Genomic DNA, 92,791 nt, shown 5'->3' with positions numbered 1-92,791 from the left:
CATCTCCGGCGCGGTCGCGGCCGGGGCGCCGGATCCGCCCGCGGTGGCCGCGCCCTTGCGGGGCCGGCGCGCGGCCGCGGTCGACCTGGGCCCGTACCCCACGAGGACGGGCGTGCGCCCGCCGTTGCCCTCGGCGTCGCCGGCCGGGCTGACCGGCGCGGGCAGATCGCCCGCGTCCGGATCGGTGTCGATCGCGATGATCGGGGTGCCGACCTCCACGGTCGTACCCTCCGGGTGGTAGATCGCGGCGACCTTGCCGGCCCACTTCGCCGGGATCTCCACGGCCGCCTTCGCGGTCTCCACCTCGACGATCGGCTGGTTGAGGGTGATCGTGTCGCCGACCTTGACCAGCCAGCTGAGGATCTCGCCCTCCAGCAGGCCCTCGCCGAGGTCGGGCAGGGGGAACTCCCGCACGCGCGTCACGGGCCTCACCAGCCGAAGGAGCGGTCGACGGCGTCGAGTACCCGGTCGAGGTCCGGCAGGTACTCCTCTTCGATGCGCGCGGGCGGGTACGGGGTGTCGTACCCGGTGACGCGCAGGACGGGCGCCTCCAGGGAGTAGAAGCACTCCTCGGTGACCCGGGCGGCGACCTCCGAGCCCAGTCCCAGGTTGCCGGGCGCCTCGTGCACGACGACGAGCCGGCCGGTGCGGCGCACCGAGTCGTACACCGGGGTCAGGTCGAGCGGGGAGAGCGAGCGCAGGTCGATGACCTCAAGCTCGCGGCCCTCCTCGGCGGCGGCCGCGGCGGCGTCGAGGGCGGTACGGACCATCGGGCCGTACGCGACCAGGGTCGCGTCCGTGCCGGGGCGCACGACCTTCGCCGCGTGCAGGGGGTACGCCCGTGACAGCGGGACGTCGACGTCGACGTCGGCCTTCTCCCAGTAGCGGCGCTTGGGCTCCAGGAAGATGATCGGGTCGTCACTCGCGACCGCCTGCTGGATCATGAAGTACGCGTCCGTGGGGTTGCCGCACACGACGACCTTGAGGCCGGCCGTGTGGCTGAAGTAGGCCTCCGGCGACTCGGAGTGGTGCTCCACCGCGCCGATGCCGCCACCGAACGGGATCCGGATGACGATCGGCAGCCGGGCGTGGCCCGCCGAGCGGAAGTGCATCTTCGCGACCTGCGACACGATCTGGTCGTACGCGGGAAAGACGAAGCCGTCGAACTGGATCTCGCAGACCGGACGGTAACCGCGCAGGGCCAGGCCGACGGCCGTGCCGACGATCCCGGACTCGGCGAGCGGGGTGTCGATGACCCGCTCCTCGCCGAAGTCCTTCTGCAGGCCGTCCGTGATGCGGAAGACGCCGCCGAGCTTGCCGACGTCCTCGCCCATGATCAGGACCCGCTCGTTGTCCTCCATGGAGCGGCGCAGGCCGGCGTTGAGGGCCTTGCCGATGGTGAGGATCTCACCCATGGTCAGTGCCCTCCCTCGAACGACGCGGAGTAGGCCACGAACCCCTCGCGCTGGGCGTCGACCTCGGCCGAACCGTGCGGGTACACGTTCTCGAACATCTGCGACGGCTGCGGGTCGGGCAGCGCCAGCAGGCGTTCGCGCAGGTCCACGGCGCGCCGGGCGGCCTCGGCGTCGACCTCGGCGAAGAAGTCGGCACCTGTGCCCTGCCTGGTCAGATAGGCGCGGACGCGGTCGATCGGATCCTTCGCCTGCCAGGCCTCGACCTCGCTGGAGATCCGGTACCGGGTCGGGTCGTCCGAGGTCGTGTGCGCGCCCATCCGGTAGGTGTACGCCTCGATGAGCGTCGGGCCGTTGCCGTGGCGGGCGTTGTCCAGGGCGGCGCGGGTCACCGCGTAGCAGGCCAGTACGTCGTTGCCGTCCACCCGTACGCCCGGGAAGCCGTAACCGGAGGCGCGCCGGTAGAGGGGGACCCGGGTCTGCCGGTCGGTCGGCTCGGAGATGGCGAACTGGTTGTTCTGGCAGAAGAACACGACCGGAGCGTTGAAGACGCTCGCCCACACGAAGGACTCGTTCACGTCACCCTGGGCGGAGGCGCCATCGCCGAAGTACGCGATGACCGCCTCGCCGTCATCGCCGCCGATCTTGCCGTCCTTGGCGACACCCATGGCGTACCCGGTGGCGTGCAGCGTCTGGGCGCCGATCACGATCGTGTACAGGTTGAACCGTTCGGCGATGGGGTCCCAGCCGCCGTAGTTGACGCCACGGAACAGGGCCAGCGGCTTGAGCGGGTCGATCCCGCGCACGTACAGCACGCCGTGCTCGCGGTACGTCGGGAAGACCATGTCCTGGGCTCGCAGCGCGTGGCCGGAGCCGACCTGCGCCGCCTCCTGGCCGAGGAGGCTGGCCCAGATGCCCAGCTCACCCTGCCGTTGCAGGGCGGTGGCCTCGGTGTCGAGCTTGCGCACGATGACGAGGTCGCGGTAGAGGTCGCGGATCTCCTCGTCGGTGAAGTCGACCGAGTACGTCACGCCGTCCGCGCCCGTGGACTGGGCCACGCGCTCGCCGGCGGGGGTGAGCAGTTGGACATACTCCGGTTCCGGGGGCGTGCCGCCAGCCGTCGGGCTGGGGGCGGCGGCTTTCGCGCCTCTCGCCATCCTGTCTCCCTGTCTTCGGTGCGCTGCTGCGGGGTGTCCGCGCGGCGCAACTGTGTGCCGAGTCCACGCGGTCCCCGGTAGGGGTGTGGCGCGTGGGGTCTCAGGGGCCCCGGCCACGGGACGTTGCTCCCGCAGGGTATGCGTCCAGCGGCGTCCCGTCACCGCTGGATCCAGCATCCCAGACGCGTGAGCCCGCACACAGTCCCTGGGACTGGTCCGCGATCGCTACATTGTCGGCCGGTCGGGTGCTTTTAAGGGAGGACACTCGCGATGGCCTATATCACCAGCCGCTTTTTTCTGCGTCACCTGCGCGGCGCGCCGACGAGCTGGGTCCGTCACCAAGCCAAGGGAAAGATCAAGCGGGAGGGCGTCGGGCTGTCGTTCTGGTACCGGCCGCTCGTCGCCGTGCTGTCCGAGGTACCGGTCGACGACCGCGAGCTGCCGCTGCTGTTTCATGCCCGGACGAGCGATTTCGCCGACGTGACCGTGCAGGCCACGGTGACGTACCGGATCGCCGACCCGGCGGCGGCCGCGCACCGGCTGGACTTCTCCATCGACCCGCGCCGGGGCGGCCCGCGCGGGCAGCCGCTCGACCAGATCGCCACCCTGCTGGCGGAGCTGGCCCAGCAGCCGGCGCTCGACCTGCTCGCCCGCGTCCCGCTCACGGAGGCGCTGACGGCCAGCATCAGCCCGGTCCGCGACGCGGTCAGCGCCGCGCTGGCCGCCGACCCGCGCCTCGCCGAGACCGGCGTGGCCGTGGTCAGCGCCCGGGTCGTCGCGATCCGGCCCGAGCCGGAGATGGAACGGGCGCTGCAGACCCCCACCCGGGAGGCCGTGCAGCAGGAGGCCGACCGGGCCACGTACGAGCGCCGCGCCCGCGCGGTCGAGCGCGAGCGGGCCATCGCCGAGAACGAGCTGCAGAACAAGATCGAGCTGGCCCGGCGCGAGCAGCAGCTCGTCGAGCAGCACGGCGCGAACGCCCGCCGCAAGGCCGAGCTCGACGCGGCCGCCGACCTGGTCGGCACGCAGGGCGCCGCCGAGCGGGCCCGGGTCGCCGCCGCGTCGGCCGCCGAGCAGGTGCGCGTCGCGGCCGCCGCCGACGCCGAGGCCCAGCGGGTCAAGCTGGAGGCGCAGGCCGCCGGGCGGCGGGCCGTGGGCCTCGCCGAGGCGGAGGCGGAGGCCGCCAAGCTCGCCGCGTACGCGGACCTGCCGGCCGGCGTACTCCAGGCCCTCGCCCTCAAGGAGCTGGCCGGCCAGCTGCCCTCGATCGGTCAGCTCACGGTCACGCCCGACGTGGTGACGGGGCTGGTCACCAAGCTGACCGGCGACGCCCCGCGATGAGCACGCTGGCGCCCCGCGTCGTCGTGGTGTCCCGGCCGTCCGAGCTGACCGAACTGCTCGGACGGCACGGGACCCGCGCGGCGGCGGCGTACTTCCTGCGCGAGCGGGGGCGCTCGCTCGACGAGGTCGACGCGCGGCACGAGGCCCTGCAGGCGGCGCTGACCGCCGTCGGCGGGGCGATTCCGGCCGACTGGCGTCGCGGGCACGTGTCGCGCGCCGACCTGCCGAGGTTCCTGTTCGCGCCCGAGGACGTGATCATCGCCGTGGGGCAGGACGGGCTGGTCGCCAACGTGGCGAAGTACCTGTCCGGGCAGCCCGTCATCGGGGTCGACCCGGAGCCGGGGCGCAACGCGGGCGTGCTCGTGCGCCACCAGCCGGGCTCGATCGCGCCGCTGCTGCGCGCGGCCGTCGCCGGCCGGGCCGGCGTGCAGCAGCGCACCATGGTGGCCGCCACCCTGGACGACGGGCAGCGCCTGCTCGGGCTCAACGAGATCTACTTCGGCCACCCCACACACCAGTCGTCGCGGTACACCGTGCGGGTGCCGGCCTCAGGTCAGGAGCGCCACTCGTCGTCCGGCGTGATCGTGAGTACGGGCACGGGCGCGACCGGCTGGACGCACTCGATCTCGCGGCAGCGCGCCGACGCGCCGGACCTGCCGGGGCCGGACGAGGCGGCGCTGTGCTGGTTCGTCCGCGAGGCATGGCCGTCGCCGGCGACCGGTGTCCGGCTCACCTCCGGCCGGATCGGGGCCGACCAGAAGCTCGAACTGCTCAGCGAGGCCGAGGCGCAGGTCGTGTTCGCCGACGGCGTGGAGTCCGACCACCTCGTGCTGGCGTTCGGGCAGCGCCTGGAGGTCAGCGTGGCGCCGCGCCAACTGCACCTGGTGCTCGGCGCCTAGCCAGGATCAGCAGCGCGACCGGGGCGAGGACGCCCGCTGCCAGGCTGGCCAGGCTCGCGACCAGGTCGAACCCGGTCAGGGTGCCGTGGTGGACCGCGTGGAACGCCAGATGCAGGGCGTTGAACGTCAGCACGCCCGCGAGCACGACCGTGGTGACCCTGGCGTCGTTGAGGATCGCGGCGGCGGCGAGCAGCACACCGAGCGTCACGAAGATGGCGCCCAGGTCGCTGACCAGATGCTGGTTGTACGGCGGGTAACCGGCCGTCCAGTGGCGACCGAAGCCCGGGAAAGTGTCGAAGAAGTGGCGGGGCGCGATCAGCGCCCACCCGCCCCACCAGAGGTTCACGGCGCTCAGCGCGCCCAGCCCGACCCTGACCATGCGAGGCATTGTGCTCTTGGCGCGGCGCCGGGACAGGGACGGGTGGGTCAGCGGGCGGCGGAGAGGGCCGCTCGGGCCTCGTCGTAGGAGAGCAGGATGTGGCGGACCGGGTCCACCACCTCGGGCCGCAGGACGTCGTCGACGGCGCCGCGCAGGGTGGTCGCCGTGTCCGTGCGCAGGCGGGCCGACCGCGACCGGCGCACGCGCCACCGCAGGATCGCCGGGACGAGGGCCACCACCAGCCCCGCGACCAGCAGGCACACCGGAACCGGCACGCCGGACCAGCGGGGCGGCGACCAGGGGACGTCCTCTGTCGTGAGGCGGATGCCGGCGCCCACGAGCCAGCCGAGCCCGATCACCGCCGCCAGCAGGCCCACCAACACGATGATCGCGGAGAGGGTCCACCAGCGGGAGCGCCGGGCCGGGCCGGGCGCCGCGGCCGCCAACGCCGTACGCAGGCGGGCCGCCAGGTCGCGCGGCTCGTCGGGTACGGCCGCGTGGACCGCGTCGCGCCACGCCACCGGTACGGCGGCCGCGGCGGTCTCGACGTACCGGCGCACGGCCAGGCCGACGGCCGCGGGCGCGGGCGCCAGGTCGGGCACGGTGACCGTACGGCGGCCGTACTCGGCGGCAGCCGTGTCGGCGACGGCGTCGACGCCGCTGGCGGCGGCCACCGTGTCGATGAGCTCGCGGGTCGGTACGGCCCCGGCCGCCTCGACGGGCAACTCCCGGTCGACGAGCGGCCCCAGGCCGGTGACGACCTCGTCGAGTTCGGCGCCCAGCCGGGTCAGCGCGGCCATCCGGCTGCGGACGGCGTCAGCGAGCAGGTCGCGCAGGTGGGACAGGCCGGCGCCGGTCACCGCGGAGGTCGCCACCACGCGCGCGTCGGCGAGGCCGTCGGCCGCGAGCAGGCGACCCACGTCGGCGACGCAGCGGGCGGCGTCCTCCGGGGTGAGCCGGTCGATCTGGTTGAGCACCACGGCCGTCGCCCCGGCGAGGTTGCCGAACCTGGCCAGGTAGGCCTCGTGGACGAGGCGGTCGGCGTACTTCTGGGGGTCCAGCACCCAGACGACGAGGTCGACATGGGAGATGAGGCGGTCGGACACGACCTGGTGCCCGACGGCGACGGAGTCCACATCGGGCAGGTCGAGCAGGACGAGACCGTGCAGCGCGGCGTGCTCGTCGGAGTAGCGGACCCGTTCGCGGGCGAACCGCCGATCGGCGGGCACGCCCAGCCAGTCGAGCAGGCCGGCGGCGCCGGTGAGGCCCCACACGCACGCGTACACGTCGCCCGTGGTCGGGCGCAGCGGGCCGACGGGCGACAGCTCGATCCCGGTCAGCGCGTTGAACAAAGCGGACTTGCCGGTGCCGGTGGCGCCCGCGAGGGCCACCACGGTGTGTTCGCCGGACAGGCGCAGCCGGGCGCCGGCCCGGTTGACGAGCGCGCGGGCGGGCGCCAGTTCCTCCTCGGCCACGTGCGGCTCGGCGAGCCGCAGGAACCGGTCGACCGCGCCGAACCGCTCGATGAGGACGGCCGCGGACGGGCCGGGCAGGTCGGGAAACTCGCGCAGGTCGAGCGGGCTCGAAGAGGTCACCACGGCCGCCCGCTGGTGGTACGCACGACCGTGGCCAGGTGCGCGGCGGCGGCGCGCAGCCGGTCCCCGCCGGCCGCCTCCACCGGGTGCGCGGCGATCAGCCCGAGGTAGCCGTGCGCCTCCTCGGCGAGAAACTCTCCCACGTTCTCGCGCAACCCGGCGCGGGCCCGGCCGGCGAGCTGGCGCACCGCGTCCGTGCCGGTGACCGCCAGCATGTCCGTGAGCGCCCCACGGCCGTTCAAGGCCGGGCGGCCAGGCTCGGGGCCGAGGCTGGCGAGCGCGACGAACGCCGGGGCCGGCGGGCGGTTCTTGTCGGCGCGCACGAGCGCGCGCACCTGTGCGTGCCAGCCGCGCACCACGCGGGCGGCCCGGTCGCGGCGGGTCCGCCGGGTCTCGTGCCGGTCAGGACCGGCGTCGGCGAGCAGCGCGCGGCCGGCCGGGTTGCCCCGCCACACGGCGGTGACCCGCTCGTCGGCGCGCTCGGCCGCCTCGCACAGCAGGGCGGTCAGCGATCCGCCCAGGCTGTCGCGCAGCCGCGCCTCGGCGGGCCCGCTGAGGACGGGCATGTTGTCGCGGCGCCTGGTGTGCCGGTGCCGGCGGACGTTGCCCGGCCCGGCCGCCTGGCGCTCGGCGGGCCAGCGGTCGTTCGTGGCACGTCCGGCGGTGGGGCGGGCGGCGAGTTCCAGCCCGGACAGGACGTCCCCGCCGAGGGCGCTGCCGTCGCTCAGCGCCGCGTCGATGCGCGACCCGGCTTCGGCGTACGTGCGCCGCACGGCGGCGACCAGGTCATCGCGCGCGGCGATCTGCTCGTCGGCCGCCCTGGCCAGCCCGTTCGTACGCACGGCGATGGCGCGGGCCGCGCCGGCGATGGTCCGCCAGGTGACCTCGGCGCGGCGGCCGGGGTCGCGGGCGAGCCGGTCGAGCCAGTCCCGCACGGCCGCGACCTCGTCCTCGGGCAGCAGGCCCTGCCCGTCGATGACCGACTCGATGATGATGAACAGCGGCGACCCGCCGAGGCCCTGTTGGGTGAGCATCTGGGCGAGGTGCAACGAGATCGCGTCGCGGTCGGCGGCCGGCACCCGGTCGAGGACGATCGCCACCGGGGTACCCCGGTCCTGCGCGTCGCGCAGCAGCCGCCACGGCACCGCGTCGGCGTACCGGCTGGCGGTGGTGACGAACACCCACATGTCGGCGGCGGCGAACAGTTCGGTGGCGAGGCGGCCGTTCTCGGCCACGACGGAGTCGATGTCGGGCGCGTCGAGCAGGGCGAGCCCGGGGGTCAGCGCGGGCGCCACGACGATGTCGAGCCGGCGGGCGCCGGGTTGGTCGGGCGCGAGCGGGTGCCCGACGCCCCGGCCGCGCCTGAGGCTCGGCAGCAGGTCGGGGGCGCTGAACCAGGCGGTGTCGCGGGGGTTGCAGACCAGGGTGGGCGCGAGCGTGGTCGGCCGCAGCACCCCGGACCGGCTGACGGGCGCGCGTACCAGGCTGTTGACGAGGGTCGACTTGCCGGCACCGGTGGAGCCGCCGACGACCGCCAGGGTGGGCCCGTCGAGCCCGGCCAGGCGGGGCAGGAGGTAGTCGTCGATCTGGGCGGCGATCTCGGCGGCGGCGCGGCGCGCCACGTCGGCGCTGGGCAGCGCCAACGGCAGGCGAAGCCGGTCGATCTCCGCGCGCACGTCGCGCAGCGCGCCGCTCAGGCCCGCGACCGCGGGAGTACCCGTGCCGCCCATGCGTTAAGAGTGGCTGATTGTCGGACACACCGCCCGAAAAAGCGAGAACCCGCACGGCGTGCCGTCAGGCGCGCAGCTCCGCGATGCAGCACTTCACGCTGCCGCCGCCCTTCTTCAGCTCGCCCAGGTCGACCGGGATCGGCGCGTAGCCGGCCGCCCCCAGCTTCGCGGCCATGCCGGCGGCCTCGGCGGGCAGCACGACGTGCTTGTTGTCGCTGACGAGGTTGAGCCCGAAGGCGAGCGCGTCGGCCTCGTCGGCGAGGACGGCGTCCGGGAACAGCTCGGCGAGCACCCGGCGGGAGGCGGGCGAGAACGCGTCCGGGTAGTAGGCGACGTTGTCGTCCGAGATCGCCGCCAGGGCGGTGTCGAGGTGGTAGAAGCGCGGGTCGGTCAGCCGCAGGGAGACGACCGGGCGGCCGAACACCTCCTGCGCCTCGGCGTGCGCGGGCGGCTCGGTGCGGTACCCGTACCCGGCGAGGACCACGCCGCCGTGCGCGGCCGGGACGTACGCGAAATCGCCCTCGCCTTCGTTGACGTGCGCGGCGGGCACGTACCGCCAGCCGGACGCGGTGTACCAGCGCTCGTGGGCGCCGGCCTCGGCGGTGCGCTGCGGGTACCGGAACCGGGCGCCGAACACGGTGCCGTCGACGGAGAACGCGCCGTTGGCGGCGAAGACCATGTCGGGCAGCTCGGGCAGCGGCGCGAGCGTGTACACGGTGTGCCCGAGCTCGACGAGCAGGTCGCGCAGGCCGGTCCACTGGGCGAGCGCCCGGTCGGTGTCGACCGGGGCGGCCGGGTCCATCCACGGATTGATCGAGTACGCCACGGCGAACCGCTCGGGCGGGCACATGAGGTACTCGCGGGGGCGGGAAACGCGCAGGTCACGCACGGAATCGGCCGAGATCACGAAGACCAAGGCTAAGGTCTACCCGACTATCGAAACAGGCGCTTTCATTGCGATCGAGAGGTGATCCGTTGCGCATGGACGAGACCGACCGGCGAATCATTGCGGCGTTGACGGCCGACGCCCGCGCTTCGTTCGCCGAGATCGGTCAACAGGTGTCACTGTCGGCCCCGGCCGTGAAGCGGCGCGTCGACCGGCTGCGGGCCAGCGGCGTGATCAAGGGCTTCACGGCGACGGTCGACCCGGCCGCGATCGGGCGTACGACGGAGGCGTTCGTCGAGCTGTTCTGCACCGGCCGCACCACCCCGGCGCAGCTGGCCAACGCGACCCGGCGGCACCCGGAGGTGGTGGGCGCGTTCACCGTCTCCGGCGAGGCCGACGCGCTCGTGCATCTGCGCGCCGCCGACATCGCCAGCCTGGAGCAGGCCCTGGAGCGGCTGCGCGCCGAGCCGTTCGTCACGTCCACGCGCAGCATGATCGTTTTGTCCCGACTGACGGACTGAGGAACCATGCGTCCCCGTCCCGCGTCGAACCTGCCATGACGCCCACCCCCCTGCGCGTCGGGCTGGTCCTCGCGACCCTCGGCGCGACGCTCGCCGGCTGCACCGGCCCCGGCCCGCTCGACGCGCCGAACCCGGCCGTCCCCACGCCCCCGGTCGCGCCGGCCGGGCCGTACCAGCTGGTCGCCTTCGACACCTGCGCGAACCTGCTCGACGAGCTGCGCACGGCGGCCAAGGCGTCCGCGCAGGCGGGCGGGTTCAACCGCCGCCTACCGATGGACGGCGCCGCGGACAACATGGCCCGCGACAGCGCCGCGAAGGCGCCGACCGGCGACGGCTCGGCCGGGTACTCGGGCACCAACAACCACGAGGCCGGCGTCGAGGAGCCCGACACCGTCAAGACGGACGGGCGGCGCATCGTCACGGTCCGGCGGGGCGTGCTGCGCGTCATCGACCCGGCCACGCGTCGCGTCACCGGCGAGCTGGACCTGGCCCGCGTACCGGTCACGGCCCCCGGGTACGAGCCGATGCGGTGGTCGCCCACGAACCTGCTGCTCGCCGGCGACCGGGCGCTCGTACTCACCACGGACGCCGGCCTCGACGCGGCCCCGGCCGCGCCGAGCAAGCGGATGGCGCAGTGGGGTGCCGTCCGGGCCATCCTCGTGGACCTGTCCGGCAGTCCGCGCCTGGTCAGTTCCTACCGGATCGACGGGGCGCTCGTGGACGCGCGCCAGGTGGGCAACACGGCCCGGCTCGTCGTGCGCGGCAACCCGCGCCTCGACGTGCCCTATTGGGACGGTCAGACCGAGTCCGAGTGGCTCGCCGACTACCGCGCGCTCATCGACAAGGCGCCGATCGGGCAGTGGCTGCCCAGGTACGAGATCGAGACCGGCGGGCGGGTCGAGACCGGCAATGTCGAGTGCGACGAGGTGCGCCGTCCGGACGCGTACTCCGCGCTGGAGACGCTGACCCTCGCGAGCTTCGACCTGGCCGCGGACAGCCTGGGCCGCGGCGATCCCCTCACCCTCGTCGCGGACGGCGAGACGGTGTACGGCACGGCGACCAGCCTGTACGTCGCCACCGGCGAACGGTGGCGGCTGCGGCGGGCCGTCGGCGGTGGCGTGCGATCCGACGTGCGCGCACCGGGCGAACCGGCGACGACGATCTACCGGTTCGACACGTCCGGCGCGGTGCCCGTCTTCGTGGGCGGCGGCCGCGTGTCGGGTTACCTGCTCAACCAGTACGCGCTGTCGGAGTGGGACGGCACCCTGCGGGTGGCCACCACGACCAGCGAACCGTGGACAACCGGCGACCGCGCGCCGCGCAGCGAATCCGCCGTGTCCGCCCTCCGCCTGGTCGACGGGCAGCTCAAGCAGGTCGGCCACGTCGGCGGGCTCGGCAAGGGCGAACGCATCTTCGGGGTGCGCTTCGCCGGGCCGATCGGTTACGTGGTGACGTTCCGGCAGGTCGACCCGCTGTACACAGTGGACCTCGCGGACCCGACGAGGCCCACCGTACGCGGCGAGCTCAAGGTCGACGGCTACTCGGCCTACCTGCACCCCCTCGACGGCACCCGGCTGCTCGGCGTTGGCCAGGACGTGCGCGACGGCCGCACGCGCGGCACGCAGGTCGCCGTCTTCGACGTCGCCGACCTCGACAAGCCGCGCCGCGTGTCCCGGCTGACGATCACGGGCTCCTCCTCGGACGCCGAGTACGACCCGCACGCCTTCCTCTACTGGCCCGCCACCGGCACGGTCGTGCTGCCCACGTACGACCACGATCGCTTCGACGGCCGGCAGGGCGCGACCGCCGTCGTGCTCCGGGTGGTCGGCAGCGACGTGCGCACGGTGGGTTCACTCACCCATCCCGTACGCGGAGGGAGCGAGCCGTACCAGTCGAAGATCACGCGGTCGCTGGTCATCGACGGGGTCCTGTGGACCGTGTCGGACGCCGGCCTGCAGGCGAACGACCTCGGTACGCTCGCCCGCCAGGCCTGGCTGCCGTACGACTAGAGGTACATCCCGGTGTGGTGGTCGTCGTCCGGCCCGCCGTTCGACGGCGGGTCGTCGGCGGCCCCCTCGCCGGTGGGGTCGGCGAAGAAGCGCTTGCCGCCGAACTCGCCGTGCAGCCGGTCGTCGAGCTCGTCGGCCAGCCCGGTCATCACCTGCACGGCGAGCATGAGGTGGGTCGCCTGGAAGTCACGGCCGAACACCGGCACGGACGCCCACACGGTGTCGCCGATGCAGTAGAGCCGGCCGATCGGCATGCGGTGGGTCAGCTCGGCAAGCCGTACGTGCAGCTGCTCGCTGGCGGTGACATCCGTCAGGACGGGCGAGAAGACGTCCACGAGCGGCGGGTTGTCGCGGACCCGGACGAACACCATCGCGGAGCCGGAGCGGATGCCGATGTCGCCGTCGCGGTCGATCGGCAGGCTCTCCGGCGGGGTGTTCATCATGGCGCCGATGACGGTGCTGACCTGCTCCGGCAGGCTCAGGGCCGACAGGTCGATGTGGTCGTCGTAGGCGGGGCCGCCGCCCGGGGGCTGCGACCGGGCCGCCGCCAGCGGCGGAAACGTCTCGCGCAGCTCGTCGGGGTTGACGGTGTAGACCAGGAACGCCGGGTGCGGCGTCCCGTACACGTCACGCAGGGTACGGGTGATGACGCCGGCCAGGCGCGTACCGTCGCCGACCGGTTGCTGCAGGCCGAACCGGTCGTCGCCGTTCACCACGCCCGGCGGGGACCAACCCAGCGCCACCAGCTCGCCGACAGCGGCGCGGCCCAGGCGGTGCTCCGGCGGCAGGGACGGGTTGCCGACGGCGAACGCCTGCACGGCCCCGTTGCCGGTCGCCCGCACGGTGACCCCGAACAGGGCCTCGCCGACCCCGGACGCGGACGGGTCGAGCGTCAGCTCGACGTCCGCGCCCTCCGGCAGCGTCACCAGCGCGGACGCCAAGGCCCGGCGGAAGTCCAGCCACGCCTCGGTGACCTTCGCGCCGAGGTCCATATCGGCAGGGTCATCGACGAACGTCGCCTCCGCTGGCTTGCTCGGTGCCTCGTCGCTCACGGTCCCTCCCCATTTCGAGGCCCCCACCCTAGCGGCCCGCGAGCTCGCGCGGTCCCCGAGAGTCCGCGGGCCGTCACCCAACGGGACGAGCGACCGGCGTACCCTCTGGCCGTGACCGAGCTGACCCATGTCGACGACTCCGGCGCCGCCCGCATGGTGGACGTCACCGCGAAGGACGTGACTGTCCGGCGGGCCGTCGCCGCGGGCACCGTACGCACCACGCCCGAGGTGATCGGCCTGCTGCGCCGCGAGGCGCTGCCGAAGGGCGACGCGCTCGGGGTGGCCCGCATCGCGGGCATCATGGGCGCCAAGCGGACCCCGGACCTGATCCCGCTGTGTCACCCGATCGCCCTGCACGGCGTGACTGTGGAGCTGACGCTGCGCGACGACGCGGTCGACATCGAGGCGAGCGTGCGCACCGCCGACCGTACGGGCGTGGAGATGGAGGCCCTCACTGCCGTGGCGACCGCCGGCCTCGCCGTCATCGACATGGTGAAGGCGGTGGACCCGGCCGCGTCCATCGAGGCGGTCCGGGTGTTGCTGAAAGAAGGGGGAAAGACCGGCCGGTGGGAACGGAACGAGCGGTGATGCGGGCACAGGTGATAGTCGCGTCCAACCGCGCCTGGGCCGGCGTCTACGCCGACTCGAGCGGCCCGGTGCTGGTCGGCGGCCTTCGACAGCTGGGCTTCGACGTTGGTGACCCGGTGATCGTGCAGGACGGCGAGCCGGTGGGGGTCGCCCTGCGCGAGGCGGTCTCGGCGGGCTTCGACGTCGTACTCACGAGCGGCGGCACGGGCATCACGCCCACGGACCGCACGCCGGACGTCACCCGCGCGGTGCTCGACTACGAGGTGCCCGGCATCGCGGAGGCCATCCGGGCGCACTCCCGCGACCGGGTGCCTGCCTCGGCCCTGTCGCGCGGCCTCGCCGGCGTCGCGGGCAGCACCCTCATCATCAATCTGCCGGGTTCGATGGGCGGCGCTCGTGACGGCCTGGCCGTTCTGACCCCCATCCTGCAGCACGCCGTGGACCAGTTGCGTGGCGGTGACCACCGGGTTTAAGCCGGTTCGGCAGCGTTCAGCACATGTCCGGCCCACGCGCGATCCTGGTCAGGGACCGGCGGCGACTGTCGGGCCCAGGCGGTAGGGTCGCGGGTGGGCAACCTAGTGGCGGAGGGTGACGGGCGTGGGTGACGGGTCACCGATCGCGTGGGACGAGGCCGTGGCCGCGGTGCACGCGGCCGGCCGGGCGGCGGCGGCCCCGCCGGTGCGCCTGCCGATCGCCGACTGCGACGGGCTGACGCTCGCCGAGCCGCTGGTCAGCCTCACGGACCTGCCCGCCTTCCCGACCTCCAGCGTGGATGGCTACGCGCTGCGCGGCGCCGGTCCGTGGCGCCTGAACGGGCGCGTGCTGGCCGGCCACACGGCCGAACCGATCGCGGACGGGACCGCCATCGAGATCGCGACGGGCGCGATGGTGCCCGCGGGCACGGAACACATTCTGCGCGTCGAGGAGTCCACCCTCGACGACGACCTGGTCAGCGGGACGCCCCGGTCGCTGCCGGAGTGGCGCGAGCCCGGCGACGAGGCGCACAAGGGCGACGAGCTGCTGCCGGCCGGCATCCCGGTCACCCCGGCCGTGATCGGCCTGGCCGCCGCGTGCGGTTACGACACCCTGGCCGTCCGGCGGGCGCCGCGCGCGGCGCTGCTGGTGTTCGGCGACGAGCTGCGTACGGCGGGCCCGCCCGGGGACGGGCAGGTCCGCGACGCGCTCGGGCCGCAGGTGCCGGGCTGGCTGCGCCGGCTGGGCGCCGAGCCGCTGCCCGGCTTCGCCCCGCGCGGGCCGATCGAGGACACCCTTGAGGCGCACGTCGGCGCCCTCAAGGACGCGCTGGAGCACGCCGACCTGGTGTGCACGACCGGCGGCACCATGCACGGTCCGGTCGACCACCTGCACCCGGCGCTCGCCGCCCTGGGCGCCCGCTACGTCGTCAACACGGTCGCCGTCCGGCCCGGCTTCCCCATGCTGGTCGCGCAGCTGCCCGACGGGAAGTTCGTCGCCGGCCTGCCGGGCAACCCCCAGTCGGCCATCGTGGCGCTGATGTCGCTGGTCGAGCCGCTGATCGCGGGCCTGCACGGGCGGGCCGTCCCGCCGCGCGGCACGGTCACGCTCGGCGAGCCAGTCCCCGGCCGGGGCGGCTACACCCACCTCGCCCTCGTCCGCGTCGAGGCGGACGGTCTCGCCTATCCGCTGCGGCATTCGGCGAGCGCGATGCTGCGCGGGCTGGCCCGCTCCGACGGCTTCGCCGTCATCGTTCCCGGCGGTCAGGGCGACGCCGGCGCGGTCGTCCCGCTCGTACCCCTGCCTATGTTTTTCGGAGCGCGGCCATGACGGTTGAGACCAGGGTGACCACGGACGTTCTCGACGTGGCCGCGCACGAGGCTGCGGTGGCGCACCCGGCGGCCGGCGCGGTGGTGTCGTTCGCCGGGGTGGTGCGCGACCACGACCACGGGCGCGAGGTGCTGCGCCTGGAGTACGAGGGGCACCCGAGCGCGGCCGCCGTCCTTGACGAGGTCGCCGCCGAGATCGCGAAGGACCCGGACGTCTACGCGGTGGCCGTGTCGCACCGGATCGGCCCGCTGGCCATCGGCGACGTGGCGCTGGCCGCGGCCGTGTCGACCGCGCACCGGGCGGCGGCGTTCGCGGCGTGCGCCCGGCTCGTCGACGAGGTGAAGGCGCGGCTGCCGATCTGGAAGCACCAGCACTTCGCCGACGGCACGGACGAGTGGGTCAACTGCCCGTAGCGCGGTCGGCCGTGAACGCGGGCATCGCGCCGGGACGCCACGGCAGCACCACGATCAGCGCGAGCACGACCAGGCCGAGCGAGTTCTCGGCCAGCCAGCCGAGCATCCCGTCCGCGTAGTGCGACTCCAGCGGCAGCAGGTGCCCGAAGTCCCACACCGGCGACACGACGTAGAGCACGTAGACGACGAGCGCGAGGGCCGCGTACGGCAGGCCCGCGAAGCGCGCGCTCAGCCGCAACGGCAGGCGCGCGCCGGCCAGCCGGGGCAGCAGCAGGGCGGTCGCCGAGGTCCGCCGGCGCACCGCGGCGTCAGCCAGGACAACGATGCCGAGTACGGGGAACACAAGGTGGTGCGTCCATGAGATCGGGCAGACCGCGTTGGCGGTCAGCCCGACGAGGACGAACGCGGTGAACTCGTCGCCGTCGCGGTGTGCGGTCACCGCCCGGGAGATGCCGAGGGCCAGCACGACCAGCGCGAACGTGAACCACACGAGGGGCGGCGAGTCGCTGGCGTCGAACAGCCGGGCGAGCACGCCGGCGAGCGACTGGTTGGGCGACGCGTCCGCGGCGCCGACCCGGTCGGTCTGCCAGAGGACCGAGCTGAAGTATGTCCACGACTCGTGGCCGGCGACCATCCAGGCCGCGAACGTGGCGCCGACGGCCGTGCCGACGGCGACGAACACGGCGCGCCACTGGCGGCTGCACATCAGGTACAGGATGAACAGGCCCGGGGTGATTTTGACGCTGGCGGCGAGGCCGATGCCCACGCCCGCCCACGCGCCGCTGGCGAGGAACCCGACCGCCTGCCCGCCGACCCGGTCGCGCAGGGCCATCGCGCGGGCGCGCCAGCGCAGGCCGACGAGGTCGGCGAAGACGAGCGCGGCGAGCAGCAGGTTGACCTGGCCGAAGCCGAGGGTCTCGCGGATCGGGTCGGTGGCGACCAGGGGCGGCACGATCAGTGCGGTGGCGTACCAGGTGCGCCAGCCGTACCGGCGGGCCATGGGGCGCACGGCCAGCGCCACGAGGAAGACGAAGGCGGCGACGCTCGCGATGCCGCTGAGCCAGCCGGCCACCGGGACACTGAACCCCGCCATCGGCCGCATGACCACCGCGGCGAACGGCGGGTACGTGAAGCCCAGCCCGATCTCGGGGTGCACGTAGCGGTACAGGTCGCCGCCGCCCGCCCACCACGCCACGGCGCCGTGATAGATGCGCAGGTCAAAGAAGTTGATGGGTCGGCCGAACCACTGCGTCAAGCCGAAGCTGGCCGCTACCAGCGTGAAGATGAGGCTGAACCGGCCGGCGAGCGCGGCCCTGGGCCGGGTGCGGGTCCACGTGCGCACCGCGTCGGCGGCGTGCACCCAGTGGCGTCGGCTGGGCAGGACTTCGACCGGAGCCGGCGCCACGGTGGCGGCCGTCCGCTGACGCGGAGGCAGCGAACGCGGAGTCACGGTCGTCATCGCGTCAGCCTCCCCCGGAGCCGTGTCGGCCACATTTCTCTGTTGTTTCCGCCAACCTAGCCGGTATGTCGGTGACAGGACCGTTACGGATTGTTTAGAACGACTCCGCAGGCCACGCGCTGATCAGGACTTTTGCCGTGACATTGCCGTGACGCACCGTTGCAGACCTGAGACCCAACTGTTGCGCGTTGGTGAGCGAGCAAGATGAATCGTACCTTTGAAGTAGTTCGCCCGGTTTTGCCGACACTCTCCGAGGTACACATACCCGCCGCGGCCCCACCGGAACCGCACGTCAGGGCTTTCTACGGCTGTCTAGCTCTGCTGCTAGAGAGTCATAGATCAGGCTACTCCACGGGCGGCTGCGATCGCAGGTACCGCGCGAAATGCGGCACCGTGAACGCCACCGTCCCCCGCTCGCCCGAGTAGATGAGCCCCTTCTTGATCAGCGAGTCCCGGGCCGGCGACAGCGACGCGGGCTTGCGGCCCAGCGCCCGCGCCACCTCCGCGGTCGGCACGGGCGCGTCGGCGTCCGCCGCCGCGTCCAGGCCCGCCATCGCCCGCATGTACTCCCGCTCGGCCGGCGTCGCCCGCTCGTACCGCGAACCGAAGAAGCCCACGGCCAGCTCCGCCTCGGCCTCCGGCGCCGCCACCCGCACGTCCGCCGCCGTGATCGGCGAACGTGGCGCGTGATCCCAGGTCGCCTTCCCGTACGCCTGCACGAAGTACGGGTAACCGCCGCTGGCCTCGTACAGCGCGTCGAGCGCCTTTGCCTCGAACTCCACGCCCTCCCGGGCGGCCGGCGCCACGAGCGCCCGGTCGGCGGCGAGGCGGTCGAGCCGATCGATGCGCTGGTAACGGAACAGCCGCTCCGAATAGGACTTGCTCGCCGACAGCAGCGCCGGCAGGTGCGGCAGGCCCGCGCCCACCACGATGAGCGGCGCGCCCGTCTGCGACAGCTCGTGGCACGCCGCGCACATCGCCGACACGTCCGCCGCGCCGAGGTCCTGCATCTCGTCGATGAACAGCGCGATGCCCGTGGCGACCGAGGCGGCCAGGGCCGCCGCGTCCGTGAACAGCTCCACGAGGTCGATCTCGATGTCGCCGGAGTCGGCCCGGCCCACGGCGGCCGGCACGTCGATGCCGGGCTGCCAGCGGGCGGCGGCGGAACGGGCGACCCCGCGCTTTCCGGCGGCGTCCGCGGACCGGACCGAGAACGCCTTGATGACGCCGAGGACCTCGTCCACCCGGGACGGATCGGAGACGTGCGGCGCGAGTTCCCGGACGGCCATGTGCAGGGCGCCCGCGATCGGCCGGCGCAGCGACTGGTCCGGCCGCGCCTCGATCTTCCCGGTGCCCCACTGGCGGGTGATCGCCTCGCTGCGCAAGGTGTTGAGCAGGACCGTCTTCCCGACGCCGCGCAGGCCGGTCAGCACCAGGGACCGCTCCGGGCGACCCCGCGAGATGCGCTCCAGCACGATCTCGAACGCGTCGACCTCACGGTCGCGGCCCGCGAGTTCCGGTGGGCGCTGGCCGGCGCCGGGCGCGTACGGGTTACGGACGGGCTCCATGGGCGGACCGTATCGAGGCAAATCTCGGCCCGTCTAGTAGACACGCTAGACGGGCCGAGATTCCTGTCAGCTCACCTTGTTCATGCAGAAGACGACGTCGTTGTCCGTGCCGTCGAAGTTGTTCTTGTAGAAGAACGTGAAGCCGGTGCCCTTGCAGGTGGCGCGCGCCTCGTCGTCACTGAGCACCTCGTCGGTGTCCTGCTTGACCTCGGCCCCCAGGCGCACCTTGATGACCTTGTAGACGCCGGGGACGCAGTCGACGACCGCCATGCGCGGCTTCTCGTTCGTGCCCGAGTTGGCGACGCAGTCGCCCTCCTCCACCGCGTACGGGTCGAACGTGCCGTCGGTCGGCGCCGCGCTGGTCGGCGGGGCGGCCGAGGTCGCGGGCGCGCCCGTCGTCGGCGTGGTGGTCGGGCCGCCCGTGCCGGTGGTCCTCGTGTTATCGCGGGTCGCGATGTAGTAGGCCGCCGCGCCGCCACCGCCGAGCACGAGCACGACCGCGAGGGCCACAAGGATCGGGATCGCCTTGTTCGGCTTCGGGGGCGGCGGTTGCGGCGCCCACCCGACAGGCGGCACCGTGCCGGCCGTGCCCGACTGCTGCACCCACGTGCCCCCGGTGTTGTACGGCGGGTACGTGCCCGAATAGGGGTCGTACTGGTGCGGGATCGGATCGGTGGGCATGGACGACTGGCCCGGCGGGTATTCGAAGCCGCCCTCCCACGGGTCCTGCGGCTGCGCGTACTCCTGAGGGCCGCTGCTGTCGGGCGTTCCGCCCGCCGCCGGCTCGTTGCTGGCCATCTCGTCCCCTCCCGCCTGCGCGCACACGGTAGCGCGTGGCTGTGACGACAACACCCCCGTATTAGCGCCGTCATCAGGTTCGCATACGCCGTCTAGCGCATCACGCCCCCGCTGTCACCATCTTGACGGTCAGATCAGCCGCAGTTGGCGATGGGACGGCTTGCGCGGCGCTTCGGCGACGCCGAGCCGCTCCACCAGGGACGGATCCACCACATCGAGGAACGGCGTACGCGCCGGCGTGGTTTCGGCCCCGAACCGCTGCCGGCGCGCCGCGTGCGAGAGGAACAGCCGGTCCCGGGCCCGCGTCATGCCCACGAAGAACAACCGCCGCTCCTCGGCGACCGCCTCCGGGTCCGGGGCGGTCCCCGGGAAACGCAGCGGCAGCAGCCCGTCCTCGCAGCCCACGAGGAACACGACCGGCCACTCCAGACCCTTCGCCGCGTGCAGCGTGAGCAGCGTCACCGCCTGCGCGCGGGGGTCGAGGGCGTCGGTCTCCGCGCCGGTCGCGAGCGCCTGGAGGAACGCCTCCACGTCGTCGCCGCAGCGCTCGGCGAGCGGCATGAGCAGGTCAACCGCGCCATAGACGTCGGCCGCCGGCAGGTCCGCGCGGGGTTGCTCATCAAACAACCGGGGCGTACGGGTGGCCAGCGCGCGCCCGGCCGCGCGGACGCGGTCGGTCAGCGGCCCTGTCGTATTGCCGGCAAAGCGCAGTTCCCGCGCGATCTCGGCGACCGCGCGCCGGTCGGCGAGCCGGTCGTGCGAGCGCTTCTGCACCGGGATGCCGGCTCGCGACAGGGCCTCCAGCACGGGCCCGGCCTGCGCGTCCGTGCGGTAGAGCACCGCGATGTCGGCGAAGGTCACCGTGCCGGTCGCGGCCCGCGAGTCGACCCGCCCCCCGTCGAACGAGCGGTGCGACACGCCGCCCACCAGCCCGTCCACGGTCCTCGCCAGCCACTCCGCCTCGGCGGCCGGGGTGGCGGCCGCGTGCAGGCCGAGCTGCGGCGCGTCCGGGTCCAGCCGCGCGGGGTCGAGGCGCCGTCCGCGTACGAGCGAGGTGGGGGCGATGGCCTGCACGGCCGCGGCGAGGATCGGCGCCGACGACCGGTAGTTGCGGGCCAGCCGCACCAGCCGGGCGTCGGAGAAGTCCTGCGAGAACCGCAGGAAGTAGCCGACGTCGGCGCCCCGGAACGAGTAGATGGCCTGGTCGGGGTCGCCGATCGCGCAGATGTTGCCATCTGGCGGGACCAACAGGCGAAGCAGCTCGTACTGGGTGGCGTCGACGTCCTGGTACTCGTCGACGAACACCCACCGCCAGCGCGCCTGGTAGCGGTCCACCAGGTCGGGGTCGTCGCGCAGCAGCGCCACCGGCACGCTGACCAGCTCGTCCAGGTCGACCAGGTTCTGCGCACGCAGGATCTTGCGGTACGCGTTGTCGTCGTCGCCGGCCTCCGTGCGGGCGGCCTCGCGTACGGCGTCGTCCGCGATGCCGAAGCCGTCCTCCAGCCCCGCCGCGCCCGCCTGCTCGCGCAGGATCTGCAGGCCCAGGGCGTGGAAGGTGTTGACCGTGATGTCCTCGGCGACCTCGCCCAGCAGGCTTTCCAGCCGCTCGCGCATCTCCTCGGCGGCCCGCCGGGTGAACGTGATGGCCAGGCAGTGCTTCGGGTCGACGTTCAGCTCCGCGCACAGGTACGCGATGCGGTGGGTCAGCGTGCGCGTCTTGCCCGTACCCGGGCCGGCCACGACGAGCAGGGGCCCGCCCGGGGCGGAGGCGGCGACCCGTTGCAGCGCGTCCAGCCGGTCGAGCAGGCCCGTGCCGACCTCCTCCATGCCCGCCAGCACCGGCTCGAACACCTTGTGCGGCGACTCCTGCGGTGGGGCGGTCGGCGGCGGGGCGGCGCTGGCCGGCGGGACGGCGTCGCGCGGCCGGGCGGTGTCCTCCCCGGGGGCCGGCACGGGCTCGGCCGGCGTTGTCCTGCCCGCTTTGGCCGGCGCCGACCGGGCGGGTGCGGCGCGGCGCTGCTGGCGCGGCGCGACCGCGTCGGTCGGCAGGTCGAACAGGGCGTCCGCGCCGCCCGCCGAGGCGTTCAGCTCGCCCGGGGCGAACAGGCGGATCACGCCGTACTCGCCGTCGTAGCCCGGCGTGCGGCGGACCTCGCCGCGGCGCAGCCGGCCGATCGCCTCACCGAGCAGCTCGCCGCCGTGGCGGGTCACGTCGGCCAGCGGCGCCGCCATGAGGATGTGCAGCTCCGGGCCCAGGGCCGCGACCAGGGACGAGATGCGCCCGGCGACGGACTTGCTCTTCGGGCCGACCCCGTTGATCTCGCCCAGGATCTCGGCGAGCTGCACGAGGTGGGTGACGCCCGGCCGGCCTTCCGGCGCGAAGTCCGCAGGCCGGTCGGCCAGGTCCTCGACGCGGCTGAGCACGCCGACGGTGAGCGGCTTGCCGCACTCCGGGCAACGGCCGCCCGCGTCCCTGGTGCGTTGCGGGGGCCAGTTGACGCCGCACGCGCGGTGCCCGTCCGCGTGGTATTTCCCCTCCTCGGGGAAGAACTCGATCGTCCCGTGCAACCCGTCGCCGGACTCCATCGCCCGGCGTACCCCCGCGTAGTTGATCTCAGAGGTGAGCAGGGTGGCCTCGCGGGCCAGGGCCTGCGGGCTGTGCGCGTCCGAATTGGAGAGAAGCTGGTAGGCATCCAGGCTGGACACCCGCCAGTTCATCTCGGGGTCGGAACTCAGGCCGGTCTCCACCGCCTTGATGTGGTGGGCCAGGTCGGCGTAGCAGTCGGCGATCGCGTCGAAGCCCGACTTGGAGCCCAGCGCCGAGAACCAGGGGGTCCAGATGTGCGCGGGCACGAGGAAGCCGTCGGGGCTCGCCTCGAGGACGACCTCGAGCAGGTCGCGCGAGTCCAGGCCGATGATCGGCCGGCCGTCGGAGCCCAGGTTGCCGCCCAGGCCGCCCTCCCCGCGGCCGAGGCGGGCGTTGAACCGCGCCACGGCGTCGAGGTCGGGCAGGTAGATCAGGTGATGCACCTTGCGGGTGCGCCCGTCGCGGCTGTAGATCGTGGAGATCTCCACCGACAGCATGAACCGGACCGGGTGGCCCTCCGTGACGCTGCCGGGCAGGCGCCGGAGCACGGCCGCCTCGGCGTCGCCGCTGAGCCGGTAGAGGCCGGGTGCGGTCTCGTCCGGGACGAGGTTCTCGCGCAGGTGGTCGTACCAGGCCGGGTGGGTGAAGTCGCCGGTCCCGAGCACGGTGATGCCCTTGCGTCGGGCCCACCAGGCGAGATTCTCCAGCTCAAGGTCGCGGCTGCAGGCACGCGAATACTTCGAGTGGATATGCAGGTCCGCGACAAAGGGGTCTTGAGTCAACGGGGGCACCCCGGCATCTTGCCTCATCCGAAAGTGTCGGGCCGATTTGCGCGCCGACACGCCGAAGCGATCAACACAAATCGCTTGATCGTGCGAATCGGGCATTACTGGATGGAGCGCAGCTCCACCAGCGAGATGTCCGGCGGGGCGCCGACCCGCACGGGCGGGCCCCAGAAGCCGGCGCCGTTGGTGACGTAGACCGGCATGCCGTCCACAGTGCCCAGCCCGCTCACCACCGGCTGCCCGGTGGCCTTCACGATGTAGGTGAACGGCCAGATCTGGCCGCCGTGGGTGTGCCCGGACAGCTGGAGGTCCGCGCCGCGCTTCGCGGCCTCGTACGCCTGGACGGGCTGGTGCGCGAGCAGGACGACCGGCCGGGTCGGGTCGCGGTCGGCCATGGCCGCGTCGAAGTCGGGCGCGTCGCCGTACGCCTCCCCGACGACGTCGTTGACGCCCGCCAGGTAGACCCCGTTCGGCAACTGGACGCGCTCGTTGCGCAGCGGGGCGACCCCCAGCGACGACACCTCGGTGATCCATTCCTCGTACCCGGAGAAGTACTCGTGGTTGCCGGTCACGAAGTACGAGCCGTGCCTGGCGCGCAGCTCGCGCAGCGGGCCGGCGGCCGGGCCCAGCTCGGCCACGCTGCCGTCGACCAGGTCGCCCACGATCGCCACGATGTCGGCGTCCAGACCGTTGATCATGTCGACGATCCGGCGCGTGTGACCGATACCGCGCAGCGGGCCGAGGTGGATGTCGGAGACCAGGGCGACACGCAGGCCATCGGCAGCGCGGGGCAGCCGGGCCAGCGGGATCTGGACCCGCTTGAGCTGCGGCGGGCCCAGCGCGGTACCCACCCCGGAGGCGGTCACACCGCCCGCGACCAGGCCGGCGGTGATCGCCACGCCGCGCGCGAGGAACAGCCGCCGCGACTCCAGCACGGCCCGGTCCTCGGCCGTGACGAGGTCGGATTCGGTCGTGGGGCCGGGCTCCGTCGTGGAGCCTGGCTCGGCCGTCGTGAAACCGGGTTCGGCCGTCGCGACGCCGGACCCGGCCGTGGCCGGCAGGCCGCCGCTCGCGGCCACCGCCGCCGGCATCGGCGCCGTTCTGGCTTGCCGGGCCAGCCACCGCCGGGCGACAAGGGTCGGGACCTCCGCGACGATCAGGAAGACGACCAGGTAGAACATCACGGCCATCCACAGGTACCCCGGCCAGGCGAGCACCCTGTCGACGCTGTGCGGCAGGAACCGCGTGCCGAAGAACGTCCCGAGCAGCAGCACGGCCGCGCCGATCACCGCGACCGAACCCAGGCGGCGCCCGCGCGTGCCGGGCCGGGTGGTGGCGCGCACGAGCTTGCGCCACAGGTAATAGTGCAACGCGACGACGACGGATAGCGCGAAGAGCAGGAAGAACACCACGGATCAGCCGCCCGCGAACGGCGGGAGGACGTCGATGGTGGCCCCGGGCGGCAACGGTGCTTCGTGGTCGTGCCAGGCGATGCCGTCGACGAGGAAGCTGCACGCCGGCAGGACCCCGGCCAGGCGGCCGTGGTGCTCGGCCGCGAGGTGGTCCAGCAGCGCCGCGAGGGTGGCCGCCTCGGCCCCCTCCTCATTGACCCCGGCCGCCGCTCGTGCGCCCGCGTAAAACCGCACCGTCACCATGCCGCCATCATCACCACCCGCTGCCACGGTCGCCAAACGACCGCCGAGGTCGCGGCAGGACTAAGGACGCTTACGTACCGAATTCGCGTCCAAATTCCGTACGTATGGCCAATCCGCGCGCAGGGGTCAGCCGCCGATCGCGGACATCGGGCGACTGGGCTGGAGAAAGGTCGGGTCGTCTATGCCGTGGCCCGCGCGTTTGCCCCACATGGCGGCGCGCCAGCGGTCCGCAATGGCGTTGTCGTCGGCGTCCGAGCGCAGCAGGTCGCGCAGGTCGGTCTCGTCCTGCGCGAACAGGCAGTTGCGGATCTGGCCATCGGCGGTGAGCCGGGTGCGGTCGCACGCGCCGCAGAACGGCCGGGTCACGCTGGCGATCACGCCGACCTTGGCGGGCCGGCCGTCGTGCCCGGTCCAGCCGTCGACGAGCCAGGTCTCGGCGGGCGCCGCGCCCCGGTGGTCGGGGTCGGGCGAGAGCGACACCTCGGCCCGCAGTGCGGCGAGGATCTCCTCGGCCGTGATCATCTCGTCGCGACGCCAGTTGTGCTGGGCGTCGAGCGGCATCTGCTCGATGAAGCGCAGTTCGAAGCCGTGTTCCAGGGCGAAGCGCAGCAGCGACGGCGCCTCGTCCTCGTTGACCCCGCGCATGAGCACAGCGTTGATCTTTACGGGCCGCAGGCCGGCCGCGTCGGCGGCGGCCAGCCCCGCCAGGACGTCCGTGATGCGGTCGCGGCGGGTCAGGGTGGCGAACCGGTCCGCCCGCAGGGTGTCCAGGGATACGTTCACGCGGTCGAGGCCCGCGTCCACCAGCGGCTGGGCGAGCTTCGTCAGGCCGATGCCGTTCGTGGTGACCGACAGCCGGGGGCGCGGGCGCAGCGCGGCGGCAGCCGCGACGATGGTGAGCAGCCCGGGCCGGATCAGCGGTTCCCCGCCGGTGAACCTGATCTCGGTCACGCCCAGGTCGCGCACCGCGATGCCCAGCAGCCGTCCGATCTCGGCGTCGGTGAGCACGTCCTGGCTCGGCAGCCAGGCCAGGCCCTCGGCCGGCATGCAGTAGGAGCAACGCAGGTTGCATCGGTCGGTGAGGGACACCCGAAGGTCGGTCGCACGCCGGCCGAACCGGTCGATCAGGCTCGACATTCTTCGACACTAGCGCCCAAAGTTCCGGCGTAGTTAGCCGCGGAGCGTGGTCTTCGCCGCGTTGACGACCGCGTCGCGGTAGCCGGCGCCGAACAGCGCCGTGTGCACGAGCCACAAATGCAACTGATGCAGCGGTACCCGCGACCGCCAGCCGTCCGCCAGCGGCCACGTTTCCTGGTACGCCCCGAGGATGCGGTCGAGGTGCGGGGCGCCACCGAAGAGGGCCAGCTGGGCAAGGTCGGTCTCCCGGTGACCGCCGTGCGCTGCCGGGTCGATCAGCCAGACCCGGTCGGCCGTCCAGAGCAGGTTGCCGGGCCACAGGTCGCCGTGCAGGCGGGCCGGTGGCTCGCCCGGTGGGGCGTACCCGGGAAGGTTCTCTATCAACTGTTCGACGAGGGCCACGTCCCCGCCCGACAGCGCGCCCCGGTCCCGCGACAGGCGCAGGTACGGCTCGAGGCGGCGGGTCGCGAACCACTCCGGCCAGTCGCCGCCCCCGGAGTTGTCCTGCGGCAGCGTGCCGATGAAGCCCGGCCACGGGGCCCCGAGCGACTCGGCGCCGGCCCGGTGCAGGGCGGCCAGCTCGCGGCCGAAGCGCTCCGCGGCGGCCGGGGTGGGCGCGTCCTCCTCGACCCAGGCGAGTCCGAGCAGGTCGGGCAGCTCGACGAGCACCTCGGGGATCGGGACGGCCGCCGCCTCGGCCAGCCAGCGCAGCCCCGCCGCCTCGGCCGCGAAGAAGCCCTCCGGCGCCGTGCCCGGCACCGACTTGACGAAGATCGACTCGCCGTCCTCCAGCGTCAGCCGGCGAGCCTCGCAGATCGAACCGCCCGCGACCGGTGTCTCCCGGATGCGCTGATGGGTCAGGAACGTCGGCAGATGCTGGGGGTGCTGACGCAGGTAGGCGAGGTCCACGGGCACGAGCGTATCCGCGCAGGTGCTGTCCCTCGGCGCTACGTAGGAGTAAGCATGGGGTCATGACCGAGACGATGCGGGCACAGGCGTTGCCGGCCGGGCTCACTATCAGGCCCTACCGGCCGTCCGACCATGGCGCGGTCCGGCGCCTGTGGGCGGAATTCACGGAGCACCAGCGGCGGCTCTACCAGGATCCCCGGTTGGGCGGGCGCGACCCGGGGGCGGGCTTCGAGGAGTACCTGACACGGCTCGACCTCTCCGGCATCTGGGTCGCCGACGAGCGGGAGGAAGGCGTCGTCGGGTTCGTCGGACTGATCATGGACGGGCGGGCGGGCAAGGTGGACCCGGTGGTGGTCAGCGCCCCATGGCGCGGGCGCGGGGTGGGCCGCGGTCTCCTCACCAAGGTGGCCGACGAGGCCGGCCGGCGCGGGCTCGCGCGGCTGACCGTGTCGCCCGGCGCGCGGGACGACTCGGCGCTGCGCTCGCTGCACGCCGCCGGCTTCGACATGGTCGCCACGGTGACGCTGAGCCGTGACCTGCGGGGAGGCTCCGGGGCGGACGAGTCGGCCGGCGAACCCATCCTGCTGCACGGGTTGCGCTTCTCCACGTGATCGCCGCCGCCTGTGGATAACTGCTGCCGGTTATCCACAGGCGGCGACTCGTGGTTGGCGATCGAGCGGCGCGGCTCGCGACCCTCGACGGCATGACTTCCGATCCGTTCGGCGGCGTGCTGCGGCTGTCCTCGCCCGCCGACATCATCGCCATGATCCCGTACATGCTGGGTTTCCACCCCGCTGACAGCCTGGTCATCGTCGCGATGCGGGAGCGCCGCCCGGTGCTCAACGTGCGCGTCGACCTGCCCGGCCGCAGGCCCGGCCGACCCAGCGCGGCTGAGCTGCGCCGCCTGCTGGACCAGGCGGTCCGCATGGTCACCGACCAGGCCGCCGAGGCCACGATCCTCGTCGGCTACGGATCCAGGAGCCGGGTCACGCCCGTGGTCGCGCGGGCCGCGACGCGGCTGGCCGGTCGGGGCGTTCCGGTGCTCGACGCGCTGCGGGTGACCAAGGGGCGTTACTGGTCCTACGTGTGCACCAACACTGCCTGCTGCCCGGCCGAGGGCACGCCGGTCGACGTGGCCTCCTCGCCCGTCGCCGCGGCGGCCACGGTCGCCGGCATGGTCGCGCTCCCCGACCGGGCGGCGGTTGTGAGCCAGGTGGAGCCGGTGGATCCCGCCGCGCAGGTGGAGATGTGGGCGGCCGTGGGCCGCGCGGACGAGCGCCTCATGGGGTTGGCGGACACCGCCGACCTCACCGACAACCCGGTCGGGGCGCTGATCGAGGCGGGCGACGAGGCGCTCGACGCGGCGCTGCGACGTTGCCGCTCCGGTGCCGGGCTCACGGACGACGACCTGGCCTGGCTGTCGGTGCTCGCTTCGCTGCTACCGGTCGGCGAGCGCTTCTGGCGCCGGATCGAGGAGTCCCCGGACGACCGGCCCGCGCACCGCAGCCTGTGGCTGGACGCCCTGCGCCGGGCACCGATGGACCTCGTCCCGGCAGTGGGCAGCCTGGCCGCCCTGACGGCGTGGCGCGACGGCGATGGGGCCCTCGCCACGGCGGCGCTCGACCGGGTGCTCGATGTCGACCCCGACTACCCGCCCGCCCGGGTGCTCGACGAGGCGTTCGCGGCCGGGCGGCGGCCCGCGGCCCTCGACCCGCGCGGCTGAGGCGGGTCGGTTGCGTGCCGACCCCCGCCCGGCTCACGATCACTGCGTGACGGGGTACAGCGCGATCGTCGTGGCCGGGGGCGCCGGCCGGCGGATGGCCGCGTCCGGACCGAAGCCGGCCGTCCCGGTCAGCGGGGTGCCGATGCTCGTCCGGGTGCTCACGGCCGTCGCGGCCGCCCGTCCCCGGGTTGTCGTCGGGCCGGACACGCTCATCGGCCTGCTGCCCGCCGACGTCATCGTCACCTTGGAGGCACCGCCTGGCGGCGGCCCGGCCGCCGGGGCGGCGGCCGGGCTGGCGGCCATCGGACCAGCCGGCCCCGACGTGGTCGTGCTCCTCGCCGCCGACCTGCCGTTCCTCGCCGAGGACGACGTGACCGAGCTGGTGACCGCCGCACGGGCGGCCGGCGTCGACGGTGCCGTCGCGGTCGACGCCGACGGCCGCGACCAGTGGCTGTGCGGCGCCTGGTCGGCCGGGGCGCTGCGCGCGCGGCTCGACCAGGTGGGTGAGCCCGCCGGGCTGTCGCTGCGCGCCCTGCTCGGCGGGCTGCGCGTGCGCCGCGTGGCCCTCGCGGGCCGCGGCGCCGGTCGGCCCGCACCCACGTTCGACTGCGACACTGTGGACGACCTGCGACGTGCGGAGGAGTGGAGCGATGACCAGTCTGGATGAGTGGACCGCGAGCGCCTGCCGGGCGCTGGCCCTCGACCCCACCGACGTCGACCTGACGATGATCCTCGACCTGGCGCGCGACGCGGCGCACCACGTGCAACGTCCCGCCGCGCCCCTCACGACGTACCTCCTGGGCATAGCAGTGGGCCGGGGTGCTGACCCGAAGGCGGCCGCCGCCCTTCTCCACAGCACCCTCGCCGCCTGGCCCGGCCCGGCGGACGGATGACCGCATAACGCGATGACCGAAGGGGTACCCGGCGCGTCAGGGGGCCTCGCGGGTCGCGCGGGCGTGCGAGACTCTGCGCCATGTGGTTGCGGGTTGGTCGGGCAGCCTCGGCCGCCGACCAGGCCCGAGGCGGGCTCGCGCTCGATGTGGTCCTCTACGCCGTGTCCGCGTTGTTCGCCGCCTACACGGCGATGGCGTCCACTTTGGCCCCACACCGTGTCTGGGGGGCCATCGCGATCGCCGGGTACGGGCTCGCCGCCGTCGCGGCCCTCGTCCAGCTGAACCGGCACCAGAGCGCCGGCGTCCGCGCGCGGGCCTGGCTCGTCGGCGTCACCTGGGCCACCACCGCCCTCCTGCCGCTGGTCATCGAGGCCATCCAGCGCGCCGCCGGCACGGCCGGGCGCGCGCAGGAGGAGGTCATCGTCATCGAGGACGGCGGCCAGCGCCTCATCGAGACGGGCACCCCGTACCTCGGGCGGGCCGCGATCGCCGCCCTCGACGCGCCCGACCGCCTCCTCGGCTACCTGCCGTACCAGCCGGCGATGGCGTCGTTCGGGCTGGTCAGGGCCGCCGACCCGGGCGCCCACTGGTGGTCCGACGCGCGCGTCTGGTTCGCCGTCGCGACCGCGCTCGCCCTCGGTACCGCCCTGTACGTGCTGCGCCGCGCCGGCGCCGACCCCGCCCGGCTCATCCGCGCCGCGCAGGTCGCTACCGTGCTGCCCCTGTGCGCGCTTACCCTCGCCACGGGCGGCGACGACCTGCCCGTACTCGGGTTGTGCCTGCTCGCGTTCGCGTTCGCCGCCGCCAGGCGGTGGGGGTGGGCCGGCGTCGCCCTCGGCGCCGCGGCCGCGCTGAAACTGTTCGCGTGGCCGGTCGCCATCGTGCTCGGCGTGCTCGCCCTCACCCGGGGTCGGCGTGCTGTCCTGCGCCTCGCGGCCGGCACGCTCGGCCTGCCCGCGCTGACCCTGGTGCCCGCCCTCATCGTCGACGCGAGCGCGTTCGTGGAGAACGTCCTGCGGTTCCCGCTCGGACACGGGCTCGTCGTGAGCCCCGCGCAGTCGCCCCTGCCCGGGTACCTCATCGCCACGGCGCTGCCGGACGGCCGGTACGTCGCGCTCGGGCTGCTGGCCGCCGCCGGCCTCGCCATCGGGGTGTGGGTGATCCGCCGGCCGCCCCGCACGGCGGCCGCCGCCGCGGTGGTCACCGGCGTCGGCCTGCTCGCGGCGCTCCTGCTGCTGCCGGCCACCCGGTTCGGCTACCTGCTCTACCCGGTCGCGTTTCTCGTCTGGGCCGGCTGCCTGCGCCTGCCGACGGACGAGCCCCGCGTGCCCAGGCAGCGGCGCCGGCCCGTCACGCGGCCTCAACCAGCGCCGTCGGAGCCGGCTGGCTGAGCGGCGCGTCTCCGTCCGTACGCGGCGCGGGCACCACCGGGGTGGTCCAGCGCAGGTCCCGCACGCCCGGCGAAAGCAGCGCGAGCAGCGACGCCACGGCGATGAGCACGGCGCTGCCGAGCATGCTCGCCTGCGCGCCCACCAGGGCCACCGCCGGTCCGGCGATCAGCATGCCGAGGGGCCCGAGCATGAGGGAGCCCAGCGCGTCGTACGAGCTGACCCGCGACAGCGCCGACTGCGGGATCTCGCGCTGCAAGGTCGTGTCCCAGACGACCGTCAGGGTGTCGAGGGCGATGCCCGCGACGAACGCCACCAGGGCCGCCACGAGCAGCGGCGCCCCCGCCCCGAGCGCCAGCGGCACGAGGGCCAGCGGGAACGCCATGTAGACCACGAGCCGTACCGGCCGGCGGGGCCGCACCCGGATCGCGATGAGTACGCCGACGAGCATGCCGACGGACTCGGCGCCGAGCACCCATGACCAGCCCTTCGCGCCGCCGAGGCGCTCGTTCGCGACGACCGGCCCGATCACGGTCCACACGGCCTGCAACGCCATGACGACGAACGCGAACTGCGTCACCGGCACCCACAGCCACTGCCGGGACCGGAACTCGTCCCAGCCCTCGCGCAGGTCGCGCAGCATCGAACCCTGCGCGGCGGCGGGCGTAACCACCCGGGGGAGCCGCAGGCCCGCCGTGAAGGCGGCCGACGCGAGCAGCAGCCCCGCGTTGATGACCATGGTCCAGCCGGCCCCCACCAGCGCGACGCAGCCACCGGCGACCGCGAGCCCGCCGATGCGCGCGCCGTTCATGCCCAGGCGCAGCAGCCCGTTGGCGGTCTGCAGCCGCTCGGCCGGCACCACCTCGGGCACGACCCCGGTGCTGGCCGGGAAGAACATCGCCGTGGCCATGCCGGCCACGGCCGACAGCGTGATGAGCAGCCACAGCGGCGCCCACCCGGTGATCAACAGGACGGCCAGGCCGCCCCACGCGGCGGCGGCGCCCAGGTCGGCGGCCATCATGACGCGAAAGCGCGGCAACCGGTCGGCGATCACACCACCGAGCAGCATGAACACGACCATGCTCAGGGACTCGGCCGCCACCACCAGCGACAGCGTCAGCGCGGTCGCGCCGGGCAGCGCGAGGACCCCGAACGCGAGCGCCACCGGCCCGAACGCGCCGCCGAGCATGGAGGAGGTACGCGCGGCGAACAGCAGGCTGAAGCGGCGATCACGAAGAATTACGAGTTCCTGGCGCACAGCGACGAGAGTATCGGTCACGACTGACGCCCCGCCCCGCCAACTTCGCGGAGTGTTCCCGCCGCACGCCTGATAGCGGGAGCATGAGTGATGTGTCTGACACCGGCGGACGGGCGATGATCTTCACCGACCGCGCCCAGGCGGGCGATGTCCTGGCCGCGTCCCTGTCCGGGTACGCGAACCGCGACGACGTGATCGTCCTGGGCCTGGTGCGCGGCGGGGTGCCGGTCGCGGCCCGCATCGCGGCCGCGCTGAAAGCTCCACTGGACGTCCTCGTGGTCCGCAAACTGGGCGTGCCATGGTCGCCGGAGGTGGCCTTCGGGGCGCTCGGTCCCGGCGGTGTCCGGGTCCGCAACGACGACGTGGAGCGCCGGCTGTCGCCCCGCGACGTCGACGCGGTGGTCGAGCGCGAGGCGGCGGAGCTGGTCCGCCGCGAGCGGCGCTACCGGGGCGACCGCCCGCCGCTCCACCTCACCGGCCGGGTCGCGATCGTCGTGGACGACGGGCTGGCCACGGGCGCGACCGCGCGGGCCGCCGTGGCGGTGGCGCGAGGTCTGGGGGCGGTCGAGGTGGTCGTGGCGGTCCCGGTCGCCGCGCCGGATTCACTTCAGCTCGTACGGGCGACAGCGGACCGGGTCGTGTGCCCGTCGGCGCCGGTCAGCTTCATGGCGGTGAGCCAGTTCTACCGCGAGTTCCCCCAGACGAGCGACGCCGAGGTGGTCACCCTGCTGTCGTCGTCGACCTAGCCGATCGCCATGTCGACGAAGCGGGAGAAGTGCAGCTGGGCGGCGACCGTCACCGTGTCGGTCGGGCCGTTCCGGTGCTTGGCGACGATGAAGTCGGCCTCGCCGGCGCGCGGCGACTCCTTGTCGTAGTAGTCGTCGCGGTGCAACAGGATGACCACGTCGGCATCCTGTTCTATCGAGCCCGATTCACGCAGGTCGGACAGCTGGGGGCGCTTGTCGGTGCGCTGCTCGGGGCCGCGGTTGAGCTGGCTGACCGCGATGACCGGGCAGTCGACCTCCTTGGCCAGCAGCTTGAGGCCCCGGGACAGCTCGGCGACCTCCTGCTGGCGGCTCTCGGTGCGCTTCGGCGACGACATGAGCTGCAGGTAGTCGACCACGATGAGGCGCAGGTCGTTGCGCTGGCGCAGCCGGCGGGCCTTGGCCCGGATCTCCATGAGGTTCATGTTCGGCGTGTCGTCGACGAACAGCGGCGCCTCGCTGATCTCGCCCATGCGCCGGGCCAGCTTGGTCCAGTCGTCGTCGGAGAGCTTGCCGGAGCGCAGCACGTGCAGCGGCACCTTGGCCTCGGCGGAGAGCAGCCGCATGACGATCTCGACCTTGCTCATCTCCAGGCTGAAGATGGCGCTGGTGATGTTGTGCCGGATGGAGGCGCTGCGCGCGAAGTCCATCGAGACCGTGGACTTGCCGAGACCGGGGCGGCCGGCCACGATGATCAACTGGCCGCCGTGCAACCCGTTGAGCAGCCGGTCCAGGTCGGAAAAGCCGGTCGGGATGCCGGTCATCACGCCGTCGCGCGCGCCCACCGACTCGATCTCGTCGAGGGTGGGCTGCAACAGGTCGTTGAGGACGGCGAAGTCGTCGCTGACCCGCTTCTCGGTGACCTCGTAGACGGCCTGCTGGGCCAGGTCGACGATCTCGTCGACGTCGCGGCCACCCGGGCCGCCGCCGTAGCCGAGCTGCACCACCCGGGTGCCGGCCTCGACGAGCCGGCGCAGCACGGCCCGTTCGGCGACGATGCGCGCGTAGTACGCCGCGTTGGCCGCCGTCGGCACCATGTTCATGAGCGTGTGCAGGTAAGGTGCGCCGCCCACCCGGGCGAGGTTGCCGGAGTCGGCGAGCGCGGCCGCCACCGTGATCGGGTCCGCGGGTTCGCCCCGGCCGTAGAGGTCGAGGACCGCGTCGAAGACCGTGGCGTGGGCCGGGCGGTAGAAGTCGTTGGACTTCAGGATCTCCACGACGTCGGCGATGGCGTCCTTGGACAGCAGCATGCCGCCGAGGACGGACTGCTCGGCGGCGACGTCCTGCGGCGGGGTGCGGTCATAGCCGGACTCGCTCGGGCCGGCGGCGCGTGGCTGCTCGACGGCCGGCTCGCGCGTGCGCGAACCCGCTGCCTGCACATCGTCGGTGACCGACACCGTGCCACCCCCACCATGCACGCGCTCGCGCGGCGTGCCCGCCTCTATGGATAGTCGCGGGGTACGACAACCCGCGCGGGCCGCGTCACCGACGCCTCCTGTGATCCAGTCACGATAGAAACCAAGCCGCCCTTTTCCAAACAGGCCTGTTGATGAGCCTTGGGACAACCTGTGGATGAATTCCGGTCATCCTGTGCACAGGGATGTGCACAGGCTGGGGATCTCGCCTGGGGATGACGAAGACTACCTGCTTTGACGTGCGCAAACGGAATCCGCAGGCTGTGGATAAAAGAAACTTGGCGTGGCGGGCCGTGTGGGCCCGTTCGGGTTCGCCCGATCGGAAGTTGTCCGCGCAAGTCTGGCCAAACCGTCCGCGACAGGTCACACTTCGGCCGTGGAGACTGGGCAGTGGGGAGCCGGCAGTTGGGCCGAGGACGGTCGCGTCCCCGATCCGGCGGCCAACGCGTACCCTCCCCGTCCCGCCAGCATCTATCCGCCCGAGGCCGGCAGCGGGGCATTCCCCCAGCAGGCCGGTCCGTACCCGGCGGAGCCCTCGGCCTACCCCGACGCCTACCCCGACCCGCGCGCGCCGGTCAGCCCGTTCCCGGACCCGCCACCGGCCGACCCGCGTACGGCCAACCCGCGCGTCGGCGGCCCGTACCCCGCGAACGCGTACCCGTACTCCGCCGAGTCCACGGGGCCGCAGCCGCGCCCGGGCGTGCCGGAGCCCCGCAGCGGGGCGTGGCTCAACTCCTATCCGGGCGATCGGTCGGGCGCCTGGTCGACCGACAGCGGCGCCCGCCGGGTCGACCGGGAGCAGAGCGGATCGTGGCGCTCCGGGGGGTACCCGGGAGATGTTGAGGATCTGAGCCTGGCCGAGCCGGAGCCGCCGGCCGGCCGCGGACGGTGGGCCAGGACCTATGGCCGTCCGCGGCCGGAGAAGGGCGGCGGGCCGAAGGTCAACGGCCACCCGCCGCGCGCCGGCGACGGCTACCCGACCGGGCTGCGGCCGGTGTCGGCCGCCCCGGTGTACCGGGGGTCGTTCCCCATGCGGCGGATCAACTCCCCGGCCACCCCGGTGGCGGAGCAACTGGACTACCGACGGGCCGCGATCTTCACGGCCGCCTGGTACGGCGTGCCCCTGCTGCTCTACTTGGCCTGGGCGCTGACACTGGAGGCCAACCGCCGCACGTTCGTGCTGCACCAGCTCGGCGGGAACTCCCTCTGGCTGCTCTCGGCCGCGCTGCTGTCCCTGCTGCTGGGCCTGGCCCTGCGCTGGGTGGCCCACGAGTGGCGCAACCTGACGGTCAGCTTCGCCGCCTCGGTCATGGGCGCGGGCATCGTGACGGTCGTGCACACCCTGGCGACCGGCAGCTGACGCCTCACCCCGCGAGGTCGCGGTACCTGCGCACCGACAGCGGCAGGAAGATCGCGGTGAGCGCGACCGGCCACGCGATGGCGAGCAGCAGCGAGTGATCCCCGATCGGCGTGCCCGGGTTGCCGAACAGTTCGCGGACGGCCGAGGCGGTCGCCGAGAGCGGGTTCCACTCGGCGATCGCGCCCAACCACGCCGGCATCGTCGCCGGGTCGACGAACAGGCCCGACAGGAAGCCGACCGGCCACACGAGGATCTGCACGATCGACACGGACTCGCTGCCCTTGAGGGTCAGCCCGAGCAGGATGCCGATCCACAGCAGCGCGAACCGCAGCAGCAGGAGCAGGCCGAACGCGGCCAGGGCCGCAGCGATCCCGTTGTGCCAGCGCCAGCCGAGCGCCGCCGCGGCGGCGACCAGGATGGCCAGGCCGACGATCGAGTTCATCAGGTCGGCGAGGCAGCGCCCGAGGACCACGGACGCCGAGCTGATCGGCAGGGAGCGGAACCGGTCCGTCACGCCCTTCGCCGAGTCCTGCGACACGGCCGTCATGGTCGACTCGACGCCGAAGAACATGGCGAGCGCGAACATGCCCGGCATGAGGTAGTCGAAGTAGTTCTCCCCGATCGCGCCGCCGAACAACCCGCCGAACATCAACGCGATGAGCACCGTGAAGAACCAGTTGATGAGTACGCCCACGGGCTGCTGACGCCAGTGGGTGAGCTCCCGCTGGGCGAGCACCCAGGTCTCGGTCATCATGCCGCCACCTCCTGCTTGGCGTGCTGGGCGAGGAACACCTCGTCGAGGGTGGGCCGGCGCAGGTTCAGCTCCGCCGGCTCGATGCCCGCCCCGACCAGGGCGGTACTGATCGCGATCAGCGCCCTGGTGCGCTGCGCGACCGGGATGCTGACCCTGGTCAGCTCGGTCCTCGGCTCGCCGTCGGCATGTTCGCGCAGGACCGGCAGCGCCCGGGTGGCGTCGTCGGGCCGGTCGAAGACGACGTCGATCCAGTCGCCGCCGACGGACGCCTTCAACTCGTCGGGCGTACCCTCGCTGACCACCCGGCCGTGCCACAGCATGGCGATGCGGTCGGCGAGCTGGTCGGCCTCCTCCAGGTACTGCGTCGTGAGCAGGATCGTCGTGCCCGCCGCCGACAGCTCCCGCAAGCTGGCCCAGACCTCCTGGCGCGCCTGCGGGTCGAGGCCGGTGGTCGGCTCGTCCACGAACAGCACCTCGGGCGCGACGATGAGGCTGGCCGCCAGGTCGAGCCGCCGGCGCATGCCGCCGGAGTATTTCGCGACCGGCTTGGTGCCGGTGTCCGCGAGCGCGAAGCGTTCGAGCAGTTCGTCGGCCCGCTTGCGCGCCTTGGCGGGACCGAGGTGGTTGAGCCGGCCGAAGAGCACGAGGTTCTGGCGGCCGCTGAGGATCTCGTCGACGGCCGCGTACTGCCCGACGAGCCCGATGCGCTGCCGGACCCGTGCCGCCTCGGTGCTGACGTCGAAGCCGGCGACCGTGGCCTGCCCGGCGTCGAGGCGCATGAGGGTGGCGAGGATCCGGATGGCCGTGGTCTTGCCGGCGCCGTTGGGCCCGAGCAGCCCATAGACGGCACCGGCCGGAATTTCAAGATCGAACCCGTCGAGCGCCGGCGCGTCGGCGCCGCGATAGGTCTTGCGCACCTGGTGTGCGGTGACGCCTGCCTGTTTCATGATCCAGTCCCCTCCCAGGATCGAACCGTGCGCTGTACCGTACACTGTACGGTGACTGTTAGGCTAGTCCTTATGACCGACACCGCGCGCACCCTCGCTCTGCTGTGGGGTACGCAGACGAAGACCGGTCGGTCCGGCCTGTCGGTGCGCGGGATCGTCAAGGCGGCCATGGGGGTCGCGGACGCCCAGGGGCTCGACGCGGTATCCATGCGCAAACTGGCCGACGAGCTGGGCGTCGGCACGATGTCGCTCTACACGCACGTGCCGGGGCGTACGGAACTGATCGACCTCATGGTCGACACGGCGTGGGGGGAGCTGTACGCGGACGTCGACGAGCCGTCCCGGCAGCCGGGCGGCTGGCGGGGCGGGCTGGAGTTCGTCGCCCGCCGCAACTGGGAGGTGCACCGGCGCCACCCGTGGCTGCTCGGCGCGGCCAGCGTCCGACCGGCGTTCGGGCCCAACGCCTTCCTCAAGTACGAGGCGGAGCTACGCCCCCTCGACGGCATCGGGCTCAGCGACATCGAGATGGACTCGGCCCTGACCCTGGTGCTCAGCCACGTCGACGGGCAGGCGCGGCTGGCCGCGAGCCTGAGCCGGGCGCGGCAGGACAGCAGCGACGCGGAGTGGTGGGAGGCGCAGGCGCCCCTGCTGGAGACGTTCAGCCGGGGCATGAACCTGCCGGTCGCCGCACGGGTCGGGCAGGCGTCCAGCGAGTTCTACGACGGGGTGGCCGACCCGCAGCACGCGCTGACCTTCGGTCTGGGCCGGATCCTCGACGGGATCGAGCGGCTGATCAGCGAAAAGGAGCAGGGCCGGCACTGAGTGCCGGCCCTGCTCCTTTGTGCTATCGCTACTTGGCGGCGACCACGTTGAGCGCGAAGTTGGCGGTCACCTCGGGGTGCAGGCGGACCTGCACCTGGTAGGCGCCCACCGACTTGATGTGGCCGGGCAGCTCGATGCGGCGCTTGTCCAGCTCCGGGCCGCCTGCGGTGCGAACCGCCTGCTGCACGTCGCCGGGCGTGATCGAGCCGAACAGGCGGCCGCCGGTGCCGGCGCGCGCCTGCAGCTTGACGGCAAGGCCCTCAAGCTGCGCCTTGACCTCGGTCGCCTGGCCCAGGTCACGGATCTCCCGGGCGTCGCGCGCCCGCTTGATCGAGGTGATCTGCTTCTCGGCGCCCTTGGTCCAGGCGATCGCGAACCCCTGCGGGAGCAGGTAGTTGCGCCCGTAGCCGTCCTTCACCTCGACGATGTCGCCGGGAGCACCGAGGCCCGTAACCTCCTGAGTAAGGATGATCTTCATAGTCGGGCCTCCTCTCAGCGGGACGTCGTGGTGTAGGGCAGCAGGGCCATCTCACGCGCGTTCTTGACGGCGCGCGCGATCTGACGCTGCTGCTGCGAGCTGACGCCGGTCACCCGCCGAGCGCGGATCTTGCCGCGGTCGGAGATGAACTTGCGCAGCAGCGCGGTGTCCTTGTAGTCGATGTAGGTGATCCCGTCCTTGTCGAGCGGGTTCACCTTCTTCTTGGGCTTGCGGAGAGCCGCAGGCTTCGGCATGTCGTACTCCGTGAATCTTCTGTTCCAGGGCTACCTAGAACGGGGGCTCGTCGTCGAAGGAGGAGCCCGAACCGCCGGCCGGCGCGGAGCTGGCCCACGGGTCGTCAACCGACGCCCCGCGGCCTCCGCCGCCACCGCCTCCGCTGGCGCCGAAGCCGCCGCCACCGCCCGAGCCGCGGGACGCCTTCTGCACCTTCGCCGTGGCGTACCGCAGCGACGGGCCGATTTCGTCCACCTCGAGCTCGATAACGGTGCGCTTCTCACCCTCGCGCGTCTCGTACGACCGCTGGCGCAGCCGGCCGGTCACGATGACCCGCGCGCCGCGCTGCAGCGACTCGGCGACGTTCTCGGCCGCCTGCCGCCACACCGAGCAGGCCAGGAACAGCGGCTCGCCGTCCTTCCACTCGTTGGTCTGACGGTCGAGGGTCCGCGGGGTCGACGCGATGCGGAACTTCGCAACGGCCGCCCCCGACGGGGTGAAGCGCAGTTCAGGGTCGTCGGTGAGGTTACCGACGACCGTGATGACGGTCTCTCCTGCCATGGTCACTCCAGAGCTTTACGCCACGATTGTTTGTCGTGGCTCACGCTGCCATATAGGTGCGACGGTTCGGGATAACCCCGGGGTCCCTCAGCGGGTTTCCGGGCGAATGACCTTGGTGCGCAGGACGGACTCGTTCAGCCGCAGCTGACGGTCCAGCTCGGCAACCGCCTCAGGCGTGGCCTGCAGGTCGATGACCGCGTAGATGCCCTCGGTCTTCTTGTTGATCTCGTACGAAAGGCGGCGGCGCCCCCAGACGTCGAGCTTCTCCACCGAGCCACCCGACGAACGGATGACATTGCTCAGGTACGTGTCCAGCGACGGCGTGACAGTGCGCTCCTCAAGAGCGCCGTCGAGGATGACCATGATCTCGTAATGACGCAAGACTTTCTCACCTCCTATGGGCTAGGCGGCCACGGGCTCTCCGTGGCAGGAGGTCAAGCGTCACCGCGCGGGTCGCGACTGACCGGCGCGGCCGGCTGCCCCTGACAACCAGGCACAACCAGCCCACCACGATACAGCCCGTGACCCGCGCAACCGAATCCGTCCCACAAAGGTGGCACGGGGCGCCGCTCCACGAGCGGGTCGAGTCATGATCGCTGTTTCGTGTGCAGACGCGCAGCCCAGCTGCGCTCCGGTACACGAGATGGAGATCTTGGTGGCTTACCAGGGGCCCTCGCGCCACCGAAAAGACCGCGGGGCGCGCTGTCCGCATTCTTTGGGTGGGACCTGGGGAGGAACGACCACACCGACGAGGTAGGACAACGACGCCCCGCGGAGACTGTGTCTCGGGGATTTGTCTGTTTTGTGAGTCCAATGTTAGCCCGAATTATCTGCATTGTCACGCTTGCTCACCTGCGTGGCGCCATCGGGCGGCCTGCCCCCGCGTTCCCGCCCCGGCCAACGCCGTGCTGCGGCGTGTCGGGCCCGGCCCGTAGGCTGCCCGCTATGCGTATCGGTGCCCACGTCGACCCCGCCGACCCGCTTGCCGAGGCGGCCGCCCGCGGGGCCGACGTCGTCCAGTTCTTCCTGACCGACCCGCAGGCCTGGGCGGACCCGCAGCCCCGCGCCGACGCGGATGCCCTGAGGGCCGCCGACGTGGAGATCTTCATCCACGCCCCCTACCGGATCAACGTCGCCACGCTGAACAACCGCATCCGCATCCCCAGCCGCAAACTGCTGCTCTCGCACGCCCGCGCCGCAGCCGACCTCGGCGCGAAGGGCCTCATCGTGCACGGCGGACACGTCGACAAGGGCAACGACGTAGCCACCGGCTTCGAGAACTGGAAAAAGACCTTCGAGTACGCCGCGAAGGAGGGCGGTTTCCCCCTCCCCGTCCTGGTGGAGAACACCGCCGGCGGCGACAACGCGTGCGCCCGCCGCTTCGACGCACTCGCCCGCCTCTGGGACGTCATCGGCGAGTACGGTGCGGGCTTCTGCCTGGACACCTGTCACGCCTTCGCAGGCGGTGAGGAGCTGCTCGGCATCGTCGACCGGGTCAAGGCCATCACGGGCCGCATCGACCTCGTGCACGCGAACGACTCGCGCGACCCCTTCGACTCCGGCCGCGACCGCCACGACAACCTGGGCCAGGGCACGATCGACCCGGACCTGATCGTCGCGGTGATCCAGGCGGCCGGCGCGCCCGCCGTGGTCGAGACACCGGGTGGCGCCGACGGCCAGGGCGCCGACATCGCCCTGATCCGCAAGGGCCTGACCGCGTGACCGCCGACAAGGACCGCGCGGCGCCGGCCGACGAAGAGTCGCGCCCGGCAACCGACCCGGGCCCGGCCGGCGAACCGTCGACGGGCGATGCGACAGCCGAAGACGCCGATCGGGAAGTCCCGGGCGAGGGCCCGCTGAGCCAGGGCGATGCCGAAGACAACCCGCCGACCAGGCGGGCACCGACCTCGTCGGCCGCACCAGCGTCGCCCGTGCCCGTCTCGGCTCCACCCGCGCCCGTCTCGGCTCCACCCGCGGCCTCATCGTCGCCGGCCGCACCCACGTCACCACCGGCCGCACCCACGTCGCCATCGACCGCGCCCACGTCACCACCGCTCGCGCTCAGCTCGCCACCGGCCGCGCCCACGTCGCCGCCGCGGGCGCTCGCGTCGCCGCTGCCGCGCGGGGCGAGTGACGGGCCGGGCGCGGCGCTGTTCGCCGCGGCCGCACGCGACGCGGCCGACCGTACGCATGACGGTGACCGGGCCACGAGCGGCACTGACGTCACGGCCGGGCCGGCCGTTCAGGAGCGGAGGCCTACGGACGACCCCGGCCTGGCGGTCTGGCGGAAGTTCGCGCCGGCGCCGCCGGCGCCGCCGACCCGGGCTGACCGCGTCAGGCGGCGACTCGCGCCGTTGGGTCGGTTCCTCGGTCACGAGTGGACCCTGGTGTGCCTCGGCGCGCTCGCGTTGGCCGTACTGATGACGTGGCCGACCCTGCGCGACCCGGCGCGTACCCTCCCACAGGATCTGGGCGATCCCACCCTGGTGGCGTATCTGATCGCGTGGGGCGGGCATGCCCTGCTGACCGACCCGTCGCAGCTGTGGCACCTCAACGCGTTCTACCCGTCGCCGTACGGGCTGGCGTTCAGCGACTCGTTCCTCGGGTACGCGCCGTTCGCGCTGATCGGGACGGGCCCGGAGGCGGCGCTCATCCGGTACAACATCATTTATGTTTTGATCTTGGCGTTGGCCTTTGTGGGGATGTACGCCCTGGCCCGACAGCTCGGCACCGGTCCGCTCGGGGCGACGGTCGGTGGGGCCGTCTTCGCGCTCGCGCCGTGGCGGCTCGGCCAGGCCGGACACCTGCATGTCATCTCGACCGGTGGCATCGCGCTCGCGCTGGCCCTGTTGGCGCGTGGGCACGGCATCCGGTTCCCGTTCCCGCGCCGCGAGCCCGACGAGGACACGTCGGCGCGCGCGATCCGGCCCGGTCTCGTCTTCGCCGGCTGGCTCGTGGCCGCCTGGCAGCTGACGATCGGCTTCGGCATCGGCCTCGTCTTCGCGTACGTGCTGCTCGGCGCCGTCCTGATCGGCGTGGTCCGGTGGTTGTGGAGCCGGCCGAGGTGGCGCGGCCCGGGCTGGCCGTCGAAGCGGCTGCTGCTGGCCGACAGCGCCGGGGGGTTGATCTTCGCGGGCGTCTGCGTCGGGATGGCGCTGCCCTACCTCAAGGTCCTCGACCTGTACCCGCAGGCGCGACGCACGGAGGCGCTCCTCGGGTTCTTCTCACCGCCGCTGCGGGGCTACTTCACCTCGCCGCCGGAGTCCGTGCTGTGGGGGCAGCTGCACGCCAGTTCGCGCGAGCTGCTGCCGTTTCCCGCCGAGATGGACCTGCTCCCGGGCTTCGTCCTGTACGCCCTGGCGCTGACCGGCGTGTTCTTCTCCGTCTGGTCGGTGCGCACCCGCCTGCTGCTCGCCGCCGGCGCGGGCGTCAGCGTCTACCTCGGCATGGGGACGCAGGCCTGGGGCGACGGCGAGTTCGGTTACCTGCTGCTCTACCGCAACCTGCCCGGCTTCGAGGGCCTGCGTACGCCCGGCCGGCTGGTCGTGTGGACGACCCTGCTGCTCGCGCTGCTGGCCGCGGGCGCGGTGTCCGCTTTGGGCCGCCAGACGCTCGCGGTCGCCCGCGCGCGCGGCCACTACTCGATGCCCAGCGTCGCCCGGGTCGCGATCGCGGTGCCGCTCGTCCTGGTGCTCGTCGAGGGCCTCAACGCGACCCCGCACCCGCGCATGCCGGCCCAGCCCGCCGCGCTGCGCGACGTGACCGGCCCGGTCCTGGTGCTGCCCAGCACCGACCTGCCCGACATGCACATCATGCTGTGGACCACGGACACGTTCGTCGACCTCGCCAACGGCGCGAGCGGCTTCCAACCTACGGAGCTCGCCGAAATCCGGCAGCAGACGAAGGCCTTCCCGGACGCGGGCAGCATCAACTACCTGCGCAAGATCGGCATCGAGTCGGTCGTCATCGTGCCGAGCCTCGCGAAGGGCACCCCGTGGGCCGACCCGGCGAACCTGCCCGCCGACGGCTTCGGCATCACCAAGGACGTGCGCCCGGACGGCACGGTCGTCTTCGACGTGACGCCCTGACGCGCCCAACCAAGGGCTGCCAACGAACCGCGCCGCCGACCATACATCCGGTCGGCGGCGCGGTTCGTTGGTTCAGGCCGTCGCCGCGGCTGGCAGCTCGGGTCCCGGATCAGCAGGGGTTTCCCGACGTCTCTCCCAGAACCGCAGTTTCTCCAGGACCGGCCAGTCGGGGGCGCCGTCGAACGGGCCGCCGTCGGGGTCGTCGTCGTACGTCCGGCGTACGAGATCATTCTGTGGTCGCAGGATGTCGCGGACGACGAGGCCCACGAGGACCGCGAGGGTGATCCAACGACAGGAGGCGGCGAACACGAACACCCATTCCTGGAAGATGTGCTTGCCGGAGACCGTCAGCAGCTCGCCGTAGAAGCTGAAGAAATAGATCAACTCGGCGGCCTGCCAGGCGAGGAACGCGCCCCACTTGGGTCGCGCCAGCACGGCGAGCGGGATCAGCCAGATGCCGAACTGCTGCGACCACACCTTGCTGGTGAGCAGGAAGACCGCGATGACCAGGAACGCCAACTGCGCGAAGCGCGGGCGGCGCTTGACGAGGAGGGCGAGCGCGCCGATCGCGAGGCAGCACAGGAAGAACAGGCCCTGGTACACCTTGTTCAGCAGGTCGATGTTGCCGCCGAGCGTCGTGAACGGCTCGATGCCGTACTTCTCGACACCGGCCGGGAAGTGGGCGCCGATGTACCAGAGGGTGCCCCAGTCGATGCCGCGCTCGTCGCTGAGGCGCCAGAACTCGTTCCAGCCCTCGCGCGCGTAAAGGAAGATCGGCGCGTTGACCGCGAGCCAGGTGAACCCGCCGACCAGGACGGTGATCAACGCTTCTTTCCAGCGTTTCGTCCGCAGCGCCAGGATCAGTAGTGGGCCGGCGAGGAAGAGTGGATAGAACTTCGCGGCGGTCGCTAACCCGAGGAGTAACCCGGCGACCCACGGGTGCTTGCGGGCCCAGGCGAGCATGAACAGCGCGGTGAGCCCGATCGCGAACAGGTCCCAGTTGACCGTCGCGGTGACGATGAGGGCGGGCGCCGTCGCGATCATGGCGGCGTCCCAGGGTCGTCGTCGGCGCAGCGCGAGCGCGACCGCCACGGAGGCCAGGCCGAACCCGAACAGGACGAACGCCGTCCCGTTGTAGAACCAGATGATCTCGTTGATCGTGTTCGGGTGCGTGACCGCGTAGTTGTGCACCGGCAGACCGATCACACCCATGAGCGCGCCGGTGAGCACCGGGTACTCGACCTTGTGGTCGAAGTAAGGTCGCTTGCCCTGGTCGAGGCCCTCCGCGTAGTACAGGGCGACGACGTCGGTGTAGCAGAAGTACCGGTACTGGCTCCAGTTCGACCAGGCGGCGTCCTGGCAGGGGTACTTCTGCAGCCAGTGCAGCCCGAACGTGAGCATCGCGAGCACCAGCACGATCCGTACCGGTGTGAAGATCTTCCGCGGCCGCCGAACGGCGTGATCCCCCAGCGACCCGCCGATGCTCTCGGCGAGGCCCCCGATGAACCGGTCCTCGCGGCCCGGCGCGGCGATGGGCTCGTCGGGGTCCGGACCCGCGGGACCGTCCGGCTCGCTGCCGTCGGATCGGGGGAGTACGTCGGCGTGCGCTGCGCTCATAGACGCCGATCCTGCCCTACCCGATCCGACGGCGCGAGCCATCCGTCAGGGTTGCCGCCTCGCGATCTCGACCGGTGGCGTGAGGACGATGCCACCGCCCCCGCCGCCGCCTCCGGGGCCGCCACCGCCACCGCCACCGCCGGGACCGCCGCCACCGCCGGGCTCGGTCGTGGGCTGAGTGGGGAATTCCGTGGTCGGCGCGGTCGGCTGGTCGGTGTTGCACATGGGGTTGTTGAAGCGGCAGTTCGGCCCTCGGCTCGGGTCGACCTTCGGTTTCGGTGAAGGCGTGTTGCCGGCGCCCTCATCGCCGAGGAAGACCGGCTGGCCGAAAGATTCATGCTTGAGCCTCATCGCCTTGGTCGCCTCGACCTGAAAAGACTTGAAGATGAGGCCAGGACCGTTGGAGCCGTAGATCGGGGCGCCGTTCCCAGTCTTGCCGAACCGCAGCGGCCGTTCCTTGTTACCGCTGGTGCCCATCCACACGGCCGTCGCCAGGTTCTTCGTGTACCCGACGATCCAGGCGTGCGCGTTGTCCACGGTGCTCTTGCCGTACTGCCAGGTGCCGGTCTTGGAGGCGCTGTCCTGACCGTCGTTCAGCCGACCGGCGGTCACCTGCTCGAGCGCGTAGGTCAGGTCATTGATCGCGTTCTTCGGCAGGATGGGCTCGTCCTTGCCCGTCGGCAGCTTCTCGCTGTAGACGGTCTTGTTGGCCTTCTTCACTTCCTTGACGAAGTGCGCCTGCGCGCGGACGCCGTCGGCGGCGAGCGTGGCCATGCCGTTGGCGTGGTCCACCACGGTGATCGGGTACTGCCCGATGCCGACCTCCGTGCCGAAGTACTTGGGCGCGACGTCCTTGCCTTTCTTGGTGCGAAGGTCGATGCGCTTCTGCACGATGGCGCCGTTGTCGTCCTTCACCGTGGCCCACATGTCATCGATGCCGGCCTTCCTGGCCATGTCGATGACCTTGTCCGCGCCGAGCTGCTCGGTGAGTCCGAAGAACGGCACGTTCAGCGAGGCGGCCGTCGCGTCGATCAGGTTGCACACCTTGCCGCAAGCCGCCGAACTGGAGTTACGCACCGGGTTACTGTCCGTCCGGCCACTCTTGGGGAAGGCACGCGGTGACTTGTTGTCCCAGTACGACTTCAGCGAGATGCCCTCCTTGAGGGCGGCTGCCAGGGCGTAGACCTTCATCGACGAGCCGGGTGGATGCTTGCCGTACCCGGTGGGCACCCCGTCCTCGTCGTAGTACCAGCCCGCGTAGTCGACGCCGGCGCCGTTATGCCCGCCGTAGTACGCGAGCACCCGCCCGGTCCCCGGCTCGATGGACACGAGCGCCGCCTGGACGTACTTGGGGACGTTGCCGTACAACGAGAACGTCTTGCGCGTCTCATCGGCGTACTTCAGAGCGACGTCGTTGGCGTCCTTGTCGATCGTCGTGATGATCTTGTAGCCGCCGTTTTCGATGAAGCCCTTGGGCTTGTCCTTGAACTCGGCGTTACCGGACTGACGCAGCTCCGACAGGGCGTGCTGCACCACGAGACCGGTCGGCTTGTCGAGCATGTTGCTGGCGCTCGGCTTGTTGGGCGACCACTTCACCACGTTCTTCGGGAAGGTGAGCGCTTGCGCCTCCGCTTGGGGCATCTTCTTCAGGGGCGCTTCATAGAGGCCCTTGCGGATGTACTCGAACCGGTCCAGGGCCGCCTGCGGGTTCACCGAGGGGTCAAAGGCCGCGTCACCCGGCGACTTGATGACACCCGCAAGCACCATCGCCTCGGGGAGCTTGAGGTCCTTCGCTTTCTTCCCGAAGAAGGCCTGCGCGGCCGCGTCAATGCCGTACGCGTTACGCCCGAAGTACACGGTGTTGAGGTACATCTCCATGATTTGGGGCTTTTCTTTTTCATCATCGAGCTTCCACGCCATCACGGCCTCCTTGAGCTTGCGGGAGTACGTGACGCCGGTGAGGTTCGCGGCATCACGCGCGTACTGCTGCGTGATGGTCGACGCGCCCTGCTTGGTGCCGCCCGTGAAGTTGTTGTAGGCAGCGCGGATGATGCCCTTCATGTCGATGCCGGGGTTGGTCTCGAACGTACGGTCCTCGGCCGACATCACGGCCCATGAGACGTACTCCGGGAGATCCTTGATCTTGATGATCGTACGGTTGAACTCGCCCAGCTTGCCCATGACCGTCTTGCCGTCGTTGTAGTAGACGATCGTCGACTCGGGAAGCTTGATGTCCTCCGGGGCGGGGACGCTGGCGACGTAGTAGGTGCCGCCGACCACGCCGATGCCGGTGAGCATGATGAACACCGCGAACGCCGCGATGATGATGTTGCGGCGGCGGGCCTTCTTGGCCTTGGCGGGGTCCCGAGGCTTCTTGCCGCTCTGCCCGTTCTCGCCGGACGGGTACGGCTCGCCGAGCTCGTCGAAGTCGTCCGGTCCGTCCGGGCCGCGTCCACCGGGACCGCGACCGCCCGGGCCGCGACCGCCAGGGCCGGCTGGTCCGCCGGGGCCACCGGCACCGGGACGCACCATGGCCCGCCCGACGACCGCCCGTCCGGTGGCGCCGCCTTCGCGGGGCGCGTCGGGACCTCCGGGAACGCCCGGACCGCTGGGACCGGGACCGCCCGGACCGCCGGGACCTGGACCGCCCGGGCTCACCGGACCGTTGGGGCCGCCAGGGCCCGGCACGACCGCACGGCCCGCTGGCGCGCGGCCGACCGGCGCGCTGCCTCGTGGGCCGCCGACGGAGGCGCTGCCTACGGCGGCGCTGCCGACCGACGCGCTGCCCGTGGCCGGGTTGGCCGGTGGTGGAGGGGTGGCGGGCGGGGGGCCGCCCACCGACGCACTGCCGACCGCGGCGCGGCCCGTGCCGCTCGGCGAGACCGGCCGTGCCCGACCCACCGGGCCGCTGCCCTCAGGCTCCTCGCCCGCCGGCCACCCTCGGGCCGGGCTCGGCTCGTCGCCCGCGGGCCACCCCCGCGCAGGGCTCGGCTCGTCGTCGTACGGATTCATGTGTCACACCCTGCCGTTTCGGGGCGTCACGGAGTCTCCGTTGCCCAGTTGCGGTGAGGTACGCGTCGTCGGACGCTGGCCGGAAGCTGTGTCGGTCCGCAGGGCGCCGTTGCCCGGGAGGCGGACGCCGTGCATGTTTCCCGACTTAGCTTGAAATATCGGCCTCGCTGTGACCAACTCCACTGTCTGGCGGTCCCTCCCGGACCCTGCCAGCAGTGGCCTCCTGATCACCGCATGCCCTCCTGTACCGGTGCACGCGGCGCGATCCGAATATCCATGCTCATCGCGCCAACCGCACACACATGAACCTGAGAGTACGCGTAACGTTGCCACTAGGCGACACGCGGACATCTGACAACACCGCCCGCAACTGGGAAAACACGGCTTGTGACCGTACGTTAAGCCGCCAAGCGATCGCACTACATCGATTCGGTGCCCAGTTCGGCGGGGTCGTTCATCGTGTCGCGGCCGAGGACGAACTGCTCCACGAGGTGGTTCCAGCCGCAGCCGCGGCACACCTCCACGACGTACACCTGGAACTCGCGCAGCGAATGCGCCAGACCCGGCAGTTCCTTGCGCGAGCGGGCCTGCCCGGCCGACTGGCGCAGCTCGTCGCCGTAGATGTAGTGGACGTGCGTGAGGTTCTCGCGCCGGCAGATGGGGCAGCGCTCCTCGGTCGCCTCGCCGTGGAACCGGGCCGCGCTGAGCAGATAGGGCGAGGCGTCGCACACCTCATAGGTGCCCGCGCGGCCGGAGTAGACCTCGCGCAGCAGCGCCCTGCGCTGGAGCGAGTAGTCGACCACCTGGCGCTGCGACCGCATGCGGACGAGCGTACGCGGCAGCTCACGGCCCGACCACCGGTGAACGGGGGGTGACCGGACCCACCGTTGCGGACGCCACCCGGGAGTCTTAGTCTCGATGTATCGGCCCGATACATCGGCGAGGGGTATCGTCTCGTCATAGCGGCCGGACGTGCGAGGGAGGTGACCGTGCTCGACCTGGCGATCCTGGGCATCCTGCACGAGTCACCGATGCACGGGTACGAGCTGCGCAAGCAGCTGGCCGTCAAGGTCGGCGCCCTGCGCGCCGCGTTCAGCTACGGTTCCCTCTACCCGACCCTGCGCAAACTCCAGGCCATCGGGTGGATCTCCGAGGGCGACGCGGACGACGAGGCGGCCGCTCCGGCCGGCGCCGAGGTGCCGCCCATGACGAGTCGCCGCGGCCGCGTCGTCTACAAGATCACCGCCGAGGGCAAGGAACGGTTCCAGGAGCTGCTCGCCCAGGCCGGCCCCGAGACGTTCGAGGACCAGGGCTTCGGCGTGCACTTCGCGTTCTTCGCCCGCACCGACCCGGCTACCCGCCTGCGCATCCTGGAGGGTCGCCGCCGCAAGGTCGAGGAGCGCCGCGAGGGCCTGCGTGACGTGCTCAACCGGGCCGCCGAGCGCCTCGACGCCTACACGCTCGAACTGCAGCGCCACGGCCTCGACGCCGCCGAGCGCGAGGTTCGCTGGCTGGAGGAGCTCATCGCGAGCGAGCGCTCCGGCCGCACCCCCGGACCTGCCCCAGCGGGGGGCACCGAAGGTATGAAGCCGCATTCGGACACCCCGGAGCGGACGTGATGATGAAGGAGGGCACCGCGATGGGCTCCGTACGCGTCGCCATCGTGGGCGTGGGCAACTGCGCCTCATCCCTGGTGCAGGGGGTGGAGTACTACCGCAACGCCGATCCGCAGGACCGGGTTCCCGGCCTGATGCACGTCAAGTTTGGTGACTACCACGTCGGCGACGTGCAGTTCGTCGCGGCGTTCGACGTGGACGCCAAGAAGGTCGGCCAGGACCTGGCCGCCGCCATCGGCGCGAGCGAGAACAACACGATCAAGTTCGCCGACGTGCCGCCGACCGGCGTGACCGTGCAGCGCGGCCCGACGTTCGACGGCCTCGGCCAGTACTACCGCGAGATCATCCAGGAGTCCGACGAGCAGCCGGTGGACGTGGCCCAGGCCCTGCGCGACGCGCAGGTCGACGTGGTCGTCTGCTACCTGCCGGTGGGCTCCGAGGAGGCCGCCAAGTTCTACGCCCAGGCCGCGATCGACGCCGGTGCCGCGTTCGTCAACGCGCTGCCGGTCTTCATCGCCTCCGACCCGGTGTGGGCGCAGAAGTTCACCGACGCCGGCATCCCGATCGTCGGCGACGACATCAAGTCGCAGGTCGGCGCCACGATCGTGCACCGCCTCCTGGCGAAGCTGTTCGAGGACCGCGGCGTTGAGCTGCTGCGCACCTACCAGCTGAACTTCGGCGGCAACATGGACTTCATGAACATGCTGGAGCGCAACCGCCTGGTCTCGAAGAAGATCTCGAAGACCCAGTCGGTGACGAGCCAGATCCCGCACGAGATGAGCAAGTCCGATGTCCACATCGGCCCGTCCGACCACGTGCCGTGGCTCGACGACCGCAAGTGGGCCTACATCCGGCTGGAGGGCCGCTCGTTCGGCGACACTCCGCTCAACGCCGAGCTGAAGCTGGAAGTGTGGGACTCGCCGAACTCGGCGGGCGTCATCATCGACGCCCTGCGGGCCGCGAAGATCGCCAAGGACCGGGGTATCGGCGGCCCGATCCTGTCGGCCTCGTCGTACTTCATGAAGTCCCCGCCCGTGCAGTACAACGACCACGACGCGCACGCCTCGGTCGAGTCCTTCATCCAGGGCGAGATCGAGCGCTGAGCATTCACCGAAGCGGCCGATCCGACGTCGTCGGGTCGGCCGCTTCTTCGTATCCGCTTGCCGGTCGAACTATGGATTGGTTGGCCGATACAGCAGCCCAATGAATCCACATCCCGGCCAAAGAATGGTTAACAGGCAAGCTGAGCCGCCGATAGGTTCCCGAGGTTCTTGTTCACCCCACCGAGAGGATCCGATGATGCGTCTCGCCGTTCGCCTGGCCGCCCCGCTCGCGGCCGCGCTGGCCGCCGCGCTGCTCACCCCGGCCGGGGCCGCCCAGGCCGCGACCCCCAAGGTCATGATCACCAAGGTGTACGTGAACACGCCCGGCGCGGACACCCCGGCCACGAACGCCAAGCTCAACGGCGAGTACATCGTCATCAAGAACACGACGAAGTCGACGATCAGCCTGAGCGGCTGGACGATCCGCGACAAGCAGTCCACCGCGGCCGGCCACATCTACAAGTTCGCCAGCACCGTGAAGATCGGCGCGGGCAAGACGATCACCATCAAGACCGGCAAGGGCACGAACACGTCGACGACCCGCTACTGGGGCCGGGTCGGCCCGTCGAGCTACGCCTACATCTGGAACAACTCCGGCGACACCGCCTACCTCAAGGACAAGGCCGGCAAGACCATCGACACGTGCAGCTGGGGCACCGTCAGCAGCTACAAGAACTGCTGACGGGAGGCCGGTTGGGTGGCGGACGGCGCCCGCCACCCAACCTCCCGGCTACCAGAACAGACCCTGGTTGAGCCGCACGCGGGCCTCCAGGTCGAGCAGCCGGCGCTTGCGGTCCAGGCCGCCGCCGAACCCGACGAGCTTGCCGCCCGCGCCGACCACCCGGTGGCACGGGACGACGAGCGGCAGCGGGTTGCGGTTGCAGGCGATGCCGACGGCCTGGGCCCCGTCCGGCTGGCCGACGGCGGCGGCGATCGTCCCGTACGTCACTGTGTCCCCGTACCCGATGGCGGCGATCCGCGACCAGACCGCGCGCTCGAACTCCGAACCGCGCCGCACCGACAGGGGCACCGTGAACTCCGTGCGTTCGCCGGCGAAGTACTCGGCGAGTTCGTTCCCGGCGGCAGCCAGCGTGCCCTTGACGGGCACCAGGGTGGCATCCGCCGGCGGACCGTCGAAGCGGACCGCGCAGATGCCCTCGTCGTCGGCCGCGACGCCGATGTCGCCGATCGGGGAGGGCAGGCTGACCCAACGCACGTGCCCAGTCTGCCCGGCCGCCTCAATCCGACCAAGCCCGTGGGCGGGCGCCGCGCGCCGTCGTAGGCTGCTGTGATGCCACCCACGTCCACGCCGGGGAACCTGCGCGCCGTCCTGCGCCGGCCCGGGTTTCGCCGACTCCTCGCCGTACGGTTGACGAGCCAGCTCGGCGATGGGTGGTTTCAGGCCGGGTTGGCGGGCAGTGTCCTGTTCAACCCGCAGAAGGCCGCCGGCCCGGTGGAGATCGCGGTCGCGTTCGCGGTGCTCCTCCTGCCGTACTCGCTGGTCGGACCGTTCGCGGGCGTGTTCCTGGACCGGTGGAGCCGGCGCGGCGTGCTCGTGTCCGCCAACGCGGCCCGCGCGGCGCTCGTCGTGCCCACGGTGATCCTCATCTGGTACGGCCGGGAGGGCCTCGTCTTCACCCTGCTCGCGCTGGTGATCATCGCGATCAACCGGTTCTTCCTGTCCGGCCTGTCGGCCGCGCAGCCCCACGTCGTCGACGCGCCCGGGTTCGTCACGGCCAACGCGCTGGCCACCACGCTCGGGACGGTCTGCTACGCGCTCGGCCTGGGCGGCGCGGCCGCCGTCTCCCACGCGATCGGTACGGGCTTTCATGAGTACGCCCTGGTGGCGGGCGCCGCGGTGGGCCTGTACTCGATCTCGGCGGTGCTCGCGCAGGTCTACTTCCGCCCGGCCGCCCTGGGGCCGGACGACGCCGAACGGGCCACCTGCGGCGTGCGGGCCGGCCTGGGGCACACCGCGCGCGGCATGGTCGACGGTGTCCGCCACCTGGCCGGCCGGCGCGGCGCCGTGCTGCTGGTGACCGCGCAGGCCCTGCACCGCGCCCTGTACGGCATCCTCGCCCTGATCACCCTCCTGCTCTACCGCAACTACTTCGCCACGGGCGCCGACTTCGCGTCGTCGTTGACGGGCCTCGGGCAGGTGGCGCTGGCGGCCGCGGTCGGCGCGCTGGCCGCCTCGGTGATCACCCCGCCGGTGGCCCGTCGGGTGGGCGGCTGGCGCTTCGTGGCCAGCATGTTCGCGGTGCTGGCCGTGGCCGTACCGGCGTTCGGGCTGCCGTTCCGCCAGCCGTTGCTCGTACTCGCCGTGTTTCTGATCGCGGTCGTGTCCCAGGCGACCAAGATCGTGGTGGACACGGCCCTTCAGGTGGAGGCGGCGGACGACTTCCGCGGCCGGGTGTTCAGCGTCAACGACACCCTCTACAACCTGGCGTTCGTGGCCGGCCTGTTCGTCGCGGCGCTCGCGCTGCCGGCGACGGGCCACTCGGTGGTCGCCCTGGTCGCGGTCGGCGCCGGCTACGCGACGTTGGCCTGCTGGTACGCGAACGTGGGCGGCCGGGCCGCGCGCGTGAGCGGAGACGACATCCAGCTGCGCAGCCGGGTCGCCCCACCGGCGCTGACCAGCACCCGGTGACGCCCGTGGCGACGATGTGTCGCCACGAGCCTTGTCGCCTACAGGCCGTTGGCCTTCGCCCAGGCGCGCAGTTCCGCGACCGCCTCGTCGTGGTCGAGCGGGCCGCGTTCCAGGCGCAGTTCCTTGAGGTGCTTCCAGGCCTTGCCGACCATCGGGCCGGGCGGCAGGCCGAGCAGCTCCATGATCGCGTTGCCGTCGAGGTCGGGTCGCACCCGGGCGAGGTCCTCCTCGGCCGCGATGCGCGCGATGCGCTGCTCGAGCGCCTCGTAGTCGGCGTAGAGCTGCTCGGCCTTGCGCCGGTTGCGGGTCGTGCAGTCGGCGCGGGTGAGCTTGTGCAGCCGCGGCAGCAGCGCCCCGGCGTCGGTGACGTAGCGGCGCACGGCCGAGTCGGTCCACTCGCCCCGCCCGTACCCGTAGAAGCGCAGGTGCAGCGCCACCAGTTCGGACACGTCGGCGGTGACGTCCTTGGGGAACTTCATGGCCTTCATCCGGGCCCGGGTCATCCGCGCGCCGACCAGCTCGTGGTGGTGGAAGCTGACCCGCCCGTCCGCGCCGACGGCCTTGGTGGCCGGCTTGCCGACGTCGTGCATGAGCGCGGCCATCCGGAGCACGAAGTCCTTCTCATCCTCCAGCCGGATCGCGTTGCGCACGACGGTGAGCGTGTGCTCGTACACGTCCTTGTGCTGCGCGTGCTCGTCGATCGCGAGGCGCAGCCCGGGCAGCTCGGGCAGGAAGACGTCGGCCAGTCCGGTGTCGACGAGCAGGCGCAGCCCGACCACCGGGTCGGCGCCGCACATCAGCTTCACGAACTCGTCGCGGACGCGCTCGGCGGTGATGCGTCCCAGGTCGGCGGCCATGGCGGTCATCGCGGCGACGACCTCTGGCGCGGGGGTGAAGTTGAGCTGCGCCGCGAACCGGGCCGCGCGCAGCATCCGCAGCGGGTCGTCGGCGAACGACTCCTCCGGCTTCCCCGGCGTCCTCAGCCGCCGCTCCGCAAGATCATTCAATCCGGAGTACGGGTCGACGAAGCGGTGTCCGGGCACGCTGACGGCCATCGCGTTGACCGCGAAGTCGCGTCGCCGCAGGTCCTCGAGCAGGTCGGTGCCGTACCGCACGATCGGATTGCGGCTGACCCGGTCGTACGCCTCCGCGCGGTAGGTGGTGACCTCCAGACGCAGGCCGCGGCGGGCCGCGCCGATCGTGCCGAACTCCGCGCCCGTGGTCCAGATCGCCTCGGCCCAGCCCTTGAGCAGCCGCTGCGTCTCGTCCGGGTGGGCGCTCGTGGCGAAGTCGAGGTCGTCGCCGAGGCGGCCCAGCAGCGCGTCGCGGACGGAGCCGCCGACCAGGTGCAGCTCGTGGCCGGCGGCGGCGAACCGTTCGCCCAGTTCGTCGGCGACGGGTGAGACGCGCATAAGTTCCGCGACCGCCTTGCGCTGGGCGGCGGTGAGGGTGGCACTGGGCCTGGATGAATCGGACATGGGACCGCCAGCCTATCGGAGCGGTCGCGACAGCCGGATAGGGTCTCAGCCATGACAGGCCCCGGCCCCCGCCACGCCGCGCCCGACCCCGACGAAACGGTCATCATGCCGCGCCTGGGCGGGCCGGTTCCCCACGAGGAGCCCGAGGACCCGTATGCCGGACCGACGCGGCACCTGCCCGTCGATCCCGACGCCACCATGATCATTGCAGCCGTGCCGGCAGGCGAAGCACCCGCCACCATGGGTGCCGCCCCGGCCGGCTCCCCGGTCGACATCGACTCCGCGGCCGAGTTGCCGGCCCGCGACCAGACCGGCGACCTCGGCGGATCGGTCGCGCGCAACAGCGCGCTCATGGCCGTGCTGTCGATCGTCAGTCGCGCCACCGGCCTGCTGCGGACCGCGGCCATCGGCGCCGCCATCGGCGCCGGCCTGGTCGCCGACTCCTACACGATCGCCAACACCCTGCCCAACATGGTGTACGAGCTGTTGCTCGGCGGCGTGCTCGCCAGCGTGGTCGTGCCGCTGCTCGTGCGGGCGCGCACCCGCGACACGGACAAGGGCGAGGCGTACGCCCAGCGACTGTTCACGCTCGCGACCGTGTTCCTCGGCGCGGCGACGCTGCTCGCGGTCGCGATGGCCCCGCTGTTCACGCTGTTCTTCACGAGCGACAACACCAGCCCGGCGACGTCGCGGCTCATCACGACGCTGTCCTACCTGCTGCTGCCGGAGATCTTCTTCTACGGCATGGCGGCGCTGTTCGCGGCGCTGCTGAACACGCGCGGGCACTTCGCGGCTCCGATGTGGACGCCGATCCTCAACAACCTCATCGTGATCGCCACCGCGGGCGTGTTCATCCTGCTGCCGGTGATCGACTCGCCGCCGCAGCCGGAGACGCTGCGCACGAGCGAGGTCCTGGTGCTCGGCATCGGTACGACGCTCGGCATCGTGGTGCAGGCCGCCGGGCTGTGGCCTGCCATGCGCAAGGTCGGCTTCCGGTGGAAGTGGCGCTGGGACTGGCGCCAGCTGCACCTGCGCGAGCTGGCGCGGCTGTCCGGTTGGATGCTCGCGTACGTCGTGATCAGCCAGATCGGCCTGTTCGTGGTGCTCCGGCTGGCGAACCTGGCGGCGTCCAACGCGGGCGCGCCCGGTCCCATGGTCTTCAACAACGCTTACCTGATCTTCATGATGGCCCACGGCATCGTGGCAGTCTCGATCATCACCGCGCTGATGCCGCGCATGGCGGCGGCCGCGGCTGAGGGCCGCCACGAGGACCTCAAGGCACACCTGTCGCTGGGCATCCGCCTGTCGGCCGTCGTCCTCATCCCGATCACCGTGCTCTACCTGGTGCTCGGCCGCCCGCTCGCGGTCGTGCTCTTCCAGTACGGCGCGTACAGCCCGTCCGACGCCATCGCCACCGGCTGGGTGATCGCGGTCGCGGCCATCGGCCTGGTGCCGTTCTCGATCGCGCAGCTGCAGATCTTCGCCTTCTATGCGATGCCGGACACCCGCACGCCAACCCTGCTCAACATCCCGGTCGTGGCGGTGCGGATCGCCGTCGACGTGCTGCTCTATCTCGTGCTCCCGGCCACCTGGGTGGCCGCCGGGCTCATGTTCGGCAACGCGGTCTCCTTCGCCCTGTCGGTCGTCATCGGGTACTGGCTGCTGCGCAAGCGGGTCGGCCGCCTGGGGCTGACCCGCGACATCGCGTCCCTCGCCAGGCAGACCGCGGCCGCGGTGATCGCCGCGGTCCCCACGGCGCTGCTCGCATGGCTGTTGATCGAGACCATGGGCTCCAACTGGATCGCCAGCCTGGTCCAGCTGATCGTGTGCGGCGGGCTGCTCCTGGTTGTCTATGTGGCGGCGGCGTTCCTGCTACGCGTCGCCGAGGTGCGCGAGGTGGCCACGTCCCTCCGCGCGAGGATCGGCCGTTAGACACCTTCGCGAGACGGGCTGTGGATAACACTGTGGGGTTGTGGTGGATTGCAGTGGATTGGGTGTGGATTACCTGCCCATCCGCTGTGGAAAACCGCTGTGAACAAACTGAACTGAATGCGTCTTACCAGCGAAGACGCCGTAGATAGACATCCACAGGCTGTGCACGCCCAGGCTGTGGACAACCGGGCCGACGCTGGGGGGACGTACTCGGAAGATTTGCTTTTGCCCGGAATCTCCGCCTACCGTATGGCTGGGCGTCCGGCCGGCCGCCAGTCGGTGTCGAATCGTCCGACCCGAATCGTTAGGTTCCGGCGTGACACGGCCCGGTAGGGTCTTCATGGGGCGGGACTACGTCACGGATGTGCTGACGCGCCGCCGCACAGCCAAGCACTGGCCGCGTTTCTGAGCTATCTTCGCCCAGACGCCGGCAACGCCGGACGCAACGGAGGAGGTTGGGTGACCACCCACGTCGGCGGAGGACAGGACGCCACGCCCGGGGCCACCACCCCGGGTGCGCCCGGCCTGACCACCGGCGAGGAACCCCGACTTCTGGCCGGACGATACCGGCTCGACGAGCAGATCAACACCGACGCGGCCGGCCGCCAGATCTGGCGCGGTGTCGACGTCATCCTCCGCCGCCAGGTCGCGCTCGTCATCCGCACGCCGGGCGGCGACGCGGCAGCCGGCATGATCACCGCCGCCGTCGCGGTCAGCCGGGTGGTCCACCCACACCTGGCCGGCGTCTACGACGCGGTCGACGAGGGCGACCAGGCATACGTGGTGCGCGAGTGGGTGCCGGGCGTCTCGCTGCGCGACATCGTGACCGAGTCGACCCTGGGCCCGGAGCACGCGACCATGGTGGCGCACGCGGTCGCCGAGGCCGTCTCCGCGCTGCACGCCGCCGGCATCGTGCACGGCAACATCCACCCCGGCACGGTCCTGGTCGCCGACGACGGCCGGGTGGTGCTGGCCGACACGCGGGCCGACGCGACCGCCACGGCCGACCGCGACGTGCGCTGCGTGGGTGGCATCCTCTACTTCTCGCTGACCGGGCACTGGCCGCTGCCGGAGGGTGGCGGCGGCCTGCCGGACGCCGCCCGCGACGGCGCGGGACGACCCATGCCGCTGCGCCACGTGCGCGCCGGGGTCCCACGCCAGCTCGACGCCATGGCGACTGAGCTGCTGACGCCGGACGTGCAGGCGCCACCCGCCGCCGCGCTCGCCGCCGACCTGGCCCGGCTGGTCAGCCAGGGCCCCGATCACTACGACGACGCCGGGCCGATCGCCTTCCGCGCCGACCCGGGCCCCGAGCCGCGCCGCCGTTCCGGCAGCAAGCTGCTGGTCGGCGTCACGGTGCTCGTGCTCATCGCGGCGATCGGCATCTTCGTCGGCAACAAGCTGTTCAGCTCGTCGGACGACGGCGGCACCCCGACGACCGTCACCCCCACCCAGGCGGTCGAGACCGAGTCGCCGGGGCGCACGATCCCGTTGCGGGCAGACATCGTCCGCATCGTCGACCCCAAGGGCAACGGCTCAGAGGTTGCCGGCGTCGAGCGCGCCGTCGACGGCGACGAATCCACCGGGTGGCCGACCGAGCACTACACGCGCGCCGACTTCGGTGGGCTCAAGCCCGGCATGGGCGTCCTGATCAATCTGGGCACGCCCACGAAGATCCGCAACGTGGAGGTCACCTTCAGCTCGGGTGGCGTCACGACCGCGCTGTTGGCCGGGCCCAACGACCCCGGCAACAACGACGCGGGCGATCTTAAGATCTCCAAGTTCGACAAGGCCGGCTCGGCCTTCAAGACCGTTGGGCAGATCCAGGAGGACACCAACGGTCCGCGGGTGGTCTTCCCGGTCGATCTGGAAACGCAGGTCCTGGTCGTCTGGATCGCCAAAATGCCGCCGGATGGCACCGGCAAGTTCCAGGTCGCCGTCCAGGAGATCACGGTCACCGGGGAGTGAAGCTGGTCGCGTCCCGATAGGGTGCGTTCCGTGACCGATCCCCGTACGGACGACGCGCTCATGCGCGCCCACGTGTCCGGGGACCGGCAGGCCTTTGCGGAGCTGGTCCGCCGCCACCGGGACCGCCTGTGGGCGGTGGCCCTGCGTACGCTCGCCGACCGCGAGGAGGCCGCCGACGCGGTGCAGGATGCGCTGCTGGCGGCTTACCGGGGCGCGGAGCGGTTCCGCGGCGATTCGGCGGTCACCACCTGGCTGCACCGCATCGTCGTCAACGCCTGCCTGGACCGCCTTCGCCGGCGGCAGGCCCGGCCGACCGTACCGCTGCCCGAGCCGGACTCCCCCGCCCTGGTGCCCCGCGCCACCACGCTGCCCGACGTGGCGACCGAGCTGACGGTGCGCGACGCGCTGCGCGCGCTGCCGGACGAGCAGCGGACGGTGCTCGTGCTCGTCGACATGGAGGGCTTCCCGGTCGCTGAGGTCGCGGCCATGCTCGGCATCGCGGAGGGCACGGTGAAGAGCCGGTGCGCCCGGGGCCGGGCCCGGTTGGCTGTGGCGCTCGGCCACCTGCGGCTGTCGGACGAAGGTCACACACCCGCGCGGGGCTCGGCGGGGAACCGTGCGGCGCCCGCCGCCGTCGGAACTGAACAAGGAAGCGACGACGCGGAGGGGGGTGCGCCATGACCTTCAACGAGGACGATCTGGACCGGCTGGCCGACTACGCGGCCGGGTTGCTCGACCCCGCCGAGGAGGCCGAGGTGGCCGCCCTCGTGGCCGCCGACCCCGCGTGGGCAGCCACCTACGAGCAGCTGGTCGCCGCTGACGCGGTCGTCGCCACGCATTTGCGCGAGGAGCCCGGCGAGGCGATGCCGGCCGACGTGGCGGCCCGCCTCGACGCCGCCCTCAAGGTCGAGGACGTGGCGGGCGCTGTCGCGCGTACGCCGATTTCTTTGAACGAGGCGCGGCGGCGCCGGCAGCGGCGCGCGGGCCTGGTGGCCGTCGGCGCTGTCGCCGCCGCGCTCGTGGCGATCGTCGGCGGGAGCGTGGTGAACGGGAGCCTGCCGTCCGGCGAGTCCAGTACGGCGGCCGACGCGCCCGCGGCCGGCGGCGCCCCCCACGCCGCCCCCGAGGCGGCCGCGTCCTCCGCCGGCCCGGACGGCAACGCGCAGTTCCGCCGGGAATCCACCGCGCCCGCGACGGTTCAGGGCGACCGCACCGACGAGCTGGCGTCGGTGCCGGTTTTCAGCAGCGACACCGACTACACGTGGGCGACCCTGTCGCTCGCGGTCATCGCCGAGGCGACCGACGGCGACGCGGCCAAGGCGTCCGTTCCCGTGCCGGCGCCGCTGGCCGCGCTCGCCGCGCCGGCGACGCTGCGCGGCTGCCTCGACGCGATCGGAGCGGCAACGGGCGGCACGCCGCTGCGGGCCGAGTTCGCGTCGTACGAGGGCACTCCCGCGCTGGTGGTGGTCGTCACACGCCCCGGCGGACAGACGGTCGCGGTGGCCGGCGGCGCCTGTCGTGCCGGCGACGCGGACCTGCGCGGACGCCGCGACCTGCCCTGACCAGGCGGGTGACACGATGGCGTGCCGGTGGCGTGATGCGCGCCGCGTTGGGGAATCACCGGTCCGTACCATGGCGTTGCGCCGAGTGCCGAACGGTGTCGCATCGGCGGCGCGTGTGGCAACGTGATGCCCACGCCGAGACGGAGGAGCAGCGGTGGACGACGTCCGCAATCTGATCATCGTGGGGTCCGGCCCGGCCGGCTACACGGCGGCGGTCTACGCCGCGCGCGCCAACCTCAAGCCGCTGGTCATCGAGGGTGTTCAGTCCGGCGGTGCGCTGATGACCACCACCGAGGTGGAGAACTTCCCCGGTTTCCCCGACGCGGTGCTGGGGCCCGACCTTATGGACAACATGCGCAAGCAGGCGGAGCGCTTCGGCGCCGAGCTGCTCACGGACGACGTCACCCGGGTGGAGCTGTCCGGCGACGTCAAGACCGTTTGGGTGGGCGAGACGGCCTACCGGGCTCACGCGGTCATCCTGGCCACCGGTTCGGCGTGGCGCCCGCTGGGCGTGCCGGGCGAGCAGGAGCTGCTGGGCCACGGCGTCTCCTCGTGCGCGACCTGTGACGGCTTCTTCTTCCGCGGCCAGCAGATCGCCGTGGTGGGCGGCGGCGACTCGGCCATGGAGGAGGCGACGTTCCTCACGAAGTTCGCCGAGACCGTGACCATCATCCACCGCCGCGACGAGTTCCGCGCCAGCAAGATCATGGCGGAGCGGGCCCTCGCCAACCCGAAGATCAAGATCGCCTGGAACAGCGTCGTCGAGGAGATTCTTGGCAAGGACGGGGCGGTCGCCGGCGTGCGGCTGCGCGATACCGTCACGGGCGAGACCAGCGTCCTGGACGTGACCGGCGTGTTCGTGGCGATCGGCCACGACCCGCGCAGCGAGCTCTTCCGGGGCCAGGTTGACCTGGACGAGTCCGGATATGTCATTGTTGATGCCCCCAGTACGCGGACGAATCTGACCGGCGTCTTCGCGGCCGGCGACCTCGTCGACCACACCTACCGCCAGGCCATCACGGCCGCGGGTACCGGCTGCGCCGCCGCGCTCGACGCTGAGCGCTACCTGGCCTCGATCATCGACTGAACTTTGTGACCTGACTTTGAACAGAGGGGATACGACATGGGCTCCGCCACCAAGGCCGTGACCGACGCCACGTTCACTTCCGACGTGCTGCAGTCGGACAAGCCCGTCCTGGTCGACTTCTGGGCGGAATGGTGCGCGCCCTGCCGCAAGGTCGCGCCGGTGCTCGCCGAGATCGCCGCCGAGATGGGCGACAAGGTGGAGATCGTGAACCTCAACATCGATGAGAACCCGGAGACCGCGATGGCGTACCGCGTCATGTCGGTCCCCACCCTCACGATCTTCAAGGGCGGCCAGCCGGTCCAGTCGGTCACGGGCGCCCGCCCCAAGGGCGACCTCGTCCGCCTCATCGAATCCGCGATCTGATCGCGGCACGATCTGCCCAGAGCGCCCCACGCCCGCGTGGGGCGCTCTGTTTGTGAGTACGCGGTACGCTCCGGTGCATTTGGTGCACGACACCTCATGGCCGGCTTCGGGCGTGAGCCCTCTCCGAGGGAGATAGTCCTATGCGAGTGATCCGGCGCGCCGACCGTGGCGCGGCTGTCGTGGAGATCCGGGCGATCCTTGCCGGGCAGGGCCTCCTCCCCCCGTCCGCCAACGGCGGTTCCTTCGATGACGCGGTCTTCGACGAGCCGATCGAACGAGCGGTCCGGGCCTTCCAGCAGAGCCGGGGCCTGACCGCCGACGGCGAGGTGAACGAGGAGACCTGGCGGGCGCTGGACGCCGCGCGGTGGCAGCTCGGCTCGCGCGTCCTCTCGTACTCCCGGCCCGAGCCCATGTTCGGCGACGATGTGCGGCAGTTGCAGGAGCGGCTGCTGGAGCTGGGCTACAACCTGGGCCGCGCGGACGGCATCTTCGGGCCGGGCACCTCGGCCGCCCTGGCCCGGTTCCAGCGCGAGGTCGGCCTCGTACCCGACGGCTCCTGCGGCCCGCAAACCATGCACGCGCTGCGGCGTCTCGGGCGCAAGGTGACCGGTGGGCGCCCCAACCTGCTACGCGAGACCGAGCGCTTCCGGGCGGCCGGCCCCGCCCTGGTCGGCAAGCGCATCGTCATCGACCCCGGCCACGGCGGCGGTGACCCCGGAATCACCGTCGTCGAGGGCACGCTGCGATGGGCCGAGGCGGACCTCGTGTACGACCTCGCGGCCCGCCTGGAGGGCCGGCTCGCCGCGGCCGGCATGCGGGTGCACCTGACCCGCGGGCCGAGCCCGCGCGAGCCGTTCACCGACCTGGACCGCGCGGCGCTCGCCAACGAACTCGGCGCCGACCTGCTGATCTCGCTGCACCTCGACGCGCACCCGAACCCGTCGGCCAGCGGGGTCGCGGCCTACCACTACGGGCACTACGGCGACGGTGGCGTCTCGTCCACCCTGGGCGAGCGCTTCGCCGGGCTGGTGCAGCGCGAGATCGTCAGCCGGACCGGGCTGCGCGACTGCCACATCCACGCCAAGACGTGGGACCTGCTACGCATCACGCGCATGCCCGCCGTACGGGTCGAGCCCGGCTACCTGACATCGCCGTCCGATCGGGAGCGGCTCGTCGACCCGCGGTTCCGCGACCGCCTCGTCGAGGCGATCGTCGCCGCGGTGCAGCGGATGTACCTGCCCATCGAGTCGGACGTACCCACCGGTTCGATCGACGTCAGCGACCTGCGGGCAACCGTCGGGCAGTCCCGCTAGGGACTACTCCTTCGGCGTCGCCGACAGCATGGAGCGCGTGGCCGGGCGCAGGATCGCGTCCGGGTTCATGGAGTTGAGCAGCTTCTCCAGGGCGTACTCCACATCGGACTTCCACGACAGGGCCGTGCGCAGCTCCAGCCGCACCCGGGGGAACCGCGGGTGCGGACGTACGGTCTTGAAGCCCACCGCCAGGAAGAAGTCCGCGGGCGCCAGGCACCCGGAGAGCTCGTCGACGTCGTCGCCGTACTTCGCGTCGCCGAACGCCTCGATCGCCTTGATGCCGCGCTTGGTCACGTCGCGCGCCACACCCTGGATGAGCATGCGGCCCAGCCCGCCACCGTCGAACGGCGGCACGACATGCGTGGTCATCAGCAGCACGGCGTCCTGCGAGATCGGGCTCGTCGGGAAGGCCATGGAGCGCGGCACGTACGCCGGCGGCGCGTAGAGCGCGAACCCCGCCGGCATGCCGTCGGCGTAGATGAGCTTGCCGCACGAGCCCCACTCCAGCAGGGTCTGGGAAACCCACGCCTCCTTCTCGAGGCCGGGATCGCCGGAGGCGCAGGCGCGCTCGGCCGCGACCGGATCGAGTTCCCAATAGACGCACTGACGGCACCGGCGGGGCAGATCATCCAGCGTGTCCAGAGTGAGGTTGACGAGCCTACGCGACATCAAGACACCTCTCGCAGAACACAGCAGGGCGCATGCCGCCTCCTCGCCAACCCCTGCGATCGTACGCTCCACGCGCGCTGTACGGGAGAAGTCAGACCCCTTCTTCCCAGCCTTCGTCATCATCGAGGGGTACGCCGAACGCCGAACGTGAGGCCGACTTCTGGATGATGGTCGGATCGGTGTCCGCGTCGTCCGTGGCGCTCGTCCGTCCGTTGGCTGGCGGGTTGTCTGCCACGTCGACGGGTGTACTCGTGCCCTCTGTGCCCCGCGCGTCGGCCGGGGTCCCCTGGCCGGAGTCGCGCTGTTGCTGGTCGACTGTCGCGCCGCTGGGTTGGCCGCTGCTGGTCTGGCCGCTGCCGATCTCTTCGGCACCGAGGGTGGACGGGGCCTTCCAGTCGATGCGTGGCGGCTCGGCCAGGGGTCGACCGCCGAACTCGGCGAGCCATGCGGCGACAAGCGCGCAGTTCTCGCGCCATTGCTCCTCGGGGATGGGCGGCAGGATGTCGTCCCACAGGGAGAGGAAGGTGCCCCGCAACTGCAGCCGCCCGTACGGGCGCGCCAGGAACCAGAGGTGCAGGTGCGCCGAGCCGTCACCCCACCGGTTCACGTGCACCCGGGCCACTCCGTCGAGCGAACGCATGGCCCGCTCCAGGCGTACCGTCATGACGCCGAGTTCGGCCGCGAACAGGTTCGGCAGGTCGCCCAGATCCAAATGCGAACGCGACTCGAGGATCAGGACCATCGGCAGCCCCGTGGGACGCTCCAGCGCGCGTACGCGCCAGCGGTCACTCACCCAGATGTACGCGTCCTCGGGGGCCGCGCACGCGAGGCAGGTCGCCGGATCCTCGCCGAGGCGGGGCGGCTCCGTCTCGACCGGGGGATCGAGTTGCCGCAGTCTCAGGTCACCCTCGAAAGGGAACGTCGGCCACTTGGTGAACTCAGGAAGGGCATCGGAGAGGTCGGCCACGGGCCCGACACTAGCGGAGCCGAGCCACCCTGGGGTACCCGTCGTCCACAGGCCCGCCGTACCGCTGACACGTGGTTTTGCGACTGACGGACCCCGCCTGTGGACAACGCCTGTGGAGAACTTTCGGGGGCCTCCGATGTTTCACGTGAAACGTAGTCGTCCGGTCGCGAGGTTCGCCTCCGGACTTGGCACGTATGAGATCCGCACTACCGCGCCGCCCGGGTGGGGTCCCCGTGGTCCTGCGTCGAGCCGTGCCCGCCGTTTGCTTCCCCACCCGGATGGCCGGCGCCGAGAGGGTGCCCCCGGACCGTGGCACGGTGGCGAGGGGAGCGCTGCTGAGTGCGATCGACGGACTGGAGACCAGTAGCGAGCGGCGGAACGCGACGTCGTTCTGAACCCGTCGCGTTCGGAACGGAACGCCGTTCGGAACGGGTCGCCGTTCGGAACGCTGACGGTGGGCGCGGCGGACGGCGGGCGCGGCGGGCACGCGCGAACGCGGACCGGCGTCGCCGCACCCTGCCGGCATGTCGGGCACGTGCGGACGCGGGTCGCGTCGGCCGCATCCGGCCGATCCGAAACCCGTACGCCTACCAGCCTGGTTCGCATGGGATGGCGGAGGGCTTTTCAATGCCAGACGCGCCCGATCGACCGTGGCGGTCTAGCCGTGCCCGCGCGCTAGATGTGCCGACCACCCTTGTCGCTCTGGAGCGCCGCTGTCGGTCCGGCACCGCCAGCCCTACGGGCGTGGTCCGTTCCGCACAGCGCCGGCAGATCCCTTGCTTGGCTCGTCGGCGCCTCGCCATGGAAGCGTTCGCTCGACCTTACCGAACCGCGCGTTGCGGCCGGGAGCACATTGGTTTCACGTGAAACATCAGAGGGTACGGTCAGCTGTCTGGTGGTCCACCGCGCGGGCGACCGAGTGCTCGGTCGTCATCCGCGTCGGAACGTGGTCCTCGTCCTCGCCCGTCACCGAGACAGCTCACGCGCACCCGTCCGTTGTCCGAACCTCGCGGCCATCATGTTCTGCGTCCCGCCTCGCGCGCTCTCCTGCCCTGCGCGCCAGCTTGGGCCGCCAGTCCTCAGGTCTGCGCCATGCGATTCCACTCGCGCGCTTCCACCCACCGGCCACGCCCGTTTCCACCACCCGCGACACCCGCTTCCACCCACCCGCCACGCGCGCCTTCCGGCAACGCGAGCCCACCCCTACGCGAGACTCAACCAGGCGAGCGCGAACCTGGGCCCATCCTCTGCTGCGCTCACCCACGCGAGCCCGCGCCCGCGGGCCCATCCCCGCGGGCCTTCACCGGCGTCGGCGTCCGCAGGAGGGGTCGCGGTTGCCTACGCCAGCTCCATCTACGCGGGCTCTACCCACGTGAGCCATCCCGCGCCTTCGCTCCACGCGCTTTCACTCACGCGTCTTCCCGACCGCGCACCCCTCCGCTCTGCACGTACTGCTGTATTCGGAGCCGGCACCACAACCGAGCGCCCGTAGACGCCACCCACACAGGGATACCGCGCCCGTCGACGGCATGTGCCGCCGCCGTTCGACCCAGCAATGCCGTCCTGTGGCCGCCGCCGCAGTATCGAGTCCCGGTCGACCGTCGAGCCCGGCAACCCGACGGGCAAGAAGGCAATCGGCATGGCTCCGCGCATCCGGTCCCGTGGCAAGACCGGATGGGCAGCCGCACCGGAAACGCGGTCGTGCGAGGTGACGTTGGGACGATCCGTCGACGGCCCGTACAACGAAGCGCGGGCCGGGACACATTCGGTCCCGGCCCGCGCCAGTGTTGAGGTGATAGCCGGCCTCAGTCGGTGGCCTGCTCGCTCTTGAGACCGATGATGGCGACGATGCGCTCCAGGTCGTCCACCGTGGCGAACTCGATGTTGATGTGGCCCTTGCGCCGGCCGATGTCGACCGTGACCCGCGTATCGAACCGGTCGGACAGCCGCTCGGCGAGGTCGTTCAGGCCTGGCGCGTGCGGTTTGGCGCGGCGCGGCGCGGGCGCCTTCTTCGCGGGCGCGCCGTCGCCCACGGCGACCGCCACGGCTTCCTCGGTCGCCCGGACCGAGAGCCCTTCGGCGACGATGCGGGTGGCAAGGGCGTCCTGTTGGTCGGGGTCCTCCAGGCTGAGCAGAGCACGGGCGTGGCCGGCGGAGAGGACGCCGGCGGCCACCCGGTTCTGGACGCGAGCCGGCAGGTTCAGCAGCCGAATGGTGTTGGAGATCTGCGGACGGCTGCGGCCGATGCGCCGCGCCAGCTCCTCGTGGGTCGCACCGAACTCCTGCAGCAACTGCTGGTACGCGGCCGCCTCTTCAAGCGGATTCAGGTTGGCGCGGTGGATGTTCTCGAGCAACGCGTCGCGCAGCATGGCGTCGTCTCGGGTGTCCCTGATGATGGCGGGGATGTGTTCGCGGCCAACAGCCTGAGCCGCGCGCCAGCGCCGCTCGCCCATCACCAACTCGTACGTGCCTGGGCTGGTCTCCCGTACGACGATCGGCTGCAGGAAGCCGACCTCGCTGATGGACACCTTCAGCTCCTCCAGGGCCTCCTCGTCGAAGACCGTCCGGGGCTGCTTGGCGTTGGGCTTGATGGAGTCGACCGGCAACTCGGCGAACCGCGCCCCGGGGACGGGCGCGAGACCCGACGGGTTCGCCTGCGCGGCGCCGGACACCGGCTCCGCCCGTTCCGCAGCAGTGGCGGTGGCGGCAGCGGGCGGGGTCGGTGGGGCCGGCGGCGCGGCAGGCGCCGGAGCGCCCGCCGGGGCGGTCGGGATCAGTGCGCCGAGGCCCCGACCAAGTCCACCTCTCGGCTTCGTGCTCATGCCGTCGCTCCCATCGCGGCCCCGCGGTGAGCGATCTCCAGGGCCGCCTCGAAGTAACTCGTGGCTCCACGCGAGCCTGGGTCGTACGTCATCACAGACTGACCGTAGCTGGGCGCCTCGGAGACCCGAACGTTGCGGGGGATAACCGCCTGCAACGCCTTGTCGCCGAAGTGAGCCCGCACGTCCTGCTCGACGGCGTCGGCCAGCCGGGTGCGCCGGTCGTACATGGTCAGCAGGACCGTGGTGACGTCAAGGCGCGGGTTCAGGTGCGCCTTCACGAGCGCGATGTTGCTCGTCAGCTGCTGCACGCCCTCCAGCGCGTAGTACTCGCACTGGATCGGAATCATGACCTCCTGGGCGGCGACCATCGCGTTGACGGTCAGCAGCCCGAGCGAGGGCGGGCAGTCGATGAAGACGTAGTCGTACTCGGCCTTGTGGTTCTGTAGCGCGCGGGCGAGGCGGGACTCCCGGGCGACGACCGAGACGAGTTCGATCTCCGCGCCGGCCAGGTCGATGGTCGCCGGTACGCACCACAGGTTGGGAATCCCCTGCACCTGCTGCACCACGTCGTCGATCGGAGTGTTGTCGATCAGGCAGTCGTAGACGTCCGGGATGCCCGCGTGGTGCGGCACATCCAGACCCGTGCTGGCATTGCCCTGAGGGTCCAGATCGATGACGAGCACCCGGTTCCCGTGTAGGGCCAGGGCGACCGCGATGTTGACCACGCTTGTGGTCTTTCCGACGCCGCCCTTCTGATTGGCCACGCCGATGACCCGGGGGTGGGCCGGACGGGGCATCGTGATGTCACCCGAGGGGTTCAGGATCTGAACAGCCCGGCGCGCCTCCTGCGCCAGCGGTGGGTCATCGTTCGTCACCGGCTCCTGATACGGCTCCACCGGCCCTTCGACTAGGGGCGCCGGGTCAGGCACCACGGCAGGAGCCGGCGCGGGAGCGGTGGCCGCCGACGGCGTGTACACGGGCATCACCTCGGTTGGCTCAGCCGCCGGATGCGGCCGCACCACCGGGTGGTCCCCGGACACCTCGATCGCCACGTACGACCCCGAGCTGAAGCGGGGCTGCGGCACACCGGACCCGGACTCGTATGTTTCACGTGAAACATCGTCCGGATGGGGGCCGCTATAGGTCGGCTGACGAAACTCAGGGCCGCTATACGATCCGTTGTCCTGCACCGTGTCATCCTCGTCCGCGTCGGATGGTTGTGCATCGCCGGAAAGGTGTCGCCTGGCGTGGCCAGTGGGACCAGAGAGGCTCGTTGAGCCTGCCGCGATCGGCCGGTCCGGAGTGACGATGCTCGGCCAGCCTACGGCCGAGACGCGAACAAGGCTACGGCTGGTGTCGTCATCCACAGGAACGGACCGCTCATCCGACTGTCGATAGATGACAAATCCGGGCAGTACACCCATGGCACAGCCGAACCGCGTCGTCGTGTCCGTCGGCCATCCCAACTCCGTCGGATCGCCGTCCACGGTGGACACATCGGAGACTCTGGGCCCCACGGGAGAGACGGACACAGGGGGATCCACGTCCCGGTCGACGGGCCGCGGCTCGGCGGCCACGGCCGGTCGGGTCGCGGCCGACCGTAGTCGTTTGGCGCTGTTGCGCCGGTTGGACTTCTTCCGCTTGCCCACGACCGTCTCCCGCCGTCCCGTGATACGTGCCTGTTCACGAGAACGACCAAGCCGGCCGGAAGGGGGCGGCCACCGGCCGACGGGTCGGCCTTGCCGGACCGCCCGCAGGTGACAGCAAACCTTGGGTTCCGGCGGCCCTCACGACCCTGGGCCGCCACACGCGAGGCGCCTCGCCCCGCCGAAAGGCGACCTCCACGCGGCGTAGGGAAGACCCATGTCCACAGCGCTTCCACACAACGTCAACGCGGACCCAGCGACACATACACCCGGGCCGCGCCCACCACCGGAGGGAAGGACGCGGCTAACCCCGGCGCGCCCCACGCTTGTCCGCCCGGCCCTCGCGCCGGGCCGACCTACCCGCCGGCTTTCCGCCCACGATCCGCTCCCGGACGACCTCCACGACAGTCGTCGCCTCTGCCAGACGACCCTCGCCGCACAACCGCACGACAGGCACGCCACCGCCGAGGCGCGCGACCGTGGCGGCGTGCTCCTCGATCTCCTCGGCCACCGTGGAGCCCTTGAGAGCCAGCATCCGCCCGCCGGCGACCGCGAGCGGCAGGCACCACTTCGCCAGCCGGTCGAGCGGCGCGACCGCCCGCGAGGTGACCACGTCAACGGGGAAAGGGCTCAGCCCGGCGCTCTCCTCGGCCCGACCGCGCAGGACGGTCACGGTGTCGAGCGCGAGCGCGGTCACGACCTCCTCCAGGAACACCGTCCGGCGCGCGAGCGGTTCGAGCAGAATGACCGTCAGGTCCGGCCGGGCGATGGCCAGCGGTATCCCCGGCAGACCGGCTCCGGAGCCCACGTCGACGACCGACGCGCCCGCCGCGATCAGCTCACCGACGACCGCGCTGTTGAGCAGATGCCGTTCCCAGAGCCGGGGCGCCTCCCGCGGACCGATCAGCCCCCGCACCACCCCGTCGGTCATCAACAGCTCGGCGTACCGTTCCGCGAGCGGCAACCGGTCGCCGAAGACGGCCACCGCCGCGTCGCGCAGGGGTGCCGGCGGCGCGGCATCGACGGGAACCGGCACGGCTGAGGAACCTGACATGGGCTCTATTCAGCCACACGGCCCCGAAACGGCGATGGCCGCCCACGGAATCCCGTGGGCGGCCATCGCCGACTCAGTGGTCAGTTGCTGCGGCGCACCACGATCCGGCGCGACGGCTCGACGCCCTCGGACTCACTCTCCACGCCCGACATCGCGTTGATCACGTCGTGCACGCACTTGCGTTCGAAGGCCGACATGGGCTCCAGGCGCACGGGGTCGCCGTGCTCCTTGACCCGCTCGGCGGCGTTCTTGGCGACCGCGGTGAGCTCCTTGCGTCGCGTGGCGCGGAAGCCGCCCACGTCGAGCAGCAACCGCGACGGGCTGCCGGTCTGCCGGTAGATGGCGAGCCGGCTCAGCTCCTGCAACGCCTCCAGAGTCGAGCCGCGCGAGCCGACGAGGTTCTGTAGGCCGCTGCCCACGACCTCGACGAGCGGGCGGCCGCTCTGCACCATCTCGTCGATGTCGCCGTCGTAGTCGAGGATGTCGAGCAGGCCCTCGATGTAGTCGGCCGCGATCTCGCTCTCCCGGAAGAGGTCGTTCTCCGAGGGAGCCCGTTCCTCCTCCTCGTCGCCGTCCTCGGACTCCTCGTCCTCCGGCTCCTCGTCCTCCGGTTCCTCGTCGGACTCCGAGCCGAGCTCGACCTCCTCGATCTCGTCGTCGCGGTCGACGGCCGGCCCGGCACCCGCCGCGGCCTCGATCTCGTCAGCGTTATCGGCAGGCGATGCGTTGGTGGTCTCGCTCACGGGTCATTCTCTTTCGCAAGGTCGGGGCGCCGGCTGGGGCTGGCGCTGTCTCGACGACGACTGGGGGACGTGCTGGCCCGCGGTTCGCGCCGCGGTCCGGTGGTGGCCGCGCCCGCGTGGGGCGGGCGCGCCGGACCGGTCGCGTTACCTCTTGGCCGAGCCACCCTTCTTGGGGTTCACCGGCTTGGCGCCGGGCTTGGGGGCGAGCGCCTTGCCCTCGACAACGGGCTTGGCGTCACTGGGTTCAGTGTCCGCCTTGGTCTTACCAAACAGGCCCGACTTCGTGGGCTTCGCCGCGCCGGACTTGCCGGCCGTCCCGGTCGTCGCCGCCTTGGTGCGCTTCATGGGCGTGGCGCCCTCGGTCACCGGCGGCGGGTACTTGCGCAGCACCCACTGCTGCTGGCCCAGGGTGAACAGGTTGTTGGTCACCCAGTAGAGGATCACGCCGAGGGGGAAGGCCCAGCCGGAGACGAGCAGGCCCAGCGGGATGCCGTACAGCATCAGCTTCTGGATCATGCGCTGCTGCGGGTCGGCGTTCCAGCCGGTCTTGAGGATCATCTGGCGGCTGGACAGGTAGGTCGTCGCCATCATGAGGATCACGCAGGCGGCCGCCACGATCTTCGTGTTGAGGCTCGTGGAGCCGAGCGCGACGAGCGTTTCCGCCGGAGAGCTGAAGCTGCCGGGCAGCGGGGCGCCGAACAGCTTGGCGGCCGCGGCGCTCTTGAACTGGGCGGTGCTCCAGCCGTAAAGCTCAGTGTTCGGGTTTGTCGGAGAAAGTCGCCTAAGCACGTGGAAAAGGCCAAGGAACACCGGGATCTGCACAAACATGGGCAGGCAGCCCATGAGCGGGTTGGCCTTCTCCTTGCGGTACAGCTCCATCATTTCTTTCTGGAGCGTCTCGCGGTCACCCTTGTGCTTCTCCTGCAGCGCCTTCATCTGCGGCTGGAGCGCCTGCATGGCCCGCTGCGAGCGGATCTGCTTGACGAAGACGGGGAAGAGCAGAGCCCGAACGGTGATCACGAGGAAGACGATCGCGAGGACCCACTGCCACGTGGTGCTCAGGAACTGCCGGCCCGGCAGGATGGCGTCCCACAGATCGTGCCAGCGCAGCAGGATCCACGAGATGGACCAATAGATCCACTCCAACATCAGGTCACAGCTCCAGGTGCGTCAGGGGGCAGACGGTCTCGGGTGCGCGCCGGTGGCACCGGGTCGTACCCACCGGGATGGAACGGATGGCAGCGCAGCAGCCGCCAGATCGCCAGTCGCAGGCCACGCAATGCGCCGTGCGTGGCGATGGCCGTAAGGGCATACGCGCTGCACGACGGGTAGAAGCGACAGCGGGCCGGCAGCGCCGGGCTCACCCATCGACGGTACGCGACGATGGGAAGCGCCAGTATTCGGGCACCGACTGTGGTGGGCTGCGGCACGTCGGTCACCGCGCCACCCCCTTGTCGGAACCGCGCGGCGTCCGCGGGCGGCGGGGCCGTCGGGCGGCGGCGAGCGCCACGTCAAGATCGGTTTCCAGCTCAGAGTACGTGCGGGAGCTCGCGGCGGGGAGCGCCCGGACGACGACGTCCACCCCGTCCGGCAGCGCTTCGAGGCGTACCCGCATCAGGTGGCGCAACCGACGGCGGACCTTGTTGCGGACGACGGCGTTGCCCACGGTTTTGGGCACGACAAAACCGGCACGGGCGACAGTGGTGTCGTCGCTCCGTGCCGGTTCGGCGGAACTGGTCGTCGGGGCCAGGAGGTGCACCACCACGGATCCGGTGCCGGCGCGACGGCCGGTGCGGATCGCCGCGGCGAACTCCTCGCGCCGCCGCACGCGTCGCGCGGCCGCCAGCACCCGGGACCCCGAAAGACCTCAGGCCGAGAGGCGGGCGCGGCCCTTGGACCGGCGCGCGGACAGGATGGCGCGGCCGGCACGGGTGCGCATGCGCAGCCGGAAGCCGTGGGTCTTGGCGCGCCGACGGTTGTTCGGCTGGTACGTGCGCTTGCTCACGTCACGTTCTCCGTCTCGATGCTCGCGAACCGGCGTCGCCGGCCGCGGGAAGCTGTCTGTGCCGCACCAGAATATCGCGCGGCCAGGATGAACCATGCCGCCGGGTCGCCGGCAGCCGTTCCAGAGTACTGGCGAGCGCCCCGACGGGCAAACCGGACAGGGGGGCCGCGAGCGCGGGTTGAGGGGATGTGGATAACACTGTTAGCCTGCCGCGTTGCGGCATCGGCGGCTGTGCCATAACAAGCCACAGTGAGTGCAAAACCGGACCAGTACTTCAGTCGTTCGCTCTCTTGAGGGCACCCGACGCGAACAGCGCCCGACGGTGACGCAACCGTCAACTTCCGGTTGATACACAGGCTGTGGACAACCTGTGGACAGTGCGTGGCAGCCAACGGGCGACAGGGGTGGGGCAGTGACCGAGCACAGCGATCACGGTGAACGGGCGGACCTGCTCAGCGACCTCGCCGCCGTCTGGAGCGCAGCGACCGACACGCTGGCTGACGAGATCATCTCACCGCAGCAGCGGGCTTTCCTGCGGCTGACCCGGCTCCGCGCGATCGTGGACGACACCGTGCTGTTGTCGGTGCCGGACGCGTTCGTCCGCGACAACATCGAACTGAAGCTGCGCCCGGCGATCACGCTGGCACTCTCCCGGCACCTGGGCCGCGAGGTCCAGGTCGCGGTGACCGTCCGCCCGCAGGAGGAGGCGACGCGCGAGGCGCTGACCGCCCCGACGGTCGCACTGTCCACCATCGGCGGCACCTCGGGCGGCGACCGGGACTTCCTCGCCGGGTACCCGCAGCCGGCGCCGCCGGCCACCGGTGCGGCGCACGTGCCCAGTCACGCGGCCGCTCCGCACGTGCCGGCCAGCCGGGAGCCCGAGCAGACCTTCGAGGCGCTGCGGGCCGAGAGCGGGCCGGGCCGGCACAGCCTGGAGGACCGCCGCCCCCCGGCGGGGGCGGACGGCGGCAACCGGCTCAACCCGAAGTACACGTTCGAGACGTTCGTCATCGGCTCGTCCAACCGGTTCGCCCACGCGGCCGCTGTCGCGGTCGCGGAGTCGCCCGCCAAGGCGTACAACCCGCTGTTCATCTACGGCGACTCCGGGCTGGGCAAGACGCACCTGCTGCACGCGATCGGCCACTACGCCACGAGCCTGGGCAACGCCCGGTCGGTGCGGTACGTGTCGACCGAGGAGTTCACGAACGACTTCATCAACAGCGTGCGCGACGACAAGACGAACGCGTTCCAGCGCCGCTACCGCGACGTGGACATCCTCCTGATCGACGACATCCAGTTCCTGGAGACGCGCGAGCGCACCCAGGAGGAGTTCTTCCACACGTTCAATACGCTGCACAACGCCAACAAGCAGATCGTCATGACGTCCGACCGCTCGCCGCGGCAGCTGGCGACGCTGGAGGACCGGCTGCGCACCCGGTTCGAGTGGGGCCTGCTGGCCGACATCCAGCCGCCGGACCTGGAGACGCGCATCGCGATCCTGCAGAAGAAGGCCGCCCAGGAGCGGCTGTTCGCCCCGGCCGAGGTGCTGGAGTTCATCGCCTCGCGGATCTCGAACTCGATCCGTGAACTGGAGGGCGCGCTGATCCGCGTCACGGCGTTCGCGAGCCTCAACCGCGCACAGGTCGACCTCGGCCTCGCCGAGGAGGTCCTGCGCGACTTCATCCACGACGGCTCCGGACCCGAGATCACCGCCGACCAGATCATGAGCGCGACGTCGGAGTACTTCGGCGTCAGCATGGAGGACCTGCGCGGGCACTCGCGCTCGCGGGTCCTGGTCAACGCCCGCCAGGTCGCCATGTACCTGTGCCGCGAGCTGACCGACCTGTCGTTGCCGCGCATCGGGCAGGCCTTCGGCGGCCGCGACCACACGACCGTCATGCACGCCGACCGCAAGATCCGCCAGCAGATGGCGGAGCGCCGGTCGCTCTACAACCAGATCGCCGAGCTCACCAACCGGATCAAGCAGACGCCATGAGCGAGCCACTCTGTCCACAGGCTGTGGACAAGATCTGGGGACGACCGTGTGGAATGTCGCTACGCGTAGCTGTGGCTATCACTGAGCGTGAGATTTCCTTGTCCACAACCCAGGGGATAACCATGTGGGCAACCCGTGGACAACCCTGTGGACGACCGGCGTCGATGTCGGAGGGCCGCCGTAGTGTGGATAACCTCCCCGGTTTTCCACCGTGGAGCACACAGGCTACGCACAGGGCTGAATGCGGCCCGACCTGCGTGGAGACCGGGTTTTCCCCAGTTTCCACACCACCGACTACGACGACGTCTTTTATCTCTAAGAGAAGAAAAAACAATCATCAGCGTGTGGGGATCTTCGGAGGCATCGCATGAAGTTCAACGTTGAGCGCGACGCGCTCGCCGACGCGGTCGCGTGGACGGCGAAGAGTCTGCCGTCGCGACCCTCCGTACCCGTCCTCGCCGGCGTACTGCTGCGCGTCGCCGATGGGCACCTCACGGTCTCGGGCTTCGACTACGAGGTCTCCAGCCAGGTGACCCGGCCGGTGCACGCCGACTCCGACGGCGCCGCCCTCGTCTCCGGTCGCCTGCTCGCCGAGATCACCAAGTCGCTGCCCAACAAGCCGGTCGACGTCGCCGCCGTCGGCAGCCACGTCGAGGTCGTCTGCGGCAGCGCCCGGTTCACCCTGCCCACCATGCCGGTGGAGGACTACCCGACCCTGCCGGCCATGCCGGAGAGCGCCGGCACCATCGAGGCCGCCACGTTCGCCTCAGCGGTCGCCCAGGTCGCCGTGGCCGCCGGCCGCGACGAGACCATCCCGATGCTCACGGGCGTACGCCTGGAGCTGGAGGGGTCGACGCTGACCATGCTGGCCACGGACCGCTACCGGGCGGCCGTCCGCGACATCACGTGGCACCCCGACGACGCTGACGTCACCACACAGGCCCTCGTACCCGCCCGGACGCTCGCTGACACCGCCAAGACGCTCGGGCCGCTCGGCGGCGAGGTCACCCTGGCCCTGTCGCGCGGCGGCGTGGGTGAGGGCCTCATCGGCTTCGCGGGCGGCGACCGGCGCACCACCAGCCGGCTGCTCGACCCCGACTTCCCGAAGATCCGTTCGCTCTTCCCGGACCAGTACGCCGCGACGGCCAAGCTCACCGTGTCCGGCCTCAACGAGGTCGTCAAGCGCGTGTCCCTCGTCGCCGAGCGCACCGCTCCGGTGCGGATCAGCTTCGCCGAGGGCGAGGCCGTGGTGGAGGCGGGCACCAGCGAGGACGCGCGCGCCAGCGAGGCGCTCGAGTGCGACTACTCGGGCGAGGCCATGACGGTGGCGTTCAACCCGGGCTACCTGCTCGACGGCCTGGCGGTGCTCGACGCGCCCACCGCGCAGCTGGGCTTCACCACGGGCATGAAGCCGGTCGTGATGACCCCGGTCGGCGAGGACGGCGAGGTGCGCCCCGGTTACCGGTACCTGATCATGCCGATGCGGGTGGGCGGCTGACCCGGCTGGCCGTGGCCGGCTAGAGTCGGCAAACGTGTGCGGGCTGTGCCGGCCCGCCGCGCCGGCTCCCGCGAGGAGGGCAACACATGCAGCTGGGAATGGTGGGCCTCGGCCGCATGGGCGGCAACATGGCGGACCGCCTGCGCGCCGCCGGGCACAACGTGGTCGGTTACGACCGCGATCCGGCCGTGTCGAACGTGGCGAGCCTTGCCGAGCTGACCGCGAACCTGGAACCGCCGCGCGCCATCTGGATCATGGTGCCGGCCGGGGTCACCGACGCCACCATCGATGAGTTGACCCCGCTGCTGGGCGAGGGCGACATCGTCATCGACGGCGGGAACTCGCGCTTCTCCGACGACGCGCCGCGCGCGCAGCGGTTGGCCGGGCTCGGCATCGGCTACGTCGACGTCGGCGTCTCCGGTGGGATCTGGGGCCGCGAGAACGGGTACGCCCTCATGGTCGGTGGCGCCGAGGAGCACGTCGAGCGCCTCATGCCGATCTTCGAGACGCTCAAGCCCGAGGGCGAGTTCGGCTTCGTGCACGCCGGCCCGGTCGGGGCCGGCCACTACGCCAAGATGGTCCACAACGGCATCGAGTACGGGCTGATGCACGCGTACGCCGAGGGTTACGAGCTGCTGCTCAAGTCCGAGCAGGTGACGAACGTGCCCCAGGTGATCAAGTCGTGGCGCGAGGGCACGGTCATCCGGTCGTGGCTGCTCGACCTGCTCGACCGGGCCCTTGATCAGGACCCGGGGCTCGAAGGTGTCGCCGCGTACGCGGAGGACACCGGCGAGGGGCGGTGGACCGTCGAGGAAGCGATCAAGCACGCCGTGCCGATGAACGTCATCGCCGCCTCGCTGTTCGCCCGCTTCGCCTCCCGCGAGGACGAGGCGCCGTCGTTGAAGGCGATCGCCGCCCTACGCCAGCAGTTCGGCGGCCACGCCGTCAAGACCGACTAGGCGGCGCGCCGTGTACGTCCGGCGGGTCGAACTGCTTGACTTCCGGTCGTACCCCCACGCTTTTATTGATCTTGAGTCGGGGCCGTCGGTGCTGATCGGGCCGAACGGGGTGGGCAAGACCAACCTCGTCGAGGCGCTCGGCTACGTGGCGACCCTCGCCAGCCACCGGGTCGCCAACGACGCGCCGCTCGTGCGCGTCGGGGCCGCCCGCGCGGTGGTCCGGTGCGCGATCGTGCACGAGGCCCGCGAGCTGCTCGTCGAGCTGGAGATCGTGCCCGGGCGGGCCAACCGCGCGCGTCTTGGCCGCTCGCCCGTCACCCGGGCCCGCGACATCCTCGGCGCCCTGCGGATGGTCATGTTCGCGCCGGAGGACCTCGCGCTCGTGCGCGGCGACCCGGCCGAGCGCCGCCGCTACCTCGACGACCTGCTCGTCGCCCGGCAGCCGCGCTACGCCGGGGTGCGGGCCGACTACGAGCGGGTGCTCAAGCAGCGCAACGCCCTGCTGCGGACGGCGTACCTGACGCGGAAGGTGAGCCGGCGGCGCGGCGGCGTCGTCGACGGTCAGGACGATCTCGCGACGCTCGACGTGTGGGATCACCACCTCGCCCGGCACGGCGCCGAACTCGCCGACGGCCGGCTCACGCTGTGCTCGGCGCTCGGGCCGCACGTCGCCAAGGCGTACGCGGCCGTCAGCGCCGGCAAGGGCGAGGCCCGGTTGGCGTACGAGGCGCGATCCTGGTGGCCCGCCGAACCCGCGGCGACGAGCGGGCGGGAAGAGATCGAACAGGCGCTGCTGGGCGCGCTCGCGGCCGCGCGGCCCGCCGAGATCGAGCGGGGCGTCACGCTCGTCGGACCCCACCGCGACGACCTCGCACTCACCCTCGGCGAGCTGCCCGTGAAGGGCTACGCGAGCCACGGGGAGTCCTGGTCGTACGCGCTGGCGCTGCGCCTGGCGGCGTTCGAGCTGCTGCGCGCCGACCGCATCGAGCCGGTGCTCGTGCTCGACGACGTGTTCGCCGAGCTGGACGCCGGGCGGCGCGAACGGCTCGCGGGCCTGGTCGCGACGGCCGACCAGGTGCTGGTGACGTGCGCCGTGGCCGAGGACGTCCCGCCGAGCCTGGCGGGTGCCCGGTACCTGGTGTCGGAAGGGCAGGTGGCTCGTGGCTGAGCGCAATCCCGAGCGGCCCACCGGCCGGGCGCGCGTGACGGGCGCCGACAGCGCGGCGGCCGGTCCCGCCGAGAGCGGCACGGCCGACGGCGGGACGGTCTCCGGGCCCGCGTTGGCGCGGGCCGCGCTCGAGGCCGCGCAGGCGCGCCGGGCCGCCCGACCGGCCCCCCGCCGCGGCGACGGGGCCGGGGGCGAGGAGGGCGGGGGCCGGCGGTTCCGCCCGCGCGGATACTCCGGCTCGGGGCCCGATCCGCGCGACCCCCAGCCCTTCGGGTCGATCATGGGACGCCTGGTCCAGTCGCGCGGCTGGGAGCGGCCCGCCGCCGAGGGCAAGGTCTTCGGTTCGTGGGAGGCCGTCGTCGGCGCGGACGTCGCCGCCCACTGCCGGCCGGTGAAGCTGGAGGACCGCGTCCTCACCATCGAGGCGGAGTCCACCGCCTGGGCGACCCAGCTACGCCTCCTCAGCGCCAAGCTGCTGGCCATGATCGCGGCGTCGGTCGGCCACAACGTCGTCACTCGGCTGACCATCCACGGGCCGGTCGCGCCGTCGTGGAGCCGGGGTCCCCGGCGGGTTCCGGGGCGCGGCCCACGCGACACGTACGGATAGGCGATCCCACATCTAGTGGCGTTCATACACAGCTGTGTCCACAGCTTGTGGATTACGCCTGTGTAATGAGGCCAGCGGGGAGCTTTGTCCGGACTTGCGGGCATAAATATGTGATATCGCGTGGCGTCAACGCCGCGCCCGCCCCGCCAAGGTGCGCACTTCGGCTGGCTCCGCGCCCTCCGAAGCCGCCAAAGTGCGCACCTTGGCGATGGGCGGCGAGCGGCGAGGGCAGGATGTGGCGGCGGGGCGGCGGGGCGCCGGGGGTTAGAAGTCCGCGTAGACGGCGAAGCCGCGGTCGGCGCAGCGGCGGTAGAACACCGCGAGGACCCGCAGTTCCAGCAGCGTGAAGTTCCACTGCACCGGGTTGCCCGCCTCATCGCGCAGGGCGTTGAGGCGCTGGTCGAGCCAGCGCAACTGCTGCTCGGCGAGGCGACCCTGGGTGAGCGCCGCGCGGAGCACGGCGGCGACGCTGTCGAAGGTCACCTCGTCGCCCGCCGGCAGGTGGGCCTCGTGGCCGGCGATGAAGCGCTCCAGGCCGCCGGCGATCCAGGCGCAGCCGTCGGGGTCGATCACCGGGTCCTCGTCCTCGGCGGCCGCGTCCGTGGCGAACAACACCCCGTCGAGGCCGAGCAGGAGGTCGATCAGGTCGGTGTAGGCGCCGGCGCGCACGGTGGACGCCTTGGCGATGTGGGCCGCGAGCGCGGCGGCCGGGCCGGCGTGCGCGGGGGCGCCGGCGGCCACCTGGGCGAAATCGGCGAATTCGTCCGCGGGTACCGGTTCGTAGAAGCGGCCGGTCCTGGGCCACTGGACGGCCACGTTGTCGAGCGCCATCGGGGCTACCTCCCTATCCCGCTGCTGCGCCCGCTGGGCACCGAGGCGGGGCGTGCCGCCCACCGGGCGCCGGGGCGCGGACACGAGCGGCAGCGGGCAACATACGTCACGGCAGTCACACTCCGCGACCCCCGAACCGGCAGCATTCGATGAGCGACGGGGGCGCCGGCGGACGTACGCCCTCGACCCACGACGGCGCTGCGCCGTCCGCACCCACCCGGTGCGATAGGGGGGTTGGCTCCGCCGCCAAAAGAGGCGCAGTGGCGGTCACAGGTGGGTCAGCAGCGCGATTGCGGGGTGCCGTAGGGCAGTCTCGTCGCCCCCGCACAGTAGGATGGCGGTGGACCGAACAACCGACTGGTCAGCGCGCCGGACGACTTTAGCTGACCGCGTCATCGACCCGACCCATTGACGACGTGGGACCGCGACACGGCTCCTCGTACGACCCCTGCCGGCCGGCACGCCCCCCGCGTGCCTCCGCGGAGAAAGCGACTGAAGGTGGCAGCGCCCAAGCAGAAGCCTGGTGACTACAACGCATCGTCGATCACGGTGCTGGAGGGCCTGGAGGCCGTACGCAAGCGGCCCGGTATGTACATCGGCTCGACCGGTGAGCGAGGGCTCCACCACCTCGTGTGGGAGGTCGTGGACAACGCGGTCGACGAGGCGCTCGCCGGCTTCTGCGACACCATCGAGGTGACGCTGCTCGCCGACGGCGGGGTGCGCGTGGTCGACAACGGCCGCGGCATCCCGGTCGACATCCACCCGGTCGAGAAGCGGCCGACGGTCGAGGTCGTCCTCACGGTGCTGCACGCGGGCGGCAAGTTCGACGGCAAGGCGTACGCGGTCTCGGGTGGTCTGCACGGCGTGGGCATCTCCGTGGTCAACGCGCTGTCGTCGGCGATCGATCTGGAGATCTGGAAAGACGGCTACACCTGGCGCCAGCACTACCAGAACTCCAAGCCGAACAAGCTGGAGAAGGGCGAGACGACCAACCGCACCGGCACCTCGGTGACGTTCTGGCCGGACCCGAAGATCTTCGAGACGACCGAGTTCACGTACGAGACGATCTACCGGCGCCTTCAGGAGATGGCCTTCCTCAACCGCGGCCTCACGATCGCCCTGCGCGACGAGCGTGAGGACGCCGCCGAGGAGAAGCGCGAGGTCACCTTCTGCTACAAGGGCGGCATCGCGGACTTCGTGCGCCACCTCAACCAGACCAAGAGCCCGATCCACCGCTCGGTCGTCGAGTTCGGCGCCGAGGGCGACGGCATGGCGGTCGAGATCGCGATGCAGTGGAACGAGTCGTACGGCGAGAGCGTCTACACGTTCGCGAACACCATCAACACCCACGAGGGTGGCACCCACGAAGAGGGCTTCCGTTCCGCGCTGACCGGCGTGATCAACAAGTACGGGGCCGACAAGAAGCTGCTCAAGAACGACGAGAAGCTCTCCGGCGAGGACATCCGCGAGGGTCTGGCCGCGATCATCTCGGTGAAGCTGGCCAACCCGCAGTTCGAGGGCCAGACCAAGACCAAGCTCGGCAACACCGACATGCGCAGCTTCGTGCAGAAGACCTGCAACGAGTGGCTGGTCGACTGGCTGGAGCGCAACCCCGCCGAGGCCAAGGTGATCATCACCAAGGCGTCCCAGGCCGCCCGCGCCCGCATCGCCGCCCAGCAGGCCCGCAAGCTCGCCCGCCGCAAGTCGCTGCTGGAGACCGGCTCGATGCCGGGCAAGCTGGCCGACTGCCAGTCCACCGACCCGCGCGTCTCGGAGATCTTCATCGTCGAGGGCGACTCCGCCGGCGGCTCGGCCAAGCAGGGCCGCGACCCGAGGGTGCAGGCCATCCTGCCGATTCGCGGCAAGATCCTTAACGTGGAGAAGGCGCGCATCGACCGTGTGCTCAAGAACAACGAGGTCCAGGCGCTGATCACCGCGCTGGGCACCGGCATCCACGACGAGTTCGACATCGAGAAGCTGCGCTACCACAAGATCGTGCTGATGGCGGACGCGGACGTCGACGGCCAGCACATCCAGACGCTGCTGCTCACGCTGCTGTTCCGCTTCATGCGCCCCCTGGTCGAGCTCGGCCACGTCTACCTGGCCGCCCCGCCGCTCTACAAGATCAAGTGGAACAAGAAGGGCGACGACGCGCAGTACGCGTACTCCGACCGGGAACGCGACGGGCTCATCGCGCTGCGCCAGCAGACCAAGCCGAACGCCAAGCCGGACGACATCCAGCGGTTCAAGGGTCTGGGCGAGATGAACTACCCGGAGCTGTGGGACACGACGATGAACCCGGCCACGCGCACCCTGCGCCAGGTCACGCTCGACGACGCGGCGACCGCCGACGAGCTGTTCAGCGTCCTCATGGGCGAGGACGTCGAGGCCCGGCGCACGTTCATCCAGCGCAACGCGAAGGACGTGCGTTTCCTGGACATCTGAGGCTGCCACAGTTTTCCACACCGTCCACAGCGTTATCCACAGTCAGACCCACTGACTTATCCACAGCCGTTGCCGAATTAGTGACAAAGTAGGGTTGATCGTGACGGAAACTCCTGGCGGCGAGCCGACCGAACCGGGCGCCGATTTCGGGATCCACGGCCGTATCGAGCCGGTCGGGCTCGAGGTGGAGATGCAGCGCTCGTATCTCGACTACGCGATGAGCGTGATCGTGAGCCGTGCCCTGCCGGACGTGCGGGACGGGCTCAAGCCCGTACACCGCAAGATCCTTTATGCCATGTACGACTCGGGTTACCGTCCCGACCGCGGGTACGTGAAGTGTTCCCGCGTCGTCGGTGACGTGATGGGCCAGTTCCACCCCCACGGCGACTCGTCGATCTACATGGCGCTCGTCCGCATGGCCCAGGACTGGTCCATGCGGTACCCGCTGGTCGACGGCAACGGCAACTTCGGCTCCCCGGGCAACGACCCCCCGGCGGCGATGCGCTACTGCGTCACCGGCGACACGCTGGTCCGTACCGCCGAGGGCACCGTCCGCATCGGCGACATCGTTCCGGGCGCGCTGCCGAACTCCGACCACGACATCAGTCTCAAGGTCGTCGACCGCAACGGCGACCTCGCGCACGCCAGCAGGTGGTTCCACTCCGGGGAGCACCCGACGCTGCGCCTGCGCACCCGCGAGGGCTACGAGCTCACCGGTACGACGAACCACCCCGTGCTTTGCCTCGTCGACGTGGGCGGGGTGCCGACCCTGCTGTGGAAACTGCTCGGCGAGATCGCCGCTGGCGACCGCGTGGTCATGCAGCGCGTCACCCCCGAGGAGATCGGCTACCCGTCCCTGGAGGCGGTCGAATCCGCCGTCCTGGCCGGCGCCTTCGTCAGCGAGGGGTGGGCGTCCGAGACCCGGGCGGGCTTCAACAATGTCGACCGGGACTACTTCCAGCGGGTCGTCGCCGCGTACGACCTGGCCGTCGGCGGGCGGCGCTATGTGCAGAGCCGAACCATCGCGTCCGGCAGCACCCTCTACGAACTCGACGTTCAGGACGTGAGTGCGCTGCGGCGCAGCGTACTGGCAGATCTTGTGGGCCTTCGGAGCGCGGACAAGGCTGTTCCTCGGTTTGTCTGGGCATCGTCGAGCGCCGTGAAGCGCGCCTTCCTGCAGTCGCTGTTCGAGGGCGACGGGTCGTCGTCGCTGCTGCCGCGCAACACGATCCAGATCTCGTACTCGACGCGCAGCGCGCGCCTCGCGGCCGAGGTCCAGCAGCTCTTGCTGGAGTTCGGCGTCATCGCCCGCCAGGTGGCATACGACGACGGCGAGATCAAGGTCGTCATCACCAACCGCCGGGACGCGCGGATCTTCGCGCAGACCGTCGGCTTCCTCGGCCGTAAGCAGGCCAAGCTTGAGGCGGACCTGGCCACCATCCCGGTCGCCAGCACGGCCCTGAGCGCCGACCACGTGCCCTTCGTCGCCGAGTTCATCCGGGCGGCCGGCGCCGCGACTGGCGTTGACAGGCAATGGCTGCGCAAGCACAACATCGACCGGGTTGAGCGCTGGGAGCGCGACCGGGTCGAGATTCTGTCGCGGATCTCCGACGCCGAGGTACGCGAGATCGTGACGCCCCTCGTCGACGGTCGCTTCTACTACGCGGCGGTCGCCGAGATCACCGACGCCGGCGTTCAGCCAGTCTTCAGCCTCCGGGTGGACACCGACGACCACGCGTTCGTCACCAACGGCTTCGTCAGCCACAACACGGAGTCCCGGCTGGCGCCGCTGGCGATGGAGATGCTGCGCGATATCGACGAGGACACCGTCGATATGCAGGACAACTACGACGGGCGGGCCAAGGAGCCCACCATCCTGCCCTCGCGCATCCCGAACCTGCTCGTCAACGGCTCCGAGGGCATCGCGGTCGGCCTGGCCACCAAGATCCCGCCGCACAACCTGCGCGAGATCGGCGCCGCCGTCCAATGGTGCCTGGACAACCCCGAGGCCGACGAGGCGACCACGCTCGACCAGCTCATCGAGATCGTCAAGGGTCCGGACTTCCCGACGCGGGGCCTCATCGTGGGGACCACCCCGATCCAGGAGGCGTACCGGACGGGCCGCGGCTCGATCCGGATGCGCGCGGTCGTGGACGTCGAGGAGGACAAGCGCGGCCGCGCCTGCCTCGTCGTGACCGAGCTGCCGTACCAGGTGAACCCCGACAACCTGGCCGAGCGCATCGCGGACCTCATCCGCGAAGGCAAGCTGGCCGGCATCGCGGACATCCGCGACGAGTCGTCCGGGCGTACGGGCATGCGCATCGTCCTCGTGCTCAAGCGGGACGCGGTCGCCAAGGTGGTGCTCAACAACCTCTACAAGCACACCCAGCTGCAGGAGACGTTCGGCGCCAACATGCTGGCGCTGGTCGACGGCGTGCCGCGCACGCTGAACCTGGCCCAGTTCGTGCGCCACTACGTGGCCCACCAGATCCAGGTGATCCAGCGGCGCACCGCGTTCCGGCTGCGCAAGGCGGAGGAGCGGGCGCACATCCTGCGCGGTCTGGTCAAGGCGCTGGACCTGCTGGACGAGGTCATCGCTCTGATCCGCCGCTCGCCGAGCGCCGAGGAGTCCAAGACGGGCCTCATGCGGCTGCTCGACGTCGACGAGATCCAGGCGACCGCGATCCTCGACATGCAGCTGCGCCGCCTGGCCGCCCTGGAGCGGCAGCGGATCATCGACGAGCTGGCCGAGATCGAGATCCGGATCAAGGACTTCAAGGACATCCTGGCCACCCCGGCCCGACAGCGGAAGATCGTTTCGGACGAGCTGGCCGAGGTCGTGGCGAAGTGGGGCGACGAGCGGCGTACGCGCATCGTCCCGTTCGACGGCGAGGTGTCGGTCGAGGACCTGATCGCCCGCGAGGACGTGGTCGTGACGATCACGCGGACCGGGTACGCCAAGCGGACCAAGACCGACCTGTACCGGTCCCAGCGCCGCGGCGGCAAGGGTGTGAGCGGGGCGACGCTGCGCCAGGACGACATCGTCAGCCACTTCTTCGTCTGCTCGACGCACGACTGGATCCTGTTCCTCACGAACAAGGGTCGCGTCTACCGCGCCAAGGCGTACGAACTGCCGGAGGCTCAGCGGACGGCCAAGGGTCAGCACGTGGCGAACCTGCTGGCGTTCCAGCCGGAGGAGCAGATCGCTCAGGTCATCGAGATTCCCAACTACGACGTCGCACCGTATCTTGTCTTGGCGACGAAGAACGGGTTGGTCAAGAAGACGGCGCTGAGCGAGTTCGACTCGAACCGCACCGGCGGCATTATCGCGATCAATCTGCGGGACAACGACGAGCTGGTGGGCGCCGCCCTCCTCGCACCGGAGGACGACCTGCTACTGGTGAGCAAGAAGGCCCAGGCCATCCGCTTCTCGGCCACGGACGAGACGCTGCGCCCCATGGGGCGGGCCACGTCCGGGGTGATCGGCATGCGGTTCGGGGACGGGGACGAGCTGCTGGCGATGGAGGTGGTCCGGGACGGCATGGACGTGTTGACCGCGACCGACGGCGGCTACGCCAAGCGGACCCCCATCGAGGAGTACCCGATCCAGGGCCGGGGCGGAAAGGGCGTCCTCACCGCGAAGATCACCCAGCGACGTGGTGGACTTGTGGGCGCCGTGGTGATCAGCCCGGATGATGAGCTGTTTGCCATAACTTCCAACGGTGGAGTTATCCGGACTCCTGTGAAGCCGGTGCGCAGGACGCGCGACCGGAACACAATGGGGGTCAAGCTGATGGACTTGCCGGATGGTGTGACTTTGGTGGCGATAGCTCGTAACGCAGACGAGCCGGACGAACAGGATTAGTCCATGACGGAGACGCAGGCCAAGTCGGGGATGACGGGGACCTCGACGGCACCGTCGGACGAGGAGCCCAAGACCGTCGTGCCCACGGCTGAGAAGCCGGGCGCGCCGGAGGGTGCCGCGTCGGATGCCGCCGCTCCCGAGTCCGCCGCCAAACCGTCGGCCGGTACGCCGTCGGTTTCGCCAGAGAAGACCGATTCGAACGCCTCGCCCGACGCGGGCGGCGTCGCCGCCGGGTCGCTCGCGACGCCAGCGCCCACTCCGGGCGCAGGCGTCGCGGCGCGGGTCGCGGCTGCCGCGATCAAGGAAAGCCGCACGGCCAAGGCGAACGGCAAGGCAGACGCGGACAGTACGGGCGCGGAGGAGGCGGCCACCAAGCCGGCCGCTGGCGCACCGGCCCCCGCTGCTCCGCCGCCCGCCGTGCCGCCCGCGCCGGCCGCGACCGGCACCGCCAAGGTCAAGCCGGCCGACGAGCCGACTCCCGCGGTGACCGCACGCGCGTCCGCCGCGACATCGAACCCGGCCGCGTCCGGTAAGGCGTCCGTGCCCACGTCGTCATCCTCCGACGCGGGCACCCGCCGGCCCGGGGTGTCGTCGTCGTTGTACGCGGGCACGCCAGTCAAGGGCACGGCCGCCGTGCCGCTGTCCAGCACCACGCCGCCGGCACTGTCGTCGACCATGGTGAACCCGACGACCGAGCCGGCCACGGCGCCCACGAGCGGTCCGTCCCTGGGTACGGGCGCCGTCGGGGCCGCCCGGGTCGGCGACGCCGTCCGTACGGCGCGGGCCACCGTGGCGGGTGCCACCGCCCGTGGCCCGCGACGCGCGCGCCTGCACCTCAAGCGCATTGACCCGTGGTCGGTCATGAAGTTCGCGTTCGCGGTGTCACTGGTGCTGTTCATCGTGGCGATCGTGGCGACCTCCGTGCTGTACCTGGCGCTGGACGCCATGGGCGTGTTCGAGAGCGTGAACAAGGCCCTTGCCGACATGGTGGGCCAGGACGGCGTCAAGATCACGGCTAAGGGCGTCATCGGTGCCTCCGTACTGCTCGGCGCCGTGAACATGGTTCTGTTCACCGCGCTCATGACGCTCGGGGCGTTCGTCTACAACGTCTGCGCCGACCTCGTCGGCGGCATCGAGCTGACCCTGTCGGAGAAGGACTGACGAGGGCCCCGTCACACCGGCGGGGCCAACGCCGATACCCGTTTTGGTGAGCGCGGAGGAGTGCGGTAACGTTTCTCCTCGCGCCGCCCGTCCGGATTCACCGGTCGGGGCAGGGGGCTATAGCTCAGTCGGTTAGAGCGCAGAGCTGATAACTCTGAGGTCGCTGGTTCGATTCCAGCTAGCCCCACTTCCCGCCCGCAAGCCAGAGGTGGTTCGCGCCATGTGGAAGAAGCTGCTGATTCTCGCCGCCCTCGTCGGCGCTGGTGCCTACGTCGCCAAGAAGGTCAAGAGCGCCAACGACGAGCGTGCCCTCTGGCACGAGGCGACCACCGCTCCCGACCTGCGCTAGGCAGGTCGGCGCCACCTCCGCCGGGGCCGTAGCTCAATTGGCAGAGCACCGCCTTTGCAAGGCGGGGGTTAGGGGTTCGATTCCCCTCGGCTCCACTTTTTCTGGCCCTGACCAGGGCGTTTCGGCGAGCAAGATCCTCAAGTACAAATCCAGTACAACTCGCGTCTGATCTTGCGCCTAACGGGCGTCCCTTGCGGCCCCGAGCACGGCACCGACCAGCCCTCGGCGGCGCTCCTGCTTCGGCCACCAGTGGACGACGGTTCCGGACGAGCCGGACTTGGGCTCGCACAGGTAGTGCCCGCCGTGGAACTGCGGCGAGTACTGCAACTGTTGGATGATGTGCAGCTCACCGTGCGCCGCGTCGACATAGGCCGGGCCGTCCTCCATCCCGAGCGCCTCGCCGATGCGGCAGCCTTGCCCGGCGCCGAGCCAGATGGCGGCCCGGTACCGGCGCGGCACCGGGTCCAGGAGCGCGAGCACCTCACGTTCGGTCGGTACCCACTTCGGCGCTCGGGACAGCCCTTGGAACACCTGGTTGGGCTTGATCCCGTTACACGGGTTCTCCCCGATCACGCTGTCGCCGACTGCTGCCGTGAGCACAGTGTCTAGCAGGTCGAAGTGCAGCCGTAGCGTCGACTTCGGCGAGCCATTCGAGCACGTCGGTCAGGTTGATGTTGCGCATGACGCGGTTGCCGAAAGCCGGGTAGAGAGCGCTCGGCGTACTCCTGGAAGACGAGCCGGCGTTCGGCCTGGTCGACGCGAACCTCATCGACCGTGCCGGCGCGGGCCGCCGCGTCCCAAGCGTCCGCGTCGGCCTTCCGCTCGAAGAAGCGCGTGTGCGGCTCGCCGTTGGCGTCGTTGTACCGGACGCGCCAGCGCTTACCTTGTCCGTGACGCGACTCGCGCATCGTGGCCGTTCAACTGCCGAATTGTTCTCATGGGTATCAAGGCGCCGCTGACGCGGCGCACCGTGGCGGGAAGCCGGCCTTTCGGCGGGCGCATCGCGCCCCTGCCGCCTCTGCCTTCGGCGGCGGCGGCAGGGCAAGCCGCCGAGGCTACGGCCCCGCCCGCGCCGCATTTGCCGCCATACTCCGAGGGCTTGTCAGAACCGCAGTTGCTGCGCTAACGCCCGTGCCAGCCGGCCGTTGTCATCCGGGCCGTTCCATACGACGAGCTGCGTGATCGGATCATCGCCTTGACGCTCGCTCAGATATCGCTCCGCCTGGCTGTCCGGCGGCGCGCTAGTTACGAAGATCAAGCGACCCTCGAACGGAGTGCCGCGTAGCCGTTCTTCGGCGGCGACGATGGCGTGGCGCTCAAGCCGCTGCCTCGTCAGGTACCTAACCTCGATTACGGCCGCTCGATTGTGGCGGTCTCGAACGACCAGGTCGATGCCTTTGTCATGGGGCGGCATGACGACTTCGAGAGTCGGATCAATTTGGGCGATGGCGGCGATGAGCTGCTTTTCATAACGAATCGCGGGATGCAGAACGCCAGGCGTGATTGACTCCACCGCGTCTGCCACTGCTGCCGCAACCTCTGGTGATTCCTTCTGCGCAGCAGTTTCCGCGACCTGCACAGCACGCCTGCGAATCGCCGCAAGCTGCACGCTTGCGTCGCCACTTCCGAAACGGAGCAGCGGAGTGCCCTGAAGGCCCATGAGCATGAAGGCAGCTGCAAGTACGAGCAACGCGGCGGTCCCCGCCTGGTTGTCGCTCCTAAAGATTGCAAACGTCCCGAACGACCCAGCCGCAAGACCAATCAGCGCGGCGAGACTCCGCGCCCACCAGGGCAGGGGATCCATGGGGCCTTCGTCCGGTGAATCAGGCATATCCCATCCGATTCGTAGTGGGCGCTTGGCGGACCAGTTCAGCACGGTACATCCGGCGCGCCAGTCCGACAGCGTGGCTGATTCGGGGCTCCGCCCCGGACCGCGGCCCTCCCTCGGTGATCCGGGCGGATCGGTGCGGGGGATCTCCTCGGTCGGGCACCGAGACGGCTGCACGAGAACCCCCGGCCCGCGCAAGGTCAAGCCGTAAACGATCGCTTCGCGAACCTTGCGCGGGCCGGGGAACCTCGTGCAGGGCAAGCCTGCCCGACCGAGGAGATCCCGAGCCGTTCACCCTGGCGTGCTTACGCACGCCGTCTTGACACGTAGGCGTCAAGTCCGGCTTGACGCCGATCTCGCGCGTCGACCCACCCGTAACGGCCGGCTGGAGTCCGAGTCAGCGACCCGTCAGCAGAGAGCCAGACCTTCATCAATCAGCGGACCGATGCTGACCTTTAGACCGGCCGTGCTCGGGTCATCAGCCCACACAGACGAGACGTCGGCATACCGCTTGCTGCTCTTGGCCGTCCCGTTGAGCGCGTAGACGGTTCCCCCACTGCTGAGGACTACCTCAGCACCGTTTCGGCATTCGAGAGTGCCCGAGTCGATCGTGAGCGGCCACCTGTCGCCCAAGTCTGCGCGACTGATAGCTCGCTGGTGGGCATCGTCAGTGCTGGAGCAGCCAACCAGCAGCACGCAACATAGGAGCGACAACGTAGCGGCCAGATGAGTAGACGGTTGAGGCATGCGGGCACGGTATAGGCACGTGTGGCCTCACCGGAATCGGTCACCCGGTGCGGTTGACAGGGAAGATCATCAAGTACAAATTCAGTACAACGGCGCGCGAAAAGCGATGAGTAGCAACGAGAGTCGATGGATACTGCAACGCTGGTCGGACCGGCGATCCGCCCGATTCGGGATGATGCTGACCGCCATCACGGAGTTAGGGGTTCGATTCTCCTCGGCCCCACTTTGGTGCCAGGCCACCTCGTCACCGGGACTTCAGTCCGGACCTGTTGGCGACAGGTACCCGTCGACTCGACGGGATCGTTAAGCTGTTGCGCCATGCGGCCTACCCCAAGATCTATCAATCGACTCGGAATTCTGTTTCCCGCAGCCGCCGTCATGGGCGCTGTGGAAGTCGCGATCGGCGCTATTCAGGTCAGACATCTGTCCGCCAACACGTCCGCCGCACTTGCCGCCGCCCCCATGTCTTCCATCGAGGTTCACGACGCCATCAGGAATCTCGAGGAGTCGGCAGTCGTCAGCATGATCGCTGGTGGCCTCGCGATACTTCTGGTGGTGGGCCGGTTCGTGGTACGCAGAGCGCTGCCGGTTGCGCCGTTCATCGTGTGGGTTCCCTGGACCGCCGCGCTGGTGGGCAATCTGCTGATGGTCGCTGACACGTCCGTCGGCCTTACCGCGTATACCGATCCGGACGCGGACGCCGCCCGCCAAGCATTGGTGAATGACCTGCTGATCGCACCGGGTCGGTCAGCTGTTCTCTACAGTGCTGAGGCTCTTATGCTCGTATTGTTGATCTGGATCGCCGTGCTCATGAGATCCGACGACACACTCGTGTTCTTTGCGCGTCGCAACGAAGCCACAGCTGACCCGACCTGGGACACCATCGTGGCGTTACAGCGCAACCGACAAGAACTCGGCACTTCGACGCTGACTCCCCGAGACGGTGATCGTTCCACGTTGGCCTGAACGTCGCCCGGCCCACCCACCAGACCACCACCCGTACGACCGGACGGCATGCGTCGAGCAAGTAACGTGCGGGCTGTGCTCATCTTCCGTGAGGCCGGTCCAGATGACTTTGACGGCATTCTCCGGCTCTACCGGCAGTTGCACCCCAACGACCCCGTCCTACGGGATGGGTCGGACGCGGCGGCCTTCGCGGAGATACTCGCCTCACCCCGCCTGCGTCTGTTCGTGCTTGACGTCGACGGGGTCATCGTCGCCTCGACGTACCTGAACATCATTCCGAATCTCACCCGTTCCGCGTCGCCGTACGCCGTCATTGAGAACGTCGTGGTGGAGGAGACGCTGCGAGGCCAGGGACTCGGCAAGCGGATCATGGCCGAGACGCTGCGGGCGGCCTGGGACGCTGGCTGCTACAAGGCGATGCTGCAGACCGGCTCCCGTACGCCTTCGACGCACGCCTTCTACCGGAGTTGTGGGTTCTCGCCGGACGCCAAGAAGGCCTACCTCGCCCGTCCATCCTGATGTGCCGGGCGTAGCGAAGGCCACGATCAGGACCCGCCGCTCGGGGCTGGCGCCGCAAGGAGCTCGGTGACCGCGAAGCCGGGCAGGGTGACGCTCGCGGTCGCCGGGATGTGGAACGTGCCGCCGACCGCTTCCGGCAACCAGCCGGTGCTCATGGCGTACCGGATCAGCGTCCGTACGGTCGCGGCCCTCGGGTGGGGGTAGGTTTCCTCGGCCGCGGGCGGCTGGAACCGTTCAACCAGGTCGCCTTGGAGGGCGCGGCTGTTCTTTCCTGCAGCTTTCGCAGCCTGGACTTGTGCGCCATCCCGCGATCGTGCCACGCGGGGTTATCTGGGTGCCTCCCGATTCATCGCGGAACCAGCTTGATCGTTGTCGCGCGGACCTCCGGCGTGACCATGGCGTCGACGTACTGGGCACCATGACTTCTGTACTTGACGCGGTACGCCGCGTCGATGCGGTCGTTCGTCGCGGGGTCCGTTTCGTCGACGAACGCGACATCGCGGATGGTGTCGTCGATCTCGATGATGCCTTCGGCACGCGCCCGCGTGCCCCGGAACCAGGCGGCGTCCGCGCCCCGGTACGAACGGACGTAGAGGTCGTCGTCGACCCGGACGACCCAGACGATCACGGACGAGCGCGGTGTGCCGTCGGGCCGCAGGGCCGCGATCCGCATCTCCACGACGCTTCCGATGTCGTCCAGTTCGTCGGCGGTCCAGGCCGTCATGGGCAGGCTCCCTTCCTCCGTCCCCATCCTCGCCGACCCGGCGGGCTGTCGCGCGGAGCGCGCGTTATTCGGCGACGGCGTCCGCCCACCCCGCTTAGTACGGCAGTGACGGTTCACCCGTTGAGCTGCTCGGACTCGATGAGTTCTCGTCGT

General features: G+C 71.2%; 85 protein-coding genes and 2 tRNA genes. 43 read left to right on the top strand and 44 right to left on the bottom strand.

Annotated elements, in window-relative coordinates; genetic code table 11:
• From ABD191_RS23305 to pdhA, 3 genes are all read right to left on the bottom strand, one after another.
• Positions 1 to 423, bottom strand: a 423-nt coding sequence (locus ABD191_RS23305) for a biotin/lipoyl-containing protein (RefSeq protein WP_344085975.1), incomplete at its 3' end; no start/stop codon positions are given.
• Positions 424 to 428: 5 nt separating this feature from the next.
• The gene (locus tag ABD191_RS23300) at positions 429 to 1,415 is read right to left on the bottom strand and encodes an alpha-ketoacid dehydrogenase subunit beta (RefSeq protein WP_344085972.1); all 987 of its coding nucleotides are present in this window, start codon (positions 1,413 to 1,415) and stop codon (positions 429 to 431) included.
• A 2-nt stretch (positions 1,416 to 1,417) separates the two neighbouring features.
• Positions 1,418 to 2,569, bottom strand: a complete 1,152-nt coding sequence (pdhA, locus tag ABD191_RS23295) for a pyruvate dehydrogenase (acetyl-transferring) E1 component subunit alpha (protein ID WP_344085968.1) — start codon at positions 2,567 to 2,569, stop codon at positions 1,418 to 1,420.
• A gap of 270 nt (positions 2,570 to 2,839) precedes the next feature.
• Here pdhA and ABD191_RS23290 point away from each other — a divergent pair, with 270 nt between their 5' ends.
• Together ABD191_RS23290 and ABD191_RS23285 are read left to right on the top strand one after the other, a co-directional pair.
• Complete coding sequence (locus tag ABD191_RS23290; protein WP_344085966.1) at positions 2,840 to 3,910, top strand: SPFH domain-containing protein; 1,071 nt, start codon at positions 2,840 to 2,842, stop codon at positions 3,908 to 3,910.
• Complete coding sequence (locus tag ABD191_RS23285; RefSeq protein ID WP_344085963.1) at positions 3,907 to 4,809, top strand: diacylglycerol kinase catalytic domain-containing protein; 903 nt, start codon at positions 3,907 to 3,909, stop codon at positions 4,807 to 4,809. The genes ABD191_RS23290 and ABD191_RS23285 overlap by 4 nt, the downstream gene beginning before the upstream one ends.
• Here the strand turns inward: ABD191_RS23285 and ABD191_RS23280 are convergent.
• From ABD191_RS23280 to ddaH, 4 genes are all read right to left on the bottom strand, one after another.
• Positions 4,766 to 5,188 (bottom strand): hypothetical protein, encoded by a 423-nt coding sequence (locus ABD191_RS23280; protein WP_344085960.1) that lies wholly within the window; start codon positions 5,186 to 5,188, stop codon positions 4,766 to 4,768. The two genes, ABD191_RS23285 and ABD191_RS23280, sit on opposite strands and share 44 nt — an antisense overlap.
• 47 nt (positions 5,189 to 5,235) lie before the next feature.
• Complete coding sequence (locus tag ABD191_RS23275) at positions 5,236 to 6,783, bottom strand: GTPase family protein (RefSeq protein ID WP_344085957.1); 1,548 nt, start codon at positions 6,781 to 6,783, stop codon at positions 5,236 to 5,238.
• Positions 6,780 to 8,513, bottom strand: coding sequence for a GTPase domain-containing protein (locus ABD191_RS23270; RefSeq protein ID WP_344085954.1), 1,734 nt, complete (start codon positions 8,511 to 8,513; stop codon positions 6,780 to 6,782). Before ABD191_RS23270 ends, ABD191_RS23275 begins: the two co-directional genes overlap by 4 nt.
• Positions 8,514 to 8,577: 64 nt before the next feature.
• On the bottom strand, positions 8,578 to 9,420 hold the full coding sequence (ddaH, locus tag ABD191_RS23265; RefSeq protein ID WP_344085951.1) for a dimethylargininase: 843 nt from the start codon (positions 9,418 to 9,420) through the stop codon (positions 8,578 to 8,580).
• Positions 9,421 to 9,494: 74 nt separating this feature from the next.
• On the opposite strand from ddaH, the gene ABD191_RS23260 reads away from it, so the two are divergent.
• Both ABD191_RS23260 and ABD191_RS23255 read left to right on the top strand, forming a co-directional pair.
• A complete protein-coding gene (locus ABD191_RS23260; RefSeq protein WP_425560429.1) occupies positions 9,495 to 9,920 on the top strand; it encodes an Lrp/AsnC family transcriptional regulator in 426 nt (141 codons plus the stop codon).
• A 35-nt stretch (positions 9,921 to 9,955) separates the two neighbouring features.
• The gene (locus ABD191_RS23255; protein ID WP_344085945.1) at positions 9,956 to 11,929 is read left to right on the top strand and encodes a beta-propeller domain-containing protein; all 1,974 of its coding nucleotides are present in this window, start codon (positions 9,956 to 9,958) and stop codon (positions 11,927 to 11,929) included.
• On the opposite strand, the gene ABD191_RS23250 is transcribed toward ABD191_RS23255, so the two are convergent.
• Positions 11,926 to 12,921: a T3SS (YopN, CesT) and YbjN peptide-binding chaperone 1 gene (locus ABD191_RS23250; RefSeq protein WP_344086000.1), complete on the bottom strand. Its 996-nt coding sequence runs from the start codon at positions 12,919 to 12,921 to the stop codon at positions 11,926 to 11,928. The two genes, ABD191_RS23255 and ABD191_RS23250, sit on opposite strands and share 4 nt — an antisense overlap.
• 171 nt (positions 12,922 to 13,092) lie before the next feature.
• Between ABD191_RS23250 and moaC the strand changes: the two genes are divergently transcribed.
• The 4 genes from moaC (at position 13,093) to ABD191_RS23230 (ending at position 15,785) form a co-directional block, all read left to right on the top strand.
• Entirely contained in the window at positions 13,093 to 13,569 is a 477-nt protein-coding gene (gene moaC / locus ABD191_RS23245) for a cyclic pyranopterin monophosphate synthase MoaC (RefSeq protein WP_344085942.1), read from the top strand.
• Positions 13,566 to 14,042, top strand: a complete 477-nt coding sequence (locus ABD191_RS23240; RefSeq protein WP_344085997.1) for a MogA/MoaB family molybdenum cofactor biosynthesis protein — start codon at positions 13,566 to 13,568, stop codon at positions 14,040 to 14,042. The genes moaC and ABD191_RS23240 overlap by 4 nt, the downstream gene beginning before the upstream one ends.
• A 124-nt stretch (positions 14,043 to 14,166) precedes the next feature.
• Positions 14,167 to 15,372, top strand: coding sequence for a molybdopterin molybdotransferase MoeA (locus tag ABD191_RS23235; RefSeq protein WP_344085939.1), 1,206 nt, complete (start codon positions 14,167 to 14,169; stop codon positions 15,370 to 15,372).
• Complete coding sequence (locus ABD191_RS23230) at positions 15,369 to 15,785, top strand: molybdenum cofactor biosynthesis protein MoaE (protein ID WP_344085936.1); 417 nt, start codon at positions 15,369 to 15,371, stop codon at positions 15,783 to 15,785. Before ABD191_RS23235 ends, ABD191_RS23230 begins: the two co-directional genes overlap by 4 nt.
• On the opposite strand, the gene ABD191_RS23225 is transcribed toward ABD191_RS23230, so the two are convergent.
• From ABD191_RS23225 to ABD191_RS23190, 8 genes are all read right to left on the bottom strand, one after another.
• Positions 15,772 to 17,244 carry a glycosyltransferase 87 family protein gene (locus ABD191_RS23225; RefSeq protein ID WP_344085933.1) on the bottom strand — a complete coding sequence of 491 codons (1,473 nt, stop codon included), beginning with the start codon at positions 17,242 to 17,244 and terminating at the stop codon, positions 15,772 to 15,774. The two genes, ABD191_RS23230 and ABD191_RS23225, sit on opposite strands and share 14 nt — an antisense overlap.
• Positions 17,245 to 17,588: 344 nt before the next feature.
• Positions 17,589 to 18,812 (bottom strand): ATP-binding protein, encoded by a 1,224-nt coding sequence (locus ABD191_RS23220; protein WP_344085930.1) that lies wholly within the window; start codon positions 18,810 to 18,812, stop codon positions 17,589 to 17,591.
• Between the two features lie 66 nt (positions 18,813 to 18,878).
• Entirely contained in the window at positions 18,879 to 19,610 is a 732-nt protein-coding gene (locus ABD191_RS23215; protein WP_344085927.1) for a hypothetical protein, read from the bottom strand.
• 129 nt (positions 19,611 to 19,739) lie between these two features.
• Positions 19,740 to 22,988 (bottom strand): UvrD-helicase domain-containing protein, encoded by a 3,249-nt coding sequence (locus ABD191_RS23210; RefSeq protein WP_425560825.1) that lies wholly within the window; start codon positions 22,986 to 22,988, stop codon positions 19,740 to 19,742.
• 95 nt (positions 22,989 to 23,083) lie between these two features.
• Positions 23,084 to 24,382 (bottom strand): metallophosphoesterase, encoded by a 1,299-nt coding sequence (locus ABD191_RS23205; RefSeq protein ID WP_425560831.1) that lies wholly within the window; start codon positions 24,380 to 24,382, stop codon positions 23,084 to 23,086.
• A 15-nt stretch (positions 24,383 to 24,397) separates the two neighbouring features.
• Positions 24,398 to 24,637: a MoaD/ThiS family protein gene (locus tag ABD191_RS23200; RefSeq protein ID WP_344085917.1), complete on the bottom strand. Its 240-nt coding sequence runs from the start codon at positions 24,635 to 24,637 to the stop codon at positions 24,398 to 24,400.
• A gap of 126 nt (positions 24,638 to 24,763) precedes the next feature.
• Positions 24,764 to 25,774, bottom strand: a complete 1,011-nt coding sequence (gene moaA, locus ABD191_RS23195; RefSeq protein ID WP_344085914.1) for a GTP 3',8-cyclase MoaA — start codon at positions 25,772 to 25,774, stop codon at positions 24,764 to 24,766.
• Positions 25,775 to 25,807: 33 nt separating this feature from the next.
• Positions 25,808 to 26,683, bottom strand: a complete 876-nt coding sequence (locus ABD191_RS23190; RefSeq protein ID WP_344085909.1) for a fructosamine kinase family protein — start codon at positions 26,681 to 26,683, stop codon at positions 25,808 to 25,810.
• Between the two features lie 62 nt (positions 26,684 to 26,745).
• On the opposite strand from ABD191_RS23190, the gene ABD191_RS23185 reads away from it, so the two are divergent.
• The 5 genes from ABD191_RS23185 (at position 26,746) to ABD191_RS23165 (ending at position 30,690) form a co-directional block, all read left to right on the top strand.
• Entirely contained in the window at positions 26,746 to 27,294 is a 549-nt protein-coding gene (locus ABD191_RS23185; RefSeq protein ID WP_344085905.1) for a GNAT family N-acetyltransferase, read from the top strand.
• 92 nt (positions 27,295 to 27,386) lie between these two features.
• Positions 27,387 to 28,406, top strand: coding sequence for a DUF4192 domain-containing protein (locus ABD191_RS23180; protein ID WP_344085902.1), 1,020 nt, complete (start codon positions 27,387 to 27,389; stop codon positions 28,404 to 28,406).
• Positions 28,407 to 28,452: 46 nt separating this feature from the next.
• Positions 28,453 to 29,073: a molybdenum cofactor guanylyltransferase gene (gene mobA, locus ABD191_RS23175; protein ID WP_344085899.1), complete on the top strand. Its 621-nt coding sequence runs from the start codon at positions 28,453 to 28,455 to the stop codon at positions 29,071 to 29,073.
• Positions 29,057 to 29,299 carry a DUF6457 domain-containing protein gene (locus ABD191_RS23170; RefSeq protein WP_344085896.1) on the top strand — a complete coding sequence of 81 codons (243 nt, stop codon included), beginning with the start codon at positions 29,057 to 29,059 and terminating at the stop codon, positions 29,297 to 29,299. Before mobA ends, ABD191_RS23170 begins: the two co-directional genes overlap by 17 nt.
• An 80-nt stretch (positions 29,300 to 29,379) precedes the next feature.
• Entirely contained in the window at positions 29,380 to 30,690 is a 1,311-nt protein-coding gene (locus ABD191_RS23165; protein WP_344085893.1) for a glycosyltransferase 87 family protein, read from the top strand.
• On the opposite strand, the gene ABD191_RS23160 is transcribed toward ABD191_RS23165, so the two are convergent.
• A complete protein-coding gene (locus tag ABD191_RS23160) occupies positions 30,650 to 31,966 on the bottom strand; it encodes an MFS transporter (protein ID WP_344085891.1) in 1,317 nt (438 codons plus the stop codon). The two genes, ABD191_RS23165 and ABD191_RS23160, sit on opposite strands and share 41 nt — an antisense overlap.
• 62 nt (positions 31,967 to 32,028) lie before the next feature.
• Between ABD191_RS23160 and ABD191_RS23155 the strand changes: the two genes are divergently transcribed.
• Positions 32,029 to 32,691, top strand: a complete 663-nt coding sequence (locus ABD191_RS23155; protein ID WP_344085888.1) for a phosphoribosyltransferase — start codon at positions 32,029 to 32,031, stop codon at positions 32,689 to 32,691.
• Here ABD191_RS23155 and dnaB read toward each other — a convergent pair.
• Positions 32,688 to 34,106, bottom strand: a complete 1,419-nt coding sequence (gene dnaB, locus ABD191_RS23150) for a replicative DNA helicase (RefSeq protein ID WP_344085885.1) — start codon at positions 34,104 to 34,106, stop codon at positions 32,688 to 32,690. The two genes, ABD191_RS23155 and dnaB, sit on opposite strands and share 4 nt — an antisense overlap.
• A 394-nt stretch (positions 34,107 to 34,500) precedes the next feature.
• Between dnaB and ABD191_RS23145 the strand changes: the two genes are divergently transcribed.
• Positions 34,501 to 35,484 (top strand): hypothetical protein, encoded by a 984-nt coding sequence (locus ABD191_RS23145; RefSeq protein WP_344085882.1) that lies wholly within the window; start codon positions 34,501 to 34,503, stop codon positions 35,482 to 35,484.
• Between the two features lie 4 nt (positions 35,485 to 35,488).
• On the opposite strand, the gene ABD191_RS23140 is transcribed toward ABD191_RS23145, so the two are convergent.
• Together ABD191_RS23140 and ABD191_RS23135 are read right to left on the bottom strand one after the other, a co-directional pair.
• Positions 35,489 to 36,238: an ABC transporter permease gene (locus tag ABD191_RS23140; RefSeq protein ID WP_344085879.1), complete on the bottom strand. Its 750-nt coding sequence runs from the start codon at positions 36,236 to 36,238 to the stop codon at positions 35,489 to 35,491.
• Entirely contained in the window at positions 36,235 to 37,185 is a 951-nt protein-coding gene (locus ABD191_RS23135; RefSeq protein WP_344085876.1) for an ATP-binding cassette domain-containing protein, read from the bottom strand. The genes ABD191_RS23140 and ABD191_RS23135 overlap by 4 nt, the downstream gene beginning before the upstream one ends.
• Before the next feature lie 72 nt (positions 37,186 to 37,257).
• On the opposite strand from ABD191_RS23135, the gene ABD191_RS23130 reads away from it, so the two are divergent.
• Positions 37,258 to 38,007: a TetR/AcrR family transcriptional regulator gene (locus ABD191_RS23130; protein WP_344085873.1), complete on the top strand. Its 750-nt coding sequence runs from the start codon at positions 37,258 to 37,260 to the stop codon at positions 38,005 to 38,007.
• A 28-nt stretch (positions 38,008 to 38,035) separates the two neighbouring features.
• On the opposite strand, the gene rplI is transcribed toward ABD191_RS23130, so the two are convergent.
• The 4 genes from rplI to rpsF all read right to left on the bottom strand — a co-directional run bounded on the left by rplI (position 38,036) and on the right by rpsF (position 39,661).
• Positions 38,036 to 38,485, bottom strand: a complete 450-nt coding sequence (rplI, locus tag ABD191_RS23125; protein ID WP_344085870.1) for a 50S ribosomal protein L9 — start codon at positions 38,483 to 38,485, stop codon at positions 38,036 to 38,038.
• A gap of 14 nt (positions 38,486 to 38,499) precedes the next feature.
• A complete protein-coding gene (rpsR, locus tag ABD191_RS23120; RefSeq protein WP_344085867.1) occupies positions 38,500 to 38,739 on the bottom strand; it encodes a 30S ribosomal protein S18 in 240 nt (79 codons plus the stop codon).
• A 34-nt stretch (positions 38,740 to 38,773) separates the two neighbouring features.
• Positions 38,774 to 39,280, bottom strand: coding sequence for a single-stranded DNA-binding protein (locus ABD191_RS23115; protein ID WP_344085864.1), 507 nt, complete (start codon positions 39,278 to 39,280; stop codon positions 38,774 to 38,776).
• 87 nt (positions 39,281 to 39,367) lie between these two features.
• Complete coding sequence (gene rpsF, locus ABD191_RS23110) at positions 39,368 to 39,661, bottom strand: 30S ribosomal protein S6 (protein ID WP_344085861.1); 294 nt, start codon at positions 39,659 to 39,661, stop codon at positions 39,368 to 39,370.
• A gap of 564 nt (positions 39,662 to 40,225) precedes the next feature.
• Here rpsF and ABD191_RS23105 point away from each other — a divergent pair.
• On the top strand, positions 40,226 to 41,002 hold the full coding sequence (locus tag ABD191_RS23105; RefSeq protein ID WP_344085858.1) for a deoxyribonuclease IV: 777 nt from the start codon (positions 40,226 to 40,228) through the stop codon (positions 41,000 to 41,002).
• A 209-nt stretch (positions 41,003 to 41,211) separates the two neighbouring features.
• Positions 41,212 to 43,368 (top strand): hypothetical protein, encoded by a 2,157-nt coding sequence (locus ABD191_RS23100; protein WP_425560830.1) that lies wholly within the window; start codon positions 41,212 to 41,214, stop codon positions 43,366 to 43,368.
• A 72-nt stretch (positions 43,369 to 43,440) separates the two neighbouring features.
• Here the strand turns inward: ABD191_RS23100 and ABD191_RS23095 are convergent, their stop codons facing one another.
• From ABD191_RS23095 to ABD191_RS23085, 3 genes are all read right to left on the bottom strand, one after another.
• On the bottom strand, positions 43,441 to 44,985 hold the full coding sequence (locus ABD191_RS23095) for a glycosyltransferase family 87 protein (RefSeq protein ID WP_344085852.1): 1,545 nt from the start codon (positions 44,983 to 44,985) through the stop codon (positions 43,441 to 43,443).
• 45 nt (positions 44,986 to 45,030) lie between these two features.
• A complete protein-coding gene (locus tag ABD191_RS23090) occupies positions 45,031 to 47,997 on the bottom strand; it encodes a transglycosylase domain-containing protein (protein ID WP_344085849.1) in 2,967 nt (988 codons plus the stop codon).
• A 419-nt stretch (positions 47,998 to 48,416) separates the two neighbouring features.
• Entirely contained in the window at positions 48,417 to 48,818 is a 402-nt protein-coding gene (locus tag ABD191_RS23085) for a DUF5318 domain-containing protein (RefSeq protein WP_344085846.1), read from the bottom strand.
• Positions 48,819 to 48,986: 168 nt separating this feature from the next.
• On the opposite strand from ABD191_RS23085, the gene ABD191_RS23080 reads away from it, so the two are divergent.
• The 3 genes from ABD191_RS23080 to ABD191_RS23070 all read left to right on the top strand — a co-directional run bounded on the left by ABD191_RS23080 (position 48,987) and on the right by ABD191_RS23070 (position 51,398).
• The gene (locus tag ABD191_RS23080; protein ID WP_344085843.1) at positions 48,987 to 49,616 is read left to right on the top strand and encodes a PadR family transcriptional regulator; all 630 of its coding nucleotides are present in this window, start codon (positions 48,987 to 48,989) and stop codon (positions 49,614 to 49,616) included.
• 20 nt (positions 49,617 to 49,636) lie between these two features.
• Positions 49,637 to 50,716 carry an inositol-3-phosphate synthase gene (locus tag ABD191_RS23075; protein ID WP_344085994.1) on the top strand — a complete coding sequence of 360 codons (1,080 nt, stop codon included), beginning with the start codon at positions 49,637 to 49,639 and terminating at the stop codon, positions 50,714 to 50,716.
• A 196-nt stretch (positions 50,717 to 50,912) separates the two neighbouring features.
• Positions 50,913 to 51,398: a lamin tail domain-containing protein gene (locus tag ABD191_RS23070; RefSeq protein ID WP_344085840.1), complete on the top strand. Its 486-nt coding sequence runs from the start codon at positions 50,913 to 50,915 to the stop codon at positions 51,396 to 51,398.
• 48 nt (positions 51,399 to 51,446) lie between these two features.
• On the opposite strand, the gene ABD191_RS23065 is transcribed toward ABD191_RS23070, so the two are convergent.
• Entirely contained in the window at positions 51,447 to 51,932 is a 486-nt protein-coding gene (locus ABD191_RS23065; protein ID WP_344085837.1) for a methylated-DNA--[protein]-cysteine S-methyltransferase, read from the bottom strand.
• 75 nt (positions 51,933 to 52,007) lie between these two features.
• On the opposite strand from ABD191_RS23065, the gene ABD191_RS23060 reads away from it, so the two are divergent.
• Positions 52,008 to 53,366, top strand: a complete 1,359-nt coding sequence (locus ABD191_RS23060) for an MFS transporter (protein WP_344085834.1) — start codon at positions 52,008 to 52,010, stop codon at positions 53,364 to 53,366.
• A 38-nt stretch (positions 53,367 to 53,404) separates the two neighbouring features.
• On the opposite strand, the gene ABD191_RS23055 is transcribed toward ABD191_RS23060, so the two are convergent.
• Complete coding sequence (locus tag ABD191_RS23055; RefSeq protein ID WP_344085830.1) at positions 53,405 to 54,844, bottom strand: CCA tRNA nucleotidyltransferase; 1,440 nt, start codon at positions 54,842 to 54,844, stop codon at positions 53,405 to 53,407.
• Positions 54,845 to 54,895: 51 nt separating this feature from the next.
• On the opposite strand from ABD191_RS23055, the gene murJ reads away from it, so the two are divergent.
• From murJ to ABD191_RS23020, 7 genes are all read left to right on the top strand, one after another.
• On the top strand, positions 54,896 to 56,776 hold the full coding sequence (gene murJ, locus ABD191_RS23050) for a murein biosynthesis integral membrane protein MurJ (RefSeq protein ID WP_344085827.1): 1,881 nt from the start codon (positions 54,896 to 54,898) through the stop codon (positions 56,774 to 56,776).
• A 459-nt stretch (positions 56,777 to 57,235) separates the two neighbouring features.
• Positions 57,236 to 58,744 carry a protein kinase domain-containing protein gene (locus ABD191_RS23045; RefSeq protein WP_344085824.1) on the top strand — a complete coding sequence of 503 codons (1,509 nt, stop codon included), beginning with the start codon at positions 57,236 to 57,238 and terminating at the stop codon, positions 58,742 to 58,744.
• 30 nt (positions 58,745 to 58,774) lie between these two features.
• Positions 58,775 to 59,425, top strand: a complete 651-nt coding sequence (sigM, locus tag ABD191_RS23040) for an RNA polymerase sigma factor SigM (RefSeq protein ID WP_344085821.1) — start codon at positions 58,775 to 58,777, stop codon at positions 59,423 to 59,425.
• Positions 59,422 to 60,306, top strand: coding sequence for a hypothetical protein (locus ABD191_RS23035; RefSeq protein WP_344085818.1), 885 nt, complete (start codon positions 59,422 to 59,424; stop codon positions 60,304 to 60,306). The genes sigM and ABD191_RS23035 overlap by 4 nt, the downstream gene beginning before the upstream one ends.
• A 154-nt stretch (positions 60,307 to 60,460) precedes the next feature.
• Positions 60,461 to 61,393 carry a thioredoxin-disulfide reductase gene (gene trxB, locus ABD191_RS23030; protein ID WP_344085815.1) on the top strand — a complete coding sequence of 311 codons (933 nt, stop codon included), beginning with the start codon at positions 60,461 to 60,463 and terminating at the stop codon, positions 61,391 to 61,393.
• A gap of 36 nt (positions 61,394 to 61,429) precedes the next feature.
• The gene (trxA, locus tag ABD191_RS23025; RefSeq protein WP_344085812.1) at positions 61,430 to 61,756 is read left to right on the top strand and encodes a thioredoxin; all 327 of its coding nucleotides are present in this window, start codon (positions 61,430 to 61,432) and stop codon (positions 61,754 to 61,756) included.
• 140 nt (positions 61,757 to 61,896) lie between these two features.
• The gene (locus ABD191_RS23020) at positions 61,897 to 63,069 is read left to right on the top strand and encodes an N-acetylmuramoyl-L-alanine amidase (protein ID WP_344085809.1); all 1,173 of its coding nucleotides are present in this window, start codon (positions 61,897 to 61,899) and stop codon (positions 63,067 to 63,069) included.
• A gap of 3 nt (positions 63,070 to 63,072) precedes the next feature.
• On the opposite strand, the gene ABD191_RS23015 is transcribed toward ABD191_RS23020, so the two are convergent.
• The 10 genes from ABD191_RS23015 to rpmH all read right to left on the bottom strand — a co-directional run bounded on the left by ABD191_RS23015 (position 63,073) and on the right by rpmH (position 72,975).
• Positions 63,073 to 63,738, bottom strand: coding sequence for a GNAT family N-acetyltransferase (locus ABD191_RS23015; protein WP_344085806.1), 666 nt, complete (start codon positions 63,736 to 63,738; stop codon positions 63,073 to 63,075).
• A 91-nt stretch (positions 63,739 to 63,829) separates the two neighbouring features.
• On the bottom strand, positions 63,830 to 64,705 hold the full coding sequence (locus ABD191_RS23010; RefSeq protein WP_344085803.1) for a hypothetical protein: 876 nt from the start codon (positions 64,703 to 64,705) through the stop codon (positions 63,830 to 63,832).
• Between the two features lie 1,805 nt (positions 64,706 to 66,510).
• Positions 66,511 to 67,527 carry a ParB/RepB/Spo0J family partition protein gene (locus tag ABD191_RS23005; RefSeq protein WP_344085800.1) on the bottom strand — a complete coding sequence of 339 codons (1,017 nt, stop codon included), beginning with the start codon at positions 67,525 to 67,527 and terminating at the stop codon, positions 66,511 to 66,513.
• A complete protein-coding gene (locus ABD191_RS23000) occupies positions 67,524 to 68,510 on the bottom strand; it encodes a ParA family protein (protein ID WP_344085990.1) in 987 nt (328 codons plus the stop codon). The genes ABD191_RS23005 and ABD191_RS23000 overlap by 4 nt, the downstream gene beginning before the upstream one ends.
• A 967-nt stretch (positions 68,511 to 69,477) precedes the next feature.
• Positions 69,478 to 70,209 carry a 16S rRNA (guanine(527)-N(7))-methyltransferase RsmG gene (rsmG, locus tag ABD191_RS22995; protein WP_344085797.1) on the bottom strand — a complete coding sequence of 244 codons (732 nt, stop codon included), beginning with the start codon at positions 70,207 to 70,209 and terminating at the stop codon, positions 69,478 to 69,480.
• A 98-nt stretch (positions 70,210 to 70,307) separates the two neighbouring features.
• Positions 70,308 to 70,877 carry a Jag family protein gene (locus ABD191_RS22990; RefSeq protein WP_425560829.1) on the bottom strand — a complete coding sequence of 190 codons (570 nt, stop codon included), beginning with the start codon at positions 70,875 to 70,877 and terminating at the stop codon, positions 70,308 to 70,310.
• A gap of 237 nt (positions 70,878 to 71,114) precedes the next feature.
• Positions 71,115 to 72,122, bottom strand: a complete 1,008-nt coding sequence (gene yidC / locus ABD191_RS22985; protein ID WP_344085984.1) for a membrane protein insertase YidC — start codon at positions 72,120 to 72,122, stop codon at positions 71,115 to 71,117.
• Complete coding sequence (gene yidD / locus ABD191_RS22980; RefSeq protein ID WP_344085981.1) at positions 72,119 to 72,370, bottom strand: membrane protein insertion efficiency factor YidD; 252 nt, start codon at positions 72,368 to 72,370, stop codon at positions 72,119 to 72,121. The genes yidC and yidD overlap by 4 nt, the downstream gene beginning before the upstream one ends.
• A gap of 35 nt (positions 72,371 to 72,405) precedes the next feature.
• Positions 72,406 to 72,819, bottom strand: a complete 414-nt coding sequence (rnpA, locus tag ABD191_RS22975) for a ribonuclease P protein component (protein ID WP_344085794.1) — start codon at positions 72,817 to 72,819, stop codon at positions 72,406 to 72,408.
• Positions 72,820 to 72,837: 18 nt separating this feature from the next.
• The gene (gene rpmH, locus ABD191_RS22970) at positions 72,838 to 72,975 is read right to left on the bottom strand and encodes a 50S ribosomal protein L34 (protein ID WP_344085791.1); all 138 of its coding nucleotides are present in this window, start codon (positions 72,973 to 72,975) and stop codon (positions 72,838 to 72,840) included.
• A 448-nt stretch (positions 72,976 to 73,423) separates the two neighbouring features.
• Between rpmH and dnaA the strand changes: the two genes are divergently transcribed.
• From dnaA to ABD191_RS22945, 5 genes are all read left to right on the top strand, one after another.
• The gene (dnaA, locus tag ABD191_RS22965; RefSeq protein WP_344085978.1) at positions 73,424 to 74,971 is read left to right on the top strand and encodes a chromosomal replication initiator protein DnaA; all 1,548 of its coding nucleotides are present in this window, start codon (positions 73,424 to 73,426) and stop codon (positions 74,969 to 74,971) included.
• 367 nt (positions 74,972 to 75,338) lie between these two features.
• Positions 75,339 to 76,469 (top strand): DNA polymerase III subunit beta, encoded by a 1,131-nt coding sequence (gene dnaN, locus ABD191_RS22960; RefSeq protein WP_344085788.1) that lies wholly within the window; start codon positions 75,339 to 75,341, stop codon positions 76,467 to 76,469.
• An 86-nt stretch (positions 76,470 to 76,555) separates the two neighbouring features.
• The gene (gene gnd, locus ABD191_RS22955) at positions 76,556 to 77,428 is read left to right on the top strand and encodes a phosphogluconate dehydrogenase (NAD(+)-dependent, decarboxylating) (RefSeq protein ID WP_344085785.1); all 873 of its coding nucleotides are present in this window, start codon (positions 76,556 to 76,558) and stop codon (positions 77,426 to 77,428) included.
• Positions 77,429 to 77,438: 10 nt separating this feature from the next.
• Positions 77,439 to 78,596 carry a DNA replication/repair protein RecF gene (gene recF, locus ABD191_RS22950; RefSeq protein ID WP_344085782.1) on the top strand — a complete coding sequence of 386 codons (1,158 nt, stop codon included), beginning with the start codon at positions 77,439 to 77,441 and terminating at the stop codon, positions 78,594 to 78,596.
• Positions 78,589 to 79,203: a DciA family protein gene (locus ABD191_RS22945; RefSeq protein WP_344085779.1), complete on the top strand. Its 615-nt coding sequence runs from the start codon at positions 78,589 to 78,591 to the stop codon at positions 79,201 to 79,203. The genes recF and ABD191_RS22945 overlap by 8 nt, the downstream gene beginning before the upstream one ends.
• 264 nt (positions 79,204 to 79,467) lie before the next feature.
• Here ABD191_RS22945 and ABD191_RS22940 read toward each other — a convergent pair whose 3' ends face one another.
• Positions 79,468 to 80,034, bottom strand: coding sequence for a hypothetical protein (locus tag ABD191_RS22940; RefSeq protein ID WP_344085776.1), 567 nt, complete (start codon positions 80,032 to 80,034; stop codon positions 79,468 to 79,470).
• A 498-nt stretch (positions 80,035 to 80,532) separates the two neighbouring features.
• Between ABD191_RS22940 and gyrB the strand changes: the two genes are divergently transcribed.
• The 6 genes from gyrB to ABD191_RS22910 all read left to right on the top strand — a co-directional run bounded on the left by gyrB (position 80,533) and on the right by ABD191_RS22910 (position 87,949).
• On the top strand, positions 80,533 to 82,479 hold the full coding sequence (gene gyrB / locus ABD191_RS22935) for a DNA topoisomerase (ATP-hydrolyzing) subunit B (protein WP_344085773.1): 1,947 nt from the start codon (positions 80,533 to 80,535) through the stop codon (positions 82,477 to 82,479).
• 100 nt (positions 82,480 to 82,579) lie between these two features.
• Positions 82,580 to 86,344 (top strand): intein-containing DNA gyrase subunit A, encoded by a 3,765-nt coding sequence (gene gyrA / locus ABD191_RS22930; RefSeq protein WP_344085771.1) that lies wholly within the window; start codon positions 82,580 to 82,582, stop codon positions 86,342 to 86,344.
• 297 nt (positions 86,345 to 86,641) lie between these two features.
• Positions 86,642 to 87,505: a DUF3566 domain-containing protein gene (locus tag ABD191_RS22925; RefSeq protein ID WP_425560827.1), complete on the top strand. Its 864-nt coding sequence runs from the start codon at positions 86,642 to 86,644 to the stop codon at positions 87,503 to 87,505.
• Between the two features lie 113 nt (positions 87,506 to 87,618).
• Positions 87,619 to 87,692 (top strand) — tRNA-Ile (locus ABD191_RS22920).
• A gap of 33 nt (positions 87,693 to 87,725) precedes the next feature.
• Positions 87,726 to 87,854, top strand: a complete 129-nt coding sequence (locus ABD191_RS22915) for a DLW-39 family protein (RefSeq protein ID WP_344085766.1) — start codon at positions 87,726 to 87,728, stop codon at positions 87,852 to 87,854.
• A 22-nt stretch (positions 87,855 to 87,876) separates the two neighbouring features.
• Positions 87,877 to 87,949: transfer RNA gene (locus tag ABD191_RS22910), tRNA-Ala, on the top strand.
• Between the two features lie 82 nt (positions 87,950 to 88,031).
• On the opposite strand, the gene ABD191_RS22905 is transcribed toward ABD191_RS22910, so the two are convergent.
• The 3 genes from ABD191_RS22905 to ABD191_RS29325 all read right to left on the bottom strand — a co-directional run bounded on the left by ABD191_RS22905 (position 88,032) and on the right by ABD191_RS29325 (position 90,429).
• A complete protein-coding gene (locus ABD191_RS22905; protein WP_344085762.1) occupies positions 88,032 to 88,454 on the bottom strand; it encodes a hypothetical protein in 423 nt (140 codons plus the stop codon).
• A gap of 502 nt (positions 88,455 to 88,956) precedes the next feature.
• Entirely contained in the window at positions 88,957 to 89,658 is a 702-nt protein-coding gene (locus ABD191_RS22900) for a hypothetical protein (protein ID WP_344085759.1), read from the bottom strand.
• A gap of 432 nt (positions 89,659 to 90,090) precedes the next feature.
• On the bottom strand, positions 90,091 to 90,429 hold the full coding sequence (locus ABD191_RS29325; protein ID WP_425560821.1) for a DUF2511 domain-containing protein: 339 nt from the start codon (positions 90,427 to 90,429) through the stop codon (positions 90,091 to 90,093).
• A 378-nt stretch (positions 90,430 to 90,807) separates the two neighbouring features.
• Between ABD191_RS29325 and ABD191_RS22895 the strand changes: the two genes are divergently transcribed.
• From ABD191_RS22895 to ABD191_RS22885, 3 genes are all read left to right on the top strand, one after another.
• Positions 90,808 to 91,395, top strand: a complete 588-nt coding sequence (locus ABD191_RS22895; RefSeq protein ID WP_344085756.1) for a hypothetical protein — start codon at positions 90,808 to 90,810, stop codon at positions 91,393 to 91,395.
• Positions 91,396 to 91,443: 48 nt separating this feature from the next.
• Positions 91,444 to 91,914, top strand: a complete 471-nt coding sequence (locus tag ABD191_RS22890; protein ID WP_344085753.1) for a GNAT family N-acetyltransferase — start codon at positions 91,444 to 91,446, stop codon at positions 91,912 to 91,914.
• Between the two features lie 66 nt (positions 91,915 to 91,980).
• Positions 91,981 to 92,118: a hypothetical protein gene (locus tag ABD191_RS22885; RefSeq protein ID WP_344085750.1), complete on the top strand. Its 138-nt coding sequence runs from the start codon at positions 91,981 to 91,983 to the stop codon at positions 92,116 to 92,118.
• 142 nt (positions 92,119 to 92,260) lie between these two features.
• Here ABD191_RS22885 and ABD191_RS22880 read toward each other — a convergent pair whose 3' ends face one another.
• Positions 92,261 to 92,638, bottom strand: a complete 378-nt coding sequence (locus ABD191_RS22880; RefSeq protein WP_344085747.1) for a DUF2255 family protein — start codon at positions 92,636 to 92,638, stop codon at positions 92,261 to 92,263.
• Between the last annotated feature and the right edge of the window lie 153 nt (positions 92,639 to 92,791).

It is taken from the genome of Luedemannella helvata (genome assembly GCF_039528415.1).
In the GTDB taxonomy this organism is placed as follows: Bacteria; Actinomycetota; Actinomycetes; order Mycobacteriales; family Micromonosporaceae; genus Luedemannella; species Luedemannella helvata.
This window is presented reverse-complemented; position numbering and strand designations above follow the sequence as displayed.

Bases quoted from the DNA above. Each gene is read 5' to 3' on its own strand.
- ABD191_RS23000 (WP_344085990.1), bottom strand. From the start codon at position 68,510: ATGCCCGTGTACACGCCGTCGGCGGCCACCGCTCCCGCGCCGGCTCCT.
- ABD191_RS23170 (WP_344085896.1), top strand. From the start codon at position 29,057: ATGACCAGTCTGGATGAGTGGACCGCGAGCGCCTGCCGGGCGCTGGCC.
- ABD191_RS23270 (WP_344085954.1), bottom strand. From the start codon at position 8,513: ATGGGCGGCACGGGTACTCCCGCGGTCGCGGGCCTGAGCGGCGCGCTG.
- dnaN (WP_344085788.1), top strand. From the start codon at position 75,339: ATGAAGTTCAACGTTGAGCGCGACGCGCTCGCCGACGCGGTCGCGTGG.
- gnd (WP_344085785.1), top strand. From the start codon at position 76,556: ATGCAGCTGGGAATGGTGGGCCTCGGCCGCATGGGCGGCAACATGGCG.
- ABD191_RS23020 (WP_344085809.1), top strand. From the start codon at position 61,897: ATGCGAGTGATCCGGCGCGCCGACCGTGGCGCGGCTGTCGTGGAGATC.
- rpsR (WP_344085867.1), bottom strand. From the start codon at position 38,739: ATGCCGAAGCCTGCGGCTCTCCGCAAGCCCAAGAAGAAGGTGAACCCG.
- ABD191_RS23220 (WP_344085930.1), bottom strand. From the start codon at position 18,812: ATGGAGCCCGTCCGTAACCCGTACGCGCCCGGCGCCGGCCAGCGCCCA.
- ABD191_RS23285 (WP_344085963.1), top strand. From the start codon at position 3,907: ATGAGCACGCTGGCGCCCCGCGTCGTCGTGGTGTCCCGGCCGTCCGAG.
- ABD191_RS23085 (WP_344085846.1), bottom strand. From the start codon at position 48,818: ATGCGGTCGCAGCGCCAGGTGGTCGACTACTCGCTCCAGCGCAGGGCG.
- ABD191_RS23250 (WP_344086000.1), bottom strand. From the start codon at position 12,921: ATGGACCTCGGCGCGAAGGTCACCGAGGCGTGGCTGGACTTCCGCCGG.
- ABD191_RS23280 (WP_344085960.1), bottom strand. From the start codon at position 5,188: ATGGTCAGGGTCGGGCTGGGCGCGCTGAGCGCCGTGAACCTCTGGTGG.
- ABD191_RS23215 (WP_344085927.1), bottom strand. From the start codon at position 19,610: ATGGCCAGCAACGAGCCGGCGGCGGGCGGAACGCCCGACAGCAGCGGC.
- ABD191_RS22940 (WP_344085776.1), bottom strand. From the start codon at position 80,034: ATGGCGCTCGACAACGTGGCCGTCCAGTGGCCCAGGACCGGCCGCTTC.
- ABD191_RS23090 (WP_344085849.1), bottom strand. From the start codon at position 47,997: ATGAATCCGTACGACGACGAGCCGAGCCCTGCGCGGGGGTGGCCCGCG.
- ABD191_RS23185 (WP_344085905.1), top strand. From the start codon at position 26,746: ATGACCGAGACGATGCGGGCACAGGCGTTGCCGGCCGGGCTCACTATC.
- trxA (WP_344085812.1), top strand. From the start codon at position 61,430: ATGGGCTCCGCCACCAAGGCCGTGACCGACGCCACGTTCACTTCCGAC.
- ABD191_RS23260 (WP_425560429.1), top strand. From the start codon at position 9,495: ATGGACGAGACCGACCGGCGAATCATTGCGGCGTTGACGGCCGACGCC.
- ABD191_RS23155 (WP_344085888.1), top strand. From the start codon at position 32,029: ATGAGTGATGTGTCTGACACCGGCGGACGGGCGATGATCTTCACCGAC.
- ABD191_RS23300 (WP_344085972.1), bottom strand. From the start codon at position 1,415: ATGGGTGAGATCCTCACCATCGGCAAGGCCCTCAACGCCGGCCTGCGC.
- ABD191_RS22890 (WP_344085753.1), top strand. From the start codon at position 91,444: ATGCGTCGAGCAAGTAACGTGCGGGCTGTGCTCATCTTCCGTGAGGCC.
- ABD191_RS23035 (WP_344085818.1), top strand. From the start codon at position 59,422: ATGACCTTCAACGAGGACGATCTGGACCGGCTGGCCGACTACGCGGCC.
- ABD191_RS23140 (WP_344085879.1), bottom strand. From the start codon at position 36,238: ATGATGACCGAGACCTGGGTGCTCGCCCAGCGGGAGCTCACCCACTGG.
- ABD191_RS23180 (WP_344085902.1), top strand. From the start codon at position 27,387: ATGACTTCCGATCCGTTCGGCGGCGTGCTGCGGCTGTCCTCGCCCGCC.
- ABD191_RS23005 (WP_344085800.1), bottom strand. From the start codon at position 67,527: ATGAGCACGAAGCCGAGAGGTGGACTTGGTCGGGGCCTCGGCGCACTG.
- ABD191_RS23075 (WP_344085994.1), top strand. From the start codon at position 49,637: ATGGGCTCCGTACGCGTCGCCATCGTGGGCGTGGGCAACTGCGCCTCA.
- pdhA (WP_344085968.1), bottom strand. From the start codon at position 2,569: ATGGCGAGAGGCGCGAAAGCCGCCGCCCCCAGCCCGACGGCTGGCGGC.
- ABD191_RS23255 (WP_344085945.1), top strand. From the start codon at position 9,956: ATGACGCCCACCCCCCTGCGCGTCGGGCTGGTCCTCGCGACCCTCGGC.
- rplI (WP_344085870.1), bottom strand. From the start codon at position 38,485: ATGAAGATCATCCTTACTCAGGAGGTTACGGGCCTCGGTGCTCCCGGC.
- ABD191_RS22900 (WP_344085759.1), bottom strand. From the start codon at position 89,658: ATGGATCCCCTGCCCTGGTGGGCGCGGAGTCTCGCCGCGCTGATTGGT.
- ABD191_RS23115 (WP_344085864.1), bottom strand. From the start codon at position 39,280: ATGGCAGGAGAGACCGTCATCACGGTCGTCGGTAACCTCACCGACGAC.
- ABD191_RS23165 (WP_344085893.1), top strand. From the start codon at position 29,380: ATGTGGTTGCGGGTTGGTCGGGCAGCCTCGGCCGCCGACCAGGCCCGA.
- ABD191_RS22915 (WP_344085766.1), top strand. From the start codon at position 87,726: ATGTGGAAGAAGCTGCTGATTCTCGCCGCCCTCGTCGGCGCTGGTGCC.
- ABD191_RS29325 (WP_425560821.1), bottom strand. From the start codon at position 90,429: ATGCCTCAACCGTCTACTCATCTGGCCGCTACGTTGTCGCTCCTATGT.
- ABD191_RS22895 (WP_344085756.1), top strand. From the start codon at position 90,808: ATGGGCGCTGTGGAAGTCGCGATCGGCGCTATTCAGGTCAGACATCTG.
- ABD191_RS23135 (WP_344085876.1), bottom strand. From the start codon at position 37,185: ATGAAACAGGCAGGCGTCACCGCACACCAGGTGCGCAAGACCTATCGC.
- moaA (WP_344085914.1), bottom strand. From the start codon at position 25,774: ATGTCGAGCCTGATCGACCGGTTCGGCCGGCGTGCGACCGACCTTCGG.
- ABD191_RS23105 (WP_344085858.1), top strand. From the start codon at position 40,226: ATGCGTATCGGTGCCCACGTCGACCCCGCCGACCCGCTTGCCGAGGCG.
- ABD191_RS23055 (WP_344085830.1), bottom strand. From the start codon at position 54,844: ATGTCCGATTCATCCAGGCCCAGTGCCACCCTCACCGCCGCCCAGCGC.
- ABD191_RS23015 (WP_344085806.1), bottom strand. From the start codon at position 63,738: ATGTCGCGTAGGCTCGTCAACCTCACTCTGGACACGCTGGATGATCTG.
- ABD191_RS23130 (WP_344085873.1), top strand. From the start codon at position 37,258: ATGACCGACACCGCGCGCACCCTCGCTCTGCTGTGGGGTACGCAGACG.
- ABD191_RS23060 (WP_344085834.1), top strand. From the start codon at position 52,008: ATGCCACCCACGTCCACGCCGGGGAACCTGCGCGCCGTCCTGCGCCGG.
- ABD191_RS23070 (WP_344085840.1), top strand. From the start codon at position 50,913: ATGCGTCTCGCCGTTCGCCTGGCCGCCCCGCTCGCGGCCGCGCTGGCC.
- ABD191_RS23095 (WP_344085852.1), bottom strand. From the start codon at position 44,985: ATGAGCGCAGCGCACGCCGACGTACTCCCCCGATCCGACGGCAGCGAG.
- murJ (WP_344085827.1), top strand. From the start codon at position 54,896: ATGACAGGCCCCGGCCCCCGCCACGCCGCGCCCGACCCCGACGAAACG.
- ABD191_RS23200 (WP_344085917.1), bottom strand. From the start codon at position 24,637: ATGGTGACGGTGCGGTTTTACGCGGGCGCACGAGCGGCGGCCGGGGTC.
- ABD191_RS23290 (WP_344085966.1), top strand. From the start codon at position 2,840: ATGGCCTATATCACCAGCCGCTTTTTTCTGCGTCACCTGCGCGGCGCG.
- ABD191_RS22880 (WP_344085747.1), bottom strand. From the start codon at position 92,638: ATGACGGCCTGGACCGCCGACGAACTGGACGACATCGGAAGCGTCGTG.
- ABD191_RS23225 (WP_344085933.1), bottom strand. From the start codon at position 17,244: ATGACGACCGTGACTCCGCGTTCGCTGCCTCCGCGTCAGCGGACGGCC.
- ABD191_RS23230 (WP_344085936.1), top strand. From the start codon at position 15,369: ATGACGGTTGAGACCAGGGTGACCACGGACGTTCTCGACGTGGCCGCG.